At 44.8% G+C, this 115343-nt stretch carries 105 protein-coding genes, 1 tRNA gene and 1 pseudogene (1 of these 107 running past the window's edge); 62 read left to right on the top strand and 45 right to left on the bottom strand.

The features are described from left to right. Together nagE and glnS are read left to right on the top strand one after the other, a co-directional pair. Nucleotides 1-492: the 3' end of an N-acetylglucosamine-specific PTS transporter subunit IIBC gene (nagE, locus tag R7D93_RS18770; RefSeq protein ID WP_005384985.1), read on the top strand. It extends 1002 nt beyond the left edge of the window; 492 of the gene's 1494 nt are visible here — the last part of the coding sequence; the start codon falls outside the window, past its left edge; it ends in the stop codon at nt 490-492. Nucleotides 493-768: 276 nt separating this feature from the next. Then, the gene (gene glnS, locus R7D93_RS18765; RefSeq protein ID WP_005382124.1) at nt 769-2439 is read left to right on the top strand and encodes a glutamine--tRNA ligase; all 1671 of its coding nucleotides are present in this window, start codon (nt 769-771) and stop codon (nt 2437-2439) included. Between the two features lie 222 nt (nt 2440-2661). Here glnS and fcrX read toward each other — a convergent pair whose 3' ends face one another. Continuing rightward, nucleotides 2662-3111 (bottom strand): ferric iron uptake transcriptional regulator FcrX, encoded by a 450-nt coding sequence (gene fcrX / locus R7D93_RS18760; RefSeq protein WP_005382141.1) that lies wholly within the window; start codon nt 3109-3111, stop codon nt 2662-2664. Nucleotides 3112-3311: 200 nt separating this feature from the next. Here fcrX and R7D93_RS18755 point away from each other — a divergent pair, with 200 nt between their 5' ends. Beyond that, nucleotides 3312-3815 carry a DUF4442 domain-containing protein gene (locus R7D93_RS18755; RefSeq protein WP_005382144.1) on the top strand — a complete coding sequence of 168 codons (504 nt, stop codon included), beginning with the start codon at nt 3312-3314 and terminating at the stop codon, nt 3813-3815. 52 nt (nt 3816-3867) lie between these two features. Here R7D93_RS18755 and fldA read toward each other — a convergent pair whose 3' ends face one another. The 3 genes from fldA to R7D93_RS18740 all read right to left on the bottom strand — a co-directional run bounded on the left by fldA (nt 3868) and on the right by R7D93_RS18740 (nt 5551). Then, nucleotides 3868-4401 (bottom strand): flavodoxin FldA, encoded by a 534-nt coding sequence (gene fldA / locus R7D93_RS18750; protein WP_005382146.1) that lies wholly within the window; start codon nt 4399-4401, stop codon nt 3868-3870. A gap of 48 nt (nt 4402-4449) precedes the next feature. Next, a complete protein-coding gene (locus R7D93_RS18745) occupies nt 4450-4671 on the bottom strand; it encodes a DUF2788 domain-containing protein (protein ID WP_005393038.1) in 222 nt (73 codons plus the stop codon). Nucleotides 4672-4783: 112 nt separating this feature from the next. Next, a complete protein-coding gene (locus R7D93_RS18740; protein ID WP_017634814.1) occupies nt 4784-5551 on the bottom strand; it encodes an alpha/beta fold hydrolase in 768 nt (255 codons plus the stop codon). Between the two features lie 92 nt (nt 5552-5643). On the opposite strand from R7D93_RS18740, the gene seqA reads away from it, so the two are divergent. Both seqA and pgm read left to right on the top strand, forming a co-directional pair. Beyond that, nucleotides 5644-6186 carry a replication initiation negative regulator SeqA gene (gene seqA / locus R7D93_RS18735; RefSeq protein WP_005382149.1) on the top strand — a complete coding sequence of 181 codons (543 nt, stop codon included), beginning with the start codon at nt 5644-5646 and terminating at the stop codon, nt 6184-6186. A 92-nt stretch (nt 6187-6278) separates the two neighbouring features. Then, a complete protein-coding gene (gene pgm / locus R7D93_RS18730) occupies nt 6279-7925 on the top strand; it encodes a phosphoglucomutase (alpha-D-glucose-1,6-bisphosphate-dependent) (protein WP_017634813.1) in 1647 nt (548 codons plus the stop codon). Between the two features lie 61 nt (nt 7926-7986). Here pgm and R7D93_RS18725 read toward each other — a convergent pair whose 3' ends face one another. Further along, nucleotides 7987-8760 (bottom strand): DUF1853 family protein, encoded by a 774-nt coding sequence (locus R7D93_RS18725; protein ID WP_213973131.1) that lies wholly within the window; start codon nt 8758-8760, stop codon nt 7987-7989. A gap of 232 nt (nt 8761-8992) precedes the next feature. Between R7D93_RS18725 and R7D93_RS18720 the strand changes: the two genes are divergently transcribed. Then, a complete protein-coding gene (locus tag R7D93_RS18720; protein ID WP_225497022.1) occupies nt 8993-9751 on the top strand; it encodes a Nif3-like dinuclear metal center hexameric protein in 759 nt (252 codons plus the stop codon). A 92-nt stretch (nt 9752-9843) separates the two neighbouring features. Here the strand turns inward: R7D93_RS18720 and R7D93_RS18715 are convergent, their stop codons facing one another. Next, nucleotides 9844-11133 carry a citrate synthase gene (locus R7D93_RS18715; protein ID WP_005382163.1) on the bottom strand — a complete coding sequence of 430 codons (1290 nt, stop codon included), beginning with the start codon at nt 11131-11133 and terminating at the stop codon, nt 9844-9846. 396 nt (nt 11134-11529) lie between these two features. On the opposite strand from R7D93_RS18715, the gene sdhC reads away from it, so the two are divergent. The 8 genes from sdhC (at nt 11530) to sucD (ending at nt 21239) form a co-directional block, all read left to right on the top strand. Continuing rightward, nucleotides 11530-11922 (top strand): succinate dehydrogenase cytochrome b556 subunit, encoded by a 393-nt coding sequence (sdhC, locus tag R7D93_RS18710; RefSeq protein ID WP_017634811.1) that lies wholly within the window; start codon nt 11530-11532, stop codon nt 11920-11922. Continuing rightward, nucleotides 11916-12260: a succinate dehydrogenase, hydrophobic membrane anchor protein gene (gene sdhD / locus R7D93_RS18705; RefSeq protein ID WP_005382169.1), complete on the top strand. Its 345-nt coding sequence runs from the start codon at nt 11916-11918 to the stop codon at nt 12258-12260. Before sdhC ends, sdhD begins: the two co-directional genes overlap by 7 nt. Next, a complete protein-coding gene (sdhA, locus tag R7D93_RS18700; protein WP_005382172.1) occupies nt 12261-14027 on the top strand; it encodes a succinate dehydrogenase flavoprotein subunit in 1767 nt (588 codons plus the stop codon). 15 nt (nt 14028-14042) lie between these two features. After that, nucleotides 14043-14753: a succinate dehydrogenase iron-sulfur subunit gene (locus R7D93_RS18695; RefSeq protein ID WP_005382174.1), complete on the top strand. Its 711-nt coding sequence runs from the start codon at nt 14043-14045 to the stop codon at nt 14751-14753. A gap of 171 nt (nt 14754-14924) precedes the next feature. Next, nucleotides 14925-17750 (top strand): 2-oxoglutarate dehydrogenase E1 component, encoded by a 2826-nt coding sequence (sucA, locus tag R7D93_RS18690; protein WP_017634810.1) that lies wholly within the window; start codon nt 14925-14927, stop codon nt 17748-17750. 28 nt (nt 17751-17778) lie between these two features. After that, nucleotides 17779-18987, top strand: coding sequence for a 2-oxoglutarate dehydrogenase complex dihydrolipoyllysine-residue succinyltransferase (odhB, locus tag R7D93_RS18685; protein ID WP_005382177.1), 1209 nt, complete (start codon nt 17779-17781; stop codon nt 18985-18987). A 213-nt stretch (nt 18988-19200) separates the two neighbouring features. Then, nucleotides 19201-20367, top strand: coding sequence for an ADP-forming succinate--CoA ligase subunit beta (gene sucC / locus R7D93_RS18680; RefSeq protein WP_005382179.1), 1167 nt, complete (start codon nt 19201-19203; stop codon nt 20365-20367). After that, nucleotides 20367-21239, top strand: a complete 873-nt coding sequence (gene sucD / locus R7D93_RS18675) for a succinate--CoA ligase subunit alpha (RefSeq protein WP_005382181.1) — start codon at nt 20367-20369, stop codon at nt 21237-21239. Before sucC ends, sucD begins: the two co-directional genes overlap by 1 nt. 118 nt (nt 21240-21357) lie before the next feature. On the opposite strand, the gene znuB is transcribed toward sucD, so the two are convergent. Both znuB and znuC read right to left on the bottom strand, forming a co-directional pair. Then, complete coding sequence (gene znuB / locus R7D93_RS18670) at nt 21358-22143, bottom strand: zinc ABC transporter permease subunit ZnuB (RefSeq protein WP_005382183.1); 786 nt, start codon at nt 22141-22143, stop codon at nt 21358-21360. After that, a complete protein-coding gene (gene znuC, locus R7D93_RS18665) occupies nt 22136-22924 on the bottom strand; it encodes a zinc ABC transporter ATP-binding protein ZnuC (protein WP_005382185.1) in 789 nt (262 codons plus the stop codon). Before znuC ends, znuB begins: the two co-directional genes overlap by 8 nt. 78 nt (nt 22925-23002) lie before the next feature. Here znuC and znuA point away from each other — a divergent pair, with 78 nt between their 5' ends. The 5 genes from znuA to R7D93_RS18640 all read left to right on the top strand — a co-directional run bounded on the left by znuA (nt 23003) and on the right by R7D93_RS18640 (nt 31034). After that, nucleotides 23003-23890: a zinc ABC transporter substrate-binding protein ZnuA gene (znuA, locus tag R7D93_RS18660; RefSeq protein WP_033906913.1), complete on the top strand. Its 888-nt coding sequence runs from the start codon at nt 23003-23005 to the stop codon at nt 23888-23890. Nucleotides 23891-24092: 202 nt separating this feature from the next. Next, on the top strand, nt 24093-27470 hold the full coding sequence (locus tag R7D93_RS18655) for an AraC family transcriptional regulator (protein ID WP_213868291.1): 3378 nt from the start codon (nt 24093-24095) through the stop codon (nt 27468-27470). Between the two features lie 833 nt (nt 27471-28303). Next, the gene (locus tag R7D93_RS18650; RefSeq protein ID WP_005382190.1) at nt 28304-28531 is read left to right on the top strand and encodes a FeoA family protein; all 228 of its coding nucleotides are present in this window, start codon (nt 28304-28306) and stop codon (nt 28529-28531) included. Continuing rightward, nucleotides 28531-30807, top strand: coding sequence for a Fe(2+) transporter permease subunit FeoB (gene feoB / locus R7D93_RS18645; protein WP_213868292.1), 2277 nt, complete (start codon nt 28531-28533; stop codon nt 30805-30807). Before R7D93_RS18650 ends, feoB begins: the two co-directional genes overlap by 1 nt. Continuing rightward, on the top strand, nt 30804-31034 hold the full coding sequence (locus R7D93_RS18640) for a FeoC-like transcriptional regulator (RefSeq protein WP_005382192.1): 231 nt from the start codon (nt 30804-30806) through the stop codon (nt 31032-31034). Before feoB ends, R7D93_RS18640 begins: the two co-directional genes overlap by 4 nt. Nucleotides 31035-31142: 108 nt before the next feature. On the opposite strand, the gene R7D93_RS18635 is transcribed toward R7D93_RS18640, so the two are convergent. From R7D93_RS18635 to argS, 3 genes are all read right to left on the bottom strand, one after another. Next, nucleotides 31143-31664, bottom strand: a complete 522-nt coding sequence (locus R7D93_RS18635; RefSeq protein WP_005382193.1) for a YqhA family protein — start codon at nt 31662-31664, stop codon at nt 31143-31145. 150 nt (nt 31665-31814) lie between these two features. Further along, complete coding sequence (locus R7D93_RS18630; protein ID WP_225497024.1) at nt 31815-32243, bottom strand: HIT family protein; 429 nt, start codon at nt 32241-32243, stop codon at nt 31815-31817. A 104-nt stretch (nt 32244-32347) separates the two neighbouring features. Next, a complete protein-coding gene (gene argS / locus R7D93_RS18625; protein WP_005388349.1) occupies nt 32348-34081 on the bottom strand; it encodes an arginine--tRNA ligase in 1734 nt (577 codons plus the stop codon). A gap of 220 nt (nt 34082-34301) precedes the next feature. Here argS and R7D93_RS18620 point away from each other — a divergent pair, with 220 nt between their 5' ends. Then, entirely contained in the window at nt 34302-34898 is a 597-nt protein-coding gene (locus tag R7D93_RS18620; RefSeq protein ID WP_225497026.1) for a VOC family protein, read from the top strand. Between the two features lie 72 nt (nt 34899-34970). On the opposite strand, the gene R7D93_RS18615 is transcribed toward R7D93_RS18620, so the two are convergent. The 3 genes from R7D93_RS18615 to purU form a co-directional block, all read right to left on the bottom strand. Then, nucleotides 34971-35339 (bottom strand): hypothetical protein, encoded by a 369-nt coding sequence (locus R7D93_RS18615; protein ID WP_005382200.1) that lies wholly within the window; start codon nt 35337-35339, stop codon nt 34971-34973. A gap of 4 nt (nt 35340-35343) precedes the next feature. After that, nucleotides 35344-36963, bottom strand: a complete 1620-nt coding sequence (locus tag R7D93_RS18610; RefSeq protein WP_225497028.1) for a S1 family peptidase — start codon at nt 36961-36963, stop codon at nt 35344-35346. A 206-nt stretch (nt 36964-37169) separates the two neighbouring features. Next, nucleotides 37170-38003, bottom strand: a complete 834-nt coding sequence (gene purU / locus R7D93_RS18605; RefSeq protein WP_005382206.1) for a formyltetrahydrofolate deformylase — start codon at nt 38001-38003, stop codon at nt 37170-37172. A 218-nt stretch (nt 38004-38221) separates the two neighbouring features. On the opposite strand from purU, the gene R7D93_RS18600 reads away from it, so the two are divergent. The 7 genes from R7D93_RS18600 (at nt 38222) to rnd (ending at nt 45715) form a co-directional block, all read left to right on the top strand. After that, a complete protein-coding gene (locus R7D93_RS18600) occupies nt 38222-40162 on the top strand; it encodes an ATP-dependent DNA helicase (protein WP_005382210.1) in 1941 nt (646 codons plus the stop codon). A gap of 29 nt (nt 40163-40191) precedes the next feature. After that, nucleotides 40192-40893: a tRNA (adenosine(37)-N6)-threonylcarbamoyltransferase complex dimerization subunit type 1 TsaB gene (gene tsaB / locus R7D93_RS18595; protein WP_225497030.1), complete on the top strand. Its 702-nt coding sequence runs from the start codon at nt 40192-40194 to the stop codon at nt 40891-40893. Between the two features lie 60 nt (nt 40894-40953). Then, nucleotides 40954-41259: a hypothetical protein gene (locus R7D93_RS18590; RefSeq protein ID WP_017819942.1), complete on the top strand. Its 306-nt coding sequence runs from the start codon at nt 40954-40956 to the stop codon at nt 41257-41259. 41 nt (nt 41260-41300) lie between these two features. Continuing rightward, nucleotides 41301-41858, top strand: a complete 558-nt coding sequence (locus tag R7D93_RS18585) for a Slp family lipoprotein (RefSeq protein WP_225497032.1) — start codon at nt 41301-41303, stop codon at nt 41856-41858. A gap of 6 nt (nt 41859-41864) precedes the next feature. Then, on the top strand, nt 41865-42719 hold the full coding sequence (locus R7D93_RS18580; protein ID WP_005382215.1) for an alpha/beta fold hydrolase: 855 nt from the start codon (nt 41865-41867) through the stop codon (nt 42717-42719). Between the two features lie 106 nt (nt 42720-42825). Beyond that, a complete protein-coding gene (gene fadD, locus R7D93_RS18575; protein ID WP_005382216.1) occupies nt 42826-44517 on the top strand; it encodes a long-chain-fatty-acid--CoA ligase FadD in 1692 nt (563 codons plus the stop codon). A gap of 79 nt (nt 44518-44596) precedes the next feature. Next, nucleotides 44597-45715: a ribonuclease D gene (gene rnd / locus R7D93_RS18570; RefSeq protein ID WP_031777213.1), complete on the top strand. Its 1119-nt coding sequence runs from the start codon at nt 44597-44599 to the stop codon at nt 45713-45715. Nucleotides 45716-45792: 77 nt separating this feature from the next. Here rnd and minE read toward each other — a convergent pair whose 3' ends face one another. From minE to minC, 3 genes are read right to left on the bottom strand one after another with little or no spacing between them, the layout of a single operon-like run. Beyond that, nucleotides 45793-46056 (bottom strand): cell division topological specificity factor MinE, encoded by a 264-nt coding sequence (minE, locus tag R7D93_RS18565; protein WP_005388332.1) that lies wholly within the window; start codon nt 46054-46056, stop codon nt 45793-45795. 2 nt (nt 46057-46058) lie between these two features. Next, entirely contained in the window at nt 46059-46871 is an 813-nt protein-coding gene (minD, locus tag R7D93_RS18560) for a septum site-determining protein MinD (RefSeq protein ID WP_005388331.1), read from the bottom strand. Between the two features lie 17 nt (nt 46872-46888). Next, entirely contained in the window at nt 46889-47551 is a 663-nt protein-coding gene (minC, locus tag R7D93_RS18555; RefSeq protein ID WP_005382304.1) for a septum site-determining protein MinC, read from the bottom strand. 197 nt (nt 47552-47748) lie between these two features. Here minC and R7D93_RS18550 point away from each other — a divergent pair, with 197 nt between their 5' ends. From R7D93_RS18550 to R7D93_RS18535, 4 genes are all read left to right on the top strand, one after another. Then, complete coding sequence (locus R7D93_RS18550; RefSeq protein ID WP_005382303.1) at nt 47749-48030, top strand: YcgL domain-containing protein; 282 nt, start codon at nt 47749-47751, stop codon at nt 48028-48030. 48 nt (nt 48031-48078) lie between these two features. Further along, a complete protein-coding gene (locus R7D93_RS18545) occupies nt 48079-49050 on the top strand; it encodes a lytic transglycosylase domain-containing protein (protein WP_005388330.1) in 972 nt (323 codons plus the stop codon). A gap of 87 nt (nt 49051-49137) precedes the next feature. Continuing rightward, nucleotides 49138-50082, top strand: a complete 945-nt coding sequence (locus tag R7D93_RS18540) for a LysR family transcriptional regulator (RefSeq protein ID WP_017634801.1) — start codon at nt 49138-49140, stop codon at nt 50080-50082. 257 nt (nt 50083-50339) lie between these two features. Beyond that, on the top strand, nt 50340-51539 hold the full coding sequence (locus R7D93_RS18535) for a NupC/NupG family nucleoside CNT transporter (protein ID WP_005382298.1): 1200 nt from the start codon (nt 50340-50342) through the stop codon (nt 51537-51539). 68 nt (nt 51540-51607) lie between these two features. Here R7D93_RS18535 and folD read toward each other — a convergent pair whose 3' ends face one another. Then, nucleotides 51608-52468, bottom strand: a complete 861-nt coding sequence (gene folD / locus R7D93_RS18530) for a bifunctional methylenetetrahydrofolate dehydrogenase/methenyltetrahydrofolate cyclohydrolase FolD (RefSeq protein WP_005382297.1) — start codon at nt 52466-52468, stop codon at nt 51608-51610. A gap of 203 nt (nt 52469-52671) precedes the next feature. Between folD and R7D93_RS18525 the strand changes: the two genes are divergently transcribed. Further along, nucleotides 52672-52748: transfer RNA gene (locus R7D93_RS18525), tRNA-Arg, on the top strand. 184 nt (nt 52749-52932) lie between these two features. Here R7D93_RS18525 and R7D93_RS18520 read toward each other — a convergent pair. The 17 genes from R7D93_RS18520 to R7D93_RS18440 are packed head-to-tail and all read right to left on the bottom strand — an operon-like array spanning nt 52933 to nt 68147. Further along, a complete protein-coding gene (locus R7D93_RS18520) occupies nt 52933-54156 on the bottom strand; it encodes a beta-ketoacyl-ACP synthase (protein ID WP_225497034.1) in 1224 nt (407 codons plus the stop codon). Next, nucleotides 54153-54878 carry a 3-oxoacyl-ACP reductase FabG gene (fabG, locus tag R7D93_RS18515; RefSeq protein ID WP_005388326.1) on the bottom strand — a complete coding sequence of 242 codons (726 nt, stop codon included), beginning with the start codon at nt 54876-54878 and terminating at the stop codon, nt 54153-54155. Before fabG ends, R7D93_RS18520 begins: the two co-directional genes overlap by 4 nt. After that, nucleotides 54875-55339, bottom strand: a complete 465-nt coding sequence (locus R7D93_RS18510) for a hotdog family protein (RefSeq protein ID WP_047009504.1) — start codon at nt 55337-55339, stop codon at nt 54875-54877. The genes fabG and R7D93_RS18510 overlap by 4 nt, the downstream gene beginning before the upstream one ends. Further along, entirely contained in the window at nt 55332-56519 is a 1188-nt protein-coding gene (locus R7D93_RS18505; protein ID WP_225497036.1) for a beta-ketoacyl-[acyl-carrier-protein] synthase family protein, read from the bottom strand. The genes R7D93_RS18510 and R7D93_RS18505 overlap by 8 nt, the downstream gene beginning before the upstream one ends. 20 nt (nt 56520-56539) lie before the next feature. After that, nucleotides 56540-57151 carry a DUF3261 domain-containing protein gene (locus R7D93_RS18500; protein WP_225497039.1) on the bottom strand — a complete coding sequence of 204 codons (612 nt, stop codon included), beginning with the start codon at nt 57149-57151 and terminating at the stop codon, nt 56540-56542. Next, the gene (locus R7D93_RS18495) at nt 57148-59490 is read right to left on the bottom strand and encodes an MMPL family transporter (protein ID WP_225497041.1); all 2343 of its coding nucleotides are present in this window, start codon (nt 59488-59490) and stop codon (nt 57148-57150) included. Before R7D93_RS18495 ends, R7D93_RS18500 begins: the two co-directional genes overlap by 4 nt. Continuing rightward, nucleotides 59462-60082, bottom strand: a complete 621-nt coding sequence (locus R7D93_RS18490; RefSeq protein WP_017819935.1) for a LolA family protein — start codon at nt 60080-60082, stop codon at nt 59462-59464. Before R7D93_RS18490 ends, R7D93_RS18495 begins: the two co-directional genes overlap by 29 nt. Then, nucleotides 60082-60528, bottom strand: a complete 447-nt coding sequence (locus tag R7D93_RS18485) for an acyl-CoA thioesterase (protein WP_042523992.1) — start codon at nt 60526-60528, stop codon at nt 60082-60084. The genes R7D93_RS18490 and R7D93_RS18485 overlap by 1 nt, the downstream gene beginning before the upstream one ends. Then, nucleotides 60528-62081 (bottom strand): HAL/PAL/TAL family ammonia-lyase, encoded by a 1554-nt coding sequence (gene hutH, locus R7D93_RS18480; protein WP_053815764.1) that lies wholly within the window; start codon nt 62079-62081, stop codon nt 60528-60530. The genes R7D93_RS18485 and hutH overlap by 1 nt, the downstream gene beginning before the upstream one ends. Beyond that, nucleotides 62065-63771, bottom strand: a complete 1707-nt coding sequence (locus tag R7D93_RS18475) for a glycosyltransferase family 2 protein (protein ID WP_225497043.1) — start codon at nt 63769-63771, stop codon at nt 62065-62067. The genes hutH and R7D93_RS18475 overlap by 17 nt, the downstream gene beginning before the upstream one ends. After that, entirely contained in the window at nt 63764-64132 is a 369-nt protein-coding gene (locus R7D93_RS18470; RefSeq protein ID WP_017634794.1) for a 3-hydroxyacyl-ACP dehydratase, read from the bottom strand. The genes R7D93_RS18475 and R7D93_RS18470 overlap by 8 nt, the downstream gene beginning before the upstream one ends. A 10-nt stretch (nt 64133-64142) precedes the next feature. Further along, a complete protein-coding gene (locus tag R7D93_RS18465; RefSeq protein ID WP_225497045.1) occupies nt 64143-65543 on the bottom strand; it encodes an AMP-binding protein in 1401 nt (466 codons plus the stop codon). Nucleotides 65544-65547: 4 nt separating this feature from the next. Further along, complete coding sequence (locus tag R7D93_RS18460) at nt 65548-66108, bottom strand: hypothetical protein (protein WP_025766967.1); 561 nt, start codon at nt 66106-66108, stop codon at nt 65548-65550. Next, complete coding sequence (locus R7D93_RS18455) at nt 66108-66365, bottom strand: acyl carrier protein (protein ID WP_005382279.1); 258 nt, start codon at nt 66363-66365, stop codon at nt 66108-66110. The genes R7D93_RS18460 and R7D93_RS18455 overlap by 1 nt, the downstream gene beginning before the upstream one ends. A 15-nt stretch (nt 66366-66380) precedes the next feature. Then, entirely contained in the window at nt 66381-66641 is a 261-nt protein-coding gene (locus R7D93_RS18450) for a phosphopantetheine-binding protein (protein ID WP_005382278.1), read from the bottom strand. Nucleotides 66642-66654: 13 nt separating this feature from the next. Continuing rightward, entirely contained in the window at nt 66655-67422 is a 768-nt protein-coding gene (locus R7D93_RS18445) for a lysophospholipid acyltransferase family protein (RefSeq protein WP_064353718.1), read from the bottom strand. Then, nucleotides 67419-68147, bottom strand: coding sequence for a beta-ketoacyl synthase chain length factor (locus R7D93_RS18440; RefSeq protein WP_054865733.1), 729 nt, complete (start codon nt 68145-68147; stop codon nt 67419-67421). Before R7D93_RS18440 ends, R7D93_RS18445 begins: the two co-directional genes overlap by 4 nt. A 76-nt stretch (nt 68148-68223) precedes the next feature. On the opposite strand from R7D93_RS18440, the gene R7D93_RS18435 reads away from it, so the two are divergent. The 13 genes from R7D93_RS18435 to R7D93_RS18375 all read left to right on the top strand — a co-directional run bounded on the left by R7D93_RS18435 (nt 68224) and on the right by R7D93_RS18375 (nt 84805). Next, the gene (locus R7D93_RS18435; protein ID WP_005382272.1) at nt 68224-68622 is read left to right on the top strand and encodes a hypothetical protein; all 399 of its coding nucleotides are present in this window, start codon (nt 68224-68226) and stop codon (nt 68620-68622) included. Nucleotides 68623-68649: 27 nt separating this feature from the next. Further along, complete coding sequence (locus tag R7D93_RS18430) at nt 68650-69717, top strand: class I SAM-dependent methyltransferase (RefSeq protein ID WP_053307501.1); 1068 nt, start codon at nt 68650-68652, stop codon at nt 69715-69717. 7 nt (nt 69718-69724) lie between these two features. Further along, complete coding sequence (locus tag R7D93_RS18425; protein ID WP_054865735.1) at nt 69725-70969, top strand: NAD(P)/FAD-dependent oxidoreductase; 1245 nt, start codon at nt 69725-69727, stop codon at nt 70967-70969. A 210-nt stretch (nt 70970-71179) separates the two neighbouring features. Continuing rightward, on the top strand, nt 71180-71920 hold the full coding sequence (locus R7D93_RS18420) for a transglycosylase SLT domain-containing protein (protein WP_081008346.1): 741 nt from the start codon (nt 71180-71182) through the stop codon (nt 71918-71920). A 99-nt stretch (nt 71921-72019) separates the two neighbouring features. Further along, nucleotides 72020-73228 (top strand): DEAD/DEAH box helicase, encoded by a 1209-nt coding sequence (locus R7D93_RS18415; RefSeq protein WP_005382264.1) that lies wholly within the window; start codon nt 72020-72022, stop codon nt 73226-73228. Nucleotides 73229-73481: 253 nt separating this feature from the next. Next, nucleotides 73482-74144: a potassium channel family protein gene (locus R7D93_RS18410; protein ID WP_005388291.1), complete on the top strand. Its 663-nt coding sequence runs from the start codon at nt 73482-73484 to the stop codon at nt 74142-74144. After that, nucleotides 74141-75508, top strand: coding sequence for a TrkH family potassium uptake protein (locus tag R7D93_RS18405; RefSeq protein ID WP_025766961.1), 1368 nt, complete (start codon nt 74141-74143; stop codon nt 75506-75508). The genes R7D93_RS18410 and R7D93_RS18405 overlap by 4 nt, the downstream gene beginning before the upstream one ends. A 360-nt stretch (nt 75509-75868) precedes the next feature. Continuing rightward, nucleotides 75869-78853 carry a M6 family metalloprotease domain-containing protein gene (locus R7D93_RS18400; protein WP_213908336.1) on the top strand — a complete coding sequence of 995 codons (2985 nt, stop codon included), beginning with the start codon at nt 75869-75871 and terminating at the stop codon, nt 78851-78853. A 172-nt stretch (nt 78854-79025) separates the two neighbouring features. Further along, on the top strand, nt 79026-79838 hold the full coding sequence (locus tag R7D93_RS18395; protein ID WP_025766959.1) for a hypothetical protein: 813 nt from the start codon (nt 79026-79028) through the stop codon (nt 79836-79838). Between the two features lie 176 nt (nt 79839-80014). Next, entirely contained in the window at nt 80015-81484 is a 1470-nt protein-coding gene (locus tag R7D93_RS18390) for a protein adenylyltransferase SelO (RefSeq protein ID WP_025766958.1), read from the top strand. Nucleotides 81485-81696: 212 nt separating this feature from the next. After that, entirely contained in the window at nt 81697-82695 is a 999-nt protein-coding gene (locus R7D93_RS18385) for a TRAP transporter substrate-binding protein (protein WP_017634784.1), read from the top strand. Between the two features lie 70 nt (nt 82696-82765). Beyond that, the gene (locus R7D93_RS18380; RefSeq protein WP_005384308.1) at nt 82766-83440 is read left to right on the top strand and encodes a TRAP transporter small permease; all 675 of its coding nucleotides are present in this window, start codon (nt 82766-82768) and stop codon (nt 83438-83440) included. A gap of 3 nt (nt 83441-83443) precedes the next feature. Further along, on the top strand, nt 83444-84805 hold the full coding sequence (locus R7D93_RS18375) for a TRAP transporter large permease (protein ID WP_005382255.1): 1362 nt from the start codon (nt 83444-83446) through the stop codon (nt 84803-84805). A 33-nt stretch (nt 84806-84838) separates the two neighbouring features. Here R7D93_RS18375 and R7D93_RS18370 read toward each other — a convergent pair whose 3' ends face one another. From R7D93_RS18370 to R7D93_RS18360, 3 genes are all read right to left on the bottom strand, one after another. Continuing rightward, the gene (locus R7D93_RS18370) at nt 84839-85021 is read right to left on the bottom strand and encodes a hypothetical protein (RefSeq protein WP_021034161.1); all 183 of its coding nucleotides are present in this window, start codon (nt 85019-85021) and stop codon (nt 84839-84841) included. A 78-nt stretch (nt 85022-85099) separates the two neighbouring features. After that, on the bottom strand, nt 85100-86437 hold the full coding sequence (locus tag R7D93_RS18365) for a sigma-54-dependent transcriptional regulator (protein WP_005382254.1): 1338 nt from the start codon (nt 86435-86437) through the stop codon (nt 85100-85102). Nucleotides 86438-86441: 4 nt separating this feature from the next. Beyond that, nucleotides 86442-88247 (bottom strand): sensor histidine kinase, encoded by a 1806-nt coding sequence (locus tag R7D93_RS18360; RefSeq protein WP_054578000.1) that lies wholly within the window; start codon nt 88245-88247, stop codon nt 86442-86444. Between the two features lie 39 nt (nt 88248-88286). On the opposite strand from R7D93_RS18360, the pseudogene R7D93_RS18355 reads away from it, so the two are divergent. The 8 genes and pseudogenes from R7D93_RS18355 (at nt 88287) to R7D93_RS18320 (ending at nt 97710) form a co-directional block, all read left to right on the top strand. Continuing rightward, a pseudogene (locus R7D93_RS18355) lies at nt 88287-88499 on the top strand (hypothetical protein). Nucleotides 88500-88773: 274 nt separating this feature from the next. Beyond that, nucleotides 88774-90081 carry a trigger factor gene (tig, locus tag R7D93_RS18350; protein WP_005382251.1) on the top strand — a complete coding sequence of 436 codons (1308 nt, stop codon included), beginning with the start codon at nt 88774-88776 and terminating at the stop codon, nt 90079-90081. A gap of 105 nt (nt 90082-90186) precedes the next feature. Next, the gene (clpP, locus tag R7D93_RS18345) at nt 90187-90813 is read left to right on the top strand and encodes an ATP-dependent Clp endopeptidase proteolytic subunit ClpP (RefSeq protein WP_005382347.1); all 627 of its coding nucleotides are present in this window, start codon (nt 90187-90189) and stop codon (nt 90811-90813) included. 70 nt (nt 90814-90883) lie between these two features. Continuing rightward, on the top strand, nt 90884-92164 hold the full coding sequence (gene clpX / locus R7D93_RS18340; protein ID WP_213868304.1) for an ATP-dependent protease ATP-binding subunit ClpX: 1281 nt from the start codon (nt 90884-90886) through the stop codon (nt 92162-92164). 130 nt (nt 92165-92294) lie between these two features. Next, nucleotides 92295-94646 (top strand): endopeptidase La, encoded by a 2352-nt coding sequence (lon, locus tag R7D93_RS18335; RefSeq protein WP_005382343.1) that lies wholly within the window; start codon nt 92295-92297, stop codon nt 94644-94646. A gap of 191 nt (nt 94647-94837) precedes the next feature. Then, on the top strand, nt 94838-95110 hold the full coding sequence (locus R7D93_RS18330; RefSeq protein WP_005382341.1) for an HU family DNA-binding protein: 273 nt from the start codon (nt 94838-94840) through the stop codon (nt 95108-95110). 200 nt (nt 95111-95310) lie between these two features. Beyond that, nucleotides 95311-97170 carry a peptidylprolyl isomerase gene (gene ppiD, locus R7D93_RS18325; RefSeq protein WP_225497047.1) on the top strand — a complete coding sequence of 620 codons (1860 nt, stop codon included), beginning with the start codon at nt 95311-95313 and terminating at the stop codon, nt 97168-97170. 255 nt (nt 97171-97425) lie between these two features. Next, the gene (locus R7D93_RS18320; RefSeq protein ID WP_213964260.1) at nt 97426-97710 is read left to right on the top strand and encodes a ComEA family DNA-binding protein; all 285 of its coding nucleotides are present in this window, start codon (nt 97426-97428) and stop codon (nt 97708-97710) included. Between the two features lie 98 nt (nt 97711-97808). Here the strand turns inward: R7D93_RS18320 and rrtA are convergent, their stop codons facing one another. Further along, entirely contained in the window at nt 97809-98360 is a 552-nt protein-coding gene (rrtA, locus tag R7D93_RS18315) for a rhombosortase (RefSeq protein WP_213885750.1), read from the bottom strand. A gap of 3 nt (nt 98361-98363) precedes the next feature. Here rrtA and R7D93_RS18310 point away from each other — a divergent pair, with 3 nt between their 5' ends. After that, the gene (locus R7D93_RS18310) at nt 98364-98978 is read left to right on the top strand and encodes a tRNA-uridine aminocarboxypropyltransferase (protein WP_225497049.1); all 615 of its coding nucleotides are present in this window, start codon (nt 98364-98366) and stop codon (nt 98976-98978) included. 6 nt (nt 98979-98984) lie between these two features. Here the strand turns inward: R7D93_RS18310 and R7D93_RS18305 are convergent, their stop codons facing one another. The 3 genes from R7D93_RS18305 to R7D93_RS18295 all read right to left on the bottom strand — a co-directional run bounded on the left by R7D93_RS18305 (nt 98985) and on the right by R7D93_RS18295 (nt 102212). Then, nucleotides 98985-100307: an anti-phage deoxyguanosine triphosphatase gene (locus R7D93_RS18305; RefSeq protein ID WP_225497051.1), complete on the bottom strand. Its 1323-nt coding sequence runs from the start codon at nt 100305-100307 to the stop codon at nt 98985-98987. A 15-nt stretch (nt 100308-100322) separates the two neighbouring features. Beyond that, nucleotides 100323-100907: a 5'-deoxynucleotidase gene (gene yfbR / locus R7D93_RS18300; RefSeq protein WP_025766954.1), complete on the bottom strand. Its 585-nt coding sequence runs from the start codon at nt 100905-100907 to the stop codon at nt 100323-100325. 90 nt (nt 100908-100997) lie between these two features. Then, nucleotides 100998-102212, bottom strand: a complete 1215-nt coding sequence (locus R7D93_RS18295) for a pyridoxal phosphate-dependent aminotransferase (RefSeq protein WP_005384283.1) — start codon at nt 102210-102212, stop codon at nt 100998-101000. A 217-nt stretch (nt 102213-102429) separates the two neighbouring features. Between R7D93_RS18295 and R7D93_RS18290 the strand changes: the two genes are divergently transcribed. The 7 genes from R7D93_RS18290 to R7D93_RS18260 all read left to right on the top strand — a co-directional run bounded on the left by R7D93_RS18290 (nt 102430) and on the right by R7D93_RS18260 (nt 109941). Then, nucleotides 102430-103737 (top strand): isochorismate synthase MenF, encoded by a 1308-nt coding sequence (locus R7D93_RS18290; RefSeq protein WP_005382321.1) that lies wholly within the window; start codon nt 102430-102432, stop codon nt 103735-103737. Then, nucleotides 103734-105452, top strand: a complete 1719-nt coding sequence (gene menD, locus R7D93_RS18285; protein ID WP_225497053.1) for a 2-succinyl-5-enolpyruvyl-6-hydroxy-3-cyclohexene-1-carboxylic-acid synthase — start codon at nt 103734-103736, stop codon at nt 105450-105452. The genes R7D93_RS18290 and menD overlap by 4 nt, the downstream gene beginning before the upstream one ends. Then, nucleotides 105439-106266: a 2-succinyl-6-hydroxy-2,4-cyclohexadiene-1-carboxylate synthase gene (menH, locus tag R7D93_RS18280; protein ID WP_225497055.1), complete on the top strand. Its 828-nt coding sequence runs from the start codon at nt 105439-105441 to the stop codon at nt 106264-106266. Before menD ends, menH begins: the two co-directional genes overlap by 14 nt. Next, complete coding sequence (menB, locus tag R7D93_RS18275; RefSeq protein WP_005382318.1) at nt 106259-107125, top strand: 1,4-dihydroxy-2-naphthoyl-CoA synthase; 867 nt, start codon at nt 106259-106261, stop codon at nt 107123-107125. Before menH ends, menB begins: the two co-directional genes overlap by 8 nt. A gap of 125 nt (nt 107126-107250) precedes the next feature. Then, a complete protein-coding gene (menC, locus tag R7D93_RS18270; RefSeq protein ID WP_225497057.1) occupies nt 107251-108240 on the top strand; it encodes an o-succinylbenzoate synthase in 990 nt (329 codons plus the stop codon). After that, nucleotides 108225-109652, top strand: a complete 1428-nt coding sequence (gene menE, locus R7D93_RS18265) for an o-succinylbenzoate--CoA ligase (RefSeq protein ID WP_225497059.1) — start codon at nt 108225-108227, stop codon at nt 109650-109652. Before menC ends, menE begins: the two co-directional genes overlap by 16 nt. A gap of 100 nt (nt 109653-109752) precedes the next feature. Beyond that, complete coding sequence (locus R7D93_RS18260; RefSeq protein ID WP_017634658.1) at nt 109753-109941, top strand: hypothetical protein; 189 nt, start codon at nt 109753-109755, stop codon at nt 109939-109941. Here R7D93_RS18260 and R7D93_RS18255 read toward each other — a convergent pair. The 3 genes from R7D93_RS18255 to R7D93_RS18245 form a co-directional block, all read right to left on the bottom strand. Further along, on the bottom strand, nt 109938-110867 hold the full coding sequence (locus tag R7D93_RS18255) for a YeiH family protein (protein WP_005384270.1): 930 nt from the start codon (nt 110865-110867) through the stop codon (nt 109938-109940). The two genes, R7D93_RS18260 and R7D93_RS18255, sit on opposite strands and share 4 nt — an antisense overlap. A 114-nt stretch (nt 110868-110981) precedes the next feature. Further along, nucleotides 110982-112856 (bottom strand): MFS transporter, encoded by a 1875-nt coding sequence (locus R7D93_RS18250; RefSeq protein WP_213893666.1) that lies wholly within the window; start codon nt 112854-112856, stop codon nt 110982-110984. Nucleotides 112857-112869: 13 nt separating this feature from the next. Next, the gene (locus R7D93_RS18245) at nt 112870-113460 is read right to left on the bottom strand and encodes a TetR/AcrR family transcriptional regulator (RefSeq protein ID WP_005382308.1); all 591 of its coding nucleotides are present in this window, start codon (nt 113458-113460) and stop codon (nt 112870-112872) included. Between the two features lie 392 nt (nt 113461-113852). On the opposite strand from R7D93_RS18245, the gene R7D93_RS18240 reads away from it, so the two are divergent. After that, nucleotides 113853-114725: a Tim44 domain-containing protein gene (locus R7D93_RS18240; RefSeq protein ID WP_005384268.1), complete on the top strand. Its 873-nt coding sequence runs from the start codon at nt 113853-113855 to the stop codon at nt 114723-114725. Nucleotides 114726-115343 lie beyond the last annotated feature (618 nt).

Below are 115343 nucleotides of genomic sequence, written 5' to 3'. Positions count from 1 at the left end.
TGGATTGCAGGTTTCGGTTTCTCTGCTGGTTTAGTCGACTTAGTATTGTCGACTCGTAACCCGCTAGCGGTAAACTGGTACATGCTCATTGTACAAGGTCTTGGTTTCTTTGCGGTTTACTACTTCGTGTTCCGTACCGTGATTGTTAAGTTTGGCCTTAAAACACCGGGACGTGAAGATGATGAAGAAGCTTCATCTAACGTGGCTGGATCAAGCAATTCTTCAGAGCTTGCTCGTCAGTACTTGAAAGCACTTGGCGGTCATGACAACCTAAGTTCTATCGATGCCTGTATTACTCGTTTGCGCCTTTCTGTGAAAGATATGAGCGTTATCAATGAGAAAACTCTGAAAGATCTTGGAGCTATGGGAGTTGTGAAGCTAGGTACAAACAACTTACAAGTTATCCTTGGTCCACTAGCAGAGATTGTTGCTGGTGAGATGAAGAATGTATCTAAAGATGAAGACTTAAGTGGTGTTCAGCTACCAGCTTAACTGTTTAATAGTGGTGTGATTGTTTGTTATTGGTATTGCAAACAATTGATACTACAACATCGCAAAAGGCCTCCGCAGGAGGCCTTTTTTCGTTTAGGCCCTTTGAATCTGCTTTGCTTTCACGCTAACTCGATAAATATTGTCGTTTTAGAGCGAGTTCTTGTTGTCTAATTGCTTAGAATTGTGGATCATTAGGAACAATGTACTCTGTGAAACCATACTTGGATACAGGGTTCCGTTTTCTCTGACAATACTAATATTTTTGAGGTGCTATAGATGAGTGAAGCTGATGCTCGTCCATCAAACTTTATTCGCCAGATCATTGATAAAGATCTAGCGGATGGTAAACACACTAGCGTGCATACTCGATTCCCGCCGGAGCCAAATGGCTACCTGCATATCGGTCATGCTAAGTCTATCTGTTTGAACTTCGGTATTGCTCAGGACTACCAGGGTCAATGTAATCTGCGTTTCGACGATACAAACCCTGAAAAAGAAGACATCGAATACGTTGAGTCTATCAAGAAAGATGTAAACTGGTTGGGCTTTGAGTGGAGTGGTGAAGTATGTTACTCATCAAACTACTTCGATAAGCTTTACGAATATGCAATTGAATTGATTAACAAAGGCTTAGCGTACGTAGATGAGCTAAGTCCAGAGCAAATTCGTGAATACCGCGGCACACTAAAGGCGCCAGGTAAACCAAGTCCATACCGTGACCGTTCTGTTGAAGAGAACTTGGCGTTGTTTGAAAAAATGCGCGCTGGTGAATTTGAAGAAGGTAAAGCGTGTCTTCGTGCTAAAATCGACATGGGTTCTTCATTCATGGTCATGCGCGATCCAGTTTTATACCGAGTGCGTTTTGCTACGCACCACCAAACTGGTGATAAGTGGTGCATTTACCCAATGTACGACTTTACGCACTGTATTTCTGATGCATTAGAAGGCATTACGCACTCTATTTGTACGCTTGAATTCATGGATAACCGTCGTCTGTACGATTGGGTTCTAGACAACATCACGATCGAAAGCCGTCCACATCAATACGAGTTCAGTCGTTTAAACCTTGAATACACAGTGATGTCTAAGCGTAAGCTTAACCAGCTAGTTACTGAAAAACTGGTTAATGGTTGGGATGATCCACGTATGCCGACTGTCTCAGGTCTGCGTCGTCGTGGCTTCACACCTGCATCTATTCGTGAGTTTTGTAAGCGTATTGGTGTAACGAAGCAAGAAAATATGATCGAGTTTAGTTCATTAGAATCTTGTATTCGTGATGACCTAAACGAGAACGCTCCGCGTGCAATGGCTGTACTGGATCCTGTTAAAGTTGTTATCGAAAACTTTGAAGCAGGCGCAGTAGAAAACTTGACAGTTGCCAACCACCCAAATAAACCTGAAATGGGCGTGCGTGAAGTGCCATTCACGCGTGAATTGTGGATTGAGCGTGAAGACTTCCGTGAAGAAGCGAACAAAAAGTACAAGCGTTTAGTGCTAGGTAAAGAAGTTCGTTTACGTGGTGCTTACGTGATCAAAGCTGAGCGCGTTGAAAAAGATGCCGAAGGCAACATCACAACGATCTTCTGTTCTTACGATGCAGATACGCTAGGTAAAAACCCAGCAGATGGTCGTAAAGTGAAAGGCGTTATTCATTGGGTGTCAGCTGATAAAGCTCTTCCAGCGGAAATTCGTCTGTACGATCGTTTATTTACGGTGCCAAACCCAGGCGCAGCGGAAGATTTTGCTTCTACTATCAACCCTGAATCATTAGTTGTGATCAATGGCTTCGTCGAGCCTAGCCTAGCTTCCGCAGAAGCAGAAAAAGGTTACCAGTTTGAACGTATGGGTTACTTCTGTGCAGACTCGAAAGACTCTTCAGCAGATAATCTAGTATTCAACCGCACGGTTGGTCTACGTGATACCTGGGCAAAAATTGAGAATCAATAATCTCAATTAATGCTGAGAACGATGAAAAAATGCCAGCAAACGCTGGCATTTTTTATACCTAATCCCACAGAGTGCTATATAGATGTGCAAAACTGTGGAGAAAAAAGATGGGTGTTTAGTAGCTTTTGTTCTGTAACCAAAGTACTGACGTCTAAGGTTCTGACTTCTAGAAACAAAAAACGCCAGCATGTGCTGACGTTTACTTTTTAAATTAACAAACCCTTATTTTTTCGGTTTGTGTGCATCTGGATTGTCTTTACAACCACCATCGCTACACTTGCCGTACAAGTATAAGCTGTGGTTTGTTAGTGTGACATTGTACTTAGCTGCAATCTCTTTTTGACGTTCTTCAATAAGATCGTCAGAAAATTCAATTACCTCACCACAGTCTAGGCACACTAGGTGGTCGTGGTGATGTTGAGTCGATAATTCGAAGACTGACTTTCCACCTTCAAAGTGGTGACGAGTTACAATACCAGCATCGTCGAACTGGTTTAGAACTCGGTAAACAGTTGCTAGGCCAATTTCTTCACCTAGATCAATCAACTTTTTGTACAAATCTTCAGCACTGATGTGCTGGCAGTCTGGCTGCTGAAGTACTTCTAGAATTTTTAGCCTCGGAAGGGTTACTTTTAAACCCGCATCCTTCAGCGCCTGATTATTATCTGACATATACTTTCCCGTTGGATCATCTGCAGCGATTTAACAGAATTCAATCTTCCTACCATTATAGGATAAGCGTTCGGAACATTAAACCACGAACTTCAAAGGGTTAATAGAATCTTTTTGTAAATTAGAAACAGGTCTATTATATTACAGCTCTGACCAGTTACAATTATGTAACATTAAGCTTGGAGAGGGCAGAGATAGCGATGAATAGGCGACTAGCGAAAATATACAAACCAGGAATTGTAAAGTTCGCACTCAATATTTGGCCTCCTTTTTGGGGGGCGGGTATTAAAATCTTACATATTTCTCAAGACTTCCGTACTGTAAAGGTACGTTTAAAGCTTCGCTGGTGGAATAAAAATGCCAATCGCACCCAATATGGCGGCAGTATTTTCTCTTTAACTGATCCTATTTACTCGTTGATGCTGATGGGGATTCTACGAGAGGAATATTATGTGTGGGATAAAGAGGCAAGCATTAACTTTATTAAGCCGGGGCAAAGTGATTTGTTTGCAGAATTTGAGGTCACTGAAGGGATGCTGGAAAACATTTATCAAATGACACGGAATGGAGAAAAGTGTTTTCCTGAGTTTATTACTCATGTAAAAGATAAACAGGGGAATGTGGTTTCAGAGGTTCAACGCAAGCTTTATGTAAGAAAGAAACCTCAGTATCGCGAAGAGGAAGTACTTACCGATGCTGTGTGACAATACATACAAAAAGACCTCCAAGTGGAGGTCTTTGCATCATTCAATTTGATTAGCCTTCTAGCTCAGCTAAACACATCTCTTCATAGATCTGTTTAACCCAGCTTTCAACACGCTCGTCAGTCAATTCTGGTTGGCGGTCTTCATCAATACATAGACCTACGAATTGGCTTTCGTCACCTTCAACAAGTGCTTTAGACGCTTCAAATTCGTAGCCTTCTGTCGAGGTATGGCCAAGAATTGTGCCGCCTTTAGACTCAACGATATCACGGACTGTGCCCATCGCGTCACAGAAGTATTCTGCGTAGTCTTCTTGGTCGCCACAGCCAAAGATAGCCACTAGCTTAGTAGAGAAGTCGATTTGCTCAAGTTCAGGGAAGAAGTCATCCCAATCACATTGTGCTTCGCCGTAGTACCAAGTTGGGATACCTAGAAGAAGAAGATCGAAGTTATCAATGTCTTCTTTGCTGCTTTTCGCGATGTCTTGAACGTGAACTAGATGTTTACCTAGTTGCTTTTGAATCATCTTTGCAACGGCTTCAGTATTACCTGTGTCGCTACCGAAGAAGATACCTACACTTGCCATAGAGTCTATACCTTTACATTGTTTGTTATTGGCGGTGCTACTAAGGGTTTAACCTAACCCTGAGCCTTCCCAAGTTAGCTGAATTACACCTTTTGCAATAAAGCCAGCACAGCCTAGGAAAAGGACTAACCACACAATACGACGACCAAAAACAGGTACATTGCCTTGCTTTAGCACATCTTTTATCGCCATCCCGATGAAAAAAAAGATAGCAGCAAAAAGAAGATCGAGCCCAATAGACTCGAGCATATCCATATAGTCGTAAAGCATTTTAGCCCTTCATGCCGAAAAATCTTGGGCGCACTATACCACTGTTAAACGGTAAAGTTAATGCACTACAAGAAGGGTTATTTCAATAATCTAGTGTTGCTTTTCGAATTTGTTAACTCGAAATGTATTTTCGAATGACTCTCATTACTTCTGTCGGTTTCTCGGCGTGTAACCAGTGACCAGTGCCAGCGATAATGTGTGCTTTAGCATGGTTAAATTGTCGCTTCACTGCCGGCTGATGTTCTGGCATTAAGTAGTCAGAGTCGCCGCCTTTGATAAACAAAGTTGGGATATCTGTTGGTGTGATTTCTTGCCAGCCAATAATTTGGTCATAATTATCAAAAAGGCTCGGTACGTTAAACCGCCAATCCATCTTATCGCCATTTTTGTACAGTGATTTAGAGAGAAATTGTCTTACACCATCGAGTTCAATATGTTGAGCTAGGATATCCATGGCTTGCTGTCGATTTGCTGGTTTTTCATTAATAACAGCATGTAAGCCGTTAAAAACATTATCGTGACGGTTCGTAGTGTAGGCAACAGGCGCCATGTCGAGAACGACTAACTTCTTGACTACATTTGGAGCAATGTCCACAAGAGCCATCGCGACTTTTCCGCCCATGGAGTGCCCAATAACAATAGATGGCTCAACGTTTAAGTGCTGAAGGAGCTGAGCCACATCTTTTGCCATATCGGTATAGTTATGGACTTCGGAGTGGAAAGAGAGGCCGTGATTTCTCAGATCAATACTGATCACCGTGTGATCTTTAATAAGATCGCGGGCGAGTAGACCCAGATTACTTAAACTACCAAACAATCCGTGAATCAAAACAACTGTTTGGCCTTGGCCTTCCTGCTTATAGTTGAGTAATGCTGACATTTTATCTTATTCGTGATGGGTTTAACGTGGAGTATCCGCGTGGATCTCGTTATAATCCCCCAGAGTTTAAACATTGAGAATGTGAAAAGCGAATGAAAACAATTGAGGTTGATGAGGATCTATACCGTTATATAGCTAGTCAAACTAAGCATATCGGTGAAAGCGCCTCGGATATTTTGCGACGCCTTTTAAACCTTGATGGTCAGTTGCAGGAAGCTAAAGCCGCGCCTGTAGTAGAGAAGCCACAAGGGATTGTAGTAAGTAAAGATGCGGGTAAAACGGAATCTGTTGATGTAGTGAAAGAAATGCGTTCGCTGCTTATTTCTGATGAGTTTGCCGGTCTAAAAAAAGCGATTGATCGCTTTATGTTGGTATTATCGACCTTACATAAATTGAATCCAGAAGGTTTCGCCCAGGCTACGAATGTAAAAGGACGCAAACGCGTGTACTTTGCAGATAATGAAGAAACCTTGCTAGCAAACGGTAATACGACCAAGCCAAAAGCCATTCCTGGCACACCGTTTTGGGTTATCACGAATAACAATACAAGTCGTAAAAGACAGATGGTTGAACAAGTGATGGCACACATGGGGTTCCAACCTGACTTAATAGAAAAAGTAACAGGTTCAATCTAAGAAACCTGATAGAAGCCTCATAATGCGTCGCAGTGAGCGGATATTATGAGGCTTTTTTAATTTTATTTGTATTTAAAGAAAGGATGTCAAACATGGCTATGCACCCTCGTGCTGGGCAAAAAGCGCAGCAGGAAGATCTTCACAATATCCCAGCACTCGTTGCTAACTACTTCTTACTTCAACCAGACGCGGCAAACGCAGAACACAAAGTTCAATTTGGTACTTCTGGCCACCGCGGTACTGCAGACAAGCACACTTTTAACGAAAACCACATTTTAGCGATCGCTCAAGCGGTAGCAGAAGTTCGTGCTGAGCAAGGCACAATTGGCCCGTTGTTTGTGGGTAAAGACACGCATGCGCTATCTGAGCCTGCTTTCTCAAGTGTGATTGAAGTACTGATTGCAAACGGTGTGAAAGTGATTGTCCAACAAGACAACGGTTACACGCCAACACCGGGTATTTCACACGCGATTCTGACTTACAACATCAAACACGATGAAAAAGCAGACGGTATCGTTATTACCCCATCACATAACCCACCACAAGACGGCGGTATCAAATACAATCCGACACATGGTGGTCCTGCAGAAGCTGAGTTGACTCAAGCTATCGAAGATCGTGCGAACGAATTGATTGCTGAAGGTTTACAAGGTGTTAAACGCCTACCACTAGCAGAAGCAAAAGCATCGGATCTGTTTGTAGAGATGGACTTGGTGAAGCCATACATCGATGACCTGGTGAACGTTATCGATATGGAAGCAATCCAAAAAGCGAACCTGAAGATTGGTGTAGATCCATTGGGTGGCAGCGGTATCGATTACTGGCGTCAAATTGGTCAGGCATACAACCTAGACCTAACGCTAGTAAGTGAATCGATCGATCCTTCTTTCCAATTCATGTCGCTAGATAAAGACGGCGTTGTGCGTATGGACTGTTCTTCTCCTTACGCAATGGCGGGTCTATTGGCACTGAAAGACGAATACGATTTAGCATTTGGTAACGATCCTGATTACGACCGTCACGGTATCGTTACGCCAAAAGGTTTGATGAACCCGAACCACTTCTTAGCCGTTTGTATTGACTACTTGTACCGTCATCGTGACGAGTGGGGTAAAGATGTCGCTGTTGGTAAAACACTAGTTTCAAGTGCGCTGATTGACCGTGTTGTTGCGGATCTAGGTCGTGAGCTATGTGAAGTGCCTGTTGGTTTCAAATGGTTTGTAGACGGTCTGTACACTGGTAAGTTTGGTTTCGGCGGCGAAGAAAGTGCTGGTGCGTCATTCCTTCGTAAAGATGGCACGCCTTGGTCAACAGACAAAGATGGCATCTTGCTATGCCTTCTAGCAGCAGAGATCACTGCGGTAACGGGTAAGAACCCTCAAGATTACTATGAAGAGCTAGCGGCGAAGCACGGTGAGTCGAAGTACAACCGTATTCAAGCTGTAGCAAATGGCCCACAAAAAGACGTATTGAAGAAGTTGTCACCAGAAATGGTTGCGGCTGAAACTCTAGCAGGTGATGCGATCACTGCTCGTCTAACGCATGCACCAGGCAATGGTGCTGCGATTGGTGGCCTTAAAGTAACGACAGCTAACGGTTGGTTCGCTGCTCGTCCATCAGGTACAGAAGATATCTACAAGATTTACTGTGAAAGCTTCAAAGGTGAAGAACATCTGAAACAAATCGAAGCTGAAGCACAAGAAATAGTTAATCAAGTATTTGCAGCCGCTGGTTTGTAAAACATCCAATGGTCAATGTATCTAGCAAAGGGTTGATGTGAAAACATCAACCCTTTCATGTTTAAGTGCCCCGAACCGCTTTATCTCCGGGCCATGAATCTGGTACCACAAACCAGAATTGACCGTCTTCCGTTTGTGCGTGTATGAATCGATCTAAAGGCTTTTCAATAGGTTGAGAGAAATCGTCTGTACCGATCGCCCAGCATGGTTTATGTAAATGATAAAGTGGTTTACCAATTAAATCCCATTGACTTTGATAGCACCAGTAACCACTAATCTGACTTGGATTTAATTCATAACCCAAGCACTCCTTAGGAGTTGGCTCTGGAGTAAACGGATTAATATAGAGTCGTCCTTGCATCATTAGGCGCTCTTCTGGAGAGTCGTTTAAAGGAATTATTTTTTGAAATTCCGGGCGATCGCTCATTTTCAGCTGATGCGTGAGCATTCTATCCAATTTTGCATGTAACTGGTCGTGAGCATTCGGGCCATACCAAATGCCGTTGTAAAGAAGATAAAACTTAATCGCCACTTCCCAATGTTCTATCTGATTTGATTCTGTATTCCTCAACACCAAATCGACAGCACCAATGGTCTTACCTTCAGCGTCGTTTAACTGAATTTCTTCGGCAATAATCTGATATCGTTCTGAATTAGAAAGAGCCGCAGTGCATAGGTGCTGATATAAAAAACCCAGTCTCGGATTACCATTGTATTGTTCTGAGCTATTCAAAGGTTTGACCGAGACATCTTCTAAGGTTGCAAACGGAGGGCGTAACTTGAAAAGCGGAGGTGAAGTGGCGATCCATTGGTAAAAGCGTTGCAGTTGGTTCATCCGTATCCCTAAATTTATGGTGAGGCGACAAGCTTTGTTATTGTAACTAAATTTGCTTTTGAGGGTAGGGTGGCTAGCATCGATATTAGGGTTCGAGATACACTTTAAAGACCTAAATGATATCAAGGTGCCAGATGTCAAAAACGTTGTTGTATCAACTAGGTTGCACTCTTTCGTCTGATTCCATCGAGAGGTTATTTAGGTTTACATGCGCTAGAAATTGGAAGTAATAATGAATAACTTAAAGCTAGAACAGATTTTTAATGACAAACTGTCACCGCAGTTAATTAAAGATTACGCGCCAAATGGGTTACAGGTAGAAGGGAAATCAGCGGTAAAGCGTGTTATCACTGGCGTAACCGCCTCTCAAGCCTTAATCGATAAAGCGATTGAGCTTAATGCAGACGCATTGCTTGTTCATCATGGCTATTTTTGGAAAGGTGAGCCTGAGCCAATTCGTGGCATGAAAGGTAAACGAATTCGTAGCCTGATCAAAAATGATATCAACTTATATGGTTATCACCTTCCTCTAGATATTCATCCAGAGCTAGGCAACAACGCTGAATTAGCTCGCTTACTTGAAATCGAAGTAGAAGGTGGGCTTGAAGGGCACCCTCAGTCAGTTGCTATGTTTGGGCGCTTGAAAAAGCCGATGTCTGGTGTTGAATTTGCGAGTAAGATCAACCAAGTTCTTGCTAGAGAGCCTCTGCATATCGCTCCAGAGAATACCGATAAGATGATTGAGACAGTCGGCTGGTGCACTGGTGGAGGGCAGGATTTCATTGAACTTGCTGTACAGCACGGGCTGGATGCATTTATCTCTGGAGAAATTTCAGAGCGCACCACTTATACCGCTCGTGAAATGGACATTCATTACTTTGCTGCAGGTCATCATGCTACTGAGCGTTATGGTGTTCAGGCCTTAGGCAAATGGCTAGCGGATGAATATGGCCTACATGTGGAGTTTATCGATATTGATAATCCGGTTTAGCGTTTTCCATTAATAACGTTAAACGCAAAAAAGAAAAAAGGGTTGAGACGAAAATCTCAACCCTTTTGTTTGTCTATCTTCGTACTAAAAGATCATTCACGTTCGTGAAGTGGAGAAAACTCACGTTGTGTTTCGCCAGTGTATAGCTGACGAGGACGACCGATGCGGTTCAGTGGATCGCTGTGCATTTCGTTCCAGTGAGCAATCCAGCCGATGGTACGAGAAATCGCGAAGATAACCGTAAACATAGAAACTGGAATACCAATCGCTTTAAGAATGATACCTGAGTAGAAGTCTACGTTCGGGTACAGCTTCTTAGACACGAAGTACTCATCAGAAAGCGCAATGCGCTCAAGTTCCATTGCAACGTCTAGCAGAGGATCTTGAATGTTTAGCTCTTTGAGAACTTCATGACACGTTTCGCGCATTACTGTCGCACGTGGGTCGTAGTTCTTGTAAACGCGGTGACCAAAGCCCATTAAGCGGAATGGGTCATCTTTGTCTTTCGCGCGGTCTACATATTCAGGGATGTTATCGACGCTGCCAATCTCTTCTAGCATTCTCAAGCAGGCTTCGTTTGCACCACCGTGAGCAGGTCCCCAAAGGGATGCAATGCCAGCGGCAATACATGCAAATGGGTTCGCACCAGAAGAGCCAGCTAGGCGTACAGTTGATGTCGACGCATTCTGTTCATGATCCGCGTGTAGAGTGAAAATCTTATCCATCGCACGGGCAACTACAGGATTTACTTCATACTCTTCGCAAGGGTTTGCGAACATCATATGCAAGAAGTTCTCAGCGTAGCTAAGGTCGTTACGAGGGTAAATAAATGGCTGACCGATAGAGTATTTGTAACACATCGCCGCCAGTGTTGGCATTTTTGACAGCAGACGGTACGCTGCAATTTCGCGGTGTTCGTCGTTGTTAATGTCAAGAGAGTCGTGATAGAAGGCTGCAAGTGCTCCAACTACACCACACATTACCGCCATTGGATGAGCATCGCGTCGGAAGCCATGGAAAAAGCTTGCGATTTGCTCGTGCACCATTGTGTGACGAGTAACGGTCGTTTTGAATTGCTCGTATTGTTCTCGGGTAGGGGCTTCACCATAAAGAAGGATGTAACATACTTCTAAGTAATCTGCGTTATTGGCTAATTGATCAATCGGGAAACCGCGGTGCAAAAGAATACCTTTGCCGCCATCGATGTACGTGATTGATGATTCACAAGATGCAGTGGCAAGAAAACCTGGGTCAAAAGTAAAGTAACCATTGGCTCCCAGCTTACGAACGTCAATTACAGGTGTACCTAGCGTACCGTCCATAATTGGCAGTTCGATTGGCGCTTGACCTTCAACATGAAGGGTCGCTTTCTTATCCGCCATAACAATCTCCTTTGTTTATTATTTAATCCGTCCAGGATGTTTATGTGCCATTTTTGTACTGTTGTTAAAGCTTAAAGTCAATTTTTCTCCATCTTTGTGTGCACTTGTTATGATTTTTCTCATGAAAATCGTTAAAAATCTGTTCTATGTAGCATAATTTGTTACACCAATTGTATTAGAATGTTGCTCGCCGTATATTGGCAAAGAAAATTTTAGTTAAATCCTTATAAATTCGGGGCTAGAAACAAAGAGTGAGGTTTGTTGCTGGATTCCGTTTGTTAACAACTTGTTTACAATTATCTGAGTGGTTACTCGCGATATTTATTAAATAGATGTTAACTTTTGTACGTTTGGAAGCTGAAATTGGTTATAACAATAAATGCTCAATGGAGCTGAGTGAGCAAGCCCGTGAAAGAAAGAAAGTCAAGACCTGTTAATTTAGATTTACAGACCATCCACTTTCCTATCACAGCAATCGCATCCATCCTACACCGTGTGTCTGGGGTAATTACGTTTGTTGCGGTGGGTATATTACTGTGGTTACTATCCATTTCTCTGTCATCCCCAATGGGTTTTATGGAAGCCGCTGACATCGTCGATAGCTTCTTCGTAAAATTCATCCTGTGGGGAATTCTTACTGCACTTGCCTACCACATCGCAGGTGGTATCCGTCACTTATTGATGGATCTAGGTCACTTTGAAGAACTAGATTCAGGCACGATGAGCGCTAAAGTCGCGTTTGGTGCAACAGCAGTATTATCATTATTGGCGGGGATCTTGGTATGGTAAAACACGTATCTTCATTTGGTCGTAATGGTGTACACGATTTCCTACTAATTCGTGCAACTGCAATCATTATGACGCTATACACGATTTATCTGATTAGCTTCTGTGCATTTTCAGATATCTCTTACGCATCTTGGACCCAATTCTTTGGTGGTACCTTCACTAAAGTATTCACCATGTTGGCACTTGTCTCGATCCTGATTCACGCATGGGTTGGTTTGTGGCAGGTATTAACTGATTACATTAAGTGCGCGAAACTACGTGGCGCACTACAACTTGGTGTTATTGCCGTGCTATTCGGCTATGTCTTCTCTGGTCTATTTATTCTGTGGGGTGCGTAAGTGTCTATTCCAGTTCGTGAGTTTGATGCCGTAGTAATCGGCGCTGGTGGTGCAGGTATGCGCGCTGCACTACAAATTTCAGAACAAGGCCTATCATGTGCTTTGTTGTCAAAAGTATTTCCAACACGTTCTCATACTGTGTCTGCACAGGGCGGCATTACCGTTGCTCTGGGTAACTCGCACAAAGACGATTGGCAATGGCACATGTACGATACCGTTAAAGGTTCCGACTACATCGGTGACCAGAACGCGATTGAATACATGTGTAAAAATGGTCCTGAGTCAGTTATCGAGCTTGAAAAAATGGGTCTTCCATTCTCTCGCTTCGATAACGGTACCATCTACCAACGTCCATTCGGTGGTCAATCTAAAGAGTTTGGTGGTGAGCAGGCTGCTCGTACAGCCGCTGCTGCAGACCGTACTGGTCACGCACTTCTTCACACGCTTTACCAGCAAAACGTAAAACACAAAACAACCATCTTCTCGGAGTGGTACGCTTTGGATCTTGTGAAAAACCAAGACGGCGCAATCATGGGTTGTACTGCGATTTGTATGGAAACGGGTGAAATCTGTTACTTCAAATCAAAAGCAACCATTCTAGCTACAGGTGGTGCAGGTCGTATTTACGCATCGACCACTAACGCGCACATCAACACGGGTGATGGCGTTGGTATGGCACTTCGCGCAGGCGTTCCAATGCAAGACATGGAAATGTGGCAGTTCCACCCAACAGGTATTGCTGGCGCGGGTGTTCTAGTGACGGAAGGTTGTCGTGGTGAAGGTGGTTACCTTCTAAATAAAGATGGTGAACGCTTCATGGAGCGCTACGCACCAAACGCGAAAGACCTTGCTGGTCGTGACGTGGTTGCTCGTTCAATGATGATTGAAATTCGTGAAGGCCGCGGCTGTGATGGTCCTTGGGGTCCACATATCAAGTTGAAACTTGATCACCTTGGTAAAGAAGTACTCGAATCACGTCTACCAGGTATCTGTGAACTGTCTCGTACATTTGCACACGTTGACCCAGTGAAAGAGCCAATTCCAGTAATTCCAACTTGTCACTACATGATGGGTGGTGTACCTACTCAAGTCTCTGGCCAAGCAATTAAGCAGAAGGCCGACGGTAGCGAGATGGAAGTACAAGGCCTTTACGCATGTGGTGAGATTGCTTCTGTATCGGTACACGGTGCTAACCGTCTGGGCGGCAACTCATTACTAGACTTGGTCGTATTTGGTCGTGCTACTGGCTTGCACCTTGGCGAAACGCTAGCAGCGCAAGCAGAAGCTCGTCCTGCAACAGAATCTGATATTGAAGCGTCTCTAGCGCGTACTATGCGTTGGGAAAACAGCACTGGTGGTGAAGATCCAGTTCAGATTCGTAAAGACCTACAAGCATGCATGCAAAACAGCTTCTCGGTATTCCGTGAAGGCGATGCGATGGCAACCGGTCTAGAAGAGTTGAAAGTGATTCGCGAACGTTTGAAAGATGCGCATCTAGCGGACAAGTCTTCAGAGTTCAACACGCAGCGTATTGAGTGTCTAGAACTTGATAACCTGATGGAAACCGCGTTTTCAACTGCCGTTGCAGCAAACTACCGTACAGAGAGTCGTGGCGCACATGCTCGTTTCGATTTCCCTGAGCGTGATGATGAGAACTGGCTATGCCACTCTATCTACAATCCGGAAACAGAAGCGATGACTAAGCGTGATGTGAACATGACGCCAACGCATCGTGAAGCTTTCCCGCCGAAAGTACGTACATACTAAAGGGAGGATACGACTATGAAATTAAACTTCTCTTTATACCGTTACAATCCGGATGTGGATACCAAGCCTTACATGAAGGAGTATACCCTTGAGGTAGACGAAGGCTCAGACATGATGGTTCTTGATGCATTGATTCTGCTAAAAGAGCAAGATCCAAGCATCGCGTTCCGTCGCTCATGCCGTGAAGGGGTATGTGGTTCTGACGGTTTGAATATGAATGGTAAAAACGGCCTAGCGTGTATCACACCGTTATCTGCTCTACAAGGCGATAAGATAGTTATTCGTCCACTACCAGGGTTACCTGTCGTGCGCGATCTTATCGTTGACATGACGCAGTTCTATGATAACTATGCGAAAGTTAAACCATTCTTGATTGATGATGGTGCATTACCACCATCACGTGAGAACCTACAATCGCCTGATGATCGTGCGCATTTAGATGGATTGTACGAATGTATCATGTGTGCATGTTGTACAACGTCTTGCCCATCATTCTGGTGGAACCCTGATAAATTCATCGGCCCAGCTGGTCTTCTTGCAGCGTACCGTTGGCTAATTGATAGCCGCGATACGGCAACAGATGAACGTTTGTCTGATCTTGATGATGCATTTAGCGTTTTTCGTTGCCATGGCATCATGAATTGTGTAAGTGTTTGTCCTAAGGGATTAAATCCGACGAAAGCCATCGGTCACATTAAGTCGATGTTGGTTAATCGTTCGGTTTAATTTGCTCGCTCTTAGGAATGTCGCAGTGTTGCGGATCACCCGATATGACCGCTTCACTGCTTCAGTAATATTCGAGTAAAGAATACAAAAATTGCCGACCGTATTTTTAGTCGGCTCTTATAGCTCGGCAAAGACCGAAGCAAACGTGAAAACTACTGGTTAAGGGAAAATATGCACAACGGCGTGATGAAGGCATGGCTCGAGTCTTCACACTTGGCTGGCGCCAATGCAACGTATGTAGAGGACCTCTACGAACTGTATCTAAGTGATCCCGATCTGGTAAGTGAGGAGTGGAAACGTGTTTTTGAAGGCTTGCCTAAGCCATCAGAAGAAGTGGCAGAACAACCACATTCACGTGTCCGTGACTACTTCCGACGACTCGCTAGAGAAACAAAGCATTACAATGTCCAAGTTAGTGACCCAGATGTCGATGCAAAACAAGTAAAAGTTCTACAGCTAATCAACGCATACCGTTTCCGCGGACATGAAGCTGCAGAATTAGACCCACTAGGTCTATGGCAACGCCCAACCGTGGCGGAGTTAGACCCTGCTTTTCATAATCTTACCGAAGATGACTTCGAAGAAACTTTCAACGTAGGTTCTTTTGCTGTTGGGCAAGAAACCATGAAGTTGAAAGATATCTATGAAGCCCTCAACAAAACTTATTGCGGTTCCATCGGTGCTGAATACATGCACATGACTGACACAGAGCAAAAGCGTTGGATTCAGCAACGCCTTGAGTCTGTCGTAGGCCAGCCATCATTCAACAAAGATGAGAAGCGCACATTCCTAGAAGAGCTAACAGCCGCTGAAGGTTTGGAGCGTTACCTCGGGGCGAAATTCCCAGGTGCAAAACGTTTCTCTTTAGAAGGTGGTGATGCGCTGATTCCGATGACGAAAGAGTTGATCCGTCATGCGGGTACAAGTGGAATGCGTGAAGTGGTTATCGGTATGGCTCACCGCGGTCGTTTGAACATGCTGGTGAACGTCCTTGGTAAGAAACCTCAAGACCTGTTTGATGAGTTCGCCGGTAAACACGACGAAACTTGGGGGACGGGTGATGTGAAGTATCACCAAGGTTTCTCTGCTGATTTTGCGACTCCAGGCGGTGATGTTCACTTAGCACTTGCATTTAACCCATCGCACCTAGAAATCGTAAACCCGGTAGTCATGGGCTCAGTTCGAGCACGTCAAGACCGCTTGGGTGATAATCAAGGTAGCAAAGTACTTCCTATCACCATCCACGGTGATTCTGCAATCGCTGGTCAGGGTGTGGTTGCCGAAACGTTCAACATGTCTCTTGCTCGTGGGTTCCAAGTTGGTGGTACGGTACGTATCGTCATCAACAACCAAGTAGGCTTTACGACGTCTAATCCTCGTGACACGCGTTCTACGATGTACTGTACCGATATCGCGAAGATGGTGCAGGCGCCAATTTTCCATGTAAATGCAGATGACCCAGAAGCAGTTGCTTTTGTTACTCGCATTGCATTGGATTACCGTAACGAGTTCAAGCGTGATGTCGTGATCGATCTTGTATGTTACCGTCGCCACGGTCACAATGAGGCGGATGAGCCAAATGCGACTCAGCCTTTGATGTACCAGAAAATCAAAAAGCATCCTACACCACGCAAATTGTATGCAGATGTTCTGATCGATAAAAATGAATCAGATATCGAGACAGCGACTCAGTTAGTCAATGAGTATCGCGATGCATTAGATCGCGGTGAAGTGGTTGTTAAAGAATGGCGTCCAATGGCGTTGCACTCTGTAGACTGGTCCCCTTACTTAGGGCACGAATGGGATATGGAGTGGGATTCAAAATACGACAAGACACGCCTTATTGAGCTAGGCAATCGTCTGTGTCAGTACCCAGAAAGCCATAAACTGCAAAGCCGTGTTAATAAGCTATACAACGATCGTCTAGCAATGATGACCGGTGAAAAAGCTATTGACTGGGGTATGGCTGAAACATTGGCATATGCTACATTGGTTGACGATGGCAAGCGTATTCGTCTTTCTGGTCAGGACTCGGGTCGTGGTACTTTCTTCCACCGTCACTCGGTTCTTCATAACCAAACCGATGCAAGCACTTACATTCCATTAGCGAATATTCATGACAACCAAGGGCCATTCCAAGTCTTTGACTCAGTATTGTCAGAAGAAGCTGTGTTGGCGTTTGAATACGGTTACGCAACAGCCGAACCAGGTGGTTTAACTATCTGGGAAGCACAGTTTGGTGATTTTGCCAACGGTGCACAAGTTGTTATCGACCAGTTTATCTCGTCAGGCGAGCAAAAGTGGGCGCGTTTGTGCGGTCTTACTATGCTTCTACCTCATGGTTATGAAGGTCAAGGTCCTGAGCACTCATCTGCACGTTTAGAGCGTTACCTTCAGCTTTGTGCTGAGCAAAATATGCAGGTTGTGGTTCCTTCAACACCGGCTCAGGTGTACCACATGATTCGTCGTCAGGTTGTACGCCCAATGCGTCGACCTCTCATTGTTATGTCACCGAAATCTTTGCTGCGCCACCCTCTATGTACTTCAACGATTGAAGACTTGGCGGATGGTACATTCCAATCTGCAATTCCAGAAGTAGATGATTTAGAACCAAGCAAAGTGAAACGTGTCGTGTTCTGTGCTGGTAAGGTTTACTTTGACCTACTAGAGCAGCGCCGTAACAACGAGCAAGACGATGTTGCTATCGTGCGTATTGAACAGCTTTACCCATTCCCAATGGAAGAAGTACAAACAGCAATTGCTCAATACACTAACGTTGAAGACTTCGTGTGGTGTCAGGAAGAACCTCAGAACCAAGGTGCTTGGTACTGTAGCCAACATAACTTCCGTGCCGCTATTCCTGCAGGTGCAAATCTTAAATACGCAGGTCGCCCAGCTTCTGCTTCGCCAGCAGTTGGCTACATGTCGGTGCACTTGAAACAACAAAAAGCGTTGGTTGAAGACGCTCTGAACGTGAACTCAAAAACTTCGAATTAAGAACTAGAAGTTAAAGGAAGAAACAGATATGACAATTGAAATTCTGGTTCCAGATTTACCTGAATCAGTTGCTGATGCAACCGTAGCGACATGGCACAAACAACCGGGCGACGCAGTAGAGCGTGACGAGGTTTTGGTTGACATCGAAACAGACAAAGTTGTGCTAGAAGTTCCAGCTCCGGAAGCTGGCGTTTTAGAAGCTATTGTTGAAGCAGAAGGTGCGACAGTACTTTCTAAACAAATCATTGCTAAATTGAAGCCAGGCGCAGTTGCAGGTGAACCAACTGCAGACAAAACAGAAGGTACTGAAGCATCTCCTGATAAGCGTCACAAAGCTGCGCTTAGCGAAGAAAGTAATGACGCACTAAGCCCAGCAGTGCGCCGTTTATTGGCTGAACATGGCTTAGAAGCAAGCCAAGTGAAAGGCACTGGTGTTGGTGGTCGTATTACGCGCGAAGATATTGAAGCGCATCTTGCGAACGCTAAATCTGCGTCAAAAGAAGACTCGCCAGCAGTGGTTGACGTGCCGGCAGCGGCTCGCAGTCAGAAGCGTGTTCCAATGACTCGCCTTCGTAAGACAGTTGCTAACCGTCTGCTAGAAGCGAAGAACAACACGGCAATGCTAACGACGTTTAACGAAGTGAACATGAAACCAATCATGGACCTTCGTAAGCAGTACAAAGATCAGTTCGAAGAGCGTCACGGTATTCGTTTGGGCTTCATGTCTTTCTACGTGAAAGCAGTAACAGAAGCGCTTAAGCGTTACCCAGAAGTAAATGCTTCGATTGATGGCGATGACATTGTTTACCACAACTACTTCGACATTAGCATGGCGGTATCAACGCCACGTGGTCTAGTTACACCTGTCCTAAAAGACTGTGACAAGCTTGGTTTCGCTGATGTTGAAAAAGGCATCAAAGAGCTGGCTATTAAAGGTCGTGATGGCAAGCTAACGGTAGACGAGCTAATGGGCGGTAACTTCACTATCACAAACGGTGGTGTGTTCGGTTCACTAATGTCTACACCAATTATCAACCCACCTCAATCAGCGATTCTTGGTATGCATAAGATCCAAGAGCGTCCGATGGCAGTGGATGGCAAAGTTGAAATCTTGCCGATGATGTACCTAGCGTTATCTTACGATCACCGCCTAATTGATGGTCGTGAATCAGTTGGCTTCCTAGTAACGATTAAAGAGTTACTAGAGGACCCAGCACGTCTCCTATTAGACGTTTAATATCGCTAAAACGTCTAGTTATCGTAGGTAGCTAGACGTTAAAAATTTCAATGGCTAGACTAGCTCAACGTTTGGCCTTCATTTGAATCCTTCAGTATGAGAACTCATGATAAAGGATTGATTTGAGAAGACCCTACAGACGTACAAGCAGCCAAGACTGCAGCGTTATGGAAATAATAAATCCCTTAAGGGAAAAACAAACGGAATATCGAAATGAATTTGCATGAATACCAAGCCAAACAGCTGTTTGCAGAATTCGGTTTGCCTGTGCCAGAAGGCTACGCGTGTGATACACCACAAGAAGCTTTTGAAGCCGCAGGCCGTATCAGTACAGCCAAGAAAGTAGTTAAATGTCAGGTTCACGCTGGTGGCCGTGGTAAAGCGGGTGGCGTAGAGCTACACGATACAAAAGAAGGCGTTAAAGAGTTTGCACAGAAGTGGTTAGGTAAAAACCTAGTGACTTACCAAACTGACGCTAACGGTCAGCCAGTAACAAAAATCCTTGTTGAAGAAGCTTCAAATATTGCGAACGAACTATACCTAGGTGCGGTAGTTGACCGTGCTAGCCGTAAGATCGTTTTCATGGCTTCTACCGAAGGTGGTGTGGAAATTGAAAAAGTTGCGGAAGAAACGCCGGAACTCATCCACAAAGCAGCAATTGACCCACTAGTAGGTCCACAAGCTTACCAAGGTCGTGAGCTAGCGTTCAAACTTGGTCTTGAAGGCGACCAAATCAAACAATTCGTTAAGATCTTTATGGGTCTTGGCACTATGTTCTCTCAGTACGACCTTGCTCTGCTAGAGATCAACCCACTTGTGATTACTGGCGAAGGCAACTTGCTATGTCTTGACGGTAAGATCAACATCGACTCAAACGCACTGTACCGTCAGCCTAAGCTTCGTGAAATGCACGATCCTTCACAAGAAGATGAGCGTGAAGCACACGCAGCTCAGTGGGAGCTGAACTACGTAGCACTAGACGGTAACGTTGGCTGTATGGTTAACGGTGCAGGCCTAGCAATGGGTACGATGGATATCGTAAACCTACACGGCGGCAAACCAGCTAACTTCTTAGATGTAGGTGGCGGCGCGACGAAAGAGCGTGTTGCTGAAGCATTCAAGATCATCCTATCTGATGACAATGTGAAAGCGGTACTTGTTAACATCTTCGGTGGTATTGTACGTTGTGACATGATCGCAGAAGGTATTATCGGTGCGGTTAAAGAGGTAGGCGTAAGCGTACCTGTTGTTGTTCGTCTAGAAGGTACTAACGCAGACCTAGGTCGCGAAGTTCTTGCTAATTCTGATGTTGATATCATTGCTGCTGAGTCGCTAACTGATGCTGCTCAGAAAGTTGTTGCTGCTGCGGAGGCTAAATAATGTCTGTATTAATTAACAAAGACACTAAAGTAATCTGTCAGGGTTTCACTGGTGGTCAAGGTACTTTCCACTCAGAGCAAGCTATCGCATACGGTACGCAAATGGTTGGTGGTGTGTCTCCAGGTAAAGGCGGCCAAACTCACCTAGGTCTTCCTGTATTCAACACAGTTCGTGAAGCAGTAGAAGCGACTGGTGCAACAGCGACAGTCATCTACGTACCAGCACCTTTCTGTAAAGATGCAATCCTAGAAGCGATTGACGCGGGTATCGAGCTAATCGTAACGATTACTGAAGGTATCCCTACTACAGATATGATCGACGTAAAAGTGAAGCTAGAAGAAACTGGCGTTCGCATGATTGGTCCTAACTGTCCGGGCGTTATCACTCCTGATGAGTGTAAGATCGGTATCATGCCTGGTCACATCCACAAGAAAGGCAAAGTAGGTATTGTATCTCGTAGCGGTACTCTAACTTACGAAGCAGTTAAGCAAACCACTGACGAAGGTTTCGGCCAGTCTACTTGTGTTGGTATCGGTGGTGACCCAATCCCGGGTTCAAACTTCATTGATATCCTAAAACTGTTCCAAGAAGACCCTGAGACAGAAGCGATCGTTATGATTGGTGAGATCGGTGGTACTGCAGAAGAAGAAGCAGCAGCATACATTAAAGAAAATGTAACGAAGCCAGTGGTTTCTTACATTGCTGGTGTAACTGCGCCTCCTGGTAAGCGTATGGGCCATGCTGGTGCGATTATCTCTGGTGGTAAAGGTACTGCTGAAGACAAATTCGCTGCACTAGAAGCGGCTGGCGTTAAAACTGTGAAATCTCTAGCAGAGATTGGCCAAGGTCTACGTGAAGTGACGGGTTGGTAATCGACCACACTACTTAATAAGTATTAAAAAGCCTGCGACTTCGCAGGCTTTTCTTTTTCCGTTTCCGTGGGTTTATGTTTGTTGTTAGCAAGGTCTTTCGCGTTTAATGCTCATGCGATTATGCTTTGCTTTTAATCAGCTGGCTCAGCATAAATAAGGATGTTGCGCTGATCACTACGGAAGGGCCGGCCGGTGTATCGAAGTGCCATGATAGGCTAAGCCCCATCAGTACTGCCACTGAGCCAATAATGGATGCGAACAATGCCATTTGCTCTGGTGATGAAGAGACTTTACGTGCTGTTGCTGCTGGGATAATTAGGAGCGAAGTCATGATCAACGCGCCAACGAACTTCATACCTACTGCGATTACTACACCCACCATTAGCATTAACACCAATCTAACTAAGTCTGTATTCACGCCCTCAACAGCGGCAAGTTCTTCACTAACAGTGCTAGAAAGCAGTGGGCGCCAGAAGACGTACAAACACGCGCTTACCGCAACAACACCTGCGTAAATAAACATCAGATCTTGTGGAGAGACGGCAAGTAAGTCCCCAAATAGGTAGCTCATTAAATCGACGCGCACGTTTTCCAAAAAGCTAACCGATACTAAACCGATAGAGAGTGCACTGTGTGCCAAGATACCTAACAACGTGTCTGTAGCCACAAGTTGTTGCTTTTGCAGAGTGACAAGCAAAACGGCCAGAGCTAAACAGCAGACGAGTAGCGCAAGGTAGAGATTTACGTTGAGCAAGAAGCCCAGCGCTAGGCCCATTAACGATGCATGAGCTAGGGTATCTCCGAAGTAAGCCATTTTACGCCAAACGACAAATGACCCAAGTGGACCGGCAATGATCGCGATACCAATACCAGCAAGAATAGAAGGTAGGAGAAACTCAATCATGATGGTGATGTCCGTGTTTATGGTGGGAGCATGATGTCGCATCACCGCTTACTGGCGTTCCGGATAAATCGTGATGATGGTGCTCATGGTCGTGATGATAAAACGCGAGAGACTCTCTCGCAGCATTGCCAAATAGTGCGATGTAAGAAGGGTGCTGAGTAATAGTGGCAGGTGAACCTGAGCAGCAAACATGGTGATGCAGACAAATAACATCGTCCGTTTTCGCCATCACTAAATGTAAGTCATGCGACACCATAAATACGCCACAATCAAAGCGGTGACGAATGCTCTCAATTAAGTCATAGAGATCGATTTGACCTTGGATATCCACACCCTGAGCTGGTTCGTCTAATACCAACAGCTGAGGACGCTGAAGCAGAGCGCGAGCCAGTAACACTCGTTGGTTTTCACCACCGGATAAGCGATGCATATTACTATTAAGTAAATGTTCAGCGCCAACAAGCCTTAATGCATCAATGCACTCCTGCTTACTGTATTTTCCTGCTAAATTTAGAAAGCGGGTTACATTCAATGGAAGGGAGTCATTGAGCTTCAACTTTTGAGGAACGTAACCAATTTTCAGTTTTCTTTGTCGGTTCAACTTGCCGCTAGTTGGCTTTTGAAGACCTAAGATAACTTTGACTAACGTTGATTTTCCCGCTCCATTGGGACCAATTAGGGTAGTTATTTTGCCCTTTTCTAATTCCATACTAATGTTATCGAGAACTCTGCGGCCATCGAACTCGACGCATAACTGCTCAAGATGGACTAAGGAAGACATGAATGAAACTCATTTGCAAATCAATAATGTTATAATGTAACATTATCTCACTTTCCACGCCATATCCCAAGTAAAACTATGAAAAGAGCATTAATTCTTGCTGCCTCAGCCATGTTAACACTGCCAGCACAGGCAGTAACGGTACTGACGAGTATCAAACCTATTCAGTTGTTAGTAACAGAGCTTACTCAAGGAGTAACTTCACCAGACGTGCTATTGCAGTCTAACACATCACCCCATGACTATGCTTTGCGTCCATCGGATGTAAAAAAGGTCGCTTCGGCTGATTTGGTTATCTGGTACGGACATGATCTTGAACCGTTTCTAGAGAAAGTTGTTTCGGATAGATCGAATACTTTGACTATTAGTCAAATTCCAAATCTAGAATTGCGTGAATTTGATAGTGAGCACAACCATGACCATGATGGGCACGATCATGGCTCACATGATCCGCACTTTTGGCTAGGTGTAAGCCAAGCACAACAAGTGGCCAAGGCTGTTGTGAATCAACTTGTATCACTTGATCCGGAAAATGCAGCTCAATATCAAGCGAACCTCAAAAAGTTTGAACTCGAGCTAAAAGACACTGACCAACAGATAAAGCAGAAGCTGGCACCAGTAAAAAACAAAGGTTACTTTGTATTCCATGATGCTTACGGTTATTTCGAAGATCGTTATGAACTAAATCAAATGGGGCATTTTACTGTGAGCCCAGAACGCAAGCCAGGAGCGAAGACCTTAATTCAAATTCGTCAAAAGCTAAGTGGTGGAGATGTGGCTTGTGTATTTTCTGAACCTCAGTTTACCCCGGCTGTCGTTCAGAGCGTAATGAGAGGCAGTGATGTCGCTAAAGGCGAGCTTGACCCGTTAGGGAGTACAATTGAAGCAAAACCTGGCAGTTACTTTACTTTTCTCAACAATATGGCGAATAGTTTTGAGCAATGCTTGAACAAAAAGTCAGATTAAGTGCTGTCGTAATGTAGGAGTAGTCTTTTTAACGTGATCCAGTAGTAAGAATTACAACCTTTGGTAAGGCGAGCCTTTTCTCAGAAAGTAATTGAGATATCATTACCAATAATTATCAGCTCAAAATAACCGTATCAATCCATGTTTTACAAACGATGAACGGTCACTTTCTGAGCACAAATTGATACAAAAGGTTTTCGTCTTGCTACGCCAATTAGCCCTTGCTCTGTTGGGCTTTGTCTTATCCTACCAAGCATTTGCGCTTCATAATGCAAATGCAATCTTTTACCCTTTGCCAACTCAGGCAAAGGGTACTTTTATCGCGGCTAAAAAGTTGTTCTTGGGTGAAAAGGGCGGTTTGTGGATTCATGACGTACACGGGAGAGTCCTGTTTTACGATGGTCAAACTATATTGCCTAAATCAGGTAGCTTCCTACAAACGTCGGCCAAGCAGTTGGCCTATCATAAAGGTGCTTTTTGGACCTTTATTGAAAATGAGGTCTATCGAACTTATCCAAATCAGGAGCGACGTTTAGTCTTTAGTTTAAATCCAGGCTCACAAATAAGAAAAATAGGGTCTTCAAAGAACTATATTTGGGTGAGTGATGGCGCGCATTTCTATACCTACAATATCGACACTAGCGAGTTAAACTCTTTCTCTCTATTGCAGCTCTATCAACATAGTAATAATAGCTACGTTTACATTAATGATGCGGTGCTAGTTGAAACGAAGTGGGCACTAGCAACGACTTCCGGCTTCTATCTTTCTGAAGGTGATAAGTTTGACCATGTCGCTGCCTCAGGTCAAAACTACATTGAGAAAGTCTATTATTCACACACGCGAAGAGAAATTTTGATAGGTACATTGCGTGGCGCTTTAATTTTCAACATTTACCAGCCTGATAAAGAAGTGATTAGAATTGGCGGCTCACATGTTTTGACATTCGCAGAGACAAATCAAGAGTATTGGGTGGGGACAGAGCATGGCCTTTATTTGTACTCATTTTTTTCAGGTGAGGTCACCGAAGTCGCGCCTGCAAGTTTTCTTGAGTTAGAGTTAGATAACACGAAGATTTATTCGTTGTTGAGTGACAATATGGGAGGGATGTGGATTGCGACTAACCAAGGTATTCGTTATTACTCGCTATTTAGTAAAAAATTTGAACGAGTGACCTTTAGTAGTTATGACTCACACACCCTATCAGGACGAATTCGGCAAACTATTGAAGGTCCTGATGGTGCGCTTTGGTTTGCTGATGACCGAAAGATTTATCGTTCAGGAAAGAGTGGGATTAACCAAGTCTTAGAGTTGGAGTCGCAGATCAATGAATTTGCGTTTCAAAACGGCATGCTTTGGCTTGCAACCTCAAAAGGGCTGGAAATATTTGAGCTAAATGGTCTCAACAAGATTACATTTCCTTATTTACAGGTTATGGCCGGACATGCCGTAGAGCATGTGACCGTTGATGGTGATGACCGTCTTTGGGTATCAAGCGGATACCATCTTTACAATGTTGATACTGCTGCACAAAGCGTACGAAACTTTGGAAGTGAGTGGCTAGTAAGTCAGTATTTGCCTGCTAAGGTTACGCGCCTATATGATACTGAAGATGCCCTATTAATAGGCACCGATCATGGCGTATACCAATACAGTAATGACAACATCCAGTTTATCCGTTTTTCAGAAAAGTTTGGTGAATCATTAGACATGACCACGGCGGTTGATGGCAGCCAGTGGTTTGCTTCATCTTATGGTGTGTTTAAAACTGATACACGAAGCGATGAAAAACGTGTTGTTGAAATGAGTGAGCCCAACGCCAGACCTGCTTGCTTGATCAGAGACAGGCAAGGTGTATGGTTAGCTTCCTCTGTCGGTTTAAGCTATTACCACCTTTCGGGTGAGTTAGTGAAACATTACTCATCGTCATCAGGCTTAATGAACAATGAGTTCCTCCCTGGTATTTGTAGCGTTATACAGCAGACAGAAATTGGTGAGCGAGAGCTTGTTCTGGGGTCGAAGTACGGACTCGTAAAAGCAGAAGCATCCAAGCTGCTTGTATCTAATCCCCCAGAGTCTAAGTTTATTGTTAGCCAAGTTGTGCTTGAAAATGAAGTTCTGCAAGTTGGTAGTGCCGATCTGAATGGGCTCACACTGCCATATGGATCTTCGCTGAGTTTTTTATTCGGTGTGATGCCAAAACCAGACAGTCAAAACTTGTACTATCGATTGAACAACGATGACCCATGGCAAACGTTAGAGGGGGGCCAACTGACACTCGAGCACCTTAGTTCCGGTGAATATCACTTGCAGGTCAGTAATGAGTCTCAAGTTGCCGCTGGAGTCGTTGGTTTAGAATCTCACTTTATCGTCCTTTATCCTTGGTATCTATCGCGATTTGCTGTTTTAGGCTTTGTCGTAGCTAGTATTGCGGTCGTTGCAGTACTCGTATTCTGGCGCTCGCGCTACGTTGTACAGGCTAACCGTGATCTAGCAGCTCAAGTGACCCTCAAAACGAATCAGTTAAGACATCAAAGTAGAGTGTTGCTTACGAGCAACCAGCAATTACGTAAACAGATTCAAGTTAGAAACCTACTCGTAGACCATGTAGCTCTATCCATAAAATCAAGCGTCGACTTTATTGTGGCGAAACTACCTATGCCTCTGGACACTGCGACAGAGGATCATTTGGCTAAAACGAATTGGCAGTTAAATGAACTCAAAAGCGTTCCAAGTGATGTAAGTGGTGGGAGTCAGAACTACAACTTGAGTCAGATAACTCAGTCAGTGGTTGATGTATGGCAAGATGACTTTGCAAAAGCGGGTATTTTGGTAGAGCTAGAAGATGAGAGTAAGCAGAGCCGGGTTGCTCTGGAAAGCTTTAATCTTGATGTTATTTTCAATAGCATTTTTGCCAATATCATCAAGCGCTCTTTCCGGGGTCAAACGGTTAGAATTATGCTAGAAAAGGGGCATGATATTGTGTCATTGAGCTTTCTTGATTACGGGACGCAATTACCTAATAAAGTCGCGACTGGGCTTCCATCTAACTTAAATCACTCTGAGTTGAGTATTGACCACCTTGCCCAACTAGTGACAACGAGTGGTGGTTATTTGGCTGTCTTCTCTTCTGATGCTCAAAACAAAGTCGAGATTACATGGCCATCTGCGAAGGAAAGTAGTTATCTGGATGAACCGCAGCAAGAACTCAATCCTGTAACTATTGCAGAAGATCAAGTCACACCAGAGAAAGAGTGGTTGCAAAAAGTCTATCAATTAGTGGCAGAGCATTACCATGATCCTGAATTTGGCACTGCGTCAGCCGCTAAAATGCTGTATATGTCTGAACGCTCTTTGCAGAGACGTTTTAAATCTGCCTCGTCAAGAACGTTAAAAGACTATGTCACAGAGGTTCGTTTAGAAACGGCGTGTGAACAGTTATTGGCGGGTGAGAAAATCAGTGAAGTCGCCTTTAACTGTGGCTTTAATGATCCATCTTACTTTAGCCAAAAGTTTAAGCTACATTTTGGTTTGCCCCCTTCCAAGTTTGCTTTGACTCAAGAAAGCCAAGAAATTAACTAGAAAACCTTCATTATAAGCTCCCTAGTTAATAGTTAAGATGCTGGGGAGCTGCATACAGTGCTCTATTATTGCTGCAGTTGCTAACGCAGTGAGTTTCATTGTTTCTTCATCACATCTAGCCTACAAATCCATTCTCAACACGTAAGCACGATCACGTTCTATCTGTTAGTCGCGATGTTCATAGCAATAAGCATAAATGGCTTCAAGAGAATGATTTACTAATAGTTGCAACAAATAAATGACAGTTGTATTGCTGTATCAAAAGAGCGTTGTTCATTTGGGTGAATGATGGTGTGCGACATTCGTGAAAACGAAAACTGTGTTGAAAAGATGAATAAGGTAAAGAAGTTTTGAAAGAGGTGAAAAAAAATATCGTGGTATAGCCGGGGGGACTATACCACGGGTGTCAAGGACACCTTCGCTTGCTGCCGGAGTGACATGTTGCCATGCCACCTCTGGAATTTATTAGAGAGGTTGCCCTCTCGATGGAGTAACTATACGAGAGGTTACTTATTTTTCTTATAAAAATAACGCCATGTTTATATGAGAAAAGCGACAACGTTTTGTTTTTTAATTAACCCACTGTTTTAATTTGCATTTTTTGTTTTCTATCTTGGTTTGTGACATTTTTGTTTCGTTAGGTGTCATTTTAAATTGTTAATTTTGACGTAAATAACGAGAGGAAATTTACGAAGTTAACGTTTGAAAGCGTGAAAACATTTACGGAATCTTTGATTTTACACAAGGATTGAAGGGGTATAGGGGAGTAATATTGGCAACCTAAACTTATTAAATAATAATATTTCTCATTAGCAATACTCTTAAGGGCCACTATGAAGTTATCAGAGATTAATCCTGGCGATACGGTGACGATTCGGTTGTTAGATGGTCTTTCATCAGATATCAGAAAGAAACTCATGGTAATGGGGCTGCTTCCCAATACAGAAGTCAAAGTGATTCGACGTGCGCCAATGGGCGATCCTTTACAAGTCGAAGTCCGTGGTGTGTCTGTCGCATTGCGAGAAACAATTGCTCAGAAAATTGAAGTGGAGCGAGTGTAATGCAATATCAAGTGCTAACCGTAGGTAACCCTAATAGTGGTAAAACGACGCTATTTAATGGTTTAACTGGCGCAAAACAGCAAGTTGGTAACTGGGCAGGCGTCACGGTTGAAAAGAAAACGGGACAATTCAAGCATGCTGGGGATGAGTTTTTGCTCACTGACCTTCCGGGTATTTACTCATTAGACAGCGGTAATGATAGTAATAGTATTGATGAATCCATCGCATCGCGTGCGGTTCTAACTCATCCTGCTGATCTCATTATTAACGTGGTGGATGCTACAAGTTTAGAGCGCAGCTTATATATGACGCTGCAACTTCGCGAACTTGGTCGCCCTATGATTGTTGTCCTCAACAAGATGGATGCGCTAAAGCGTGAACGTCAGATGATTAACGTTGCAGAGCTTGAGAAAACGTTAGGTTGTCCGGTTGTCAGTTTATCTGCAACCAATAAAACTCAAGTGGCAGAGTTTAAAGAAAAGCTTCATAAATCCATCGTTCAAGGAGTGCCACTTAAAGAATTGTCTTTGCATTACGGTGAGAAGATGGAGTCGGCAATTCAAACGGTTTCCGCACTTTTTAACGACCAAAACGTCGCTCATCGTGCACTAGCGATTCGTGCGCTTGAAAAAGACACAATGGTGCTCAATAGTCTTTCTGATATTGATAGAAGCAAAGTCTTGGAAGTCATTACGACGTTAGATTTGGATATCGATTTGCATGTCGCGGATACTAAGTACACGCATCTGCATGAACAGTGTAAAAAAGTTCGCCGAAGCGAAGGCAAGTTAAGTCGTAGTGTGACTGAAAGACTCGACCAGTTTATTTTGAACAAGTGGATTGGAATTCCTTTCTTCTTTGTTGTTATGTACCTGATGTTTATGTTCTCGATTAACATCGGTAGTGCATTTATCGACTTTTTTGACATTGGTGTGGGCGCATTGTTGGTTGATGGTGGGCATCACTTGTTAGACGGTCATTTGCCTGTGTGGTTAGTGACGGTTCTTGCTGATGGTATCGGTGGTGGTATCCAGACAGTTGCAACCTTCATTCCGGTTATCGCGTGTTTGTACCTCTTCCTAGCGGTACTTGAGAGCTCAGGTTACATGGCTCGTGCAGCATTCGTACTAGATAAAGTGATGCAGAAGATCGGCCTACCGGGCAAAGCATTTGTACCGTTGGTTCTTGGTTTCGGCTGTAACGTACCGTCAATCATGGCAACTCGTACTCTAGACCAAGAACGTGAGCGTAAACTGGCTGCCTCTATGGCACCATTTATGTCATGTGGTGCTCGTCTGCCTGTATACGCGCTATTCGCTGCGGCATTCTTCCCAGGTTCTGGCCAGAACATTGTATTCGCACTTTACCTACTTGGTATTGTGGCAGCGATCTTCACAGGTCTTTTCCTTAAGCACACGCTTTACCCAGGTAGCAGCGATAGCCTATTGATGGAAATGCCAGATTACGAGCTTCCGACGCTACAAAACGTGGTGATCAAAACTTGGCAAAAGCTAAAGCGCTTTGTACTTGGTGCAGGTAAAACCATCGTTATCGTTGTTGCTATTCTGAGTTTCTTCAACTCATTGGGGACTGATGGCAGTTTTGGTAACGAAGACAGCGAAAACTCTGTGCTTTCTAAAGCAGCGCAAGTTGTGACTCCAGTATTCTCACCAATCGGTGTTCAAGAAGACAACTGGCCAGCGACCGTAGGTATCATTACTGGTATCTTCGCAAAAGAGGCGGTAGTTGGTACGCTGAACAGTCTATACACTACGCCAAGCGACGGTGAAGACGCAGAATTTGATCTAATGGGCAGCCTAGAAGAGGCAGTAATGAGTATCCCTGAAAACTTAGCCGGTTTGAGCTACTCAGATCCACTAGGCATTGAAGTGGGTGACTTAACTGACTCAAATGCCGTTGCCGAAGAACAAGAAGTCGATGCTTCTATCTTCGGTAACATTAAATCGCAGTTTGCTTCTGGCAATGCCGCATTTGCTTACCTAATCTTTATCCTACTGTACACTCCTTGTGTGGCGGCGATGGGTGCTTACGTACGTGAGTTTGGTCATAAGTTCGCACGCTTTATCGCGGTTTGGACAATGGGCTTGGCTTACCTATGTGCGACGTTCTACAACCAATTGACGCATTTCGCAGATAGCCCAGTAACAAGTGGTATTTGGATGGCTGTGATCGTAGCTATCTTCTTTGGCACATACCGTGTGTTCAAACAAGTTGGTAAGAAACAAAACGGTGCATTAGAGGCGCAAGTAGCATGATTTTAAAAGAGCTTTATCAATACATTGCAGACAAAGGAACCGTCTCCCAGTCAGATCTGGCTAAACAGTTTGGGATGAGTGAAGATGGCGCCGACGCGATGTTAAACGTGTGGATTAAGAAGGGCAAAATTAGCCGCCTAGTCGACACTAATAAAGCTCATGACGTGACTCGTGTTCGCTACTCAGTGACTAAACAAGATGGTTTGTCTCTGACAGTCACCATGTAGCGACTATCAAAATTAGTCACCTAAAAATTATCACGTAAAAACGACAAAGCCGCATCAGCAATGATGCGGCTTTTATTTTGCTGGTTATTGTTTGTGAATACAGCGAAATTAATGTTCTTCAGAGTGTTTAGTCGCGCCTAACTCTAGGAACTTTAAACCAAGACTTAAAACTAAAATCGAAATAGGTAATGTTAAGATCGTCCAATCTAAGCTGTCGAAGTTAATCAGCACGAGCTCTAAGAACTTCACAAACAAGATCACGATGATGACTTCAGCCAAAATGTTTTTTAGATGGCCGATGTTTGGGGTTCTGATCCAATGCAAAACCGACTGCTCTTGTGTTTTCGCTTTAGCTTTGTTGGAAATAAATAGTGTGTAGATGCCGTGAGCAAAGATGAACAAAACTAGTGCGACAAGAAACGTATCCAGTGACTTGATCAAATAAGCGATCGCGATGTCTGCTTTATCTAAATGTGCGAGTGCTTCTGGAGGTGTTTGATTAAGAATGAAGACCGCAAATGCCGAATAGGTTTTTGCTGCACCCATAAGAAAAAGCAAGAATGAAGCAGCCATAGAACAGATAATGGCGATCCAGCTGACGTATCGGAATGTGTTGAAGACTTGTTTCATGATGACCCTCTCTAACTGAGCTGGTAGTCTAAACAAGTTTTATTTTAGTGATAATCCCAGAAAAATGAGAAAGATTGTTACAAATACGTATTAATCTTTCTCTGTCTATTTCAGCCGTATTCAAAGGCGAATTATTTTCGCTTACAGTGCTTATGCTTTTTGGAAAATAGAGCTCAGTGATAACACGTTCTTAATACGACCAAGCAATTCGTTTTGCTCTTCTTCTGTACGGAATTCACCTTTGGTGTACCCCCAAACCGGTCCCGGCCATGCGACGTCATCTTTGAAGCGAGCAATATGGTGAATGTGCAGCTGTGGCACCATATTACCTAGCGCACCAAGGTTTAGCTTGTCTGGACGGAATGTTGCTTCCAGTGCTTGGCTTACCGCTTGAGACTCTAGCAAAAACTGTTGCTGTTCTTGCATTGGCAAGTGGTGAAGCTCTTTTAGGTTTGCACGTTTTGGTACCAAGATAACCCATGGCACGGCATTGTCTTTATGCAGAAGTGCCACACACAGTGGGAAGTGACCGATAACGGTAGTGTCTTTTGCCAATTGAGGGTGCAGTTCAAAACTCATTATATTATCCGATTTGAATTGAATGACATCAGTATACGCCAGATAAAACAAAAGGTTGACGCTTTCACGCCAACCTTTCTAAATCGTCTCGATTCTAGAATCGCTTACATACGCTCTAGAGTATCAATACCTAGTAGAGACAGACCTTGCTTGATGGTCTTCGCTGTTAGCGCAGCTAGTTTCAGACGGCTTTGTTTCACAGCTTCGTCTTCAGCAACTAGGATAGGGCACGCTTCGTAGAAACTAGAGAACTGACCTGCTAGTTCGAATAGGTAGCTACACATGATGTGCGGTTGGCCTTCGCGAGCGACAGATTGAACCGCTTCTTCGAACTGCATAAGTTTAGCAATAAGTGCTTTCTCTTTCTCATCAGTGATTTTGATGTCGCCTTGGAGAGCGTCCATAGCAACACCAGCTTTAGCGAAAATAGAAGCTACGCGAGTGTATGCATATTGCATGTATGGTGCTGTGTTACCTTCAAACGCTAACATGTTGTCCCAATCGAACACGTAGTCAGTCGTACGGTGTTTAGATAAGTCAGAGTATTTAACCGCTGCCATTGCAACTGTTTTAGAGATCTTCTCTTTTTCTTCCGCATCTAGCTCAGGGTTTTTAGATTCGATCAGTTGTGCTGCACGAACTTCTGCTTCATCTAGAAGGTCGGCAAGGCGAACGGTACCACCCGCACGAGTCTTGAATGGCTTACCATCTTTACCAAGCATCATGCCGAACGCGTGGTGCTCAAGAGATACTGACTCAGGTACGTAGCCTGCCTTACGAACAATTGTCCAAGCTTGCATTAGGTGCTGGTGTTGACGTGAGTCGATGAAGTAAAGCACACGGTCTGCGCTTAGCTCTTCATAACGATATTTTGCACATGCGATGTCTGTTGTTGTGTATAGGAAACCGCCATCGCGTTTTTGAACGATAACGCCCATTGGTTCGCCATCTTTGTTCTTGTATTCATCTAGGAATACAACTTGCGCGCCATCATCTTCAACGGCAAGACCTTGTTCTTTTAGGTCTGCAACGATCTTAGGAAGCATGTCGTTGTACATGCTCTCGCCCATCACGTCGTCACGAGTCAGTGACACGTTTAGACGGTCGTAGTTGCGCTGGTTTTGGATCATGGTTACATCAACGAGTTTTTTCCACATTTCTGCACAGTACTCGTCACCGCTTTGCAGTTTCACAACGTAGTTTCGCGCCTTTACTGCGAAGTCTTCATCTTCATCGTACAGCTTTTTCGATTCGCGGTAGAAGCCTTCAAGGTCCGCAAGCTCCATAGAAACTTCGCCAGACTCTTGTTGTACACGTTCAAGGTTTGCGATAAGCATACCGAACTGAGTACCCCAGTCGCCGATGTGGTTCGCACGGATCACTTTGTGACCTAGGAACTCAAGAGTACGTACCACCGCATCACCGATGATGGTTGAACGTAGGTGACCAACGTGCATTTCTTTAGCTACGTTTGGTGCAGAGTAGTCAGCAACGATAGTTTGAGCTTCGTCTGCTGCAACGCCAAGACGTGAGTCAGCCAGTGCTGCTTCCGCTTGTTTTGCTAGGAACTCTTCGCTTAGGAAAATGTTGATGAAACCAGGACCAGCGATTTCTGTCTTGCTTGCAATACCATCTAGGTCTAGAACATCCAGTACTTTCTGTGCAAATTCTCGTGGGTTAGTACCCAGTTTTTTAGCAACGCCCATTACGCCGTTTGCTTGGTAGTCACCAAATTGTGGCTTTGCTGATTGGCGTACTGCCGCAGGACTGCCTGCAGGTGCGCCAGCGGCTTCTAGAGCCTGAGATACTTTGTCATTAATAAGTGCTTGGATATTCACACGCGTTTCCTTCAATTCAAGGACGAAGAACTCGGCGAAGTAAGTGCCGAGTTCTGTTGGAGTTCACAAAAATGGGGCTAATGATAACAACTTTATTGCTTTTCATACAGAGAGGAATTGGGGAAATTTATACTTTTTCGATTGAATGGAAATGTGGTTTGGTTTGCGTTTACTATTGCGCTCAGAGTAATGAGATAAATCGCCCCAAAAGAGAACCACAATGACGACTCAACTAGTTGAAAAACGCCTAGCGCCTGAATTGATGATCCAAGATTTGGATGCATTTATGGCGAAGATTGAAGAGTTTGCATCCCTGTTAAAACTGGATCTGAGCTTTGCTCAAGCTGACCATATTGCGTTGCGTATTAACGATACTGATACCGCAAAAGCTGCGCATGGGGCTTGGAGTCAATACGGAAAGGTGATTTCACAAGCGAAAATCAACGGTCGCCCAATTATTGTTATTGAGTTCGATAAAGCGTTGGAAAGTCGTGGCTGGAAGATTGAGTGTCTGGAGCTGCCATACCCTGCGGAAGGCAAAATCTACCCAACTGAAAGCTGGGAACATGTGGAGTTTGTGATTCCGTCTCATGCCGAAACCGCAGATGAGTTTCTTGCTGATTTGAGACACACTTATCCAGCGTTTGGCGCACGCTTTAATGAGTTAGAAGAGCTGGGTGTGAAGATCAAACTGTCGAGCCCGAAAGGGGATGGCGAACGCTTGAATAACCCAACAGTGGCGTTTAAGTACCAAGGCATTTGTATCAAACTGCACCCGCATTCACTTAAGCGTATTGTGGAGTCTGAGCAGGCGTAAAACGCTAGGGTGAGAATTGCTGAGTTGCGATAGGCAAAAAGGGAGCCGAGGCTCCCTTTCGTAAGCGAATCACTATTTAGCCAGTGACTTGCTTTTTGGGTTGGTAATGGAAAGTTTTTTGCCTTTCAACTCTTCATCTAAAGGCAGTGTAAAAGTTTTGGCAAACGGCATTCGTTTACAATGATCCGCCTTGTCTCTAACGATAGTAATAAGAGCTTCTGTCTGTGAGCTTTGCTCTATTTTTAGGCTAAAATCATCGTTCTTACTGCAGCCGTTAGACTCTGTGATAAATGAAATTTGACTCTCACTTGTCCTATAAGTCTCTACCATCATTGCTTGGTGCTCAGACGTCTGGTTTGTTTGCAGTCCTGCGTTTGCTGAACATGCAGTTAAACTGATAGTGCCCAAACCAAGTAGGAATATCTTGAGTCTATGTTTCATCTCGTTACCTTTTTTTGCGTCGTACGAATGAACCTGCAGCCATTAACACCAGTAGGCCAATAGATAAACTGCCGCCTGAACTAGACTTTTTATTAACGTCGTTACCAGCATCGCCCGTATTATCTGTGCTGACTGACATATTTATGTTGCGAACAAATGCTTGCGCGCTGTAAATGCCACTTGAAAACGGGTGTTGGACGTATTCAAACGTTATCGTATTAGATGCTTTGTAAAGATCGATCTGGATCTCTTTATAATCGAGGAGTTGGTTGGTGCTATCGTAAATTTCACCATTAACTAAGATGAACAAGTAATCAAAACCATCGGACATTACTTTGAGATCCATGGTAAGTTTGCCCTTCGGAAGATCGGTCAAAACCAGCTCAGATACACCAGGATAAGCTCCCATATCCGCTGATTGCAGTTCACCATTTTCAGCCGTCCAAGCGTTTTGACCGGTATAAACATTTGCGTCTGCTAGCGGAATGGCATTACGCACTGATCTGCTTGCTTTATCTACACCTGAATACTCGAAAGTTGTTGTGAGTCTGGACAGTTTCGGATGATCGGTAAAGAGCTCTATCGTTGTTTCTGATCCCGAATAGCTAGGTTGGTAGCCGACGGTAATTTGACAGCTTTGCGAAGGCTTTAAGGTACCAGTACAAGTGCTTTTCTCGATGGTACTTCCGTATGATATTGTGCTTTGGTAGATGTTGAATGGGATAGTATCGTCATTACGAATAGTAAAGGTCTCTTGCTGCGCTTTTCGCTCAACGAAACGAAGATCTCGGTACTTAGTGAAGCTGATAGTATTGCGATGGCTATCTATCCATCCATTGTGTTGAAAATGAGCGACGTTGGCGTAAACACCATAAGCGTTTGGTTGAGCACATCCATCCCCCCAGCTGACCACGCCTAGCAATTTGTTGATACCGTTATCATCAACGATGAGTGGACCGCCGCTATCTCCTTGGCAGCTATCTTTACCTCCCCAATAGTATCCGGCGCAAATACCGTCATCTGATACATTAGAGTAGTTTCCTGGTAGGTTTTGGCAGGTAGCTCGATCTACATACTCTAAATCAACTTGTTGTAAAACAGCCGGAAATTCCCTTCCTGTCGTAGAGGTGTTTCCCCATCCTGCGACATGTACTTTATCTCCTGCGCGTACGTTAGCTAGAACTTCTGGCGTTGCAAGAGCAATAGTCGCGCTGTCGACACTGCGTTCCAACTCAATAAGAGCAATGTCATTGTTCGTTGTTATGTTGTTATATTCATCATGTGAATAGATATTTTTAATGGCGATGCGCTGTCCTTGAGACTCTCTGTTTTTGTCATAAAGACCAAGAACGATATCCAGATCGTCCGCATTAAGACCTTCCACACAGTGCGCAGCAGTTAATACGTATTTTCCACCTAGGAAACTGCCACCACAAAAGTGACCAATAGATGTAGGTTGTCCTTTACGTACCAGTGAAGCAATAAATTTCCAGTCGGAAGTGTTGGCAGGTTCGCCGCCGATAATGCGAGTGGATACATCATTCTGAACAGGCTCAAGAGTATCTGCGATTGTGGTTGCTGGTAAAGTCAGCCCAATCAGAAAAGCCACTAACGTTTTTTTCATTTTAATTCCGTAATATTAACGTGGTTTATTATAAGGAGGGCAAATGATAAACGGAATCATTCTCTCAGTAAATAGTTGTGGAGAAATGAAAAATTATAACGTATCGGTTTAACTTTGATGGTTAGAATTGGAGGGGGGATCTTCTGAAAAGATGAAACCCGCCAAGTTGGACGGGTTTCACTATCGTTGTAACTAGTACGGAGGGATTACAGGATCACTGTCTTATTCCCATAAACAAAGACGTGGTCATTGATCACTTTATTCAAAGCCTTACTCAATACGTTCTTCTCTACATCGCGTCCCGCTTGCGCCATATCTTGGGCATTGAATGTATGGTCGACAGGAATTACGTCTTGCTTGATGATCGGCCCTTCATCTAAATCATTAGTCACGAAGTGTGCTGTTGCACCGATGATTTTCACACCGCGATCGTAAGCTTGTTGATATGGCTTCGCGCCAATAAAAGCAGGTAAGAAGCTGTGATGAATATTAATGATTTTGTGGTGATATTTCTCAACAAACGTCGGCGTTAATACGCGCATGTATTTAGCTAGCACCAAAAAGTCAGCATCGTATTGATCGATCACTTCTAGCATCTTCTGCTCGTGTTCTTCACGGCTAAGGTTTTCATGGGTCACGTGGTGGTAAGGAATGTCGAAGCGTTCAGTGAGAGTTTGCAGTTTGTCGTAATTCCCCACCACTGCAGCGATCTCAACATCTAGGCTTCCATCGTAGGTTTTCATCAGAATATCGCCTAAACAATGCGCTTCTTTTGTGACGAGAATGACGATGCGCTTACGACGAGAGCCAACCAATTTACGCTTAGCACCTTGCGGGAGAGCTTGGTCCAAGTCGGCAAGAAACGTTTGATCGTTGAAGTATCCCTCTAGCTCCGTTCTCATGAAAAAGTGGCCACTGGTATTATCAACAAATTCGTTATTGTGAACGATGTTGAGTTGGTGCTTGTAACAGATATTAGTAATTTTCGAGATGAGACCCGGGGCGTCAGAACAGTGGGTCAACAGTGTTTTCTTTTCCATAAATCAGGTACTTCCATGCATTAATATTTTAGCGTACGAATTTGTTATTATTCCCTAGCGGGTGTAACTGTACTGCCATGTTTCACCATAAATAATCTATTCTTACGTTGGTTTCAACAAAATATCCGCGTGTCGCCGCAAGCTGGTCAGATTGTGGGCTGATGTCACTCCTATTCCTCTGATATACTCTCGATAATTTTTCAAACTCAATACCAAGCATGATCGCAAAAACTTTTTCCTCTGATGGCGCGTTAGGTAAGGCCATTCCTGGCTTTCAAGCTCGTCAGCCACAAATCGATATGGCGGAAGCCGTCAGCAGTGCGATCAAAGATCAAACCCAGTTGGTGGTGGAGGCAGGAACCGGAACCGGTAAGACCTTCGCCTACCTAGTCCCTGCGCTGTTAAGCGGTAAAAAAGTGATCATCAGTACAGGCTCGAAAAACTTGCAAGAGCAGTTGTACCATCGTGACTTACCGCTCATGGTCAATGCGCTTGGTTTTTATGGCCAAGTGGCGTTATTAAAAGGGCGTTCTAATTATCTGTGTTTGGATCGTTTGAGCCGCCAAATGGTCGAAAGCCACACTAATGAATCTGACCCGACATTATTAACTCAACTTGTTAAAGTGCGTGCTTGGTCATCAGAAACCAAAACAGGTGACCTTGGGGATTGTGATGATCTACCAGAAGACAGCATGATCATTCCGACCATCACCTCAACCAATGATAACTGTTTAGGTAAAGAATGTCCGAGCTACACTGATTGCTTTGTATTGAAAGCGCGCAAGCGAGCCATGGATTCCGACATTGTTGTAGTGAACCATCACTTGTTTCTTGCTGATTTAGCGATTAAAGAAACAGGGTTTGGTGAACTGATTCCAGAAGCCGATGTGTTTATTTTTGATGAAGCTCATCAGTTGCCAGATATTGCGAGCGAATATTTCGGCCAGTCAGTTTCAAGCCGCCAAATTCACGATCTTGCCAAAGACATTGAAATAGCCTATCGCACCGAAGCCAAAGATATGCGTCAATTGCAAAAAGTGGGCGACAAACTCATGCAAAGCGCAATGGACATGCGGATTGTATTGGGTGAGCCAGGCTTTCGTGGCAACTGGCGTGAGGCGTTGCAATCAGGTTCTATTAAGCGAGAATTATTGCGCTTAACTGACAGCCTCGAATTGGCGATTGATGTACTCAAAATAGCTTTAGGGCGCAGTCAATTACTGGATACCGCCTTTGAACGAGCCAATTTGATCAAAGGCCGCATCGACCGCGTCTGTGATGTCGATATAACCGGTTACTCATACTGGTACGATACCTCGCCTCGTCATTTCGCTCTGCACATTACGCCTCTTTCTGTCGCGGACAAGTTCCATGAGCAAATAGAGATTAAACAAGGCGCGTGGATTTTCACGTCAGCAACCCTAGCCGTATCGGGCGACTTCAAGCACTTTACTGAGCGCCTTGGCCTCAAGCCTACAAAGCAATTTTCTCTGCCGTCCCCCTTTGATTATCAAAAACAAGCGCGCCTTTGTGTGCCAAGGTATTTGCCAGAGCCAAACAGTAACGGCTTAGCGGATAAGTTAGTCCGAATGCTTGCTCCGGTGATTGAAGAAAATGATGGTCGCTGCTTCTTTTTATGTACCTCGCACAGCATGATGCGTGAACTAGGTGAGAAGTTCCGAGAAGTACTTGAGCTGCCTGTGTTAATGCAAGGGGAGATGAGTAAGCAGAAAACCTTGGCGGAGTTTATGGAACTGGGTAACGCTTTACTCGTGGCGACGGGCGCTTTCTGGGAAGGGATTGATGTTAGAGGTGATGCGCTGAGCTGTGTTATTATCGACAAATTACCGTTTACCGCCCCTGACGATCCGTTACTCAAAGCCCGTATCGAGGATTGTCGATTACGTGGCGGTGAACCATTTGCTGAAGTACAAATCCCGGATGCAGTGATTACGTTAAAGCAGGGAGTAGGGCGATTAATTCGAGATCAGAAGGATCACGGTGCGTTGATCATTTGTGATAATCGCCTCGTCACGCGAGACTATGGTGGTATTTTCCTCGGAAGCCTACCACCTATCCCAAGGACGCGAGACTTAGATGGAATCAAAGCATTCCTGAAAGCAGAACAATCTGTCACAGACGCAAGTGCTGAGGCATAACCCAATAAATGAAAGTTGTAGAGAGTTAAATGAGCGCAAAAATTCTTGCTATCGATACAGCGACTGAAAACTGTTCAGTTGCGTTGTTGGCTAATGATCAAGTGATTTCACGTAGCGCGGTTGCACCACGCGATCACACCAAAAAAGTACTGCCAATGGTTGATGAAGTACTCAAAGAAGCTGGCCTGACTCTACAAGAGCTGGATTCGTTAGCGTTTGGACGTGGTCCAGGTAGCTTTACTGGCGTTCGTATCGGTATTGGTATCGCACAAGGTTTGGCGTTCGGTGCTGACTTACCTATGATCGGCGTTTCAACGCTGGCTGCAATGGCTCAAGGTAGCTATCGCTTACATGGTGTGACCGATGTCGCTGTGGCCATTGATGCACGTATGGGTGAAGTTTACTGGGCACGTTACACTCGCCAAGCAAACGGTGAGTGGGCAGAGATGGATGCAGAATGCGTAATTCCACCAGCACGTCTCGTTGAAGAAGCACAAGCAGACGACAAAACGTGGACGACAGCAGGTACTGGTTGGGATGCTTACCAAGAAGTATTAGCAGACCTACCGTTTAATTTGACGCATGGTGACGTTCTGTACCCTGATTCACAAGACATTGTGATTCTTGCTGAACAAGAATTTAAAAAGGGTAATACCGTGCCGGTCGAAGATTCGAGCCCTGTTTATTTACGTGATAATGTGACATGGAAAAAACTTCCTGGTCGCGAATAGTCCGTTTTTCATTAACCTGACAAAAAGCAGGGCGTTTGCCCTGTATTTTTATGGAGTGCTATGGCGTCGATTAATGGCTTGCCTCCTTCTTTGATTCCCGGTGCAAATCGCACTCATAAAGCCAGTCAAAAGAAGCAGGTAAATAAATCACAAACAAAGCAGCCTGTAGGTCAGCCTTCAAAGGTTGCTAACGCCGTGGCGCACTCCATAAAACACGTGGATGAGTCCCAAATTCACCGAGCTCAAGTGCAATATGACCTTCCTGAAGGGGGCGCACGTAAAGCAATGGAGCAGTACATGGATGTCATGAATCGAGCTAAAAAAGAGGAACTGGCTCAATTACTTGGTGTCGATATTTACGTGTGAGATCTCCCCAGCTTGGGGTTACTAATATTGAAAGGTGGTTTATGAAGGTTTTTGGACGGTTTTTTCTCGCATTATTTGCTACGGTTGGTTTGTCTGCGTGTAGCTCGTTGCCAGAGGAGCTAAATGCAAGCACAGAATTGGTCGTTACAGACTATAAAGCTTTTGCTGAGTCTCAGGGGAAAGTGAGTGAAGATGTTCGCCTTGGTGGAATCATCGCTAAAGTGGATAACTTTAAAGATAAAACGCGTCTAGAGATTGTAAACCTTCCAATCAGTAAGTCTGGTAAACCTGATATTGATGAAGAGCCTACGGGGCGTTTTGTCGCCTATTTTGATGGCTATTTAGAGCCTGTCGCCTTTAGTGAAGGCCGTTTGGTGACGGTTGTAGGCAAAGGAGCAGGGGAAGAAGAAGGAAAGATCGGTGAGCACAGTTACATCTTCCCGGTAATTAAGGGGGAAGGGTACCGTTTATGGAAAATTGAAGAACGTGTACGCATGTATGACTCGCCAACCTACTTTTACCCATGTTACTCGATTAACTGCCGCATGTGGCGTAATGATTTCCCGCAAGACGGTAAAGTGATAAAACAGGTCAAATAATCTGCGATGCATGAGCGTCAATTCGAGCTTCCTGCCGGCAAAATGGCAGCCCTTGAGATAGGGAACGAGAAAACGGCTGACTTGTCAGTCGTTTTTCTTCATGGGTGGTTAGATAATGCGGGCAGCTTTAAAGCGCTCATGGAGCAGTTGAATCAACTTAATCCTCACTTACACCTTCTAGCCATCGATCATTTTGGTCACGGTTTATCGAGTCATAAATCTCACGATAATTATTACCCCTTTCACGACTATATTGCCGATTTGTATCAGTTTTTGGACGAATTATCACCAAACAGACTGATATTAGTAGGGCATTCACTTGGTGCTTTAATCGCAAGTTGCTATAGTGCAGCGTTTCCAGAGCAGGTCGAAGCTCTTGTGCAAATTGAGGGAGCAGGACCTCTTCATGAGGATCCTACTAACAGTTTGCCTCGTCTTCGCGATGGCGTTTTAAGTCGAATAAGACAGCAAAACAAGCCAGAGCGAGCCATTGCCTCCTTCGATCTGGCGTTAAAATTACGCATGCAAGCCAACCAATTAACCGCTGAGCAGCTTCTACCGATAGTCGAGCGTGGAACAGAGCAGCGAGGAGATAAATGGTATTGGCGGCATGACGCCAAGTTAAAATGTGCGTCGCTTTACCGAATGGCGCAAGCGCATGCTAACTCGATTACCAGCCAAATACGTTGTCCTCATTTGATTGTATTAGGCGATCAAGGATTTCAGAATTTACCATCTAACCAAGCTGATTGGGGAGAGAACCCACCGCAAGTGGTTTCTGTCAAGGGTGGTCATCACTGTCATTTAGAGCAAATACTCGAGGTCGCAACGCGAATTCTTGGTGTAGTTAACAAAATTTAAACAAGTGTTTGAGAGTTGCGTGCTCAAGCACGTTCGCTGTGCTGTAATAGCTTTCAAAATAAAAAGGACGCTATTTTTTAGCCAGTTATAAACGAGGAGTAACATCGTGGATAAACCATGGCTTTCACGTTATCCAAGTGACGTACCTGAAACCATTAATCCAGAGCAATATGAGTCTTTGGTAGAAATGTTTGAACAGTCTGTACAAAAATATGCAGACCAACCAGCATTCATGAACATGGGCTCGGTTATGACCTTCCGTAAATTGGAAGAGCGTAGTCGCGCATTCGCAGCGTATCTGCAAAACGAGTTAAAACTGCAAAAGGGTGACCGCGTTGCTCTGATGATGCCAAACTTACTGCAATACCCAGTAGCATTATTTGGTATTTTGCGTGCAGGTTGTATCGCCGTAAACGTTAACCCACTTTACACTCCTCGTGAACTTGAACACCAATTGAATGACTCAGGTGCGACGACGATTGTGATTGTGTCTAACTTTGCGAATACGCTAGAACAAATCGTCGATAAAACACCAGTCAAACACGTAGTGTTAACCAGTCTTGGTCAAATGCTGCCACGAGCGAAAGGTACGATTGTCGATTTTGTCGTGAAGTACGTTAAGGGCATGGTGCCTAAGTACGATTTACCTGGTGCAATCTCAATGCGTCAGGCTCTACGTAAAGGTCGTCGTCTACAATACGTTAAACCGTTTATGTCTGGGGATGACATTGCATTCCTGCAATATACGGGGGGGACGACAGGTGTCGCGAAAGGCGCGATTCTGACTCACCGCAACATGATTGCGAACGTTCTACAGGCAAAAGGCGCGTACGGACCGGTTTTATCTCCGGGGCGTGAATTAGTCGTAACAGCGTTACCGCTGTATCACGTATTTGCTCTTACCGTAAACTGTCTGCTGTTTGTCGAAATGGGTGGTCGTAACTTACTTATTACCAACCCTAGAGATATTCCAGGGTTCGTGAAAGAGCTACAAAAGCATCCGTTTACTGCGATTACGGGCGTGAATACCTTATTTAATGCATTGGTCAATAATGAAGATTTCCACGAGTTGGATTTCAGTAATCTACGTTTAGCCGTTGGCGGCGGCATGGCAGTGCAGCGCTCAGTGGCAGAAAGATGGCAAAAGACCACGGGTTGCTATTTGCTCGAAGGTTACGGTCTAACAGAGTGTTCTCCGTTGGTTGCGGCATATCCGCATGATCTTGTTGAATACAATGGCTCTATTGGTCTGCCGGTACCATCAACAGAAGTTCGTATCGTGGACGAAGAAGGCAACGCTCTTGCGAATACTGAAACTGGTGAACTTCAAGTTCGTGGTCCTCAGGTTATGCAAGGTTACTGGCAACGACCTGAAGCAACGAAAGATACGATTAACGAAGACGGCTGGCTATCAACTGGCGACATCGTTAAGTTCGATGACGAAGGCTTCCTGCATATCGTTGACCGTAAGAAAGACATGATCTTAGTATCAGGCTTTAATGTTTACCCGAACGAAATTGAAGACGTTGTAGCACTACACGGCAAAGTACTTGAAGTTGCTGCTATTGGTCAGCCACATGAAGTGTCTGGTGAATTAGTGAAGATTTATGTCGTGAAACGCGATCCGAGCTTGACCAAAGACGAAGTGATCGCGCATTGTCGAGAACACCTAACTGGCTACAAAGTTCCGAAGTTGGTTGAATTCCGCGAAGACTTACCTAAAACCAATGTCGGTAAGATCTTGCGTCGTGTTTTACGCGAAGAGAATGACGCTGAACTTGCGAAGAAAAGCGCATAAGCCGATTTCGTCGAGTCGAGAGATTTAAAAAATGATAGAATGCCAGCGTTTTGCTGGCATTTTTTATAGCGAGAAGTATGTGAACTATCAAATTATTACTAAAAACAAAGACCTAGAAGAGGTTTGCACTCATGCCCGAGAGGCAGACGTAGTGATGCTGGATACCGAATTCGTTCGTATTCGCACTTTCTACCCGCAGTTAGGTCTGATTCAGCTTTTCGATGGTAATCGCCTCTCGCTGATTGATCCGACTGAATTAACGGATATGACGCCGTTTGTAGCGCTATTAAAAGATACTTCTGTGCTAAAAGTGCTGCACGCATGTGGTGAAGATTTAGAAGTTTTCCAAAACGCTTTTGGTTGTACACCATTCCCTATGGTGGATACGCAGCTGATGGCCGCTTTTCTCGGTCACGGCCTATCGACAGGCTTCGCATCGCTGGTGGAAGAATATTTAGGCGTAGAGCTCGACAAAAGTGAATCACGTACCGACTGGATGGCTCGTCCACTGACACAAAAGCAATTAGATTATGCTGCCGCAGATGTTCATTACTTGTTACCGTTATACGAAAAGCTGTTCGATAAGGTGACGCAAGCAGGTTGGTGGGAAGCTGTACAGCAAGAAAGTGATTTACTCGTTTCGAAACGTATTCGCGTAACCAATGAAGAGAATGCCTACCTTGATATTAAGGGCGCTTGGCAATTAAAACCTTCTGAGCTGGCGATTTTAAAGCCATTGGCGACGTGGCGTTATCGTGAAGCAATCAAACGAGATTTAGCGCTGAACTTTATCTTCAAAGAAGGTGATCTATTAACGGTCGCTCGTCTTGGTTTAACGAACTTTAAGAAGATGGAAGCAGAAGATATTGATATCCGAGCGATTAACCGCCATGGCGCGAAGATTGCCGCGATTGTTAAACAAGCGAAGCAAACACCTTCTGAAGAGTATCCTGCGAAAATTGAGCGTTTAATGGACTATCCGGGTTACAAGCAGGTCTTCAAAAATATGAAAGACTTGGTGAAATCGGCTTCGCAGAAGTCAGGTTTAGCCACGGAGTTCCTTGCCTCTAAAAAGCAGATCAATCAGTTGATCAGTTGGGTTTGGAAAAAAGATCGTGACCCAGAAGTATTGCCTGATTTGATGCAAGGGTGGCGTTTGGATTTACTCGGCGACAAGATGAACAAAGCATTAAAGTAATGAAAGATGAAAAAGGTTGGCCTCGATGCCAACCTTTTTCGTTCTAATTAGAGCATTCGTCTGGCGAGAGAAACTGATTACTTTTCTTCGTCTGGTAGCTTCACATTCAGCTCAAGAACTGAGATATCGTCGTCTTTGTGCTCAAATGTTAAGTCAACCATATTTGGATCAATTGCCACGTACTTGCTGATTACTTTCAAGATGTCTTCTTTTAATTGAGGCAAGTAAGACGGCGCAGGATCATTTTGGCTGCGGCGCTCTGCGACAATGATTTGCAAACGCTCTTTAGCTAGATTCGCAGAAGTTTTCTTCTGTGGACGGAAAAATTCTAATAATGACATGTCTAGCCTCCAAAGAGTCGTTTAAAGAGTCCTTTCTTCTCCTCAGTAAGGAAACGAAATTCAACCTGATTGCCTAATAAGCGATCAACGGTGTCAGAATAAGCCATACCCGCATCGGTGTTATCGTCAAAAGTGACTGGCACACCTTTGTTTGACGCGTTAAGTACGGCTTGGCTTTCTGGAATCACGCCCAGTAGTGGAATATGTAAGATCTCCTCTACGTCTTCAACGCTTAGCATTTCGCCTTGAGTGACGCGAGATGGGTTGTAGCGAGTCAGTAGCAGGTGCTGTTTTACTGGCTCTAGCCCTTGTTCTGCACGCAGTGACTTAGAATCTAAAATACCGAGAATGCGGTCAGAGTCACGCACAGAAGAGACTTCTGGGTTCGTTGTGACAATGGCTTCATCGGCATAGTACAAGGCCATTAACGCGCCTTGCTCGATACCTGCTGGTGAATCACAAATAATGAAATCAAAGCCCATTTCATCAAGTTCGCCGAATACGCGCTGAACACCATCTTTTGTCAGTGCGTCTTTATCACGAGTTTGAGAAGCAGGAAGAATAAATAGGTTGTCCGTGCGCTTATCTTTGATCAGCGCTTGGTTTAATGTCGCTTCACCGTTAATGACGTTTACAAAGTCATACACGACGCGGCGCTCACAGCCCATGATTAGATCGAGGTTACGCAAACCGATGTCAAAATCGATCACCGCGGTCTTTTTTCCCTTAAGAGCTAGACCAGAGGCGATGGCTGCGCTTGAAGTGGTTTTACCAACGCCACCTTTACCAGACGTTACTACAATAATGCGTGCCATTTTTTTTCCTTTTTAGATTAAATCGCGAGAACTTCTAAATGTAATGATTCATCGGCTTTACTGATCATTACTTTCTTTTGCCAGTACTCGCTTTCAATTTGATCGCTTAACCAGTAGTCACCCGCAATGGATACCAGTTCTGCTTGTAAATCGTGGCAAATAATACGCGCTTCCTGCTGACCACTTGCTCCTGCAATCGCACGACCTCGAAGTGTGCCATGGATATGAATAGAGCCGTCAGCAATGACTTCAGCACCTGCACTTACGTGCGCTAGCACCACCAAATCACCATCTTTTGCGTAGATCTGTTGTCCTGAGCGGACAGGCGTACGAACTACTTTCGTTGGTGCCATTTTGGCAGGTGCTTGGCTTGGCGATTTGCTCGCCGACATAATGGCGAAGCCAGCTTCGGAAGCAAGGTTTTGTACACGCTTGTCTTTACAGCCCGTTACACCGACCGGAATAAAACCAGCATCTGAGATGCCTTGTTTAAGCTTAGGGAAATCAATGTCGCCTTGTACTTTTGCTATATTGATTACCAAAGGCGCGGATGCAAAAAAAGAAGGTGCTTGAGAAACTTTTTCTTGCAAAAATTCGACAGTCTTTGCGATCTCATTGTCAGAAAGGTGTAAAACTGACAATGTAAAACTGCTACCTTTAAGGTCTGGTGAATGGGTCATCGTGGACTTCTTGCCTTTATTGAAAGAGCGTTGCCTTAAACTAGGTATGTCATGTTATATTTCATCCTTTGACGCAGCAAGTTCTCTCGTGGGCAAATAGGTGAATTAATCTCAAATTTGCTATTAAGTTTGCGAGAATTTGACGTTTTCAACCTAATCCGCACTCAACGCGGCTAAATCAGCATAAAAGGCGTGTCATGCTTTGTTCTATTTATAAAAGCTCGAAAAAAGAAGGTACTTATCTCTATATTCCGAAAAAGGATGATTTTTCACAGGTTCCTGACACCTTAATGCAGATGTTCGGTAAGCCTATCGCTGTCATGACGATTAAACTTGATGGCCGTAAATTGGCACAAGTTGATATCGAAAAAGTGAAGGCTTCATTACAAAATGATGGCTTCTTTCTTCAGGTTCCACCGCCGCCGGAGAACCTATTAGAAAAGTACAAAGAACAAAAAGCCCAGCAGAAAGGCGAATAACGTCATCGTTTTTCATCTGGGATTTCTGCCTTGCTCAAGGAGGGCAATATGAAAAAGATACTGGCTACCATGCTTAGCGTTGGTATGTGTACCTCGGCTTTTGCAAGTAGCGAGGGTTTTGATGAATACTTGAATAAGCTGCGTGCTGAAGCTCGTGATAAAGGTATCTCAGAGCAGGTCATTAGTGCTGCTTTTGCTAATGTTGAGTACAAGCCCCGAGCAGTAAAAGCGGACCGAAACCAACCAGAAAAGAAACTGACATTGGATGAGTACATTCCTCGCGCGGTGCCTGAATGGAAGGTGAAGCAAGCCAGACAACTCTACAAAGAGCATTACACCGAGCTAAAGCGTATAGGCGATGAGTACGGTGTCCACCCGCGCTTTATTGTGGCACTTTGGGGAGTTGAAAGTAACTTTGGTAAGTTTACCGGCAACTTTAAAGTGATTGATGCACTATCCACAATGGCATTTGAAGGCCGTCGTGAAGAGTTTTTCCGTAAAGAGACTATGTCGGCACTTCAGATCCTCGATCAAGGCCATATTGAGCTAGAGAACTTTAAAGGCTCATGGGCTGGTGCGATGGGTCAATGCCAGTTTATGCCAAGCTCTTTCCTTCGTTTTGCTGCTGACGGCAACGGTGATGGTAAAAAAGACATATGGCAATCTGAAGCGGACGTGTTTGCATCAACCGCTAACTATTTGAGCAAGTCTGGTTGGGATGATAAATATACTTGGGGTCGCCAAGTTAAGGTTCCTAAAAATATTGATCGCAGCCTGGAAGGGCGCACGGCTGAAAAAGGCAAATACCTTCAAGAGTGGAGCCAATTAGGTATCACAAAATATGACGGTAGCCCGTTGCCAAAACTGGATGAAGACATCAAAGCATGGTTGATCATGCCGGACGACGAGAATGGTCGTACGTATCTGGTTTACAATAACTACAACGTATTGATGAAGTGGAACCGCTCTTACTACTTCGCACTTGCTGTGAGCCACTTGGCTGACCGCATTAAATACTGATCTGCCACAAACAATTCGGCATCCAGTCTTCAATACAAGGGCTCTTCGGAGCCCTTTGTTTTTTCTATAACCAAATCGAGGTAAAGCGTGTTATCTGAACGTGCCGCACAAATGGTGATTTTCTCCGCTCTTCTTAAACATAAAAGCTTCACAGCTGCTGCAAAGAGCTTAGGCGTGTCGGTGTCTCATGTGAGTAAACAGTTGAGTCAGTTAGAAGCGTCTCTTGGTATCAAGCTTGTTCAACGCACTACGCGAAGCTTTACGCCGACTGAGGCAGGGAAAACCTTTTTTCATCACTGCGAGCAAGTGGTACAAGCGGTGAGCAGCGCCACATTAGAGATGGAAACCCAGCGGGATGAAGTAGCAGGTTTGGTACGTCTTGGGTTGTCGCAATCATTTGGTACCTTACACATCATCCCAGCGATTCAAGAGTTACGCGAACTGTATCCTCAACTTCAAGTGGAAGTACATCTGTTTGACTATAAGGTCGATATGTTAGCCGAAGGGCTCGATTTATGGGTAACCAACAATGAGCATTTGCCTGAAGGTTACATTGCGCAGCGTTTGACGGATTGCCAGTTTGTTGTTGCGGCATCGCCAGATTACTTATTGAAACATGACACGCCAACAGAACCTGATGACCTATCTGCTCACAACTGCCTCATATACAGAAGCTGGGAGCGTGACTATACGGGGTGGGCGTTTACCAAAGATCAGCAAGAATTGAATGTAAAAGTTTCGGGTAACTATTCAGTGGATCTGGCAGAAGCCGTCCGGGATGCTGCTATTGCAGGTTGGGGTATTGCCTACCTTGCCACTTACTTGCTGGGTGATGAGTTCAGAACGGGTAAGTTAATACAGCTGTTACCTGACTGGAAAGCCAGCCAGTCGATGCCGTTTTATGCGGTATACCCAAGCCGCCAACATATGCCAAAAAAAATATCCGCAGTGATTAACTTTATCAAACAGAAGATCGGCAACCCTTGTCATTGGGACCAACGTTTGGCGCCTTACATCTCTATTCCTAAATAACAGGATCAATGACGTTGTAGAACGACACATAAGGTGATTCACTTCACAAAAATTTTTCCTGAACCAGAAACATATTTTCCATATGGAAATAATTAGGATAAGCAAACGTTTATCTTCAATAAATTCAATTGGTTATTTTGTTGGTCAGTTATTGGTCGCTTAAACTTTTCACACTGTTAACATCCTCAACTTGCAGCATTTTGAGTCCGCTATACAATCCGGTGCCTTCCATATCCCCCTTCTGTCGGATTCATTTTATGAACTCAATTATTGGTATCGTAGCCATACTATTCCTAGCATGGCTACTTTCTACAAATAGAAAAAATATAAAGCTGAGAACGGTGTCGTTTGCGTTTGCTTTGCAGGTACTGTTTGCGTTGTTGGTTTTATATGTACCAGCAGGACGAGATGCGCTGAATTCAGTGAGCAGCGTTGTGTCGAATTTGATCAACTATGGTCAAGAGGGCATTGCGTTTTTATTCGGTAATTTGGCGACAGGGGGCTTCACCTTTGCGATCAATGTTCTGGGTATCATCGTTTTCTTCTCCTCTCTTATCTCAGGTCTTTATCACATAGGTGTGATGCCAAAAATCATTAACTTTATCGGTGGTGGTATTCAAAAGCTGCTGGGTATCGGTCGTGCTGAGTCTTTGTCTGCTACGGCGAATATCTTTGTTGGCACTATTGAAGCACCATTGATGGTAAAGCCTTACCTAAAACACATGACTGACTCGCAGTTCTTTGCAGTTATGACAGGTGGTTTAGCGTCAGTTGCTGGCGGAACGTTGGTTGGTTACGCATCACTGGGTGTCGACCTCAACTATCTTATTGCTGCTGCATTTATGTCTGCACCTGCCGGCTTGTTGATGGCAAAAATTTTAATGCCAGAAGATACGGATAAAGCAGCAGATATCGACATTAGCCAAGTTGAAATTCCACGTGCAACCAACGTAGTAGAAGCATTAGCCGATGGTGCCATGGCGGGAGTACGCATTGCTGTATCGGTCGGTGGTACGTTACTGGCGTTTATTAGTGTCATTGCAATGCTAAACGGAATGTTAGGCTGGATAGGTGATCTGATTGGGACCCCCTTAAGTTTTGAGCTCATCCTAGGTTTTGTGTTTGCGCCAGTCGCTTGGTTGTTGGGTATACCATGGCAAGAGGCAACCACAGCAGGCTCGCTGATTGGTAACAAGATTGTGGTGAATGAGTTCGTCGCTTTCATCCAGCTTGCAGAAGTGAAGTCTCAACTTAGTGAACACTCACAAGCAATCGTGACGTTTGCTTTGTGTGGCTTTGCAAACATCTCAAGCATGGCGATGCTGATTGGTGGGTTGGGCTCTTTGGTACCAGAAAAGCGTGCATTTGTTTCTAAGCATGGTTTCCGTGCGATTATCGCTGGTGTCATGGCGAACTTAATGAGCGCTTCTATTGCGGGCGTGATTTTAAGTCTGTAATTGAAATAGATATCAACAATTAGCAAAAAGGCTCCTTGCGGAGCCTTTTTCGTATCTGAAGTTTTACGCTATTTGTCTGTGTGGAACTGTTCGCAAGCGAGCATTGTGTTCTCAATTAAACTTGCGACGGTCATTGGGCCAACACCACCAGGAACAGGAGTAATAAAGCTCGCACTTTCACGTGCTTTGTCGTATTCCACGTCACCAACTAGTTTGCCTGAATCAAGACGGTTAATACCGACATCGACCACCACTGCGCCTTTTTTAATCCACTCACCAGGGATGAAGTTAGGCTTACCAACCGCAACCACGACAACGTCAGCTTGACGCACATGACTCTCTAGGTCTTTGGTAAAACGGTGACATGTTGTTGTTGTGCAGCCCGCAAGCAGCAGCTCAAGTGTCATTGGACGACCAACAATGTTTGATGCGCCAACCACAACCGCATGTTTACCACGTAGCTCAATGTTGTAACGGTCGAGTAGGGTAATGATGCCCTTTGGCGTGCAAGAGCGAAGCTTTGGAATACGTTGCGCAAGACGGCCAACGTTATAAGGGTGGAAGCCATCCACGTCCTTCTCTGGGTGAATGCGCTCTAAAACATGTGTTGTGTCTATGCCCGCAGGAAGGGGTAATTGCACTAGAATGCCGTCAATTTCATCATCGTTGTTTAATTCATCAATCAGCGCTAGTAACTCTTCTTCTGAGCTAGACGCAGGAAGGTCAAAAGACTTAGAAACAAACCCAACTTCTTCACATGCGCGGCGTTTGCTACCGACATAAACCTGAGAAGCAGGATCTTCACCAACTAGAACCACTGCTAAACCAGGAGCACGTAGCCCAGCTTCAACACGTGCTTTAACACGTGCAGCCACTTCGGATCGAACAGTTTGGGAAATGAGAGTTCCGTCTATATTTTGAGCAGTCATGACTTTCCTTATAAATTAAGAAGGCAGATTATCTGCGGCGCATTGTCGCAGAATTTCTTGTTAACATCCATACGCAAACGTTTGCTTTGTGGTGTTTTTGAACATTAAGCTTTTTAATGGACTTTTTTTAGGCATTCAGATCAGAATGTTATGAAAACCCGTTGATTTACCCGTTTGAACTCGTATAATCCTGTCCCTGTAGCGCGCCCTTAGCTCAGCTGGATAGAGCACGTCCCTTCTAAGGATGTGGTCATTGGTTCGAATCCAATAGGGCGTGCCATTTATTCAAAAGCCCCGATAACTCTTTGAGTTGTCGGGGCTTTGTCGTTTTTAGGTTTTTGGCTGTAATTGCCACTCTATCTACAACTTTTGAATGGCATTCTAGTCATTGCAATTTCTAGCAATCTGGATAGCCACCAACAAAAAAGCGCTGGTTAACCAGCGCTTTGCATTTACTAAGGGAATTACATCTTTTTAAAGATGATGGAGGTGTTGATGCCGCCAAAGGCGAAGTTGTTACTCATCAAATATTTCACGTCCAGCTCTCGGCCTTGTCCGGCGATGTAGTCTAAATCGCCACATTGCTCGTCGAGGTTTTCTAGGTTGAGCGTTGGGTTAAACCAACCTGTGTGCATCATTTCTAAACCTAGCCACGCTTCAATCGCGCCACAGGCGCCTAGTGTGTGGCCAAAGTAGCTCTTGAGTGAACTTATTGGCACTTTGCCCAGAGCATTCGCTGTTGCGTTGCTTTCCGCAATATCGCCGCGGTCGGTGGCAGTGCCGTGAGCAGATACATAGTCGATCTTCTCAGCAGGAATGCTCGCGTTTTGCAAAGCCATTTCCATACAGATTTGCATGGTTTCCATCTGTGGTTGAGTGACGTGTGCGGCATCACAGTTGCTGGCAAAACCGATGATTTCTGCATAGATTTTCGCGCCACGAGCGACGGCGTGTTCGTACTCTTCCAGAACTAGCGTTCCCGCACCTTCACCAATCACCAAACCATCGCGATCGGAGTCATAAGGTCTTGGTGTGCTTTTCGGGTCTTCATTCTTCAGACTGGTGGCAAAAAGGGTATCGAAGACAGCGGATTCCGTTGGGCACAATTCTTCAGCGCCACCAGCAACCATGACCGTTTGGTAGCCGTGTTTGATCGCTTCGTAGGCGTAGCCGATTGCTTGGCTGCCAGAGGTACATGCACTACTGGTTGGGATCACTCGGCCTTTCAAACCGAAAAATAGACCAACGTTCACTGCCGTGGTATGCGGCATCATCTGCACGTAAGTCGTTGCGGTGATCGCTTTGGTGGTTTTCTCATTCAGCATGACACCAAATGCACCGATTGCGTCAGTACTGCCTGTTGATGAGCCGTATGCGATACCCGTTTGACCATTGGTGAGTACGTCGTTACCAATCAAACCTGCTTGGCTCAGTGCGTTTTCTGTTGCGACGGTCGCCAATTTAGAAACACGCCCCATGCCGCGTACTTGCTTGCGCTTGTAGTGCTTTGGCAGTTCAAAATCTAAAATTGGTGCCGCGAGCTTGGTGTTCAAACCATCATACTGTTCGTAAGAAGGCATGTATTGCGTCGCGTTCTGGCCGTCACGCAGTTTTGGCTCGACAGATTGCCAATCGTTACCAAACGCAGTCACGCCCGACATTCCGGTTACAACGACTCGACGGTTCATACTAGGCCTCCGTTTACCGAAATGACTTGGCGAGTTACATAGCCTGCGATGTCAGACATAAGGTAACTGACTAAACCAGCGACTTCTTCTGGTTCTCCCATGCGGCGCAAAGGAATTTGCGGCATCGCGTGTTCTTTTACGTGTTCGTCTACCATGCCTGTGTCGATAAGCCCTGGAGCAACGCAGTTAACGGTAATTTTGCGTTTTGCCAGTTCAAGAGCGAGTGATTTTGTTGCACCAATTACGCCCGCTTTCGCTGCGCTGTAGTTAGTTTGACCACGATTCCCCATTAGGCCAGAGACTGATGCAAGGGTAACAATTCGGCCTCCTTTGCGCTTTTGCACCATTGGCATAACACAAGGGTGAAGAACGTTGTAGAAGCTATCTAAGTTGGTATGAATCACACCATCCCATTCTTCTTCGGTCATCGCAGGGAAAGCGGTATCTTTTGTGATGCCAGCGTTGTTTACGACGCCATAGTAAGCGCCGTGTTCGGCGATATCGGCTTCTAGCTTCTCACGACAATCTGCACGGTCACTGATGTCGAATTGGATAAGACGACCGCTACCACCATGCTGTTCGATGGTGTTTAGGGTGTCTTGCGCGCCTTGTTGATCGCCCATGTAATGGACAATGACTTGGAAACCATCTTTGGCTAATTGAACGGCAATGGCTTTACCGATGCCTTTGCTGGCACCTGTAACGAGGACTTGTCGGGTCATTGTTGACTCCTGATTTTCATTTCTTGTAATTTTTCTTCTGATGGAACGTAAACGTTCAATTGGCAAGTCGCTACAACAGTTCCTTGTAGCTCAATACGGGCTGAAAAAACCGCCATACCGTTATCTTCCATAACTTTTTCAGCATACACATCGAGCACCTGTCCGCGAGAAAACGCATCGCATTCAGACGTGTATCGACGGCTACCAAGCAAAAAGCCAATCGGTGGCGCTTGTTCTTTCATTAATGCGTGGTAACCAGACCACGCCGCGACAGATTGCGCCATAAACTCAATGCCAACGTAAGCTGGCACAGTTTGAGAGGCTGAGTCGAAGAACGGGTTGTGTTCTACGATATCAACCTGGCAGTGAATCGTATCTTGTTGAACATCCAAAGCACGATCAACCAAGATCATTGGTTTGTCGTGTGGCAAAAGTTGTTCGATGGGAGGAAGTTTAGTCATGAGCGTAACCAAAAATAAGACTAATATTATTGCCACCAAAAGCAAAAGAGTTGCTGAGAATCGCTTTGTTACCCAGTTTGGTTGGCGTCTCAACTAACGATATATGGATATCGTCTGCCTTGGTTTCGCAGTGTTGTATTGGCAAATCAAGGTTGTACTTGAGAATATGCCAAGCGATCGCGGCTTCCGTTGCACTTGCTGCGCCTAATGTGTGTCCGGTAAGTGGCTTTGTCGAGCTTACGGGAACGGAGTCACCAAAGCAGCGATGAATGGCTTTGCTTTCCATCGCATCGTTTAACGGCGTTGCTGTGCCATGCGCGTTGATGTAACCAATGTCTTGCGCTGTAAGTCCTGCATTGGCCAACGCTTTTTTCATCGCTTCTTCTGCGCCTAACCCTTCTGGATGTGGTGCGGAAATATGGTGTGCGTCTGAGCTGTCGCCAGCTCCGAGAAGAGCAACGGGCGCAGGTGTTTTGCTTAGCAACATTAATGCTGCGGCTTCGCCGATATTGATGCCGTTGCGATGTTGATCAAACGGCTTACAAAGGCTATCGGATAGAGCTTCTAAACCGTTAAAGCCGTTTAGTGTGAGGCAACAAATGGTATCCACACCACCCACAATAACCGCATCAACAATGCCAGAGCGAATCATGCGTTGCGCGGTTAAAAAGACACGGCCACTAGAAGAACAGGCGGTTGAAACTGAGTAATGTGGGCCGCTCAAATCAAAGTAGGCGGCAATAAAATCGCTGCAGTTGCCAAGCTCTTGTTTGGTGTAATGGTAGTCGGCAGGAAAATTACCCTTTGCCAGCTTTTCACCAAATGCGATTTCGCCATCTGAAATGCCAGATGTGCTGGTGCCGATCACGACTGCGATACGGTCACGACCATATTTAGCCATGGCGTCACGCACGTCGCCTTCGATTTGCTGCAAAGCCGAAAGTGCGAGGCGGTTGTTTCTCGTATCAAACTGGCTGAGTGCGGGTGGTAATTGCGGTAACGTCTGTGCAATTCGACCGATTACTGTTTGGCGGCCTGAATTTAAAATATCTTGGTCAACCACCATGTTGGATGGCTTCGCTCCCGATAAACACTGGTGGATGAGCGCATCATCTTGTCCCATGGCAGAGTGAAAGCCACAGGCCTGAATATACAAAGGTTGAGAAGAGCGAATAGGCATATTGTTATTCTAAATTGTTCTTAGTTAATCTGATGTTGCAGTGTTTGAATAGAAATTGAAAACTGATGTTTGAGGTGATGAAAATCAATCTTACCCTCTAACTTGTTAGAAGAGCTGTATTGAATCTCAATGATCTTTTCACCGCCGCTATCAAAGATGGCGCGAGAATTATTTTTATCAATAATTCGCCACCTTACCTCATTTAACGATCCTTCCCAAGCGGAACTCGGCCAGAGCGTGATCATCAAGTTAAATAATACCTGTTCTGGCTGCGGTAGCGAACCTTGTAAACCGTTGAGCACTTCGGTTTGAATTTGTTCTCCATCGTAAGACAGTGAGAGTACTCTTGTCCCCCAGGATGAAAAGCCTGCCAACACCACTTCGTTGTTGGTCACTTGCAGTTGTACCGGAAGTTGCTCAGATGTGGTTTTACCATCTATTGCCCAAGAAGCCGTAATTAACTGACTGGCAGACAACTGATAGCCCAAGCTTGCGGGAGTGGGCAAGCTAACTTGGGTGTGCTCGTCAATGTCGACCTGAGGCGTCGATTGGTGAGGGACCAAGCTGCATGCACTTAAAAACAGGCTCAGTGTGATGAACGTCGCGTAGCGAAAAGCATGGTTAAAAATCATGACGTCGTTTCCTCTGTTTTAATCGCAATCGGAGAGAGCAGCCAAGCAACAAAAATACCACTTAACACCGTAATGCCGAAACTGTGAATCGCGTGAGTTTGGCTGAGTGATAGCAACCCAAATGACAGCACAGTGGTTATTGCCGAAAGGGTGATCGCCAATAGTGTGCTCACGCTGCGGGCTTTCTCGGCAAAGAACAGAGTGTAATCGATCCCGATACCAAGAATGAGCACCAAGCCAAGCAAGTTGAATAGGTTTAATGTTGTTCCCATCGCGACTGCCGTTGCCAGACCGCAGGCGCAAGCAATCAATGATGGCAGTAAAACTCGCCAACTGTGTTGCAGACCGTACCGCTTGATTAATACCAGAAAGATCACAGCACTGGCGGCTGCCAATAGTTCCATGATTTTGATTCGGTATTCACCAAATAGGGCGGATATTTCCTCAGCTTTGTTTAGATAAACAACATCAGACTGCGATTTGGCAAATGCCTTAACAACGGCGGAGTCTTGCAATTGGTTTAACACCACTACCGTTGCAGATTTTCCTTTGATCTTACCCAAATGGAGAAAACGCACAGGCGCTGATACTGGGTTTTGCAAGTACTGAGCAACCGTGACAGGGATAAAGTCGGCGTCCATTTTAGGCTTTTTACTTAAGCTCAGTCCGGAAGCTAGTGGGCTGGATTGTGTCGCGTAAAGATCGCGAATCAATTGATAGTCTTGTTGCTGACGCTCCACCGAGCTCAAGTAGCGGCTCAGACTTTGGTAGCTTTCGATGGTGCTGTCCGCTTTCCACGCTTCTAATGTTGGCGTCAAAGACTCCAGCTTTTTCATTAGGTTTTCGTCATCGTCGGCGGTAACGACCAACATTTGCTGCGAAGATTGCATGCCACTAAGCGTCGTAATTAAGGTTTCTTGCTGCTTGAGATCTTTCGGCATCGTTTGCAGCAGACGAATGTCGTCATCGTAGTTCAATTGCAGCAAGAAAAAGCCACTCGCAACCACACATAACATCGGTAATCCGACTTTAATTCGAGGTTGATTCCAAAGCGTTAACCATTTCGCCAACAGTGATTGTCCCGGTAAAGTCGAAATGGTGCGCGATGGGTTATGAGCCAGTATCGGATACCAAGCTACCACTGTGATGTAAGCGGCAATCAGACCAATGGATGAAAACAGCGCAAGCTGCTGCAAACCAGGAAACGGTGCCACTAACATGCCCAAATAGCCGATCAAACTGGTGATTAAGCCAAGTGTGATAGCTATGAAAATATGCTTTAACCCTTGCTCGCTATCCCATTCATTTCCCGCCGCAAGGCGCTCGGTTAGGTAGTGGAATGCGTAGTCGATAGACACGCCGATTAAACTTGCGCCAAACACTAAGCTGAACAGATGGACTTTTCCAAAAATCCACGTCGTAACGGACAACGCAACGAGCAAACCAATGGTGATGGAAAGCAGTGCGAGAGACAGAGGCATCACACTACGAAAGACCAACACGAACAATGCAATGATACCGAGCAGAGAGAACACACCGATGGTGCTGATCTCCGATTTTGCACTTTGCGTACCAAAGTCGGCGTAAAATAGAACGCCAGTATGTGCGACTTCAGCGCCATATTTCTGCGCGACGCTTTGTTCTAGCGCTTGAATATCAGGGACTGCAAGCTGCCCAGTTAGGCTATAAGGCGACTCTTTTAGCTCGGCAGTAATAAGCAAGTATTGAGCACCGTCTTTTTCGACGGACAGATAGCCGTTATCCAATCGGAAAGAGGACGATTGCTGGGTAACTTGGCTTAAATAATCACGGAATAGCAAGAAAGGGTCATTTTGTAACTCTTGCCCGGTCACTCCAGAGAACGGGTTGTACAGCGACTGAATCACATGCTGTACTTGCTGTTCTGGATTTTGGCTTAAACGCTCTCGTTGTTCAGGCGTCAGTAATTGGAAGCGGTGCTTAAAGTAGTAACTCGCCCAAGCTTGCTGTTCTTGAGGTGAGATTTTTCCCACCACATCGCGAAAATGATTACTTTGGCGTAACCCCTTATCAAATTCAGCGGCCGCTGCAAAAAGGGTATTTTTGCCCGGCGCTGTGATCACGAAAATGACTTTGTCGCTCATACTTGCCGAGACCGACTCAAAGGCTTGCTCAGCCACCGGGTTTTGTTGGTTCTTCGGCAACAGTTTTAAAATGTTGGTCTCAATCGGAGATTCTGCACTCCAAACCCATTGTTTGAGTAGCAACGCGCCCGCTAAAACAACGAGATTGAGCCAAACCAGAGCAAAGGTGTGAGTGCCGAGACTGAGTTTAGAAACGGAATTGAGCGTCTTCGGCATCCGTGAGTTCCTGAGGTAGAGAGGTCTGGTTTGTAAACGTGATTTCGGTCTTATCGCCACGCAGCTCTTGCAGGGTTAGGCGATCAATGTGCGTTTTACCGGAAAGAGTGATGGCTTTAAACACCGCATTTAATGGCGACTGTTTGGGCACTAAAACGAGCTGCCACTGATTGTTCTCAACTGAAAAATCGAGTGTGAATTGTTCTTGCAGTGCAGAAGTATCCCCGTGGAACACGGATAAAAACACATGACTAAAGTAGAACGCCATTGGGTTTTCTTGTGCAGAGATCGTTTTCGGTGCTTGGTCGGCAAAAGTCTGACGAAGTTTGTTTTCCGTCAATACCAAATTGACTGCGAAAGGTTCTGTTTGTTGCCACAACAAGCCATGTGTTTTGCTCAGTGTGAACTGACCTTTAGAGGTTAAAGGTTGACTAAACATTTCCAGATGACGCTGCTGCGTAAAATCTCCGCGTACGATTTCATGCTGAGACAACTGCTGTTGAAGCGATGCCAAATCCGTTACATTTGCTGTCGGTGTGGCCAGTGCTGGAACAGAAAATATCAGCAAAAAAGAGAGTAACCACTTTTGCATTAGTCCAGACTCCCATGGTTGTGCCATTGCTCTACTTTATCTAAAAAGATTGCTGGAGAAACAAAGCACATCTCTTGCTTTTCAATGGATACGGCGACTTGCGTTGTATGCGCTTTGCACATACGTTGATTCGTTTCGGCGTCGTAAATCACGTAATCCACACGTAAGCGGTTTTCCCACTCAGTGAGTTGCGCGGTAATGCGAATGGTGTGATTAAACGGAATCGCCTTCACGTATTTAACGCGCGTGTCGATGATCGGCCACATGTACCCAGAGTCTTGCATATCGCGATAGCTGTATTGGATCTTTTCCATCAGCACACGACGCGCTTCTTCAAAATATCGAAAGAAGTTGCCGTGATAAATCACGCCCATCGGGTCAGCATCTTGGAATGAGGTGACCATAGTCACCTCCGCTTCTAATGGGTAGAGAACCTGCTCTTGCATTATACCTCCGCGTAGAGTGGCCAATGACGTTGCTGAATGCGTTCAATGAAATGGCGCAAATCTTGTTCCAATGGGCGATCTTCAATCACAAATTCAAACTCGTTCAGTACTGCGTCACGAATTACTCGCAAACTCTGACTCATGTGGTGTTCGTCCAATTCGTTATGACGGCGACGAATCTCAACCGCTTGAACGCTTGCTAGGAGTGAAGCCGCAGCAACTTGCTCTGTTAACTCAAGTACGCGTAAGCAATCACGAGCCGCAATGGTGCCCATGCTCACTTTGTCTTGGTTGTGACATTCGGTTGAGCGAGAAAAAACGCTCGCTGGCATGGTGTTTTTCAACGCTTCTGCCGTCCAAGCTGAGATACCAATCTGAACCGCTTTAAAGCCGTGGTTGATCGGTTTACGTTCGCCTTCTGCACCGGTTAAGTTAAACGGCAGGCCGTTATTGAACTTGTAATCCATCAATTGCGCCATCTGACGATCCAGCAAATCAGCTAAGTTGGCAATGTTCACTTTCAACGTATCCATCGCCATTGCGATATGACCACCGTAGAAGTGACCGCCGTGCAGAACGCGCTCGTTGTCGCCATCGATAATTGGATTGTCGTTGGCACTATTTAGTTCATTCTCAATCAATTGACGTAGCCAAGGCAGTGAGTCTTGCACCATGCCAATTACGTGTGGTGCGCAACGCAGCGAGTAGCGATCTTGCAGTCGGTCGCTATTGCGTGGCGGACGTTCAGCATTGAGATCATCACGCAGCCAAGCCGCAACTTGCTGTTGACCAGGATGAGGTTTTACCGCAAACAACGCTTCATCAAAGTGGAAATCGTTACCTTGCATACCCACAGAGACCATTGCGGTAATCTTGGTGCAAAGCTGAGCTAGGTATTCTGCGCGTTTGTAGGCAAGACAGGCGAGGGCCGTCATCACGGATGTACCGTTCATTAACGCCAAACCTTCTTTTGGTTTTAGGCGAATTGGCTCAATGCCCAGCTCTGCAAACACTTCTTGTGTTGGTCGCACATCACCTTTGTAAAGCACTTCACGTTCGCCAATTAAGGTCGCCGCTAGGTAAGACAGAGGCGTTAAATCGCCACTTGCGCCCACCGAGCCCTCTTGTGGAATACGTGGCGCAATGTCGTGGTTGATAAGCGTAACGATTTGGTTCAACAGATCGTGAGACACGCCAGATACGCCTTGCGACAATGAACATAAACGTGTTGCCAGCACCGCACGAGCTTGCTCATGAGAAAGGATTTGACCTAAGCCACAGCCATGGAAGCGCGTAAGGTGCAACGGAAGTTCATCCACAAGAGCGGGTGGAATCGCTACAGTACATGAATCGCCGTAACCCGTAGTCACGCCGTAAATAACGCCTTCTTCTTTCAGTAATCGTTCCAGAAACGCCACGCCACGATCAATTTTCGCGGTAAATTCTGGCGAGGTGTTCATGTTTGCCTTTGCACCTTGAGCAATGGCAACGACATCTTCGATGGTTAAAGATTGGGCACCAAAAGTGATGTTGTGATTATTGTTGTTTGTCATGTGGCTGATTACTTAAAGTCCAGAAGTTAAAAAAGTTGTACCACTGTAACGGTGCTTGCAGTGTGTGGTGTTCTAATCTTTGTGCGTACTGTTGAACAACGCGTTCTAGTGCCTGCTGACGCTCCTTGCGTGGTAGCGTGACTTGGTCACTAAAGTGTTCAAAGTACACATTAAAATGCGGAGTGTTCGCTTCATCGTCGCGTAGGCCGAAGAGTAAGTAAACCGGCGCTTTTAATACCGAGGCTAGCATGAATGGGCCTTGCGGGAATGGTGCAGGTTTACCAAGAAAATCTGCCCAAACGACACGATTTTCTTTGCTGGTGGAAGTGCGATCGCCAACGATCACCACCCATTCGCCTTGCTCGATTTTTTGTTGAAGCAGAATCGCGGTGTCTGGTCCCATTGAGCTGACTTGAATCAGATTCAGTTCCGAATTTGGGTTTACCGCCTTCATTACCGCATTAAATTGTTCAGCGTGTTGGGTAAATACCAAGGCATTGATTTTGACATGAGAGTGTCGACGACCAAGCGCACGGCAGAGTTCGATATTGCCAAGGTGCGAGCCTAAAATGAGTACGCCTTGTTTTTTCTGCGCCATCTCTTCGAAATGATGCTGGCCGTGAATGGTTAGGTTATCGACGTTAAAGTCACCTTGCCATGCTGCCAGTTTGTCGAGCATGGTACGCCCAAAGGAAAGCAGATGATGATAGCTGTCCAACTGCTTTGGCAGTGCGATGTTCTGCTGCGCTGCGTAGTGCTGTAAGTTGTTCAGGTAAACCTCAGACGCTTCACGGGCAGATTTACCCGTGAAGTGGTAGTAGCGCATGACTAATTTTAAAATCAGGTCAAACGCTTTTCTGCCGAACAAGCGGTAAACCGCGAGTAAGGTTTTGATGCCTAAAATCGTGCCTTGTTCTTTTCGTTTCGACCAGTGGGCATTACTGTCATCTGTGTTTTGGCGCTTTCTGGCGAGTAGCGAAGGAATGCGCGGCAACATGCCAAAAAATAGGCGAGTGTGCATCCAGCTTATCTTGACGTTGTCCCACAATGCGTCGAAGTGGGAAATGCCACCTTCAGGGTAGATCACGCGCGTTGGAACAAAATCAATGTCGACGCCTTCCCAATACATTCGCACTAGAATTTCGATATCAAAATCCATGCGTTTGCCGATGCTGTACTTGTTCAACACGGCGACCGTTTTCGCCACTGGGTAGGCGCGAAAACCGCACATGCTGTCTTTGATAGATAGTGACAAGGTTTCTATCCACACCCACACGTGCGTAGCGTAGCGACCATACAAACGGGATTTAGGTACGCTCTCGTCGTATATCGGTTGGCCCGAAATCAGGTTATCTGGTTTTGTTTCGCTGGCGCTGAGCAATTTCGGCAATGCTTCTAGGTCGTGTTGACCGTCTGCGTCGATTTGAATGGCGTGCGTAAAACCAAGTTGGTGAGCTTGATGTAGGCCTGCCATCACAGCGCCACCTTTGCCTTGGTTTTCTCTCAAACTAATCAGTTTTATCAGTCCTTGCTTGCTCAAAGCAGAAAGCGCTTGTTTGGTGTCTTCATTGCTGCCGTCGTCAACGGCCAGCACTGGCAAAGCGAAAGAGGATAACGACGCAACCACGTCTGCAATTGTGCTGCCGTGGTTGTAGCAAGGAATTAAAAAGCAGGGGCGATAATCACTCACGTGACTCACCCAGTTTCATTTTTCCTGACGAGTGAGTCACCAAGGTTTCACCGTTTGTCGATGTGTACTTAAAGGTCAATTTCTCGCGCTCATTGTCCCAAGATAGTGAGAGGCAAACGTCGGCGTTTGGCAGAATCGGCTCTTGAAATTTGATGACTTCCATTCCTTTAAATACCTTGGGAGTATTCAAATATTGAACGGCGTAGAACAGCGCCCAATCAATTTGAGTGACGCCGGGTAAAAGAGGGAAGTGATTGAAATGACCTTGGAAATCTAAGATGTCAGCATCCACACGCAGCGACAGCTCCGCGGTATGGTCACTCACTTCAATATTCTGAATAGTTGGTTTTCTTTTTTCCATGTTACTAGTTTTATTGGAATAGTTTTTCAATTTCAGCAACTTGGCGTTTGCCTTGGCTGTTCAATGGAATTTCGTCGACCACTCGGAATTTTCTCGGGATAGCGATCGGTTCTAGCCAATTGCGCAGTGCCTTGCGAAGCTCAAGCCAAAATTTGCCTTTACCAAGTTCATTAAGCACATCGCTGCCTTGATCGTTAAGTACGATGATCGAGACTAACGTGAGGCGACCAGATTCTTCCATTGGGATCACCACGCTTTCTTGAACCCACGGCAATTGCTCTAAACGTTTTTCCACTTCGACAAGGGAAATACGCTTTTCTTCGACTTTGACGATTCGGTCAGTGCGTCCACGCAATTCAAAAGAAATACTATCATGGAAATAGCATTCATCCGCAGTTTGGTACCAAGTGTTTTCATCAATGTGTGGCGAGCGGAGCTTTAAACAATTTTCATGGTTAAGCTCGGCTTCAATACCAGGGAATAACGTCCAGGGAGTACTGGCTTCGTGCTGCTGACGGTAAGCGATGCCGCCGGTTTCTGTGCTGCCAAAAACTTCAACAGGAAGTGACCCAAACAACAACTGGCTGTGCTGCGCGGCTTGGTTTGGCAAGGGACCACCAGAAGAAAATACGCACCGAATCGCAACCGGATTGTGCTCTTCACTGAGTCGTTTTAGTAACGCAGGGCTGCTTACTAGCGTGGTGTCAGCATCAGCGTGATGGACAATTTGCTCTGGGAACTCAAGGTTGTGTGCTGAAAATGGACGTGCGGAGCACAAAGGCCACAATACGCGGAACAGCAAGCCGTAAATGTGTTGATGAGAAACGGTGCTTTCAACGCGTGTGCTGGCAACCGTGTCGCCCCACAGGTTATCTAGAATAGCAACTTCGATATCGAGCTGTTTCAGCGTTTTTGCAATGGCTTTTGGTGTGCCGCTTGAACCCGAAGTAAATAGCGTTACTGGTATTTCTGCCAGGTTTAATTCACGCCAAAAATAAGGTTGTTTGGCCTCTGGCTCGCTAATCACGGTGGTTTCTAGCAATGATTGAGCTTCGATCAAAAGCGAGCTCACGAGTTCTGGAGCCGAGACATCGGCATCATGCAGCAACAAATCGTAGTGCTCACTGAGCTCTTTGAGTGCTTCTGGTTGGTAATTACCAGGTAATACAATGGATTTTCCTGCATAACAACAAGCAAAAAAGCCAACGGCAAACAGGTAGCTGTTGCCAAAACACAACGCAATGTTTTGCGTTGGTTGGGTTTCTAGCTGTTGAGTAAGTGTTGCGACGTGCTGTTGGAAATCACCCCACGTGATAACCGTATCGCGATCGTAAGAGACTGGGGATTGCTCAGACCTCTCCGCGATGAACAAGGTCGCTAGGGAGGTAAAGCTCGAATACGTTGTATTCATACGATTAGTGTTCCTTTCGAACAAATTGACGCACGATCCATTCTCCAGCGAACAAGCCACCAGCAAGTAAGTAGCTGATGAGGCCGTTATAAAGCGTCCATATTTTTACTGGTAGGAAACAGGTATAGAGTGCAACGGCAGCGTTGAGCGTAAAAAAGGCGCACCAAACCATCGTCACTTTGCGAGTGTAAGCCACGCCACTAGCCGGAAGGTCGGGTTCTTGCAAGCGAGCAAGCCTCTCTATGATCGATTGCGGCTGTTTTAAGCTCAGTCCAAACACACACAGCATACATACATTGACAACGACAGGGTAAAACTGAAGCCACCCATGTTGTTTAAACACCATGCCAAGCGTAATTAGGACAATGCCAACAGCGCCCGTAACGAGCGCCAAGAACTTAAACTCTTTTAGTGGGGTCTTATTTGCGACGAAAACACGCAAAAGTAACGCAGCAATTAACAAGCCCCCAACTAAGTTCAAGCCAAATTTATCTATACCGAAATAGACGGCGAAGGGGTAGGCAAACAGTACAATTGCAGACAGACCAGTCAGCAATTGGCGCATTAACTTTCCTTCAATAATTCAGTGACAGCGTTAACCACATCGTCAACGGTTCTTACTGCACTAAACTCTGCTGGCTTGATTTTTTTGCCAGTGACATTCTGTAGGTGTACGACCAAATCAACGGCGTCAATGCTATCAAGATCGAGATCTTGGTATAAGTGCGCATCTGATTGAATGTCGGCTGCGTCAATTTCGAACAGCTCAACAAGCGCATCTTTAACTTGTTCAAATACTTGATCTTTATTTACATCAGTCATGAATATACCTACAACTTATTCATTAGTTTGAGAAGAAACGTATTTCGCTAGATTTGCTACAGACGCAAAGTGTTCGCGCGTATTTGAGTCGTCGGCATCAATAACGATGTTGTATTGTTTTTTTATTGCGAGTCCAAGCTCAAGCGCGTCGATAGAATCTAAGCCAAGTCCATCACCAAAAAGTGGTGCATCCGTTTCAATATCATCTACGGTTAAATCTTCAAGGTTTAAAGCATCAATAATAAGTTGCTTAATGTCGTTGTGTAACTGTTCCACTGGGACCTGCTTATTAATAAAAGTTTTCTGGAAAAATGTTTTCAGCTAGGTGCTGTTGTAAGCGTCGCGCCGCTATTGTCGGCGACGTAGTTTGCTTTATAAAGGGGGTAATCTCAACTTTATCCTTAACTTCAACCCTGAAAAAGGGCTTTGTTGCCGGTACTTGATACCATTTTTTCTCTTTTGTGAGGAAACTTGGCGTTACCGTAATATGGACAACTCTTAAATCTCGTTCTGTTCTTACCGCAATTTGTGCTGCACCGCGTTGTAATTTCGGCTCTACACCTGGTGTTGTTCTTGTTCCTTCAGGAAATATAAGCAACACGTTGCCTTTGTTAAATCGTTCATCACAAAGTGCTAATAAATCATCCGGTGCTTCATTGGGAATATATCCGGCTGCTTTTACGATGTGCTTCATAAAAGGATTCGACCATATTGCCGATTTTACTAAACAGTCGCAGCGATTTAATTGTGAAGCAATGAGAACGTAATCGATTAAACTAGGGTGGTTGGCAACAATTAAACAATTACGATCTTGTTGAAGAATATCGGCACCAATAATTTGATAATCGATTGCGCCACTCAACTTCATCAATTTACAAAATGTGTTGAATGAATATCGAATCGCACCCTGAACTTTATATTCGCGTTCCGTTTGGTCTGAAACAAAAATACGAATGGTCGGAATAACAATGAAGCTCAGTACTAAACCACCTAACCCAAATACTGAAAAACAAAAGCCTGTTGCTAGCACACGCCAATACTGATTTAAGTGAATCATTTTTTGTGCCATTCCCAAGCTTGATGCGGAGCGAAAATAGTCCACTGGCTTTTATCTAACAAGTATTGTTGCAAAAATACTAAACCTTGAGGAAGAGGATGACCGGAACGTTCTGCGTTTATGGAGCTTTGTATCGCGAAATTGTCTCCATGAGAAAGTATTAAGCCAAGTCCAAACCCTTGGTATTGTTGGTTTTCATATTCTAAATAAGAGTCAGGCATAGGCTCATCAAAATCAACAAGCAGTACTTTTTTGTCAGGATTGTCGGACAAAAACAGCCATGCTTCTAATATTGCGCTTTGGAATGTGTTTTCTGCCGCAGCGATAGAAGTTAGGGGAATGGGTTGTTTAGTTGCGATAGTGGCAAGCCCTGCGGCGGTATTGTGCACCGATTGAGAAAAAGCCATCGGAGACGCCTCTTCTCCATTAATTATATCTTCAACTAGTGCGACGCTGCGATGCAGTTCACCATGACGGCTTGAAAATACAAGGTAATCAACTTGATGTTGATTAAGCATTTCGATTGCAGTTTGTACCGCCAGTTTACTGAGTGGGCTCATTCTTCTGCGCATCATCGCAGGAATATTTGCAACATTGATTTTGCCATCTTCTGGCCATTTTATCTCTGTTGCCCATTGTTTCCATTCATTGGATTCGGATAAACCGAATGAATTCGCTGTCCACGCATCAATATTGAACGAAATGTTGATCTTCGAGTTTGGCATATTGGGTTAAATTGTTTATTTTACAGCTCGATACAAATTGGGGTTGACCCAAATTCACAATAAAAAGGAAATTATCATGTCGCGTTTTAAGCTGTATGTCTCGTTATTATTAACTTTGCTTCTTGTTGGTTGTGGACGAGTACAACCTGTAATGAATGTGGAGGATACTCCAGTTGCTTATGATCTTCAAAATAAACAAGTAAAAATGGCCATAGTGCAATCAGCAACTAACCGAGGCTGGACGATCGAAGAAGTAAGCCCTGGTGTTCTTATTGCAAAAATCCACGTTCGTAAACACTCTGCAGAAGTAAAAATCCCATACAATAATAAATATTACTCAATTATTTATCTCAACTCAGTAAATCTCAAAGCAAGTGATGGCAAAATCCACCGCAATTACAATCGTTGGGTAAACAACTTGAATGTTGATATTCAGCGAGCTATTGCATTGTTGGGCAATCAATCTCAACAATAAAACTATTAATTGCAGTTAGGTTTTTCCGTGTTAAATCAAAATAATGACCCTTTTAATGCTTTTGAAGCGAAGACAGAAGCTCAGAAGTTATCTTTTGCACCAATCGTGTTCCAGACCGCCAAAACGCTTCGAGATTTAGGTATTTTAGCCGCTTTAGACAGCGCTGGCGCACAAGGCATGAGTGCCACAGATATTGCCGAGAAAACGGGAGTATCAGAATATGGTGTTAAAGTACTGTTGGATATGGCGATTAGTGCGCATATTGTTTTATGGGAACGACCTAACTATTCGCTTGCAAACCTTGGTTTTTACCTTCTTCATGATGGTATGACGAATGCAAATATGGATTTTACGGCAGATGTTTGTTACGCCGCGATGATGCATTTGACGGAAGCAATTCAAGAAGGTAAACCGTCAGGTTTGAAAGAGTTGGGCAATTGGGAGACCATCTATCAAGGTCTATCGACGTTACCAGAACAAGCCAAACAGAGCTGGTTTAAGTTCGATCATTTCTATTCGGATCGCTCGTTCCCACTTCTGCTTAAAGAGGTATTTGCAAGCAAGCCAAAGCATCTTGTGGATATTGGCGGAAATACGGGAAAATGGGCGATTCAGTGTTGTAAACATGACCCTGACGTTCAAGTGACGATTGTTGATTTACCGCAGCAATTAGAAGTAGCGATGAAGAATGTTTCAGAAAACCAGTTCGTCGAGCGTGTACGTCCATACCCTGCAAACATGCTTGATAAAGCACAAACATTGCCGGAGCATGCTGACGTTTGGTGGATGAGCCAGTTCTTGGATTGCTTTTCCCCAATTGAGATCCTCAATATCCTTAAAAAAGTTAAAGCCCAGTTAACGAAGGGAGATACTATTTACGTATTGGAGCTGTTTTGGGATGCTCAAAAATACGCGGGAGCTTCCTATAGCCTTAATGCCACTTCTCTTTATTTTACCTGTTTAGCTAACGGTAATAGTCGCTTTTATCGCAGTGATGATTTCTTAGAAATTGTCGAAGCGGCAGGTTTATCTGTCGTTGAAAGAACCGACAATATTGGCCTTGGTCATACCTTATTAAAACTACAAGCAAACTAAATTCAGAATGAAAACAGAGCTCAAGCAAGTTGTTGTCGTAGGAGCGGGGCCATCAGGTTCAACCGTTTCTGCGTTATTAAAATCGCGTGGCATAGATGTTGTTGTCTTAGAAAAAGCGACTTTTCCACGTTTTTCCATAGGAGAAAGCCTACTCCCTGCATGTATGGAAGTTGTTGAACAAGCAGGAATGACCAATGCAGTAAAGCAGTTTGGCTTCCAGTATAAAGATGGTGCTGCATTTCGTCGTCATGGTGTATACACCCAGTTCGACTTTACAAACAAATACACGCCAGGACCGGGCACGACGTTTCAGGTTCAACGTGCCAACTTTGATAAAGTATTGGCAGATAGCGCTGAAGAGCAAGGCGTAGAGATTCGCTATCAGCATGAACTGCTCAACCTAGCGTTTGAAGGGAAAAAGTCTCGATTAGAAGTGCTCGACTCAAATAAGAAGGCTTATCAAATCGAAGCAGATTTTGTGCTGGATGCAAGTGGCTTTGGGCGTGTTTTGCCACGCTTGTTGGAGCTAGAAGAACCTTCTTGTCTTCCGCCTAGAAAAGCGATCTTTACCCATATCGAAGATCATATCTCTCCCCAAGAGCCGGAATACGATCGCAACAAAATTTTAATTTCAGTTCATCCTGAAAATCACGACGTATGGTACTGGCTAATCCCATTCTCTAATGGTACTTGTTCGTTTGGTGTGGTGGGTGAGCCAGAATTTTTCGAACAATACCCAGAAGATAAGATTGCAGCGTTGCAGCAGTTAGCCAATGAAGAGCCGGGTTTGGCTGCTTTATTGCGAAATGCGAATTACCCGAATCCAGCAGGCGAGTTGGGTGGCTATTCTGCTAACGTCAAACGTTTAGCGACAGAGCACTACGCGTTGCTTGGTAATGCTGGTGAGTTTCTTGATCCTGTATTTTCATCGGGTGTCACTATCGCCATGAAATCGGCAGAGTTTGCAGCGGACTGCGTGGTTCGTCAGCTGAATGGTGAAAAGGTTGATTGGCAAGAAGAGTACTCGCAACGCTTAATGGTGGGAGTGAACACATTCCGCACTTATGTGGAAGGCTGGTACAACGGCACGTTGCAAGATGTGATTTTCTATCAAAACCCGAACCCACGTATTAAACAGATGATTAGTGCGATTTTGGCTGGATATGCTTGGGATACGAATAATCCTTACGTAAAACAAAGTGAGCAGCGTTTGTCGACGCTTGCAGAACTGGTTCGGGAAGCTGAACTGTAAGAATATACATTCGCTTATCCGAGAATCAGTAAACCTAGGTCTTACCAAAAAATTAGTAAGACCTTTTTAATGCCTCTTTACTTTTACTTCTAGCGTGTTGGAGACACATTGACCACTTACATCGGTGTGTATCGAATTTGAGAATTTTTATGGTGACATTGATCACATCTAGAATTCCTGTTGCTGATATTTATATTAAATTTGTAGGAAATGGATTACATTCTGGGAGTGTTCCCTACATCCGGCTTCGTTGTGAAAACGGTTTATAAGCAACTGTATAAGTTAGTAAAGTTCCAAAAACTACACCAAAAAAAAGACAAGTTTCTTACCAAATCAATTCGCTTGGTGAGTTCGAGCCATCGACTACGCCAAACGCTTCCTCTACTTTCTAAAATTGTCGAAGAACATGACGCATCAACGGTCTCTTCGATTGCAGATCCCGAGAACGCGGTAGCGTGGGGAGGTAAAGTTTCTCCAGAGTTCAAATCTAAAGTCATTCGTATTAGTAAAGAGCTAAAGATCAATCCTAATCATCTTATGGCGTGCATGGCATTTGAAACTGCTGAAACTTTCAGTCCAAGCATCAAAAATGGTTCCGGAAGCGGGGCTACAGGGTTAATTCAATTTATGCCCTCTACCGCAGAGTCATTAGGAGTGAACACAAAGACTCTTGCGAGAATGAGCGCGCTTGAACAACTTGACTATGTGAAAGCGTACTATTGGCCCTATCGAAATAAAATTAATAGCTTAGAAGATGCTTACATGGCCATTCTCTACCCTGCTGCGATTGGTAAACCGCCGTCTTTCGTTTTGTTCAGACAAGGCTCAATTGCCTATCGACAGAATGCAGGTATCGATCGCCACAACACGGGGAAAATCACGCTTAATGATGTTTCCTACAAAGTGAGGAAAAAATTAGAAAAAGGTTTGCAGCCCAATTTCATGGGCTAAGATTGTGTCATGTTCCTAGTTTTTCGCGCATGAATCCTTCTGTTACTTCACGGGGATTCTGATACACTACGCGCCCATTTCCTCTGTTGAGACCTTTCTATGCCATTTTCTAAGCTTGGTTTAAGCGCATCGATTGCTGATGCAGTAAAAGCGCTAGGTTATGAAAAACCCACTTCTATCCAACAAAAAGCCATTCCAATCGTATTGCGTGGCCGCAATTTAATTGCAGCAGCGCAAACGGGCACAGGTAAAACGGCCAGTTTTGTTCTGCCAATCTTAGAAAAGCTTAGTCGAGGCGAAACGCAACGTAAAAAACGCGCTCGTGCGATTATCCTAACGCCAACACGCGAACTTGCGCTTCAGGTTCATCAAAGTATTGAAGCTTATGGTAAAAACTTACCATTACGCTCAATGGCGATGTTTGGTGGTGTGGATTATGCACCACAAAAACAAGCCTTGATCGAGGGGGTCGATATTGTGGTAAGCACGCCTGGGCGCTTGATTGATCTGTACGGTCAACGCGCGATTCACTTTGATGAAGTGGAAATGCTAGTGCTTGATGAAGCCGACAAAATGTTGGATATGGGATTCATCGATGCGATCGACAAAATCGTCGACTGTATGCCAGAACATGTGCAAAGTTTGCTGTTCTCAGCGACGTTATCTAACCCTGTTCGTGACTTGGCGAAAAATGCGATTATTGATCCTGAAGAGATCACGATTGCAAAGCACAGTGCCTCAAAATCAAATATTAAACAGTGGATCACGACCGTCGATAAAGACATGAAGTCGTCGCTGTTAAGTCACTTGCTTAAAGAAAATGACTGGTCGCAAGTACTGGTATTTATTGAAACTAAACACGGCGCAGCCAAACTGGTAAGCCAACTTGAGAAACGTGGCATTGTGGCAGAAGCATTCCACAGTGGCCGTAATCAGCGTGTTCGCCAGGAATTAATAGAAAAGTTTAAAGCGGGTGAAATCCAGTACTTAGTCGCAACCGGCGTTGCTGCGCGTGGTATTGATATTGATAATCTGCCAGTTGTCATCAACTACGATTTACCTTACCCAGCGGATGAGTATGTACATCGTATTGGTCGTACAGGTCGTGCTGGCGCGAAAGGTGAGGCGATATCACTGGTTTCAAAAGACGACTTTAAGAACCTCTGCATGATTGAAAGTCGTTTAGGGCACTTGCTAGAGCGAGTGGAAATTGAAGGTTTTGCGCCAAGAAAGCCAGTACCAATTTCAATTTTAAATTACGTGCCTAAGAATAAACGTAAACCGCACGATAAGCGCGAATCAAAATAGCCAGTTTATCCCATGATCTAAAAGCCGCATTCTTGCGGCTTTTTGCGTTTTAAGGCATCCAATTAAGTAGCCATCGCGACGGTTTCTATTCGGTAATGAGGAAAAAAGTTAATCAGTGTCATACGCTTAACACGTAAAGTGAATCAAGGTGCGTTAAGCTTTTGTCAATTATCTGTCCGCAGGTTTGCACAAGGTAAGGAATGGGCGCAAACTTTTTTGCTTGCTAATGAATGCATAATAAGATGGGGCACAAATGAAAACAGGTGATAAGCAATTCGCCGTTATTGGTCTTGGCCGATTTGGTTTGGCAGTGTGTAAAGAGTTACAAGATTCAGGCGCTCAAGTTTTAGCCGTTGACATCAACGAAGACAGAGTTAAAGAAGCCGCCAGTTTTGTTAGTCAGGCGGTTGTGGCTAACTGTACTCACGAAGAGACGGTTGCTGAGCTCAAACTTGATGATTACGACATGGTGATGATTGCCATCGGAGCGGATGTCAATGCCAGTATTCTTGCGACATTGATTGCTAAAGAGGCGGGAGTAAAGTCAGTATGGGTTAAAGCCAACGACCGCTTCCAAGCTCGTGTTCTGCAAAAAATTGGCGCAGACCACATTATCATGCCTGAGCGTGACATGGGGATACGTGTCGCGCGTAAAATGCTCGATAAACGGGTTCTTGAGTTCCACCCATTAGGCAGTGGCTTAGCTATGACGGAGTTTGTGATTGGCTCTCGTTGGATGGGTAAGACACTAAGTGATTTGGCTCTGTGCAAAGTCGATGGCGTGCAAGTGCTAGGGTTTAAACGGGGCCCAGAAATTACCAAGGCACCTGACCTTAATACCACACTAGAAATTGGTGACCTAATTATTGTGGTCGGCCCTCAAGATGCGCTCGCAAATAAATTAAAATCGCTATGACGTATTTTCATCAGAAAGGTGTTTTTTACGCACCAGATGGTAAACAAGAGAAAGCGAAAGGCAACGAACCGCGAATTATATTGCTCAGTTTTCTCGGTGTTTTACTGCCTTCTGCGGTATTGCTAACCTTGCCAGTATTTTCTGTTACGGGCCTGTCGATAACGGATGCTTTGTTTACCGCAACGTCCGCTATTAGTGTGACAGGGCTTGGTGTTGTCGATACTGGGCAACACTTTACGCTTGCGGGTAAAATCTTGCTGATGTTTTTAATGCAAATCGGTGGGTTGGGGCAGATGACTTTGTCGGCGGTCTTACTCTATATGTTCGGCGTGCGTTTGAGTTTGCGTCAACAAGCGCTGGCGAAAGAAGCATTAGGGCAAGATCGGCAAGTCAATCTAAACCGACTAGTAAAGCGGATTGTTGTTTTCGCGCTTGTTGCAGAAACGGTCGGGTTTATTTTTCTCTCTATCCGCTGGGTCCCTGAAATGGGCTGGCAGACTGGTATGTTTTACGCCTTGTTTCATGCAATTTCTGCATTTAACAACGCTGGGTTCGCGCTGTTTTCTGACAGTATGATGAGCTTTGTGAATGATCCGTTGGTTATCTTTACACTGGCGGGGCTATTCATTTTTGGCGGGCTTGGTTTTACTGTTGTGGGTGACATCTGGCTAAACTGGCGCAAAGGTTTCCACTTTTTGCATCTTCACACCAAAATCATGCTGATTGCGACACCGATATTGCTCTTAGTCGGAACGATGATGTTTTGGTTACTTGAGCGAAGCAACCCAAACACAATGGCGTCTTTACCTGCAACAGGGCAATGGTTGGCGGCATTCTTTCAATCTGCGAGTGCGCGAACGGCAGGGTTTAATAGTGTTGACTTGGCGTTGTTTACCCAGCCGGCCTTACTGGTCATGATTGTTCTGATGTTAATTGGAGCGGGTTCCACCTCAACGGGGGGCGGTATTAAAGTTTCCACATTTGCTGTTGCGTTTATGGCTACGTGGACCTTTTTACGCCAAAAGAAACATGTGGTTATGTTTAAGCGAACCATAAATTGGCAAACTGTGACTAAGTCATTGGCAATTATCGTTGTGAGCGGAGCCATCCTGACAAGCGCAATGTTTTTATTGATGCTTACCGAGAAGGCCAGCTTTGATAAGGTTATGTTTGAAACCATTTCCGCATTTGCCACAGTGGGGCTCACCGCCGGTTTGACTGCGGAACTTTCTGAACCTGGTAAATACATTATGATCGTGGTGATGATCATTGGTCGTATTGGGCCGCTCACGCTTGCCTACATGTTGGCACGTCCTGAACCTACCTTGGTCAAATACCCAGAAGACGCCGTTCTTACAGGTTAATATAGCGTTAAACAATGGCCGCGCGACCATTACGAGCATTGATTAATAGCAGTGCTCGTACATTTATAGAATATGTGGAATGTTGCCCAGTTTTACCTACAAATTCGTAGAAGTTCATTTCTTCTTCCTTTCGTTTCGATACTATTCATTCACTCAATTTATATTCTTAGAAGCTACGCTCATAACAGCGTTTTGGAATCCGACGCTTTTGTAGTGTGACACCAAACTACGTCGTGTTATCTGAGCGAATTGATACCAGCCTTCGTCAATAGTCACTCAGTCTTACTCTATGCCCATAGGGTTACTTTGTGTTTGTTGTGCTTGGTATTAATTAACGAATCGAAAAGATGGAGTCGTACTTTGAAATTCAACACACTCGCCATGGCTATGCTAACTGCGCTTCTTGCAGGGAAGAGCATGGCAACTACTCCGCCATCACCGGTTTGGCATACTATTGCGTTGAGCGATGGTAGTTCCAGTGAGGCAATTCTACGTGGAACGGCAGATTTCCACTGGTTTGAAGATAAGCAGGGCAATGCCTTACTTCAGGAAGACGGCGTTTGGTTTTTCGCGCGGATTCAGCGCGAGTCAGACACGCCAATATTGATCTCGACAGGTGTGGTGAAAACGCAGTCGAGTGAGCCACCTGAGTCGGCGAGGTTTCGCCCGGATTTACAAGTTAAACCGCAATTATCTTCTCTAAAAACCATTGAACCGATGGCACGAAAAAACCTACTGCGTTCGGCGCAAGGTTACCAGGCGATGAGCAGTTCAACGGTGAAGCAGCAGCCCCTATTGGTTGTGCAAGTTTCGTTTGATGACCAAGCAATGGTGCACGATTTTGAGCAACGCGTATTTAATACCAATGGTCAAAGCGTTGTGGATTACTTTGATAAAAACTCTCAAGGTAAATTCAAAGTTGTTCCTGCACTTGAGAGTTACGGCACCGCCAATGACGGTGTGATAGATGTGACTGTGGCACAAAGCCACCCTAACTGTCACTCTAGTTCTACTGATAAGACATGCACCGCCAAGTTGAATGCGGTTTTCACCGAGGCTTATCAAAAACTGGATCCATACTTTAATCTTTCGGCCTACGACAGCAATCAAAATGGTACCGTAGAACCGTCAGAACTCTCTGTCATGTTTATTTTTGCGGGGGGCGATCGTTCAACAGGGGTTCTCAACCGTCCTGCTATTTGGCCGCACAAATTCTCTCACGATGATGTCACACTAGATGGTAAAAAGATCACAGACTATTGTGTGTTCGCTGACTATCAAGTTGATCATCAAGCGACCTTGGGCGTGATCGTACACGAGCTTGGCCACTTAATGCTTGGCTTACCGGATTTGTACGCAAGGAACAGTGATGCCTCGATCGGCTCTTGGGGCGTGATGGGTGGCGGTTCATGGGCGCAGAAACCGGGAGATTCATACGCTGGTGACACTCCGGTGAACATGAGTGCATGGAGCAAACACGCTGCTGGTTTTGTTGTACCAACGGTAACTCATGAAAGTCCAGCGCCTATTTCTGTGAACAACGACGATGTCAAGCTGGTGTATCTCGACCCGTACTTGAAAGAGTTTGGCCCACGTGTTTACTTGGAAAATCGCACCTTTAGCGGTTACGACCGAGCATTGGCGGCTGAAGGTATCCTGGCGACGTCGGTCAATGTCCAGAACCGCTTTAATGATGTTGGCGCGATGCAGGTTCAAATCATGCAGGCTGATGGTCTGAATGAGTTAGAAAATGATGGTAGGAGTGACGCTGACGATTTGTACCCTAATGGTGGCGATGTCATTTCAGATACATCGACCCCGGGTCTGAGAGCGATCACAGGGTTTGATACTGGGGTTCGTATTTCCAACATTGCCAGCAACACCAACGGCGGTAGCTTTTCTCTTGAGCATACAAACGAACCAAATAAATCAGCATGGCTGAACTCTCTTCATCAAGGTTATGTGTACGCGAGTGGGAGTAACACTCTGGCGGTGTCACTGGACTTGAATAGTGATACAGAGCTTGATGGCCTTCAACTTTATGCGCAAAGAGATAGCGCTCAAAGTGACATGACTTATCGAGTTTGGCGATTCCCATTTTCTGGAAACATTGGCTATCGATTAATATTGAATCAAAACAACGCTGAGCTTTTACAGCAAGGTAACTTCCAAAAGTCATCTCGAATTTTATTCCCCCAATCAAGCCAATTGAGTGCGGGTCAGCACTTATTGGTCGTTGAATTGGAAGGCGGTCAATTTGATGCAAACTTTGACTTCGGCCGCTTGCTAAAAACTGAAAAAGCCTCCCTACCTGTAATGTGGACTGGTGATTACAGTGAGATTGGCACGTTTGGTCTAGAAAAAGCCGGGTTCTCTTATATTCCGTTTGCAGCATTATTAAATGTGGATGCGAGCAACTTGGTTGAAGCGAAATCTGATTCGTTACAAACCAATAAAAATACGCCAATCAAACTGAACCTGATGGACAATGATTTCATGGCGGTAGGGTATCAGTTCAATGTGGACATTGTGCAGAAGCCTGAGCACGGCACCATCTCTGGCAACCAGTACCAACCTGAAGCTAACTTCGTTGGTCTGGACACTTTCCAATATCGTTTGTTGTCGGTTGATGGTGTGTACTCATCTTCAATCGTGAATGTGCAGGTGGAAGTGCTTGGCAGCAATGAAGCGCCAGTGGCCGTGATTGATGTTGATAATAAAGACATGACGGTTGGGCAGCGAGTCACGTTGTCTGCGTTAAATAGTACGGATGCTGATGGTGATGTGTTGAGTTATAAATGGGAGCAGTTGGCTGGCACTTCAGTTTCTCTTGGCAATGCAATCAGTGTTAGCACAAGCTTTACGGTGCCTCAAGGTGCAAAAGCGGGTGAGGTTCTGACATTCCGTTTAACCGTGACTGACCCTAGTAATGAAACGTCCAGTGCTACCGTCGATTTAACCATGAAAAACGCAGCGCCAGTTACGCTTGCAGATACGGCGACCGTTGTCGTTGGTGAAAGTATTCTGATTGATGCAGCGAGCAATGATTCGGATGTGAACGGCGATAAACTGGTTGTAGAAAGCGTACAGAACGTAACGGGTGTGGGAAGTGCGAGTGTAGAGAATGGCAAAATCCGTTTTCAAGCACCGGATAGCCCTACTGACGGCATCAAGCTGCAATATACGGTTTCAGATGGTCATGGTGCCACTGCTACGGGGGAAGTTATCGTGACGGTTGTTGCTTCTTTGAAGACAACGACATTCAAGAACTCTGAAGGTAGCGGCAGTGTTTCTTATTGGGCTTTGATGTTACTTGCAACATTAGGCTGGCGACGTCGCGTCTAAAACGGTATTGAATTGCGGTATAAGCCACTCACATTGAGTGGCTTATTTTTTATCTGATCTATTTTGGTTTCGTTCTCATTGTCTTATGAGATGTGTTTCTCATTATTTTTAAAGCGATTTTTCTACTCTGCGGTTACCCTAGGGGCCGATTTTTATGAACTAAGGATGTTATATGTCTACCGAGGCCTTTTCTGTTTCGGAAATATGCCGAGAAGCGGCAGTGATGGTCAGAAGGAATCTACTCGCAATTGTTATTGCTTGTATTCCGTTGATTATCGTGCACTCAATTTTTGCTTTTATGTATCCTGAAATGACGGGGAAAGATCAAGCGAACGTTCAAGAAGGCAATGTCGCAGGATTTTATTTCGTCACAATTATTTTGTACCCACTTGTTGCCGCTATGGCGGCTGTGCGTGTGCATCGAATTTATTTAGCCGGCGATTACATGCACTCTGCGTTGGATGTATTTCGTTTGTCAGCTCGAGAATTCCGTTTCATAGGCTGGTGGATACTGTTTGGACTGATGATGATGCTCGTTATTGGTATCCCGATCTTTGTGTTGTCGTTTATCTACATTGCAGAAAGTGGTGAAGCCGACTTTGTTGCTATGGCTATTATCACAACGATTGCAAGCATTCCTGGCTATTGGGTAATGGCGCGATGGTCATTTGTGTTGCCAGCGACTGCAATGGATCATCAACCGCGCAGTTTGCGTCGTTCGTGGAACCAGAGCAGAGCATACAACAAACAAGTATTCATTTTGATGGGACTAATTCCATTGGGTGCGGGCTTGCTCAGTCAGCTGATCTTTAGCCACTTTACGAATCTCTTTATGTTGAGCCTCGTCGGTGTGGCCTATGGTATTTTTGGCGCGTACCAGCTGGCATTGTTATCGTTGAGCTATAAAACGGTAGTGGATATCGAACGCGCTCGTTTTGATACGACATCACAGCCACCAAAAAAGGGTGAAGAATTTTCCGCTTAACCCTTTGATCGTTTTTACATGCTACCTCCGTTTAGGAGATGGTCTGCGGCAGGTTGATACCTTCCTGCCGCCTTCGCGTTATTCACGCAAAATACCCATGCCAATTTCATGGCTGAATGACAGGGACATTCACACGTATACTCACAACAGTACTTCTTTTTATTAAGGAACCCTACATGTCCATTTGGCAACGGGTCAATTTCACCCATCGCTTTAGTCAATTACCGTCAGCGTTCTATACGTTGGTCGAGCCACAACCCTTGGACAACACTCGCTGGGTCGCTTGGAATGGTGAGTTTGCACAGCAGTTTGGTTTACCAGCAGAGCAAAACGATGAGTTATTGGCGGTTTTTTCTGGGCTAAGTGAATTCGAACAATTTCGTCCTCTTGCGATGAAATATGCAGGCCATCAGTTTGGCGTTTACAACCCAGATTTGGGCGATGGACGTGGATTACTGTTGGCAGAATTTGAGCATCAGAATGGTACTTGGTTTGATCTTCACCTCAAAGGTGCAGGGCTAACGCCTTACTCGCGAATGGGAGATGGGCGAGCGGTATTACGCTCAACTATCCGTGAGTACCTGTGCAGTGAAGCCATGGCGGGCCTTGGGGTTCCGACGACACGTGCTCTCGGTATGATGGTCAGTGATACACCTGTTTATCGAGAAAAAACGGAATCGGGCGCTTTGTTACTTCGAATGGCTGAAACCCATGTTCGATTTGGTCACTTTGAGCATTTCTTTTACACCAACCAGTTAGCAGAGCAGAAGCTGTTGGCGGATAAGGTGATTGAGTGGCACTTTGCTGATTGTGCATCGGCGGAGAAACCATATGCCGCGATGTTTGACGCCATCGTGACTAAAACAGCCGAGATGATCGCATATTGGCAAGCTTTTGGTTTTGCGCATGGTGTGATGAATACCGATAACATGTCAATTCTTGGGCAAACTTTTGATTATGGTCCGTTTGGCTTTCTTGATGATTATGAGCCGGGATACATTTGTAATCATTCAGACTACCAGGGTCGTTACGCATTTGATCAACAGCCTAGAATTGCGCTTTGGAACCTGTCAGCACTGGCGCATGCGCTATCGCCACTCGTTGAACGAGAAGATTTAGAATCGTCGTTGAGTCAATTTGAAGTTCATTTAAGCCAGCAGTTCAGCCGCCTCATGCGTGAGAAGTTGGGCTTAAAAACCAAGATAGCGGAAGACGGGCGTTTGTTTGAAGCTATGTTTGAGCTTCTTCACCAGAACAAAACGGACTACACTCGCTTCTTCAGAACACTTTCAAACCTTGATAATGCGCCTTCCCAAGCCGTAATCGATTTATTTCTCGACCGAGAAGCTGCGCGAGCTTGGCTTGATCTGTACTTAGCTCGGTGTGAGCTAGAGGTTGATGAACTAGGGGGCCTGATTTCAACCGAACAGCGTTGCAAACAGATGCGTCAAGCCAATCCCAAATACATCTTGCGTAACTACTTGGCTCAGTTGGCGATTGATAAAGCGGAAGAAGGGGACTTTAGCGAATTACACCGATTGGCCGAACTGTTAAAACGCCCATTTGATGATCAACCCGAGTTTGATGATTACGCGAAATTGCCACCGGAATGGGGGAAGAAAATGGAGATAAGCTGTTCTTCATAAATGGGTCATTTTCCACCCATTTGTATCTTTTTCTTGGGTGGAATTCACTCGTTACACTTCGGATTCATGTTAATGGGCTATGTTAGTTTATTGAAATACATATAAATTTTAACATGGTCCATTAATTGCTCTTTGTTGAACATCCGTACCCATCGCCTAGCACCTAGTTACTCATGGACGGGATGGGATGTGATTCAACAAGGAGAATAATAATGTTTAAGCCTCTAACTCTACTATCTGTCTCTGCACTTGCTGTTACCAGTTTTAATGCTGCCGCAAATTGTGACCCGGGTGAAACGGTCATCAAGTTTAGCCATGTAACGAATGCGGACAAACACCCTAAAGGCATCGCGGCTTCGTTACTTGAAAAGCGCGTCAACGAAGAGATGAACGGTAAAGTCTGTATGCAGGTGTTTCCTAACTCAACACTTTATGATGATGACAAAGTGTTGGAAGCGCTACTGAATGGTGATGTTCAACTCGCTGCTCCTTCTCTTTCTAAGTTTGAGAAATTCACCAAGAAGTACCGCCTTTTCGATCTCCCTTTCTTGTTCGATGATGTCGACGCGGTTGACCGTTTCCAAAACTCGGAAGCGGGTGAAAAGCTGAAAAACTCAATGAAACGTCGTGGCCTACAAGGCATTGCGTTTTGGCATAACGGCATGAAGCAAATGTCAGCCAACAAGCCGCTCATTTCTCCAACTGATGCTGAAGGACTTAAGTTCCGTGTTCAAGCGTCTGATGTACTCGTTGCTCAGTTTGAGCAGCTAGGTGCTAACCCACAAAAAATGTCGTTCAAAGAAGTTTACGGCGGCTTGCAAACTAAGGTTATTGATGGTCAAGAAAATACTTGGTCAAACATTTACGGCAAAAAATTCTTCGAAGTTCAAGATGGCATTACGGAAACGAACCACGGAATTCTGGATTACTTAGTTGTGACGTCAAACGACTTCTGGAAAAACTTACCAGATGATCAGCGCGAGCAGTTAAACACCATTATTCAAGAGGTAACTGCGCAGCGTAATGCTGAGTCAACCAAAGTAAACCTTGCGAATAAGAACAATATCATCGAAGCCGGTGGTGTGGTTCGTACTCTAACGCCAGAACAGCGCCAAGAATGGGTCACTGCACTTCAACCAGTATGGAAGAAGTTCGAAAAAGACATTGGTTCTGACCTAATCGAAGCCGCTTTGGCGTCTAACCAAAAATAATAACCCCTAGCACATTTAGCCCTCTCAAACTGAGGGGGCTCTTTCCCCCTACAGACGACGTGATGTAATTATGGAACAGACTTTTTTTGCCAAGGCTGGACGAATCACCGATGCCATTGAAGAGACTTTGATTGCTTTCTTCTTGGGTGCCATGACCTTGCTGACCTTTGCCAATGTCATCTTTCGTTATGTCTTTAACGACAATATTCTTTGGGCGCTTGAGCTCACCGTTTTCATGTTCGCATGGATGGTGTTGGTTGGCGCATCTTATGGTGTGAAAAAACACTTTCACATTGGTGTCGATGTCATTATTAACATCGTTCCGGAAGGTAAACGAAAAGCCCTGGCGCTTTTTGCTGCAATGTGTTGCTTAGCCTTCTCTATTTTGCTGTTAATTGGCGCTTGGAACTACTGGTATCCGTTCGCTACTGACCGAGCGTGGTATGAAACGGACGATATTCCGATGCCTGAAATACTCCAGTTCATGGCCGACTGGTTAAATGAGGGAGAGCGTTATGAAAAGCTGCCACGTTTTATTCCTTACTTCGCTTTGCCACTTGGAATGGCGCTACTAACGTTTAGATTTGTTCAAGTCACGTGGCAAATCGCTACTGGTAAGCTCGATCGCTTGATTGCAGGACATGAAGCGGAGGAAGAGCTCGAATCTCTTAAAGCTGAGATGAGTGACGCTGAAGACGTAATGGCTCCAAAGGCCTCGCAAGACGCTAAAAACAAGGAGCAATAAGCCATGGATATCTTATTTCTATTTTTGATGGTAATTGGCTTTATGCTGGTTGGCGTGCCAATTGCTATTTCGCTGGGCCTTTCCAGTGTTCTTTTCCTTTTAATGCATTCGGATGCCTCTTTAGCGTCAGTTGCTCAAACGCTGTTTAATGCATTCGCGGGCCACTACACGCTATTGGCTATTCCATTCTTTATATTGGCTTCAAGCTTTATGTCGACGGGTGGCGTAGCAAAGCGGATAATTCGTTTCGCCATTGCCATTGTAGGCTGGTTCCGCGGCGGTTTGGCGATGGCTTCGGTTGTCGCGTGTATGATGTTTGCCGCGTTGTCAGGTTCCTCACCTGCAACGGTTGTTGCCATAGGTAGTATTGTTATCGCAGGTATGATCAAAAACGGTTACTCAAAAGAGTTTGCCTCTGGGGTAATTTGTAACGCAGGTACGCTAGGGATTTTGATCCCACCTTCGATTGTGATGGTGGTGTATGCAGCCGCAACGGATGTGTCAGTTGGACGTATGTTCCTTGGTGGTGTGATTCCCGGTTTGCTGGCGGGTGTCATGTTGATGATCGCGATTTACATTGCCGCGAGAATCAAGAACCTTCCAAAACAGCCTTTTGTCGGTTGGAAAGAAACCTTTGATGCCGCCAAGGATGCAAGCTGGGGCTTGTTGTTGGTCGTCATCATTCTTGGTGGTATCTATGGCGGTATCTTTACGCCGACAGAAGCCGCTGCGGTTGCTGCTGTGTACTCATTCTTTATTGCTAACTTTGTATACAAAGACATGGGGCCATTTGCAGACAAGAAAAACACTAAACCTGCGCTCGTTAAAATCTTCCAAACCTTTGTTCATAAAGACACCAAACACACCCTGTATGAAGCGGGCAAACTCACCATCATGCTGCTGTTCATCATTGCTAATGCCTTAATTTTGAAGCATGTTTTAACGGAAGAACGCATCCCGCAAATGATCACCGAGTCGATGCTCTCGGCTGGTCTCGGACCAATCACTTTTTTGATTGTGGTGAACGTCTTGTTGTTGATTGGTGGTCAGTTCATGGAGCCATCAGGCTTGTTGATCATTGTTGCGCCGCTCGTGTTCCCAATTGCGATTGCATTAGGCATAGACCCAATTCATTTGGGCATAATGATGGTGGTGAATATGGAGATAGGAATGATAACGCCGCCCGTGGGTCTTAACTTATTTGTGACCGCTGGTGTTGCCAAAATGTCGATGATGAACGTAGTGAAGGCAGCATTACCCTGGGTTGGAGTGATGTTCTTATTCCTAATTATCGTCACATATGTACCATGGGTTTCGACTTGGTTGCCTACTACCTTGATGGGGCCGGAGATCATTACCAAGTAATGGAAGCCAGAAAGTAGAAAGAGGTGTGAGAATTCACACCTCTTCGTCTATTGACTTGTAACAAGTTTTGCGCGGGTCTGAATTAATTCGACGTTCATAGTGTCGCCACCTCTTTTTATTTTTGCGACGCTCTTCACCGAATCTTCTCTCTTCTTGATAGCAACCGTCTACGAGCACGGTATCTGTAACAATCGGTATTCTCACTTTTTCGTTCATATCTATAACAACCATGATAAACCCGTTGTTAAAAATTATGATTCAAGTTGAATATAATGCCAGCTATTTGAACGTGTTTTATTTGTAAAGGTCTTTATTTATTTGGTAGCGCTGCATCTTGTCGTAAAGAGTTTTTCTTGGCACATTCAATTGGCACATTGTCTGTTTAATACTACCGTTGTTTTCTAATAAAGCGCCTTCAATGGCTGCTCTCTCAAACTCCGCCACTTGCTCTGCAAGGCTTGAGGAAGACTTAGCAACTGGGTTCGATTCTCCCAACTGAATTAACTTACCCAATAGCACAAAACGCTCTGCAGCATTTCTGAGTTCTCGAACATTGCCAGGCCAGTCATGGCTCATCAGTTGCGCTAGATCTTGGGGTGACAAGCTAGGTGAGCTTTTGCCATAACGTGAAGCTGCTACCAACAGAAAGTGGTGAAAGAGGGCTGGAATGTCTTCTTTTCGTTCGCGTAGTGGCGGGAGATCCAAGGTCACGACATTGAGCCGATAATAGAGGTCCTGACGGAAAGTACCTTCTTCAGCTGCGTGTTTTAAATCGACCTTTGTTGCGGCAATCACTCGAATATCTAAAGGCAATAATTCATTTGAACCGACACGCTCAATCACGCGCTCTTGTAATACCCTCAATAAACGAATTTGGGCTTGGATAGGCATCGACTCGATCTCATCCAAGAAAAGTGTGCCGCCTTGTGCAAACTCAAATTTACCGATACGACGGCTTTCGGCGCCAGTGAATGCGCCTTTTTCATGGCCGTAGAGTTCACTCTCAATTAAGTTCTCTGGAACCGCTCCACAATTTACGGCGACAAAGTTTTGGTTCCGGCGAGAGCTTTGCTCATGTAAAGAACGAGCGATTAACTCTTTCCCTGTACCGGTTTCACCAAACAACAAAATATCGGCGTCGGTATCGGCGATTTGGGTGATGGTCTCTCGTAATATTTGGATGCTAGAGGTTTCACCAATAACTCGTGGACCAAGGGTTTTACTGGCTTTAAGTGACAGGCGCAGTTTTTCATTTTCATTGGTTAGTTTGCGCTTCTCAATCGCCCGCTTAACCGTTTCAACCAAATGTTCTGGCGCAAAAGGTTTCTCAATAAAGTCGTAAGCGCCTTGATGAAGGGCTTGCACAGCCATGGAAATATCACCGTGTCCAGTGATCATGATGACGGGTAAGTTTGCATCGCGTTGAGTCAAAGTTGTCAGCATATCCATACCAGAAATGCCCGGCAAACAGATATCAGTGACCACGACGCCAGCTTCTTCTCCTTGCTGCATCGCTATTAAAGCCGATTCTGCATCCACAAAAAACTTGGCGTCGATATCCGCCAGTTCAAAGGTCTGTTCTATAGCGATTCTGAGATCGGCCTCATCATCAATAAAAAACACCTGACACATGATCTTATCCTTTTGATGGTTCAGTGTTGTAAGAAGTGATAGGTAAACACAATGAGAATCGAGCGCCGCCTTGTTCTCGATTATGGGCACATAATTTTCCATTCATACTGGCTAAGATTTGTTGCGAGATAGAGAGACCCAAACCTAAACCGTTCAGTTTAGTGGTTAGAAACGGTTCACATAAATCAGAAAGTGAGAAAGAGCCAAGCCCTGGGCCATTATCATCAACATGAATCCAAACCAAATCAGTGTGCTCATCGTGTTCTACAGATAATTCTACCTGTTTGTCTTGTTGCTCTTTGAGTGCTTCTATCGCATTAGTCAGTAAATTGACCAACACTTGCTCCAGTTGAATAATATTGATCTGCACTTCAACATCATGCTCTGGCAAATTTGTTTCTAACGTGACGCGCCCTGATTTAAATGCGGGCTTCATCAGTTCTTTTACAGAGGCAATAACAGGGAACAGTCGAGATTGAGCCAACTCGTCACCACTGGTTTTTTTGGCGAAAGAGCGAAGTTGCTGACTGATATTTGCCATACGGTCAGTGAGAGCAGAAATGCGAGTGAGATTATCTTTCACTCGCTCATATTTTTCTTTTTTTAGAAACAGCTTGCCGTTCTCCGCAAAGCTACGAATTGCCGCAAGTGGATTATTCAGTTCATGGCTGATACTGGCCGACATTTGTCCTAACACCGCGAGTTTCGCTGCTTGCACCAATTCGTCTTGAGTAACGCGTAAAGTTTGCTCGGTATCGATACGCTGTGCGATCTCCGCTTGCAACTCGGCAGTCCGTGCCATGACTTGATATTCCAACTTTTGATTGGCTTCTTGTTGAATTCGTTCAATTTGCAAGTGACGCTGTTGACGGTGATAAATAAGCTGACCAATTAAAAACAAAACCATGAATGCTAGAGTGAGTACAAAGATGTAACCCATGGTGAACCAAACGATCGACTGTTTAGGAGACAGCACACGAATAGTCAGTTTGAGTTCGGGGAGGGGCAGCGAAGAGACCACCAAGGTTCCTTTATTGTATGGGTAACCCTGTTTAAGCTCAGAATGCACCTCGTCCAAACTACCCACTAATCCAAGCGTTTCAATTGGCGCATCAAGATATTGTTGGCTTGCCCAAACTTGCTTTTTCTCTTTTTTTGTCAGTGGCTGTAAGCTTTTGAGTAGCCATTCACTTCGGCTACTCATGAAAACAATTCCGTATGGGTCGCTGGCGACAAAAACACTGTTAGGTTGCTGCCAGTTGTCCTCTATCTTACTTAGGTCCATCTTCACCACGACGACACCAAGTACACCGCCAGCGTATACGATGGGATAAGAATAGTAGTAGCCACGTTTACCAGATGTTGAGCCCAGTGCGTAGTATTGGCTTCGTTTACCTACAATGGCTTGTTTGAAATAAGGTCGAAATGCAAAATTTCGCCCGATAAAGGAGCGCTCTTTACGCCAGTTGCTGGCCGCGATCGTTGTACCCCATTGATCGATTAAGTAGGTGTCCGCTGCTTCAATCACGCCATTAACGGATTCTAAATACCGATTAGTGATTTCCAGTTGCGCACTGTTGTTGGGGTGCAGAAGCGCTTGATAAAGAGGATCATCTTTAGCGAGAAGATTTGGGATATGGGCGTACTTATCGAGTTTATTTTTTATATGGCCAGAAAATTGCTCCAGCTGTGATTGGTGTTTATCAAGTAGAGATTGATAACTGGTCTGCCAAACCCAATGGCCACCGATAATTGCGCACAGGAAATAGAAAGCAAAAAATGTCAGCAGAATCCGTTTTTTTTGCGACATCCTTACACTCCTTACAACTTCCTTTGGTCACGTAAGAAAATGTTAATAGTTTGTAGGAAGGATTAGGGATTTAGTTTTCAACTCTGTGGAGTAAAACAAGAGCAAGATCTCTTTTTAGGCTTTTCGATAAAAAAACCGGTCGATTCTCTTGAAAAAGTCGCTATTGTCCCCATTCTAGATATGCTGGCGATGCTTAGACGGTGTCTGAATCGCATTTTTGAAGAAAAAATGGGTCAGCATTCGAGAATTTAGCGCAGACAATGTCCACATAGTGGCTATTGGCTCGACAGGGTTGCGACAGATCGCTAGAATGTCGCGTCTAAAAATTCTGTCCTGAGGCTAATAGGAGATACCTTTGGTTATTTTATCGAAGATATCACTGATTAGTCCGGTACTGACAACCAGTATCGATACTCGATTTTAAATTAGGTGTTCGGACAGAACACTACACAAGGATGAAGCGTAAGCTCCTCTGAGTTTCGCTCATACGCTCGGAAAACCGAGCCACTTTAGAGGTTTATATATAATGCAAGTTACTGTTGAAACGCTAGAGGGCCTAGAGCGCCGTCTAAACATTACTGTTCCAGCTGCAAACATCGAAGACGCTGTAACAGCTGAACTACGCAACATCGCTAAAAACCGTCGTTTCGATGGTTTCCGTAAGGGTAAAGTGCCTCTAAAAATGGTTGCTAAGATGTACGGCAAAGCAGTACGTCAAGACGTTCTTGGTGAAGTAATGCAACGCCACTTCATCGAAGCTATCGTTAAAGAGAAAATCAACCCAGCTGGCGCTCCAACTTTCGCTCCTGTAGAGAACAAAGAAGGTTCAGACCTAGTTTTCACTGCAACTTTTGAAGTTTACCCAGAAGTTGAGCTTAAAGGCCTAGAGAGCATCACTGTTGAAAAACCACTAACAGAAGTTAAAGATGCAGACGTAGAAGAGATGATCGATACTCTACGTAAGCAACAAGCAACTTGGGTTGAAGTTGAAGAAGCAGCAGAAGATGGCAAACGCGTAAGCATCGACTTCGTTGGTTCTATCGACGGTGAAGAGTTCGAAGGTGGTAAAGCTGAGAACTTCCCTCTAGAAATGGGTGCTGGTCGCATGATCCCTGGTTTCGAAGACGGTATCGCAGGTAAAACTGCTGGTATGGAATTCGACATCGACGTGACTTTCCCAGAAGATTACCACGCTGAAAACCTAAAAGGTAAAGCAGCTAAGTTCGCAATCAAAGTGAACAAAGTTGAAGCTCGTGAACTACCAGAACTAAACGACGAGTTCGTTGCTAAGTTCGGTGTTGTTGAAGGTGGTGTTGAAGCACTTAAAGCTGAAGTTCGTAAGAACATGGAACGCGAACTTAAGCAAGCTGTTAAGAACCGCATCAAAGAGCAAGCGATTGACGGTCTAGTTGAGCAAAACGACATCAACGTACCATCAGCGCTTATCGAGCAAGAAATCCAAGTTCTACGTCAACAAGCTGCACAACGCTTCGGTGGTAACCCAGAAGCTGCTGCTCAGCTTCCACGTGAACTGTTCGAAGAACAAGCTAAACGTCGCGTAGTTGTTGGTCTTCTACTAGGTGAAGTAATCAAATCTGAAGAGCTAAAAGCGGACGACGAGAAAGTTAAAGCTCTAATCGAAGAAATGGCTACTGCATACGAAGATCCATCAGAAGTTATTGCTTACTACGAGCAAAACGAAGAAATGATGAACAACATGCGCAACGTAGCTCTAGAAGAGCAAGCAATCGACGCGATCATCGCTAAAGCACAGGTTTCTGAGAAAGAAGTAGGCTTCAACGAGCTACTTAACCAACAACAACCTGCTGCTTAATAAGCAATATCTTGCGTAGAAGGTTGACTTAACGTTAACTATTCTGCTAACAATGGTCCGTATGATAGTCATCATCCGGGCCATTTATTTTAGGGACATAAGAATATGAGCTACCAAGAAAAAAATGCAATGTCGCCAATTATGGACGCGCTAGTACCAATGGTGGTTGAACAAACTTCCCGAGGCGAACGCTCTTACGACATCTACTCACGTCTGCTTAAAGAGCGCGTGATTTTTTTAACGGGTCAAGTGGAAGACCACATGGCAAACCTTGTCGTGGCTCAGCTACTTTTCCTAGAATCTGAAAATCCAGATAAAGATATTTTCTTATACATCAACTCTCCAGGCGGCAGCGTAACAGCAGGTATGTCTATTTACGATACCATGCAGTTCATTAAGCCAAATGTGAGCACAGTATGTATGGGTCAAGCATGTTCAATGGGTGCCTTCCTGCTTGCAGGTGGTGCGCCAGGTAAGCGTTATGTACTGCCTAACTCACGTGTAATGATCCATCAACCATTGGGTGGTTTCCAGGGTCAAGCTTCTGATATCCAAATCCATGCTCAGGAAATCCTGACGATTAAACAGAAGCTAAACAAGTTGTTAGCAGAACATACAGGCCAACCTCTTGAAGTCATTGAGCGCGATACTGATCGTGATAACTTCATGTCATCAGAGCAGGCTGTGGAATACGGTATCGTGGATGCAGTGTTAAGCCACCGTGGCGAGTAATTAGCCAGCGCATTTTGGCAAAAATTGATATACACTCATTCATGAAGAGTAAAGGCTAAGAGGTTAGCGAATGACAGATAAAAGCAAAGAAAGTGGCAGCGGTAAATTGCTGTACTGTTCTTTCTGCGGCAAAAGTCAGCACGAAGTTCGCAAGCTAATCGCAGGTCCGTCAGTGTACATTTGCGACGAATGTGTCGACTTATGTAACGATATTATTCGCGAAGAAATCAAGGATGTTCTCCCTAAGAAAGAATCTGAAGCGTTACCAACGCCAAAACAGATCCGTGAACACCTTGATGACTATGTGATCGGGCAAGATTACGCGAAAAAAGTGCTCGCAGTTGCGGTATATAACCACTACAAGCGTTTACGCAATGGTGATACAACGAGCGAAGGTGTGGAGCTTGGTAAGAGTAACATCCTTCTAATTGGTCCTACAGGTAGTGGTAAAACACTACTTGCGGAGACATTAGCTCGATTCTTGGATGTGCCATTTACAATGGCAGACGCGACGACACTAACCGAAGCCGGTTACGTAGGTGAAGACGTTGAAAACATCATCCAAAAGCTTCTGCAAAAATGTGATTACGATGTAGCTAAAGCGGAACGCGGCATCGTTTACATTGATGAAATTGATAAGATTTCACGCAAAGCTGAAAACCCATCTATTACGCGTGACGTATCTGGTGAAGGTGTTCAGCAGGCGCTACTAAAACTTATCGAAGGTACGGTTGCATCGGTTCCACCTCAAGGTGGTCGTAAGCATCCTCAGCAAGAGTTCCTACAAGTGGACACATCTAAGATCCTGTTCATCTGTGGTGGTGCTTTTGCTGGCTTAGACAAAGTGATTGAGCAGCGTGTTGCAACAGGTACAGGTATTGGCTTTGGTGCTGAAGTTCGTTCGAAGAATGAAGCGAAGACGGTAGGTGAGCTATTTACTCAAGTTGAACCTGAAGATTTAGTGAAGTACGGCCTCATTCCAGAATTCATTGGTCGTTTACCTGTAACAACAACACTGACTGAGCTTGATGAAGAAGCGTTGATTCAGATCCTATGTGAACCGAAGAACGCACTGACCAAGCAATATGCAGCATTGTTTGAGCTGGAAAACGCTGAACTTGAATTCCGTGAAGATGCGCTGCGCGCTATCGCGAAAAAAGCAATGGAGCGTAAAACAGGTGCTCGTGGCTTACGCTCGATTCTTGAAGGCGTGCTACTTGAAACCATGTACGAATTACCATCTGCAACAGACGTTAGTAAAGTCGTGATTGATGAGTCCGTCATTAATGGCGAGTCAGAGCCACTGCTTATTTACAGTAACGCAGACAATCAGGCAGCTGGAGCAGAGTAAATTCAGCCATAATGAAAAAGGAGGTAAGTAATTACCTCCTTTTTTTATTTCTCTTATTGAATCCAAACAATTAGCCCCCATATACTGCCTTAAGTAATACGTTAAACGTGAAAGCGGAAGAGAGAATTATATGAACTTGGAACGTTCCGAGCGTATCGAGATCCCGGTACTACCTCTACGTGACGTAGTGGTCTACCCACACATGGTTATTCCATTGTTTGTTGGTCGTGAGAAATCGATTAGCTGTTTAGAAACGGCGATGGAAACCAACAAACAAGTTCTTCTTGTGGCACAAAAGCAAGCGGATACTGACGAGCCTACGGTTGACGACCTATTTGACGTAGGTACGGTAGCCACCATTCTCCAGCTCTTGAAGCTTCCGGATGGCACAGTAAAAGTATTGGTCGAAGGCCAGCAGCGAGCAAAAATCAATCACTTTAAAGAGAGTGACTTCTTCCTAGCAGAAGCTGAATTTGTTGTTACGCCTGAATTGGATGAGCGTGAGCAAGAAGTGATTGTTCGCAGCGCGATTAATCAGTTTGAAGGGTTCATTAAGCTAAACAAGAAGATTCCACCAGAAGTGCTAACGTCACTTAATGGTATCGACGAAGCCGCACGCTTAGCGGATACCATTGCGGCTCATATGCCGTTAAAGTTGGTGGATAAGCAGCAAGTACTTGAAATTGTTGACGTCACTGAGCGTCTGGAATTCCTGATGGGCCAGATGGAATCAGAGATCGACTTGCTGCAAGTTGAAAAACGAATTCGTGGTCGCGTTAAAAAGCAAATGGAAAAATCTCAGCGTGAGTACTATCTGAATGAGCAAATGAAAGCGATTCAGAAAGAACTTGGTGAGATGGAAGACGCACCAGACGAGTTCGAAACGCTACAGAAGAAGATTGACGAATCAAAAATGCCTCAAGAGGCACGTGAAAAGACAGAGCAAGAGCTGCAAAAGCTTAAGATGATGTCTCCAATGTCTGCTGAAGCAACAGTGGTTCGTAGCTACATCGATTGGATGGTCAGCGTTCCTTGGGCTAAGCGCTCAAAAGTTAAGAAAAACTTAGCGAAAGCAGAAGAGGTTCTTAATGAAGATCACTACGGTCTAGAACGCGTCAAAGAACGTATCCTTGAATACCTGGCTGTTCAAAACCGTATCAACAAGCTAAAAGGTCCTATCCTTTGTCTTGTTGGTCCTCCTGGTGTAGGTAAAACGTCTCTTGGTCGTTCAATTGCTTCAGCTACAGGCCGTAAGTATGTTCGTATGGCGTTGGGTGGTGTGCGTGATGAAGCGGAAATTCGTGGTCACCGTCGTACTTACATCGGCTCATTACCAGGCAAGTTGATCCAGAAGATGTCGAAGGTTGGTGTGAAGAACCCGCTGTTCTTATTGGACGAAATCGACAAAATGTCTTCAGATATGCGTGGTGATCCGGCATCGGCTCTACTAGAAGTGCTTGATCCTGAACAGAATAACTCGTTCAACGATCACTACCTAGAAGTGGATTACGATCTCTCTGACGTTATGTTTGTTGCGACATCGAACTCGATGAACATCCCGGGCCCATTGTTAGACCGTATGGAAGTTATTCGTTTATCTGGTTACACCGAAGACGAGAAGCTGAACATTGCAAAACGTCACCTTGTTGATAAACAAGTGAAGCGTAATGGCTTGAAAGCGGATGAGATCGTCATTGAAGATTCTGCGATTATTGGCATCATTCGTTACTACACGCGTGAAGCGGGTGTCCGTAACTTAGAGCGTGAGATTTCTAAGATCTGCCGTAAAGCGGTGAAGAACATCTTGCTGGATAAGGACATCAAGTCAGTAACGGTAACGATGGACAACCTAAAAGAGTACTTAGGTGTTCAACGTTTCGATTACGGTAAAGCGGATGAAAGTAACCGAATTGGTCAAGTAACTGGTCTAGCTTGGACCGAAGTGGGTGGCGATCTATTAACGATTGAAACTCAATCAATGCCAGGTAAAGGTAAGCTGACACAAACGGGTTCTCTTGGTGATGTGATGCAAGAGTCTATCCAAGCAGCAATGACAGTGGTTCGCTCTCGTGCAGAAAAGCTAGGTATCAATACTGACTTCTACGAGAAGAAAGATATTCACGTACACGTCCCGGAAGGCGCGACACCAAAAGATGGCCCAAGTGCGGGTACAGCAATGTGTACAGCATTGGTTTCTTCTCTAACAGGCAACCCTGTGAAAGCAGAAGTAGCGATGACGGGTGAAATCACACTGCGTGGTGAGGTTCTACCTATCGGCGGCCTAAAAGAGAAGTTACTTGCGGCACACCGTGGTGGCATTAAGACAGTGCTAATTCCAAAAGATAACGAGCGTGATTTGGAAGAGATTCCTGATAATGTTATCGCGGATCTGGAAGTTATCCCTGTACAGTGGATTGATGAAGTACTGAAAGTCGCACTAGAGCGAGACCCGACGGGCGTTGAGTTTGAGTCTCAAAAATAGTGATGTGTAGCAAAAATAAGTAAAAGTTTACGCTGATAAGCCCAAAAAGGCTTGTCAGCGTTTTTTTTGGGCGCTAAGTTAGTTTCGATAGCTGCCAGCCCTTGATGAATAAGGGGTGGAGCATATTTTCTTAACAATGGAACGAAAGTCATCACAAAAATAATCACAGATGACACAAAGGGGAAATTACAGTGAATAAAACTCAGTTAGTAGAACAAATCGCAGAAAATGCAGATATTTCTAAAGCGTCAGCGGGTCGTGCTCTAGATGCATTCATCGAAGCAGTAAGCGGAACTCTTCAATCTGGTGATCAAGTCGCTCTAGTTGGCTTTGGTACATTCAGCGTTCGCACTCGTGCTGCACGTACTGGTCGTAACCCAAAAACTGGTGAAGAAATCCAAATCGCAGAAGCAAAAGTACCAGCTTTCAAAGCTGGTAAAGCACTGAAAGACGCTTGTAACTAATCACGGCGTTTTTCTGTAACCGGCCATTTGCTTAACTTTTGCTCAAACAATAAGTTTCGAACAAAAATTTACAAACTTCGAGCCGAACTTTCTTAAATTATGCGCATCATACTGATGCGCATTTCTTTTTCTGATATTATTGCGCCATTATTTCTATTAGATAGAAGCAGTAGGCTTCAATTGTGGAGAGCAGTTAAATTATGATGGATCGACTACGCGAAGGCGTGAATAGCATCGCGGTCAAAATTATCCTTGGACTTATCATCCTGTCTTTCGTATTTGCAGGTGTAGGTAGCTACATCGTTGGTGGTAGCAACAACTCTGCAGCGAAAGTCGGTAACACTGAGATTCCTCGTGGTGAGTTCGAGATGGCATACCAAAATGAGCGTAACCGTATGCAAGCTCAGTTGGGTGACTACTTCTCTCAAATGCTGGCTGACCCTGCATATGTTGAATCTTTCCGCAAATCCGTTTTAGATCGAATGATCAATGACGTGTTGCTTGACCAACAAGCTGAAGCTTTGGGTCTGCGAATCAGCGACACTCAAGTGCGTAGCATGATTCTAGACATGCCTCAGTTCCAATCTAATGGTCAGTTTGATCAAGAGGTCTATCAAGCTTCTTTGCGTCGTGCAGGCTTTTCGCCAGACTCTTTTGCTGAGTACATGCGTCGTGAATTGGTTCGTGAGCAACTGCTGAATGCGCTACAAAACAGTGAATTTATTCTGCCGGGTGAAGTACAAGCAGAAGGCAAGCTGTTCACTCAAACTCGTGATATTCGCACGATTCAGATCGACTTAGCGGAGTTCGCGAAAAATATTGAATTGACCGACGAAGAAATTCAAGAGTACTACAAAGCAAACCCAGACAACTTTACACGCCCAGAGCAGGTTAAAGTCTCTTACATCGAACTGTCAGCTGAAGCGCTAAAGGAACAAGTTAATGTTTCTGATGCTGAGGTGAAAAAGTACTACGACGAGCACTTAAACAAATACTCTTCAGAAGAGCAACGACGTGTCGCTCACATTCTTGTAGAAGGGGACGATGAAGCAAAAGCGCAAGCTATCCTAGATGAGCTAAACGCGGGTGCAGATTTTGCGACGCTTGCTCAAGAGAAATCTGACGATTTTGGCAGCGCTGAAAACGGTGGTGACCTAGGTTGGATTGAGCGTGATGTGATGGACCCTGCTTTTGAAGAAGCGGCATTCGCACTGAAGAATCCTGGCGATACGTCGGGTCTAGTAAAGTCGGACTTTGGCTATCACATTATCAAGCTTGAAGAGCTAAAAGATTCTGTGGCGAAGCCATTTGAAGAAGTCGCTGCTGAAATCAAACAAGAGATGGTTGACCAACAAGCTATCGATCAATTCTACGAGTTGCAAAATGAGCTTGAGCGCGTAGCGTTTGAATACCCAGACTCATTGTATGATGCTTCTCAAGCGGTTAACCAAGAAGTGAAGACAACGGACTTTATTTCTCAGGTTGATGCACCTGAAGTGCTTCGTAGCCCTGCTGTAATGCAAGCTATCCTGAGTCCTGAAGTTAAAGAAGATGGCCTAAACTCTGAAGCTATCGAAGTTGCGCCTGAGCATATTATCGTTGTTCGTGTTGAAGATGCGCGTGACGAGACAGTTCTTCCATTAGAAGAAGTGAAAGATCAGGTTGTTGCAGAGCTATCTCGTGTTAAAGGTGAGCAAGAAGCGATGGAACTTGGAACACAAGTCGTTGCGGCATTGAAAGAAGGTAAGACGAACGTGCTTGCTGAAAACAATCTTGCCTTTGGTGAACAAGAGACAGTAGATCGTCGTTCTCCGTTGGCAACAACGGTATTCGCGATGGCAAAACCAGTCGATGGTAAACCAGTATACGGTCAGTCTAAAGATCTTGAAGGTAACATCATTATCATCGAGCTTGATGCTGTAAACGCAGAGCTAGATAGTGAGTTAGAAGATCAAGTTGCGATGCAAATGCAGCGTGCATCTTCTCAGCAAGATTTATCATCTGTACTAGCCGTACTGCGTGCAAATACTGACATCGAGTATTATGTTGTGAGCAACTAAGCACAATTAGTGTAATTTGTATGTTGAATAAAACGGACCGCATAAGCGGTCCGTTTTATTTTTGTCTTTATGAACTTCAATCATCAATAGGCATTACTTAAATTAGTGCGCGTTTAAGTGATAGCGGCCGTTGTGAATTCCGGGTCATCTCAGTTTGTTAAATGCATAACCATATTGCTTTCCATTGCAAACTTGATAGTGACTCGCTCTCGATGACTGTTTTTAGCCTACTATTTTGGAGATTGTATGTTCAATATGAAATGGATTTTGACATTGTGCTTATTTGTTTTTGCACCTTTTAGCATAGCTGCGGATTCAGCCACTGACAAATATGAAGGAATTGAAATTACTGTAAATATCAACACGGCCACTGCTGAAGAAATTGCGACCATGTTGAAAGGTATAGGTGAGAAGAAAGCGCAGAGTATAGTGGACTACCGCGAGGAACATGGCCCTTTTAAAACGGCAGCAGATTTGAAGAGCGTAAAAGGCATTGGTGAAGCGACAGTTAAGAAAAACGAAGACCGCATTTTACTGTAGCTTGATGTATCGCAGATATTGAGTCTGAATTCAGAACAATATCTGTTTCCCTATTACTGCTTTCCCGAACCAGCCCCTCTTTCGTGGTTCGGGATTTTTTATCCGAATAAACGACGGCGAAGGCCTTTTTCCAGTAAAGCCATCACTAACCCACCGAGTGCGCCAAACATATGAGCATCAATAGCAACGTTTGCACCGATAAGTTCAGCAGTACTGCTTGATGGGCCATAGACCTGCTCCCATGCTACTTTGGCGATTAGCCCTCCGACTAACAACACACTGCTTCTTCTGCTTTCAAAGACTTCTCTGAGCGCCCAAAATCCAAACAATCCGTGTAATACGCCGGATAAACCTACGTATACCGACATGTTGGTAAACAAATTCAACGCACCAACACATGCACATAAGATTGAAAAAACGATAAGGAAGTTACGAGTGCTTGGACGAAAAATAAAAGTAATGATCCACAATCCTGCGAGGTTCATTCCTAAGTGCACAAAGTTGGTATGTGTGAGATTTCCTGTTACGATTCGCCACCATTCACCATGGCGTATATTGTAGCTGTGCCACTCGGTTAGGCTTGCCATTGGTTCAAATTGAAGTATCAAACAGATCACGCTGATAATACTCAGCAAGGTATAAAGGTTCACTCTATGTCTCGTTATTGTTCTCGTTGTGGAAAATCGCAAAAAGCGTGTATTTGCCAATGGATTGTACCGCTGGCAAGCGAGGTAGAACTTATCATTCTTCAGCACACGAGTGAAGAACATCGTCCGCTTGGTACGGCACGGATTCTCAATTTGAGTTTAGATAACTGTATTTGTTTGATAGGAGAGGACTTTTCTTGTGATGATGTCTTAAATCACTTATTAGCGGATGAGTCATATCAACATTTTGTTCTTTACCCATCAGAAGAGTCACGATGCATTTCTGAAATCACTCAAGCGAGTCATAGTGTATCTAAGAAAATACGTTTGATTTTGCTCGATGGTACGTGGAAAAAAGCGTACAAAATGTGGCAACTCTCAAGCAACTTACATTCATTCCCAACCGTGCAGTTGCCTAAGCAACTACAAGGGCACTACACCATTCGTAAGGCGCCCTCTGAGAATAGCTTATCGACAGTCGAGGCTGGTTATCATTCGCTTCGCTTGCTTGAACCCGAGCGAGACTTTACACCGCTGATGCGTGCGTTTGAAAAGATGATCGAATTCCAAATCGCCCAGATGCCTCCGGGCATTTTTGAAAAGAATTACTTGAAAGGTTGAGTGTTACTAAAGAACGATGGAAGAGAAAAGTTGGCGGTGTAGCTTTTGCGCGTGACCATCGGTCATTGCAGAAATATAATCGGCGATGACCCTCATTTTATTGCTCTTGCTCTTCGCCTGACACCACAGATCTTTTGTATGAACGGGTAGTAAGCGCTCTGGGTCTGCTGTTAACGCTTCAAAAATATCCATAATAATTTGCTGACCCTTATACTCAACGATCTGGACCTGCGGGACTTGGATAACGAAGGTGCTGACAAAGTGCTTGAGTACGTCAAGTGCACGTGCCATCTGTGGCTCTAAACACGCATTCCAAGACAGTAACGGGTTATTAAACGGCTCATCCACCGCTTTGATTGAAATGCTGGTCAGTAGCGCGTTAACCATACCACCGATGGCATCTTTCCGCTCATGGTGCTTACCGCTAAATAGCATCTGTCCGATGGAATCGATATGAGCTTCAAACCACGGGTCGCCACAGTCCGCTAATTGACTTGCTGCGCCTTCTTGCCATTGCTGACGTGTCACCATACCAAGTACGATTGCATCTTCTAAATCATGAACACCGTAGGCGATATCATCTGCTAGCTCCATGATTGAGCAATCGAGTGATTTAAAACGCGTTTTACTGTGCTCAAACTCCGATTCTGGCGTTGAACGCATCAGACTAAGCAATGCCTTGTCGTTGTCAGAAAGCGGTGCAATTACCCAATCAAATAAGTCTTTATCACAATCATAAATGCCTTTAGCTGGGCTCCAATCTTTTGCTTTTAGTTTACGTTGATGCTCGGCTGGTTGAGGCAACTTGACGGAGCGTGTTTGACTAATGAGGGCAGGGTACTTAATCAAACCAAGCAGTGTGCGGCGTGATAAATTCATTCCGAAATGCTCGGTATAAGGCTCTAACTTAGTGACGATACGAAAGGTTTGGGCGTTCCCCTCGAAGCCGCCATGTTCGCGCATTACGTAGTTTAGAGCGACTTCTCCCCCATGACCGTATGGAGGATGCCCGATGTCGTGAGCCAAACATAATGAATCAATTAAGCTGTCTGATGGTAATAGTTCACGGAACTCTGGTTGTTTTTTCTTTAACTGGGCGACGATACCGGTCCCGAGTTGCGACGCTTCTAAGGAGTGCGTTAACCGACTGCGGTGAAAGTCTTCCAAGCTATTGCCGTGTACTTGGGTTTTTGCTTGTAGGCGTCGAAATGCAGCCGAGTGAAGAATGCGCGCTCGGTCTCGTTGGTACGGGCTCCGATGGTCGTCTCGACGGATTTTATGCTCATCATCATGGCGCTCTTGCCATTGCGGGTGTAATTCAAACGACACGATTATCTCCGTAAGCTAACTGATTTCATCTAACGATAATTCGAAACTTGGGGCAAAGGTATTGAGAAAGTAATCCATTTCAGGCGTTCTGCGTTCTTGCAAAGTGACGTCTAAGCGTTTTTTTGCCAGAGCGAACTCATGGTTGCCGGCGCTTAGTTCTTCAAGACATTTTAAATAGGCACAGATGGAATCGGCTTGCTTAACGATTTTTGCGTCCTCTTCGTGAGCAGAGTGAGAAAGAAGATAGGGGGCAAAGTCATCTTGGAACTCTTCCGGTAACATTGAGAGTAATTTTTGCTCCGCTGCCGATTCTATCTTCTTATATTCTTTGGCAATTTCAGGGTTGTAATACTTCACTGGAGTCGGAAGATCACCCGTTAATACTTCACTGGAGTCATGGTACATGGCAAGAATCGCGATACGCTCTGGATTAAGGTTACCGCCGAATTTTTTGTTTTTAATTAGGGCAAGGGCATGAGCGACAAAAGCAACTTGTAAGCTATGCTCTGAAACGTTTTCTGGTGAGACGGACCGCATTAAAGGCCAGCGTTGGATCAGCTTCATTCGAGCCAGGTGGGCGAAAAAATGGCTTTCTTTCATGGCTTTCTCCGTTTCTGGTGTAAAAAAGGAACTCACTAGGAGTTCCTCTAAGCATATGAGAGATCAGCACTAATTACTACCAGTGATTCATTACTGGCTGTAGGTTGATAGGAATCTTTCAAAACGTCCAATGGCGATTTCTAGATCTTCAACGTGCGGTAGTGTCACGATGCGGAAGTGGTCTGGTTTTGGCCAGTTAAAACCAGAACCTTGCACTAGTAAGACCTTCTCTTGTTTTAAGAAATCTAAAACCATCTGTTGATCGTTCTTGATGTTGTACATTTTAGTGTCGATTTTCGGGAAGAGGTACATCGCACCCTTAGGTTTGACACAAGAAACACCAGGAATCTGATTGATCAGTTCATACGCTCGGTTGCGCTGCTCTAATAAGCGTCCGCCAGGTAAAATCAGTTCATTAATACTCTGGTATCCACCTAACGCGGTTTGAATCGCATGTTGCATTGGTACGTTTGCGCATAAACGCATCGATGAAAGCAGCTCCAAGCCATTCACGTACCCTTGAGCCAGATGTTTAGGCCCCGTTAGGAACATCCAGCCACCACGGAAACCACAAACACGGTAGGCTTTTGAAAGGCCATTGAATGTCATAACTAGCACGTCTTCAGTGAGTGTGGCGACTGAGGTATGTGTTGCACCGTCGTACAACACTTTGTCGTAGATCTCATCTGCGAAAATGATCAGTTTGTGCTGGCGTGCTATCTCAATCACTTCAAGTAGGAAGTCACGGCTGTATACCGCACCTGTCGGGTTGTTCGGGTTGATCAGAACAATGCCACGTGTCTTTGGTGTGATTTTCTTTTTGATGTCTTCAAGGTCTGGGTACCAGTCAGCCTCTTCATCACATAGATAATGAACCGGCTTACCACCAGATAGTGCAACTGAAGCTGTCCATAACGGATAGTCTGGTGCTGGGATCAGCATTTCGTCGCCATTGTTTAATAGCGCTTGCATGGCCATTACGATCAACTCAGACACGCCGTTACCTACATACACATCTTCGACATCTAGCGAGCGTATACCTTTACGCTGATAGTGTTGGACCACTGCTTTACGAGCAGAGTAAATGCCTTTGGAATCACAATAGCCTTGAGAAGTCGGCAGATTACGAATCACGTCGACTAAAATCTCATCAGGGGCGTCAAAACCAAATGGGGCAGGGTTACCAATGTTTAGCTTTAGGATTTTATGCCCTTCTTCCTCCATGCGCTTAGCATGTTTGAGTACAGGACCCCTAATGTCGTAGCAGACATTGTCGAGTTTTGACGACATCCCGATATTTTGCATTGTTTAATTCCTAAAAATTCGTTAATTTCTTTATTAAAATACAATAATTTGTTTTTTATTAGAATATATATCTGTAAATAATCTGTCTGCTGGTTAAGTTTCGCTCGCTTGCTATCACAGGATTTTGCAAAAGATCGCATACGACCTTGATTTGCTTTGGGTCTAAACTTAGAGTAGCCGTCAGTTACCATTTATCCTCACATACAACGAGGTTGATTTGTCACAGTTCCATCAAGCCGTAAAGAGAATTATCGAGCGAGTTCAGCAATCGGAAGGCAATCAAACACGTCTGGTCGAGCCCCTTAGCGAGAAACCTAATTTCTCATTTATTGATTGGCTTGATGCACAACCACTTTTCCCTAAGTTTTATTGGCAGTCCCGCGATACACGTGAAGAGGTCGTTGCACTAGGGCAATTGCACGCTTTTGTTGAGCCAGGTCCTGCTTATACCATTCTAGGTGAAGGGCAAAGAGTCTGGGGCGGGCGCTCTTTTGATGGACAGCATGAGAAGAATCGTCGCTGTATGCCTTCTTTTTTCTTTTTGCCTCAAATTGAGTTAATTCGTTTTGACCAACAGTGGTCTCTCGCAGTTAATATTTCAGAAGACAAAGCGCGAACTCTAGCTGGGTTGAATAAACTGGTTTGTGAGGTCGCGACCTTAGCTCCAATTTCGTCTCACATCCGCTCTATTGTTCACACGCCAAGTCAGCCTCAATGGAATGAGTTAGTTCATAAGGTTCTGACTGGTATAGAGAATGATGATTTTAAGAAAGTGGTTTTAGCGCGTCGCTCTACCGTGCAGCTTGATAACACATTAAGTGCTGCACAGCTACTTAAAGCAAGTTACTTAAATAACCATCATAGCTTCCATTTCATGCTGAGCTTAGACAGTAAGCACAGTTTTATGGGGTCTACGCCAGAACGTTTGTATTCTCGCGTAGGGCATGAGCTACATACCGAAGCGTTAGCAGGTACGATTGGTCGGGGAGACAATGCCACTCAAGATATGGAGTTGGCGAATTGGTTATCCCAAGACCAAAAGAACCTCAACGAAAACCAGTATGTGGTGGACGACATCATTGACCGTCTATCACCACATTCTGAAGTGGTTGAAGTGGAAGCTGAACCGAGTTTGGTCAGACTACGAAAAGTGCAGCACCTTAAGCGAAATATTCACGCTAGTCTAAGAGCGGGGATAAATGGTGTTCAGTTGTTATCGGCGCTTCAGCCAACAGCGGCGGTTGCTGGCTTACCCCGACAAGAGTCGATGCAATTTATATTGGATAATGAGCCGTTTGCACGCGGCTGGTACGCGGGGTCAATGGGTTACATAAGCCATGAACGAGCAGAGTTTTGTGTCGCAATCAGAAGTGCGCTTGTGCTCGGTGAGCAAGTACAACTGTTTGCGGGCGCAGGGATTGTTCCAGGCTCCATTGCAGAACATGAGTGGGCAGAACTTGATAAGAAAATGTCGACGTTACTTACGCTGATTTCTGATCATCCGCCATTGGGAGTCGCATCATGAGTCATGACCAAGCGGTGCTCAATCGAGTTTGGTCAGAAACCATATTGATTGAGCTTCAGCGATTTGGCGTTAAGCATGTTTGTATCGCTCCCGGATCTCGTTCTACGCCTTTAACTTTAGAAGCGGCAGAACAGTCCGACTTTTCCATTCATACTCATTTTGATGAGCGTGGATTGGGCTTTATGGCTCTTGGTTTAGCGAAAGCTACTCAGGAACCCGTGGCAATTATCGTTACCTCTGGTACGGCAGTGGCGAACTTATTACCGTCGGTTGCCGAAGCCAAACTTACTGGTGAAAAACTGGTGCTGCTGACAGCAGATCGTCCAGTAGAACTTGTCGGCTGTGGTGCAAACCAAGCGATAAATCAATTGGGTATTTTTTCACATCATGTTTCGGCCAGTTTGAATTTACCAAGCCCAAATTTAGCAACGTCGCTTAACTGGTTGCTGACCTCTGTTGACGAAGTGATGTTTACTCAGCAATTGCAGGGTAGTGCCGTTCATATTAATTGTGCATTTCCAGAGCCTTTGTATTCCAACGGCGCAAAATCGGATTATCAAACCTACTTAGATTCGGTCGCCGGATGGCGAAAAGGAAGCGGCACTTATACTCAGCGTTTTAGCCATTTGTCACAGGCAAACATCCCGCCTTTTTCGGACAAAAAAGGCTTGGTTGTGATTGGCAGCTTACCGCTTGAACAAGCGAAGTCGGCGCAGGCATTTGCACAAAAGATGGGATGGCCAGTACTTGCAGACCCGCAAAGTGGTCTCAGTTCGGATTGGGCGTATTACGATGTATGGCTTCAACTTCCCGAGTTCGCAAACGAGCTTGAATCTTGTGAACTTATTATCCAATTTGGTAGCCGAATCATCTCCAAACGTTTGAACCAATGGATTGATAAACAAGTATCGAAAAATCAACAAAGTAAAGACGTTCAGTATTGGTATGTCTCACCTTGTATGGACCGGAATAACCAAAATCATCTGGCGCAAATGCACTGGGTTGAGCCTCCTAAAACGTGGGTTTCTCGCATTAGTTTTGAGAAGTCAATATTTGCTGGGTGGGCTGATAGGTTAGCGAATGACGTTAAGCGAGTTCATCAACGTATCGAAGAAGCCTTCCTATCTGATTCAGCGTCTGCCATTGACGAAATTGCGTTGGCAGCAGACATCAACGAGCGCACAAAGAACGTAGATGTTTTCTTGGGTAATAGCTTGTTTGTTCGGCTTGTTGATATGTACGGAAAATTGGATGGTGTAGAGGTTTTCACTAATCGAGGCGCGTCAGGGATTGACGGTTTGTTTGCTGCGGCATCAGGCGTGCAACGGGCAAGAGGTAATCCGTTACTAATGTATATCGGTGACACAGCAGCACTTTATGATCTCAATTCTCTGGCGCTATTTTCTCACAATAAACTGCCGGCGATACTTGTTGTTACTAATAATGACGGCGGTGCGATTTTTGATATGTTGCCAGTACCACCAGAGCGCAGAACGACATATTATCAAATGCCTCATGGTTATCAGTTTGAACACGCGGCAAAGCAGTTTGGTTTGGCGTATTTGCATGTTTCTACACTGGAGCAATTCCAATCATCTGTAAAAGAGCATTTATGTCACCGCCAAGGCACGTTGCTGGTCGAGGTTCAAACCCCACCTAATCAAGCTGCTGAGACACTCAAGGCATTTAATAAGAGTCTGAATGCTTTACTTTGAACGTTTCCCTGTATTAGAAAAACACCAAAGTAGAACGTTGCCCACTTTGGTGTTTTTGCATGGCTTACTCGGTAGCGGTGCCGATTGGCTCGCGTGTTTAAATGCATTACCCGAATATGAACGTGTTACGGTTGACCTTCCTGGTCACGGACGCAGCCAATCTATTTTTTGCTGCGATTTAAATGATTGCTGCAAACTTCTTGGTTCCACACTATCTTTATTATTTCCCTCACAACAACCACTTATTTTGATTGGATACTCTATGGGCGGCCGCATTGCGATGCATGGTATTGCCCATCAATGCTTTCCAGAGCTCAATATTGCAGGCGCGATTATTGAAGGGGGAAACTTCGGGCTTCAAACTGAGTCAGAGAAACAGGTGAGATTAGGGAATGATGCTCGCTGGGCAATGCGTTTCAAAACTGAACCACTTGAACGTGTTTTGAACGATTGGTACCAACAAGCGGTGTTTTCTTCACTAAACCATGAGCAAAGACAAACATTCATTGCGAAGCGAAGTGATAATCTTGGCTCAGCGGTGGCGAATATGTTGATGGCGACATCGTTAGCCAAACAGGCATATTTATTGCCCTCACTGCAAAAGCAGAACATACCAGTGTATTACTTGTGTGGTGAGAAAGACCAAAAATTTAGCCAACTGGCACAACGTAGCGGGTTGGCGTATCGACAAGTTGAAGGCGCTGGTCATAACGTCCATCAAGAGCAGCCCAAACAGTTTGCGATACATACCAAGCAAATAATTCAGTCTCACTTTGGTGAGAGTAACGAGAACAATGGGAATCACCATGGCTAAAACAGTAGGCATTTCTGAAGAAGAACTTTACGCTCCGGTTCAATGGAAAGATTGCGGCGAGAAATACGAGGACATTCATTACCATAAGTCTGAAGATGGTATCGCGAAAATAACCATTGCGCGTCCTCAAGTGCGTAACGCGTTTCGTCCTCAAACGGTAAAAGAGATGATTGATGCGTTGGCAGATGCGCGTTACGACTCTGGTGTTGGCGTGATCATTCTGACAGGTCTAGGTGAAGACGCATTCTGTTCTGGCGGCGACCAGAAGATCCGTGGCGACTATGGCGGCTATAAAGATGACCAAGGTACGCATCACCTAAACGTATTGGACTTCCAACGCGATATTCGTACTTGTCCAAAACCAGTGATCGCATCGGTAGCGGGTTGGGCTGTTGGCGGTGGTCACGTTCTGCACATGATGTGTGACCTAACGATTGCAGCTGACAACGCTCAATTTGGTCAAACAGGCCCTAAAGTGGGTTCATTTGATGGCGGTTGGGGTGCATCTTACATGGCTCGCATCGTAGGCCAAAAGAAAGCTCGCGAAATTTGGTTCCTATGTCGTTTCTACAATGCTCAAGAAGCGGTAGACATGGGCCTAGTAAACACAGTTGTACCACTAGCGGATCTAGAGAAAGAAACCGTTCGTTGGTGTCGTGAAGTACTACAGCACAGCCCAATGGCATTGCGCTGCCTGAAAGCTGCATTAAACGCAGATTGTGATGGTCAAGCGGGTCTGCAAGAGCTAGCGGGTAACGCAACGATGATGTTCTACATGACTGATGAAGGACAAGAAGGTCGTAACGCCTTTAACGAGAAGCGTCGCCCAGACTTCGATAAATTCCCTCGCAACCCATAATCCGTCTAAATGAGGAGCGTGTTAGCTCCTCTGTTCCTTTTTTCCTGAGCGCCTCGCCCTCTGGGAGGCTGGTGGGATTGCTCGTCAGAACACTCAAATATACGGCATTACATAGGACTTGAATTATGCGTGAAGCGAAAATTTATCGTTATAGCTTGCCCATGGATAGTGGTGTCATCCTACGTGACAACAAGCTAACCGAACGTGTTGGTTATGTTGTTGCGCTTTCCGAAGATGGTAAAACAGGGTTTGGAGAAGTCGCTCCTCTTCCTGGTTTTAGCTTAGAGAGCACCGAAGATGCGGGTGTTCAGCTACAAGAACAGGCGGAGCGTTGGGTAGCAGAGTTGGATGTGGATTATGCCAATATGTACCCGTCGGTTGCGTTTGGTTTATCGATGGCACAGCTTGAATTAGCTGGTGGCTTACCACAACAAGGTAAATACCAAACAGCGCCACTATGCACTGGCGACCCAGATGAGCTCATTCCAAAGCTGAACGAAATGGAAGGTGAGAAAGTCGCTAAGGTGAAAGTTGGACTTTATGAGCCAATTCGCGATGGCATGCTTGTGAACCTTTTTCTTGAATCAATCCCTCAATTAACGCTTCGACTCGATGCCAATCGCACTTGGACACCAGAAAAAGCGCAGCAGTTCGCTAAGTACATTGCTCCGTCTCTGCGTCAACGAATCACGTTTCTAGAAGAGCCGTGCCGCTCTCCTGGCGATAGTCTCTCTTTTGCGATTAATACTGGTATTGCTATCGCTTGGGATGAAACATTGCAAGATGCGGTTCGTCGTGAAGATTTCCGTCTTGAAGATCTAACTGGTGTGAAAACGATCATCATCAAACCCACACTCATTGGTTCAGTGGATTTTTGTATTACACTGATAGTGAAAGCGAAGTCACTGGGGATGAAAGCAGTGATTAGCTCGAGCATTGAATCCAGTCTCGGTTTAACTCAATTAGCGCGCTTTGCCCAATGGCAGCTGCCTGATGAAGTTCCAGGTTTGGATACGATTGGCTTATTCAAGGCTCAGCTAGAGCAGGGCTGGCCTAAGTGTGAACTTCCCGTTCTTCCTCTAAAAGACCAGGAGATTGTGTGGCATTCTGCGTAGACAATATTGCGAAGGCACCATGGAAATACTGGGCTCAAACGAGCCCTTTTTCTATTGCACTCAAGACATCAACAGAAGTATTAAACTGGCAACAACTCTCGAAGCGTATTGACCAATACACTCACTATTTGAATGACTTGGGTGTAACTCGGGGGGATGTGCTGACTTTGGTTGGCAAGAACCAAGTAGAAACACTGTTGTTTTATCTTGCCTCCAAACAGTTGGGTGCGCTCGCTGCGCTGACCATGGAACAACCACTAGATAAGTTGCAGGGTAAGCTTGCTACACTTTACAGGCCTGATCAAACTCGGTTTATCTGGTTTTCTCAGGAGTGCGCTTCGACCTTTTCTGAACATGATATACAAAAACTCAAGGCAACATTGCTTTCACCTCCTGTAGTATCACAGCAAGAGAGTGATTCGTTGACTGAAGATAGCTATCATCATGACCGGCTAGCTTCAGTAGTATTTACTTCTGGCTCTACAGGGGAGCCTAAAGCTGTGGTTCATACACATCGACAGCATCTTGCGTCTGCAGAGGGCTTGTTGCAGGAGTTCATTTTCACTCAGCAAGATGCTTGGCTGTTATCGCTTCCGCTGTATCACGTCTCTGGATTAGCGATTGTCTATCGTTGGCTATATGTCGGAGCAACACTAAAAGTCGGTTCAGGGAAACTTGTTGATGATGTTCAGGGCGTATCACACGCTTCTTTGGTTGCGACTCAGCTCAAACGGTTATTGGATGATGATGCACATTTGTCATTGACACATGTGCTACTGGGCGGCAGCCACGTTGATCACGAATTGGCACTACGAGCAACAAGGCAAGGCATTGAGACATGGTTAGGTTATGGGATGACGGAGGCGGCCTCTACCGTTACCGCAAAGAGAATTGACAGCACCAGTAATGCTGGACATGTATTGAAGCACCGTAAGATAAAATTAGTTGACCAACGCATTTTTATTGGCGGTAAGACATTAGCGGCAGGGTATTTCCATCAAGGACATGTTACCCCATTTCTGGATGAGAAAGGCTGGTTTGACAGCAAGGATCTTGGCGAGTGGCAAGGTGATGAATTAAAGATAATCGGCCGTGCCGACAATCAGTTTATCTCTGGTGGTGAGAATATCCATTGTGAAGAGATTGAAGCCGCTTTGAACCAAATTGATGGTGTAGTGCAGAGTATAGTGGTTCCAGTCGAAGACGCGGAGTTTGGTCATAGACCAGTAGCTGTGATTCAGACCAATGGATTGCGCAGCAAGTCGGAGTATGACCAGCACTTGCAATCAAAGTTAGAGAAGTTTAAATGGCCAGTGGAATACCATGTAATGCCACAAACTCTACTAAAAGGTGGGATCAAAATTTCACGTAAGGCCGTGAAAGAGTGGCTGCTGTCATCACTTCAGCATTAGTCAATTTTGCTATGTATTAGTCATAAAGAGAATTTCGTATCCTTATAACTCTGAATCATAATTATGCTTCTTCGTGGAGAGAAAATGCATAAGGTTCAGGATGGCAAAGCTAGTTTTAATTGCGGCAGTAGCACTACAAATTGGTATCGCGATAAGTAGTGAAGGGCTAGCCCGCTCTCTTGCAGAGCTAACGGCATTTTTGATCGCTATTGCGTTGGTCGTTATATACAAAAATAGCAAACGGGAAATACCGTCCCCTCAACGCGATAAGCAGACCACCAATATCTAAAACAGTAACCAACTTAGAGAAGTGGTCGAAATTAACACCCACAGAGTCACGCCAAACAACAGCGGCTTAGCTCCAGCTGACTTTAGTTTTGAAATTGAAATGCTGCAACCTATCAAGAACAGACATACAACCAACGCTTGCTTTGCTCCAATGAAAATGCCGTGATAGACCATTTCAAATTGAGGAAAGAAGTCGCTAAACGCGATAGCTGCACAGTACCAAAAAATGAAATAAGGGATAGCTAGTTTTTTCTTTCCATTCTCTTTTTGGCCTCTTGAAAAGATGACGGCACTGATCAAAGCAACAGGAATGATCCATAAAGCGCGCGCGAGTTTCAATGTTGTTGCCGTCGTTAGTGCTTCTTCCCCATAGGCCGAGGCAGCCCCGACAACAGAAGATGTGTCATGAATGGCAATCGCAGCCCATGTGCCAAACGTGTGTTGATCTAGCCCTAAAGCATGTCCAATCACAGGAAACACAAAGAGTGCAATGGAGTTCAGGACAAATACCGTTGCCAGTGCTAATCCAATCTGCTCGTCTTTCGCTTTAATCGCCGGTGCCACAGCAGCAATTGCGCTACCACCACAAATTGCAGTACCTGATGAGATTAAGTAAGCGGTTACTCGCTCCAATTTAATTACCCTGGCAATGAGAGTGCCCATGATCAGTGTGCCTGTAATAGTGGCGATGATCAGGCCGATACCATCCGATGTGACTGCAAGTGCTTGCTCAAAGTTGATGCCAAAGCCTAAGCCAATAATCGAGTAAGACAGCAGCTTTTTAGTAAAAGAAGCGATGGGCAGCTCGGAAGGCACAAAACCAAAACTTGCGAGTAGAAAACCGATAACTAGAGCAATAGGAGAGGAGGCAAGGGGGGTTAAACAAAAAAGTAACGCCAATCCAAACAGGAGGTAGTTTCTATTCAAGGTTTTTATTCGCTGTTGTGAATGAAAGGGAGAGTATATCGCACTGGGTGTGGTCAGTTTGTCTTAATGATTTGAACACATGTTCAGTTATCCTAAACATGTGTTCAAGTGTATTTATCGCCAGTCGCCTCTGAGTTGATGCACTTTATCGAACATTGTTTTTGCCGTTGCCTCATTTGGTGGCACCGGTTGTCCTGCTTCAATTTCTAGCTTTGACCAAAATCGAGTCGGTAAGCCACAGCATGCGCGACCTTTTGCGCGGCTGAAATAGCTTCCCCATAAGCCTTTAAGTGCAACAGGTATGACGGGTACTGGGCTACGACGTAGAATGATATCAATACCGCGCATGAATTCATTCATTTCACCATCTGAAGTTAATCTTCCTTCAGGGAAAATACAGACGATATGACCTTCGCTTAGCGCGGCTTCCACATCGTTAAATGCACGTCTAATAGAGCTTCTGTTACTCGCTGAAATTGGAATTACCCCAGTTCGACGTAAAAAGCGCCTTAATGGAGGTAGGTTGGCGTAATCTTCCTCCATCACAAAACGAATCAACCTTGGGCATACTGCACTAAGTAGCAATGCATCCATGTAGCTTACATGATTACATACAATCAATGCCCCACCATGCTCGGGTAGGTTGTGTAGATTCTTATGCTTAACTCGATAGATGGTGTGCGTAAGCATCCACATGACAAAGCGAACTACAAAAATAGGAATTTGCAAAAAGATGTAAGCGGCAACTAAGAAATTTAAAATGGCTAACAATGCAAACAGCTGAGGAATTGTCATCTTGATTACACTTAGGCACACAATACCTAAGACAGCGCTGCCGACCATAAACAGAGAGTTAAAAATGTTGAGCCCTGCGATGACTTGAGCACGTTCGGTTTCCTTTGCTCGATGCTGCATTAATGCGTAAAGAGGCACAATAAACAAACCGCCCGAAGCGCCAATCATTAATAGGTAGAAAAATAATGGCCAAAAAGGCTCATATCTAAAGAAGTCTACAAAGTTATGGAAAACAGGTAGATCATTGGGAATGGAAGTGGCCATTAGGTACCCAAATACCGTAATGCCAAAGGCACCAATTGGCACAATACCGACTTCGATACGATGGTTTGAGATCCAATTGCAAAGTAGCGACCCTAGCGCGATACCAATGGAAAATAGAGCGAGCAAGAAAGACACCGCACTCTCGGTGCCATTTAGGTAAATCTTAGTGAAATTCGGGAATTGTGTTAGATATGCGGCGCCTAAAAACCAAAACCAACTTATTGCCATTATGCATTGAAAAACAACTCGATCGGATTTGGCGATAGAGAGCGTGTGTTTGGTTTGCTTGTATGGTTGCCAACGAAAAGAGAGATTGGGAGCGCTGGCTGCAGCAAAGGGGATTGAGCGGCTCGACAAGTAGCCTAACAATGCGAAGATCACGACACAAAATGCGGCAAGGTATTTTGCGTTGTCTGCAGAGGCTATAATCCCAGCGCCTAAGGTGCCAATAAGGATGGCGATAAAGGTACCAGCTTCAACAAGAGCGTTGCCGGGCACTAACTCTTTAGCATTTAACTTTTGAGGCAAAAGGGCATATTTAACTGGGCCAAAAAATGCTGACTGTGTGCCCATTAAAAACAGTAGCAATAAAAGCACACCATAACTTTCGGTTATGAATCCGATGGCACCCAACAGCATGATGGCTATTTCAAATAGTTTGACCTTACGAATAAACCATGACTTTTCATATTTGTCGGCTAATACGCCAGCGGAAGCAGAGAACAGAAAGAACGGTAGAATGAACAAGCCTGCCGCAAGGTTGATGAACAAATTGCTCGAAATAGGCAGTGCACTGGAGCTCGCGAATGCGACAAACAACAGCAAAACGTTTTTAAAAATATTGTCGTTGAAAGCGCCAAAAAACTGAGTAATGAAATAGGGCAGGAACTTTCTCTGCGTAAGTAACGACGGCTGTCTGTCGGATGACATGGATAATCCTTTGCTACCAGTTCGTGAGATAGTTAGAAAGAAGATTACTGATCAACTCTTTGCCATCAATCGGTTCACTAGAGAAAAACTTATCATCAACACTGAGTAAAGTAATGCCATGTACGCCAGACCAAAGGACTCGACTCGCTTGAATCACTTCGGATTCAGTACGATGTGGTGCGATTTGAGCCAATAGTGACTCTAGCATTCCCGTCATACCATCGATACGTTTGGCATGCCATTCCGGAAGTTCTGCTCCATTCATGTTGTGTTCGAACACTAACTGCCAACGGTATGGGTGTTTTTGAGCAAAATCGTGGTAGCAATAAGCGAGTTCAAAAAGCGCTTGATGGGAGTCTTTGCTGTCATTAGTCGCTTTGCGTGCTTCTTGAGATAACTCATCTAAAGTTTGAGCGACAACATGAAGCAACAACAAATTATAATTACCAAAAACATTTACCAATGTGCTTGGCACGTAACCAATCATGTTAGCGATTTTACGAAGACTGAGTTCGTGGTAAGAATTCTCATCTAAAAAGTTTTTGACCGTTGTTAACGTCAAATTCACTAACTCTTCTCGGGTGTGATCGTTTCTGCGCGCCATACTCTCAAACTACTTTATTGAACATCGTTCAATATGATAGTCAGCTACCTATTAACCGTCAACAAGGCAATGTGTCCAAGTGCCCTCAAGGTGTAGGATTCTGAGCTGTGTCACTGATTCTAATTCAAGTAAAACAATCTGGAGTATTAGTGAACTTATTCCATACTTTTTTTACATTGATCAAGCGCCTTCAGCTGAATTGTAAGCAGTGTGAGCAGTCTGCATTTTTGGCAATATTCTGATACATGTCAGCTTCTATAAGCTATTTTCATCAATCGGTATACAGAGTATGATGACTTAAAAATCATCTTTGGCGTGCTACTGTTTGAAACAACGATTGTTTCGTCTTGAAAATGGGGCACTATCTTAGATAGCTAACTTTAAGGATAACGATGAAACGTTTATTTTCTATTGTTGCTTTATTGATGTTTACTGTTGCTGTAACGCCTATCGCGGAAGCGAAGAAGTTTGGTGGCAGTAAGTCTTTCGGTAAGAGCTACAAAACTGCACCAGCACCGAAACAACAGCAACAAAACACCAATACGGTCGGCAAAGATCAGACGACAAAGTCTTCAAGTAAGAAAGGCCTTATGGGTGGTCTGCTAGGCGGACTTCTTGCTGGTGGTCTACTTGCTGCATTCTTTGGCGGTGCTTTTGAAGGTATCCAGTTTATGGATATCCTAATTATTGGTTTGATTGCCTTTGTCATCTTTAAACTAATGCGCGGTATGCTAGGTGCGAAGCAGGGCAGTATGAACCAGCATCGTCAACAGCCTGCATTTGGTGGCAACGCATCTAAGTTTGAGCAACCAAACATGCAAAACTTTGAGCAACAACCAAACACAAATAATGGTGGCTTTGGTGGTTTTGGCGCTCAAACAGACGTACCACATAACTACCCACCGGGTTTTGACCAAGCAGCGTTCATTAATGGTTCTCGTGAACACTATCGAATCCTGCAAGGTGCGTGGAATCACAACCAGCTAGAAACTATTGAAGAATATGTTTCTCCAAGCTTGTTTGAAGACCTAAAAGCAGAGCGCGCGAAGCTCGACGGTGAGCAGCATACTGACGTAATGTACGTTGATGCGGAGATCGTCCGCGCTGATTACGATGCAAATAAAGCACAGCTTAGTCTGCAGTTTAGCGGTCGTTACCGTGACACAGTAGAAGGTGTTGAAGAAGAAATCGAAGATATCTGGCACCTAGAGCGTGACTTGACTGCGCCTAATGCGCCATGGTTAATCGTTGGTATTCAAGGCTAGTCACCTTTAAACCAATTTAGTCACTAGTAAAAATCCTGCATCCCCTGCGGGATTTTTTGTATCTATCATTTATATTTCTTGTACGTGTTTTTATACAAACATCACTAATTGAGTCCGTTTGGTAATTTTGCGAGCCCACTTTTTCTAGTAAGTCCTCAAGTGTTTTCCTATTTATATTGAACATTCATATTAAGGCCATACGAACTAACAAAATCAAAATAGCTAGTACATTGTTTGTAGGGTAAAGATCTGCTCCTCAGCCTTTTGTTTGTGGAGTTTCACATGGGGTTGGTTGCTTTAGTGAGATTGAGTATAGGTTATACCAATCGTAGTAAATAACTGGTCATTCTAGCTTGTTAAAATACTCGATAACTGCGCCTTGTTCTCAAGCATTTTCCCTACGCTATTTCTGATCACTTATTTACTGTGATAGGTATTCAATCGAGCAGAGTTTCGGTTAGGAGTGAAAGGTTCGTTGTAGTAGGACTATGCTATCAAGATCCTGAAACGAAAAAAGCCAGCTCAATGAGCTGGCTTCTTCAATATGGTGGAGGGGGACGGATTCGAACCATCGAAGGCAGTGCCGGCAGATTTACAGTCTGCTCCCTTTGGCCACTC

The sequence above is a fragment of the Vibrio sp. YT-15 genome (genome assembly GCF_033337445.1).
Classification (GTDB): Bacteria; Pseudomonadota; Gammaproteobacteria; order Enterobacterales; family Vibrionaceae; genus Vibrio; species Vibrio alginolyticus.
The sequence above is the reverse complement of the archived record's forward strand: the minus strand, read 5'-3'. Positions and strand labels throughout refer to the sequence as shown.

Excerpts from the sequence above, each read along its gene's own strand:
- glnS (WP_005382124.1), top strand. The coding sequence starts at position 769 with ATGAGTGAAGCTGATGCTCGTCCATCAAACTTTATTCGCCAGATCATT.
- fcrX (WP_005382141.1), bottom strand. The coding sequence starts at position 3,111 with ATGTCAGATAATAATCAGGCGCTGAAGGATGCGGGTTTAAAAGTAACC.
- R7D93_RS18755 (WP_005382144.1), top strand. The coding sequence starts at position 3,312 with ATGAATAGGCGACTAGCGAAAATATACAAACCAGGAATTGTAAAGTTC.
- fldA (WP_005382146.1), bottom strand. The coding sequence starts at position 4,401 with ATGGCAAGTGTAGGTATCTTCTTCGGTAGCGACACAGGTAATACTGAA.
- R7D93_RS18745 (WP_005393038.1), bottom strand. The coding sequence starts at position 4,671 with ATGCTTTACGACTATATGGATATGCTCGAGTCTATTGGGCTCGATCTT.
- R7D93_RS18740 (WP_017634814.1), bottom strand. The coding sequence starts at position 5,551 with ATGTCAGCATTACTCAACTATAAGCAGGAAGGCCAAGGCCAAACAGTT.
- seqA (WP_005382149.1), top strand. The coding sequence starts at position 5,644 with ATGAAAACAATTGAGGTTGATGAGGATCTATACCGTTATATAGCTAGT.
- pgm (WP_017634813.1), top strand. The coding sequence starts at position 6,279 with ATGGCTATGCACCCTCGTGCTGGGCAAAAAGCGCAGCAGGAAGATCTT.
- R7D93_RS18725 (WP_213973131.1), bottom strand. The coding sequence starts at position 8,760 with ATGAACCAACTGCAACGCTTTTACCAATGGATCGCCACTTCACCTCCG.
- R7D93_RS18720 (WP_225497022.1), top strand. The coding sequence starts at position 8,993 with ATGAATAACTTAAAGCTAGAACAGATTTTTAATGACAAACTGTCACCG.
- R7D93_RS18715 (WP_005382163.1), bottom strand. The coding sequence starts at position 11,133 with ATGGCGGATAAGAAAGCGACCCTTCATGTTGAAGGTCAAGCGCCAATC.
- sdhD (WP_005382169.1), top strand. The coding sequence starts at position 11,916 with ATGGTAAAACACGTATCTTCATTTGGTCGTAATGGTGTACACGATTTC.
- R7D93_RS18695 (WP_005382174.1), top strand. The coding sequence starts at position 14,043 with ATGAAATTAAACTTCTCTTTATACCGTTACAATCCGGATGTGGATACC.
- sucA (WP_017634810.1), top strand. The coding sequence starts at position 14,925 with ATGCACAACGGCGTGATGAAGGCATGGCTCGAGTCTTCACACTTGGCT.
- odhB (WP_005382177.1), top strand. The coding sequence starts at position 17,779 with ATGACAATTGAAATTCTGGTTCCAGATTTACCTGAATCAGTTGCTGAT.
- sucC (WP_005382179.1), top strand. The coding sequence starts at position 19,201 with ATGAATTTGCATGAATACCAAGCCAAACAGCTGTTTGCAGAATTCGGT.
- sucD (WP_005382181.1), top strand. The coding sequence starts at position 20,367 with ATGTCTGTATTAATTAACAAAGACACTAAAGTAATCTGTCAGGGTTTC.
- znuB (WP_005382183.1), bottom strand. The coding sequence starts at position 22,143 with ATGATTGAGTTTCTCCTACCTTCTATTCTTGCTGGTATTGGTATCGCG.
- znuC (WP_005382185.1), bottom strand. The coding sequence starts at position 22,924 with ATGTCTTCCTTAGTCCATCTTGAGCAGTTATGCGTCGAGTTCGATGGC.
- znuA (WP_033906913.1), top strand. The coding sequence starts at position 23,003 with ATGAAAAGAGCATTAATTCTTGCTGCCTCAGCCATGTTAACACTGCCA.
- R7D93_RS18650 (WP_005382190.1), top strand. The coding sequence starts at position 28,304 with ATGAAGTTATCAGAGATTAATCCTGGCGATACGGTGACGATTCGGTTG.
- feoB (WP_213868292.1), top strand. The coding sequence starts at position 28,531 with ATGCAATATCAAGTGCTAACCGTAGGTAACCCTAATAGTGGTAAAACG.
- R7D93_RS18640 (WP_005382192.1), top strand. The coding sequence starts at position 30,804 with ATGATTTTAAAAGAGCTTTATCAATACATTGCAGACAAAGGAACCGTC.
- R7D93_RS18635 (WP_005382193.1), bottom strand. The coding sequence starts at position 31,664 with ATGAAACAAGTCTTCAACACATTCCGATACGTCAGCTGGATCGCCATT.
- R7D93_RS18630 (WP_225497024.1), bottom strand. The coding sequence starts at position 32,243 with ATGAGTTTTGAACTGCACCCTCAATTGGCAAAAGACACTACCGTTATC.
- R7D93_RS18620 (WP_225497026.1), top strand. The coding sequence starts at position 34,302 with ATGACGACTCAACTAGTTGAAAAACGCCTAGCGCCTGAATTGATGATC.
- R7D93_RS18615 (WP_005382200.1), bottom strand. The coding sequence starts at position 35,339 with ATGAAACATAGACTCAAGATATTCCTACTTGGTTTGGGCACTATCAGT.
- R7D93_RS18610 (WP_225497028.1), bottom strand. The coding sequence starts at position 36,963 with ATGAAAAAAACGTTAGTGGCTTTTCTGATTGGGCTGACTTTACCAGCA.
- purU (WP_005382206.1), bottom strand. The coding sequence starts at position 38,003 with ATGGAAAAGAAAACACTGTTGACCCACTGTTCTGACGCCCCGGGTCTC.
- R7D93_RS18600 (WP_005382210.1), top strand. The coding sequence starts at position 38,222 with ATGATCGCAAAAACTTTTTCCTCTGATGGCGCGTTAGGTAAGGCCATT.
- tsaB (WP_225497030.1), top strand. The coding sequence starts at position 40,192 with ATGAGCGCAAAAATTCTTGCTATCGATACAGCGACTGAAAACTGTTCA.
- R7D93_RS18590 (WP_017819942.1), top strand. The coding sequence starts at position 40,954 with ATGGCGTCGATTAATGGCTTGCCTCCTTCTTTGATTCCCGGTGCAAAT.
- R7D93_RS18585 (WP_225497032.1), top strand. The coding sequence starts at position 41,301 with ATGAAGGTTTTTGGACGGTTTTTTCTCGCATTATTTGCTACGGTTGGT.
- R7D93_RS18580 (WP_005382215.1), top strand. The coding sequence starts at position 41,865 with ATGCATGAGCGTCAATTCGAGCTTCCTGCCGGCAAAATGGCAGCCCTT.
- minE (WP_005388332.1), bottom strand. The coding sequence starts at position 46,056 with ATGTCATTATTAGAATTTTTCCGTCCACAGAAGAAAACTTCTGCGAAT.
- minD (WP_005388331.1), bottom strand. The coding sequence starts at position 46,871 with ATGGCACGCATTATTGTAGTAACGTCTGGTAAAGGTGGCGTTGGTAAA.
- minC (WP_005382304.1), bottom strand. The coding sequence starts at position 47,551 with ATGACCCATTCACCAGACCTTAAAGGTAGCAGTTTTACATTGTCAGTT.
- R7D93_RS18550 (WP_005382303.1), top strand. The coding sequence starts at position 47,749 with ATGCTTTGTTCTATTTATAAAAGCTCGAAAAAAGAAGGTACTTATCTC.
- R7D93_RS18545 (WP_005388330.1), top strand. The coding sequence starts at position 48,079 with ATGAAAAAGATACTGGCTACCATGCTTAGCGTTGGTATGTGTACCTCG.
- R7D93_RS18535 (WP_005382298.1), top strand. The coding sequence starts at position 50,340 with ATGAACTCAATTATTGGTATCGTAGCCATACTATTCCTAGCATGGCTA.
- folD (WP_005382297.1), bottom strand. The coding sequence starts at position 52,468 with ATGACTGCTCAAAATATAGACGGAACTCTCATTTCCCAAACTGTTCGA.
- R7D93_RS18520 (WP_225497034.1), bottom strand. The coding sequence starts at position 54,156 with ATGAACCGTCGAGTCGTTGTAACCGGAATGTCGGGCGTGACTGCGTTT.
- fabG (WP_005388326.1), bottom strand. The coding sequence starts at position 54,878 with ATGACCCGACAAGTCCTCGTTACAGGTGCCAGCAAAGGCATCGGTAAA.
- R7D93_RS18510 (WP_047009504.1), bottom strand. The coding sequence starts at position 55,339 with ATGACTAAACTTCCTCCCATCGAACAACTTTTGCCACACGACAAACCA.
- R7D93_RS18505 (WP_225497036.1), bottom strand. The coding sequence starts at position 56,519 with ATGCCTATTCGCTCTTCTCAACCTTTGTATATTCAGGCCTGTGGCTTT.
- R7D93_RS18500 (WP_225497039.1), bottom strand. The coding sequence starts at position 57,151 with ATGATTTTTAACCATGCTTTTCGCTACGCGACGTTCATCACACTGAGC.
- R7D93_RS18495 (WP_225497041.1), bottom strand. The coding sequence starts at position 59,490 with ATGCCGAAGACGCTCAATTCCGTTTCTAAACTCAGTCTCGGCACTCAC.
- R7D93_RS18490 (WP_017819935.1), bottom strand. The coding sequence starts at position 60,082 with ATGCAAAAGTGGTTACTCTCTTTTTTGCTGATATTTTCTGTTCCAGCA.
- R7D93_RS18485 (WP_042523992.1), bottom strand. The coding sequence starts at position 60,528 with ATGCAAGAGCAGGTTCTCTACCCATTAGAAGCGGAGGTGACTATGGTC.
- hutH (WP_053815764.1), bottom strand. The coding sequence starts at position 62,081 with ATGACAAACAACAATAATCACAACATCACTTTTGGTGCCCAATCTTTA.
- R7D93_RS18470 (WP_017634794.1), bottom strand. The coding sequence starts at position 64,132 with ATGGAAAAAAGAAAACCAACTATTCAGAATATTGAAGTGAGTGACCAT.
- R7D93_RS18465 (WP_225497045.1), bottom strand. The coding sequence starts at position 65,543 with ATGAATACAACGTATTCGAGCTTTACCTCCCTAGCGACCTTGTTCATC.
- R7D93_RS18460 (WP_025766967.1), bottom strand. The coding sequence starts at position 66,108 with ATGCGCCAATTGCTGACTGGTCTGTCTGCAATTGTACTGTTTGCCTAC.
- R7D93_RS18455 (WP_005382279.1), bottom strand. The coding sequence starts at position 66,365 with ATGACTGATGTAAATAAAGATCAAGTATTTGAACAAGTTAAAGATGCG.
- R7D93_RS18445 (WP_064353718.1), bottom strand. The coding sequence starts at position 67,422 with ATGATTCACTTAAATCAGTATTGGCGTGTGCTAGCAACAGGCTTTTGT.
- R7D93_RS18440 (WP_054865733.1), bottom strand. The coding sequence starts at position 68,147 with ATGCCAAACTCGAAGATCAACATTTCGTTCAATATTGATGCGTGGACA.
- R7D93_RS18435 (WP_005382272.1), top strand. The coding sequence starts at position 68,224 with ATGTCGCGTTTTAAGCTGTATGTCTCGTTATTATTAACTTTGCTTCTT.
- R7D93_RS18425 (WP_054865735.1), top strand. The coding sequence starts at position 69,725 with ATGAAAACAGAGCTCAAGCAAGTTGTTGTCGTAGGAGCGGGGCCATCA.
- R7D93_RS18420 (WP_081008346.1), top strand. The coding sequence starts at position 71,180 with ATGGATTACATTCTGGGAGTGTTCCCTACATCCGGCTTCGTTGTGAAA.
- R7D93_RS18415 (WP_005382264.1), top strand. The coding sequence starts at position 72,020 with ATGCCATTTTCTAAGCTTGGTTTAAGCGCATCGATTGCTGATGCAGTA.
- R7D93_RS18410 (WP_005388291.1), top strand. The coding sequence starts at position 73,482 with ATGAAAACAGGTGATAAGCAATTCGCCGTTATTGGTCTTGGCCGATTT.
- R7D93_RS18405 (WP_025766961.1), top strand. The coding sequence starts at position 74,141 with ATGACGTATTTTCATCAGAAAGGTGTTTTTTACGCACCAGATGGTAAA.
- R7D93_RS18395 (WP_025766959.1), top strand. The coding sequence starts at position 79,026 with ATGTCTACCGAGGCCTTTTCTGTTTCGGAAATATGCCGAGAAGCGGCA.
- R7D93_RS18390 (WP_025766958.1), top strand. The coding sequence starts at position 80,015 with ATGTCCATTTGGCAACGGGTCAATTTCACCCATCGCTTTAGTCAATTA.
- R7D93_RS18385 (WP_017634784.1), top strand. The coding sequence starts at position 81,697 with ATGTTTAAGCCTCTAACTCTACTATCTGTCTCTGCACTTGCTGTTACC.
- R7D93_RS18380 (WP_005384308.1), top strand. The coding sequence starts at position 82,766 with ATGGAACAGACTTTTTTTGCCAAGGCTGGACGAATCACCGATGCCATT.
- R7D93_RS18375 (WP_005382255.1), top strand. The coding sequence starts at position 83,444 with ATGGATATCTTATTTCTATTTTTGATGGTAATTGGCTTTATGCTGGTT.
- R7D93_RS18370 (WP_021034161.1), bottom strand. The coding sequence starts at position 85,021 with ATGAACGAAAAAGTGAGAATACCGATTGTTACAGATACCGTGCTCGTA.
- R7D93_RS18365 (WP_005382254.1), bottom strand. The coding sequence starts at position 86,437 with ATGTGTCAGGTGTTTTTTATTGATGATGAGGCCGATCTCAGAATCGCT.
- R7D93_RS18360 (WP_054578000.1), bottom strand. The coding sequence starts at position 88,247 with ATGTCGCAAAAAAAACGGATTCTGCTGACATTTTTTGCTTTCTATTTC.
- tig (WP_005382251.1), top strand. The coding sequence starts at position 88,774 with ATGCAAGTTACTGTTGAAACGCTAGAGGGCCTAGAGCGCCGTCTAAAC.
- clpP (WP_005382347.1), top strand. The coding sequence starts at position 90,187 with ATGAGCTACCAAGAAAAAAATGCAATGTCGCCAATTATGGACGCGCTA.
- clpX (WP_213868304.1), top strand. The coding sequence starts at position 90,884 with ATGACAGATAAAAGCAAAGAAAGTGGCAGCGGTAAATTGCTGTACTGT.
- lon (WP_005382343.1), top strand. The coding sequence starts at position 92,295 with ATGAACTTGGAACGTTCCGAGCGTATCGAGATCCCGGTACTACCTCTA.
- ppiD (WP_225497047.1), top strand. The coding sequence starts at position 95,311 with ATGATGGATCGACTACGCGAAGGCGTGAATAGCATCGCGGTCAAAATT.
- R7D93_RS18320 (WP_213964260.1), top strand. The coding sequence starts at position 97,426 with ATGAAATGGATTTTGACATTGTGCTTATTTGTTTTTGCACCTTTTAGC.
- R7D93_RS18310 (WP_225497049.1), top strand. The coding sequence starts at position 98,364 with ATGTCTCGTTATTGTTCTCGTTGTGGAAAATCGCAAAAAGCGTGTATT.
- yfbR (WP_025766954.1), bottom strand. The coding sequence starts at position 100,907 with ATGAAAGAAAGCCATTTTTTCGCCCACCTGGCTCGAATGAAGCTGATC.
- R7D93_RS18295 (WP_005384283.1), bottom strand. The coding sequence starts at position 102,212 with ATGCAAAATATCGGGATGTCGTCAAAACTCGACAATGTCTGCTACGAC.
- menD (WP_225497053.1), top strand. The coding sequence starts at position 103,734 with ATGAGTCATGACCAAGCGGTGCTCAATCGAGTTTGGTCAGAAACCATA.
- menH (WP_225497055.1), top strand. The coding sequence starts at position 105,439 with ATGCTTTACTTTGAACGTTTCCCTGTATTAGAAAAACACCAAAGTAGA.
- menB (WP_005382318.1), top strand. The coding sequence starts at position 106,259 with ATGGCTAAAACAGTAGGCATTTCTGAAGAAGAACTTTACGCTCCGGTT.
- menC (WP_225497057.1), top strand. The coding sequence starts at position 107,251 with ATGCGTGAAGCGAAAATTTATCGTTATAGCTTGCCCATGGATAGTGGT.
- R7D93_RS18260 (WP_017634658.1), top strand. The coding sequence starts at position 109,753 with ATGGCAAAGCTAGTTTTAATTGCGGCAGTAGCACTACAAATTGGTATC.
- R7D93_RS18250 (WP_213893666.1), bottom strand. The coding sequence starts at position 112,856 with ATGTCATCCGACAGACAGCCGTCGTTACTTACGCAGAGAAAGTTCCTG.
- R7D93_RS18245 (WP_005382308.1), bottom strand. The coding sequence starts at position 113,460 with ATGGCGCGCAGAAACGATCACACCCGAGAAGAGTTAGTGAATTTGACG.
- R7D93_RS18240 (WP_005384268.1), top strand. The coding sequence starts at position 113,853 with ATGAAACGTTTATTTTCTATTGTTGCTTTATTGATGTTTACTGTTGCT.